We start from the raw sequence: 115,343 nt of genomic DNA, 5'->3' as shown, positions 1-115,343 counted from the left end.
TCGGCCAGCTCCAGCTTGAGGGTGCGGATGTCGGCCAGCACGAGCTGGGCCATTTTGCGGGCGCCCAATTCGCTGAAGTGGGTGTTGTCGTCGCGGCCGGCGGGGTAGTTAGGATGTTCCCCGGGCGCCAGGTGATTGAAGAGCAGCTTGGAGTTTTCGGGGCCAAACTGCTGGAGTAAAGCCAGGCTTTCGGCGTCCAGGTCAATCAGGGCCACTTTCTGCTCCTGAGCCACGGCGCGCACGATGGCGGCGTACACGGCGTGGGTTTCCTCGACTTTGCCGGCCGCGTCGAACTTGCGGCGGGCTACGGGCGTGAGCAGCACCGGCGTGGCTTTCTTGGCCCGGGTTTCGGCAACAAAGCGCACGAGGTTGGCCCGAAAATCGGCCTCGGGCGTGTAGTTGGCTTTGGTGGGCACCTCATCGTTGTGGCCAAACTGGATGAAGACGTAGTCGCCGGGCTTGAGGTCGGCGGCCACGGGCTGCCAGCGGTTTTCGGCCAGAAACGACTTGGTGCTACGCCCGTTCTGGGCCCGGTTGTCGACGGTGACGGTTTCGTCGAAGAAGTATTTGAAGGGCATGCCCCAGCCGGTTTCGGGGAAGGCTTTTTCCTCCTTGTTGGCCATCGTGGAGTCGCCGATGAGGTAGACTTTGATGGCCGCGGGCGGGGCGCCGGTAAAGGCCAGCAGCGCCAGCAGGCAGCAGGCAGCGGCCACAGAAAGCAGACGGTGAACCATGCAGATCGGGGAAAGGGTGGGACAAGGCAAGTTCAGCTACGCTGCCCGGGGTGGCCGCCGGCATGTCAGGCCCGCTTGTTCCCCGCACCGGGTTACGCGTTTTGGCAAGTAAGGCCAATTCCCGGCCACAAAGGCGGAGCTCAGGGAGTTTATTTGTGCAAACGTTGCCGGGAACGTTGCCACATGCTCTGTCATCCTTTATCTGACATACGCCTGCGAAGGACCTTCCTCGCCTACCCCACCACGGCTAGCACCAACGTGCAAAGCTCTTTTCCACCACGCGGCAAAAGGCTTTGCACATTTATCAGGCCTTGTCACTTAGGGGAGGAAGGTCCTTCATTCCGCTTCGCTACATTCAGGATGACAGACGAAACAAAAAAGGCGGCTGCACGAGAGTGCAGCCGCCTTTTCAACCGACGAAAGAAGGGCTTCCCTCCTATTCGGGCTTACCAGTAAATGGTGTAGAGCGCCGTCAGAATCACGGCAATAACCATGGCCCCGATGGTGAAGCTGCGCTGGGGCTTGAACATGCTGGCATCTACTTCCAGGCCCTTGGCTACCACGCCGCGGCTGGTTTCGAGCAGGCTGATGATGACCATCACGATAATGCAGATGACGAAGACGAAGCCCATCCGGTCGAGGAAGGGAATTTCGTAGATGCCGGCCTCACTTTTCACCGCGAAGCCCAGAGGCGCCAGGAACGACAAATCCACCAGGCCGGGCAAAAACTTGAACATGATGGAAAGCAGGAAGCCGCCAATGGTGGCAAACAGGGCCGCGTTGGAGGTCGTTTTCTTCCAGAAGAAGCCCAGGATGAACATGGCGAAAATGCCCGGCGACACGAAGCCGGTGTACTCCTGAATGTACTGGAAGCCGCCCTTCTTGTCGATGCCCAGGTGGGGCGCAATCAGCACGCCCAGAATCATGGCCACCACTACGGCAATTTTGCCTACTACCACGAGCTTCTTTTCGGAGGCCTCCGTGTTCAGGACCTTCTTGTAGATGTCGAGGGTGAAGATGGTGGCAATGGAGTTGGCCTTACCGGCCAGGGAGGCCACTACGGCGGCCGTCAGGGCGGCGAAGGACAAGCCTTTCAAGCCCACGGGCAGAATGTTGAGCAGCACGGGGTAGGCGCGGTCGGGGTTCAGGTTGGCTCCTTCGCCAAACTCGGTGGCACCGAATACGTCCTGCTTATAGAGTACGTAGGCCGCAATGCCGGGCAGCACCACAATGACGGGCATGAGCAGCTTGAGGAAGGCGGCAAACAAAATTCCGGAGCGGGCCGTGGGCAAATCAGCACCGAGGGCGCGCTGGGTAATGTACTGATTGCAGCCCCAGTAGTTCAGGTTCACAATCCACATGCCGCCGAGCAGCACGGTGAGGCCCGGCAGGTCGATAAAGTTGGGGTTGTCCTTCTGGAAAATCATCTGGAAGTGGTCGGCGGCCTGGTCCTGCATCAGCTTGAAGCCGCTGATAACGCCCGATTGGCCGTAGTGGTCGGCCACCATGTCGAGGGCCAAATACGTGGTAGCCAAGCCGCCCAGAATCAGGAAGAACACCTGGATTACGTCGGTGAAGCCGATAACCTTCATGCCGCCCAGGGTGATGATGACGGCAAACACGGCCAAGGCGTACATGCAGAACGTGAGGTTCAGGCCGGCAATGCTGCTGATGGCAATGGCTCCGAGGTAGAGAATCGAGGTCAGGTTGACTACTACGTAGAGCATCAGCCAGAAAATGGCCATAATCATGGCCACCGTACCGTTGTAGCGCTGGTGCAGAAACTGGGGCATCGTGAAGATGTGGTTCTTCAGATACACCGGAATGAAGAACACGGCCACGATAATCAGCGTCAGGGCGGCCATCCACTCGTAGGTGGCAATGGCCAGGCCCATCTTAAAGCCCGAGCCCGACATGCCCACAAACTGCTCGGCCGAAATGTTGGAGGCAATCAGCGAGGAGCCGATGGCCCACCACGTCAGGGAGCCTTCGGCCAGGAAGTAGTCCTTGGAGTCGCCTTCAATCGTGCCGTCGTGGCCGGTTTTGCGGCGGTAAATCCAGATGCCGTATCCTGACACAATCAGGAAGTAGACAAAGAATACAATGTAATCTAGGGTGGCGAGTTGATTCATTGAAACGAAAGAAAGAGTAGGGAATTCGGGGTCAGGCGCGGAGGCAGGTCTCGCCGCAGCCGGGGAAGGTCGGCTAAAGCTAAGTTTCTGCTGGTTGAGTTCCACCCTTGGAACCCTAAATAAAGCGGTTAATCCTGGTTTTAACCTCCCCGTACCGTTACGTAAACTACCGCAACCGTTTGCATAGACCGGGTTTTGGCCGCGCCGCCGCTCACGGATTGGCCGTGGTCAGCAGGCGTTGCGGACCCAGAGCGGCCGTCAGGTCGGGCAGGTCGTAGTGGCGCAGCACGCCGGGCAGCACCAGCGAGTACCAGTCCCGGGCCGTGGGCTGAGCCAGGATTTGCTGGAAGGAAGTCAGCGCGCCGGGCCCGAGCCAGACGCGGCTGAGGCGGGGCGTGAGTACGGCGGCGTGGGCGGCCACCAGCGCGGCGCGGCCCGTGGCGTACACCTCCACCGGGGCCGCCTTTAGCCGCGGCTCCTGCCCGATAAAGCCCAGGACCATAAACACGTCGACCACGCGCTGGCCCAGCAGGGGCTGGCCCAGGTGCAAGGCCAGCAGGGCGTTGCGGTACTCGGCGTTGTAGAACTTCTTGTCGTTGAGGGCTTCGGGGTCGGTGGTTTCGCCCAGGCCGCGCAGGTCGGCCAGCAGCACGGCGTAGTTTTGCCGCAGGTAGCTGTGGAGCAGCGCGGTGCTGTCGGCCAGGCGGCGCTTGCCTTGCTCGGGCAGCCACAGCACCACTTTGCTGACCGGGGCTTCCCCGGCGGGCAAGGCCAGCAAAGCCGGCAGCGGTACCTGACCCTCGCGCCGGATAATAAGCTTGCGCAAAGTAATGTTGTCCTTGGCTGAGGCTTCGCCCTTCCATTCTACCGTCACGGGCGCGTCGAGCTGAGCCGGGAGGCCCAGCTGCCGGCGAATAGCGGCGGGCAAATCCTGGGGCGGACCGTTTTTTTTGCGCTGCCGGGCCAGCTCGGCGGCCACGGCCAGGTTGCGCCGGGGCAGCAGCACTTCGTCTTTAAAAGCCGTAGCCACCTGCCCCGTTTTCGTGCACCACAGCTCCTCGGGCTTGAGCGTCGCCAATGCTCCTTCGGCCACCGGCTGGTTGTCGTTGTAGAGCCAGCGCCGAAACCACTGCACGGCCGCCTCGCGCTTGGGCTGGGAAATGCCGTGGCCGTCGTCGTAGGTAAACAGGCTGACTTTCTCGGGCTGACCCAGGCGCTGGTACGCCTGCTGCAGCTCGGCGTAGGTGTCCTGGATGATGTTATAATCCACGAAGTCGAAGCGGCCGGCCAGGATTTGCAGGGGCTGGGGCGCAAACATCAGGGGCCAGTCGGCTACGTCGAGGCGGGCGGCGCCCAGGCCGGGCACCATCACGCAGCCGTCGGAAGCGCCGGTTAGCTCCAGCACCCGCTCCCCGGTGGCCACGTAGCTGCACAAGGAGGCCACTTTCACCCGCTCGTCGAAGCCGATAAAGTAGGCCGTCTGGGTGGCGCCGCCGGAGTTGCCCAACGCCCCGATTCGCGCCGCGTCCACTTCGGGCCGGGTGAGCAGGTAGTCGAGGCCGCGCACGTTGTCCCAGAGCTCATCGGCCACGCTGCCGGTGCCCAACAAGGCCGACTCGCTGTTGAGCAACGTATGCTCGGTCGTTCCGCCGCGGGTCAGGGGCTGGCCGGCCGCATCCACCAGCTGGTACCGCTCGCCCTGGGAAATTGGGTCAATTACGAATACCACAAAGCCGTGCTGGGCAAACAGAATAGCCGTTTTCTGGTAAGACTCGGTGGCTTTGGACTCGGCCTCGTGCCCGCAGAACAGCAGTACGCCGGGCAGCTTACCCGGGGCGCCGGCGGGCAGGTAAAGGTTGGCCGTGACGCGGTGCCGGGGCGTACTTTCGTAGATGACTTTCTCGATGCGGTACCCGTCGCGCGCCAGAGTGCCCGTAACCGTGGCTTTAAGCGGAGTTTTGGCTGGCATCGGGCCCAGCACCCGGCGGAAGCGCGCCCGGGCACTGTCGCGGTAGGCCCGCACCCCGGCTTCCGACGCCAGCGCCTGGCTCAGCGCCGTGCGGCGCCCGGCGTACTGCTGGTGCATTTGCTGAATTAAAGCTGTGTTGAGCGACACGTTGGCTTTCCAGTCGAGCACGTCATATTGCTTCTGGGCGCGGGCCAGGTGCAGGCTTAGTACACCGAGCAAAGTCAGCAGGAAAGTTTTCATCCGGAAGGGCAGCATGGCGAATGGTAAAGGTAGCGGGGCGCAAAAAAGCCCGGGCAGAGGAATCTACCCAGGCTTTCGAGCGGTGTGTGCGGGGCGGCGGAGACGCCCCGCGCCGGCTAGGCCGAAACCTGGGCGTTCAGGTGGCTGGCCACGGTGGCGTAGGCGCCCTGCGCCAGCATCTGCTGCAGGTAGGCCGTCACCTGGTCGGCAAAGCCCGGCAGCTGGGTCAAATCCTGCTGCCAGAGCGTGTGGTTGCGCAGCACGGTGCTGGTCAGCTCGGCCGGCGTCAGGCGCTGCCAGAGGTCGGCGAAGTAGCCGGCTTTTTCGTCCTGAATCGGGTACGGCTGGCCGTTGAGCTCCCCGTACCAGGTGTGGTCCTGCTCGCGGAGGCCGCGCATAAACAGCAGATAGGCCGCAAAGCCCAGGGCCGCGCAGCGGGGCGTTTGCCGGGTCCGCTCGGCGTAGCAGGCCAGCGTGGCCACGGCCCGCATCTGCAGCTTGGCCGAGTAGTTGAGGGTAATGCCCAGCCAGCGGTGCTCGATGTAAGGGTTGCGGAACCGGTCGAGCACCTGCCGGCCAAACTCGCGCGACACGTCCTCGGCCACCGGATACGGAATACCGGCCCGCAAATCGTCCTGCATCAGGTGGCTGATAAAGCTGCCCAGCACCTCGTCGTCCATGGCTGAGCGCACCGTGTCGAAGCCGCTGAGGAAGGCTAGGCCGCAGCTGAGCGTGTGCGTGCCGTTGAGCAGGCGCAGCTTGAGCTCCCGAAACAGGTTGATGTCGGGCTGAATAATGACGCCCTTGTCGACCTGCCCGAACGACAGCACGTTGCGCACGTTTTCGTCGCCCTCAATAGCCCACAGCCGGTACACTTCCGACATCGTGAGCAGGTCGTCGGAGTAGCCCAGCTCGGCTTCCAGGGCGGCCTGCATGGCCGCGTCGGGCCGGCCGGGCACAATCCGGTCCACGAGGGAGTTGCAGCAGGTATTGGCCGTTTCGAGCCAGTCGATAAACTCGGCTTCCAGCTCGTTGCGGTGGGCCAGCTCCAGCAGAATGGCTTCGAGCTTGCTGCCGTTGTCGGAAATCAGCTCGGTGGGCACAATGACCAAGCCCCGGGCTTTGTCGCCGCCGAAAGTTTGCCAGCGGGTGTAGAGCACGGCCAGCAGCTTGCCGGGAAACGACACCGGCGGCGCCTTGCGCACGTCGTCGGCCACGAGCTGAATGCCCACTTCGGTGGTGTTGGAAATAACGACCTGTAGCGCCGGGCTCTTGGCAAATTCGAGCACCTCGGCCCACTGGCTTTTGGCCGACAACACCCGGCTGATGGCCGAGCACACCACATTTTCCTCCACTTGCTGCCCGTCCTCAATGCCCCGGATGCCCAGCGTGTAGAGGCCGCTCTGGCGGGTAAAGGCGTTGATGTCGCCGCCGTCGGTAGACTTGACTACCACGATGCGGCCGTTGAAGACGCCCTGGCGGTTGGCTTTGTCGATGAGGTAGTCGGGCAGACCGCGCAGCAGTACGCCGGTGCCAAACTGCAGCACTTTTTCGGGCAGGGCCAGCAGGTGGGTTTCGGGCAGAGCCACGGCCGGGTGGGGCCGCTGCAGAATTGTTGGGGAGAGGTAGGTCATAAAATCAGCGGCTGGTCGTCGTCATCGAAGGGGAGAGAAATGCGCGCCAGGCTGGGCCCAAAACCGGCCGGCTAAAACCACAAGCCACGGCCTTCTCGCAAGAAGACCGTGGCCCGGGCAGTAGCTTTCCGCAGTCAGGCCCGCCAGGGTTAATAGCTGACGTTCTGGGTAAGCTTGGTGTTGGTGGTGCGGGCTTCGGCCGGGATGGGCAGCAGCTGCCGGGCCGGCTGGTAGCCCGAGGCAATGTCGGCAATGCGGGCCTCGGTCACGCTGCGGCGCCAGGCCACTTCCGTACTGCCCGTGGGCTTGGTAGCCGGGAAAGGCCGGTAGAGCGAGCGGGCGTACACAAACTGCCCCAGGGGCGGCGTACCAGTGGCGGGCGTGGTGGTGTAGTAGATGTTCCAGGGAATGTTGGCGTACGGACCGGCCCCAGTCTGGTCGGCAATCCAGCCGCGCAGCGTGGTTTTAATATCGGCGAAAGTGCTGCCCAGCTTGTTCCAGCGGATCAGGTCGTACTTGCGCATGCCTTCGCCGCCAAACTCCAGATTGCGCTCTTTCATGATGGCGGCCTGAAACTCGGCGTAGCCCGTGGGTACGGCTGGCGCTGTGCCGGCCTTATAAGCCCGGTCGCGCACTTCTTTCAGGGCCGCGCGGGCCGCGGCCGTGGGGGCGCCGGTAGCTTCGTTTTCAGCCTCGGCAAACATTAGCAGTACGTCCGAGAAGCGGATCAGGGGCCAGTTGTAGCCCAGGGCCTGGGCCGAGCCACTGCGGATGGTAGAGTTGCTGCTCCACTCCCGCCGGAACTTGCCGTCGTAGGCCGAAATCATGTTGGTGGGCACCTTCTGGGGCACCGCCGTAATGGTATAGGGCGCAATGGTCACGTCCCGGCGCGTGTCGGTCGAGTCGAAGGCGTAGAAGTAGGTGGGCTGCAGCACAATGGCGCCGCTGCTCAGGCCGAAGTTGGTCGAGGCGCCGGTGATGCGCGGCCCGTTGTAGTAGCCCAGTTTGCTGTCGGTAGTCGAGCCGTTGACGGTACCGCCCATGGCCACTTCAAACATGATTTCGTGCTTGTTGTCGCGGCGGTACTCGGCGATGCTGCGGAAGGGCTCCTCGAAACTGGCGTTGAGGTCATGCTCCCCGCGCTTGGCCATCAGGTCGGCGCACTCCTTGCGGACGATGTCGTAGAAGGGTTTGTAATCGGAAGCCCGCTCGACGGCCCCGGTCGTGGAGCTGGTGTAGTAGCCGGCGCGGTACAACGCCAGCCGGGCGCGCAGGGCCTTCACGGCGCCTTTGGTGATGCGCTCATCAGCGGCCACTTCCGAGCGCCACGGCACCAGCGTGGAGGCCAGCTCCAGGTCGGCTATCATCTTGTCGAGGATGGCGTTGCGGTCGGTGCGCTCAATGTTGAAGTCCTGGCCCGTGACGGTGGGCTCGTAGGGAGAGGGCACGTCGCCCCAGTTGCGAATCAGCTCGAAGTAGTACTGGGCCCGCAGGGTGAGGGCTTCGCCGTGCAGGCGCTGAATCACCTTTTGGTCGGCGCCGCCGTTGTACTGCGCCATCGTGGGGATGTACTTGATGCAGATGTTGGCCCGCTCGATGCCTTTGTACAGCGCGTTCCAGGCGTTGCGCACGTCGGCGTTGGTCACGTTAGAGTTGTAGCGGGCAATACCGCGGCGGCCTTCACCGGCGTCGTCGCCGGTGGGCACGTTCAGGAAGTCTTCCGAATCGTAGGGGAAGTAGCAGCTGATGCGGTTGCCGTAGGCCGCGTCGCCGGCCATGGGGGCGTAGGCGCCAATCACGGCGCTGTAGGCCCCGCTGACGGTGCTGAACACCGCCTCGGAAGTATCAATCGAGGTAGGCTCTACCTCCAGGAAGTCTTTGCAGCCGGCCAGCAAGCCCGACAGGCAAACAATACCCAGGGCAGCCACTGTGGAGCGAAATATGCGTTTCATCGGATGGGTGGGTCAGGTATTAGAAGGTAAGGTTGAGGCCGGCCAGGAAGGCGCGGCTCCGCGGGTAGGCGGCATAGTCCACGCCGGGCGTCAGCGGGGTCGAGCGGCGGGTGTTCACCTCCGGGTCGTAGCCCGTGTATTTGGTGAAGGTGTAGAGGTTGTTCAGCGTCACGTAGAAGCGGGCCTGGCTGAGCTTGGCGTAGCCGCTCACCGTCTTGGGCAAGGTGTAACCCAGGGTCAGGTTGTTGATGCGCAGGAAGGAGCCGTCTTCGATGGCCCAGGAGTGCGGGAACAGCGTGCGGGTCGGCGTCCAGATGCTGGCGTTCTGGTTCACGCGGCGGGTGCTTTCGAGGTCCGTAATCAGGGCGCCGTTTTCGTCAATCTGCCGGTAGCGGTCCTTCATAACGGCCAGGCCGTTGCTGAGCTGGGTGTTGGCCAGGTAAGAGGTCAGCTCAATCTTGTTGGCATTGTACACGTCGTTGCCGTACACAAAGTTCAGGAAGATGCTGGCGTCAAACTGCTTGTAGGTAAACTGCTGGTTCAGGCCGCCGGTAAACTTGGGGTTGGCATTGCCGATAACCGTCCGGTCGTTGGCATCCACCACGCCGTCACCGTTAATATCCTTGAGCTTGATAGTGCCGGGCGTTACTTGCTGGCCCGCGGCCGAGAAGCCGGTTACGCCCCGGTCCGAAGCCACACCTTGCTTAAGCACCCACTGGCCGTTCACGTAGCCCGTGAAGTCGTCGGCGTCGTAGAAGCCCTTCTTGTTGCCGGTTTCAAAGTCGGTCACGTAGCCGTACATCAAGCCTACGGGCTGACCTACGCCCACGAAGTAGTCGGCGGCAATGGCGGTGCTGGCCCAGCCCGAGTACTGCAGCGGCAGAGCGTCGCCGCCGCCGAGGCTTTCTACCCGGTTACGGTTAAACGAGAGGTTGGCATTGGCCGTCCAGGTGAAGTCCGGCGTTTGCAGGGCCGTGCCGCTGAGCTGCAGTTCCACCCCGCGGTTCGAGGTCGAACCCACGTTGATTAGCTGGGAAGTGTAGCCGGTCGTGGCCGGAATAGCCAGGTTCAGCAGCAGGTCGCGGGTTTTGTTGTAGTACGCATCGGCCGTGAACTGCACCCGGTTGTTGAACAGGCTCAGGTCGAAACCCACGTTGGTCGAGGCCGTAGTTTCCCACTTCAGGTTGGGGTTGGCCAGCGAAACAGCGGCAGCGCCGGGCACAATCACGTCGTTGAGGGCGTAGTTGTTGCCGTTGTTGCCGGTCGAGAACAGCGGGTCGTAGAGGAAGTCGGCAATGCGGTTGTTGCCCGACAAGCCGTAGCTCAAACGCAGCTTCAGGTCGGAAACCGTAGCGGCGTAGGGTTCCATAAATTCTTCCTGCGAAATACGCCAGGCCAAAGACACGGCCGGGAAGTAGCCTACTTTATTCGGGCTCTTGAACTTCGACGAGCCGTCGGCGCGGAAAGTGGCCGTCAGCAGGTAGCGCTCATTATAGGAGTAGTTGAGGCGGCCAAAGGCGGAGAGCAGGCGGGAGTTTTCGCTGATGCCCGACGTGGGGGCCGGCTGGGGCGTGCTCGGGGCGCTGGGGTCGCGCTGGGAAATGTTGTCCAGGGCGCGCTGGGCCGTAATGGTCTGGGGCAGGTAGTAGCTGGCGACGTTCAGGAAGACGTTCTTCCGGGTGTAGACTTCTTCCCCGATCAGGGCGTCAAAGGCGTGCTTGTCTTTCTTGAAGTTGTAGGCCAGCGTGTTTGACTGGTTGATAGTCACGTTCTGTCCCGTGCCAATCTGCACGTAAGGCAGCTTGGCGAAGTTGTTCGTGTTGGGCGAGTACTGACCGTAGAATAGCTCACCGCGGGTATAGGTGTTGTCGAAGCCCAATACCGAGCGCAGGGTCAGGTTTTTCAGGATGCTGTACGCCGCGTTGCCGCTGAAATTGAACACCCGCCGCAGGTCCTTACGGTACTCGTTGTTGACGGTCAGCACCGGGTTGGAGAGCGAACCGGAAGAGTTGAAGAAGTCGTCGTCCGGGTTGTCGTCGATGCTTACGCCGGCGGCCAGCTGGTTGGGCGTGGCCAGGGGCTGATACACCAGCGTGTTGCGCAGGCGGGAGTTGGTGGTCGAGCCGGTGCCCGCGGCCGAGGTGCCGGCGCCGGTTACGGCTTGGTCGGTCAGGCGGGTGCTGAAGCCGATCCGGAACTTGTCGTTGGCTTTGTGGTCGAAGCGGAAGTTGACCAGGTTGCGGGTAAAGCCCGAGTTGAGCTGGATTCCGTCCTCATCGTTGCGGGTCACGCTCAGCGAGTAGGTCGTGCCCTTGGCCCCACCCGATACCGAAATGTTGTGGGTTTGCTGGAAAGCGTCGCGGCCGAAAACCTTGTCCTGCCAGTTGATAAATTCCGAGTTGCGCAGCGCACCCAGCGTGTCGTAGCCCTGGATGGTCGAGTAGTCACGGGTGTCGCGGAAGGTGGAGCTGCCAAACCGGTTGCGGAAGCTGCGGACCTGGTCGGCACCCGAAATGCGCGACTTTTCGTAGGCGTAGTCGATATAGTCGGCGGGCTGGAGCACGTCCAGCGTCTTGGTGATGCGGCGGAAGCCGGCGAAGCCCGTGTAGGCCACCGTGGTTTTGCCTTCGCGGCCACCTTTGGTAGTAATAATAACAACGCCGTTGGCGCCCCGGGCCCCGTAAATAGCAGTAGCGGCGGCGTCCTTGAGCACGTCCACCGACTGAATGTCCTGGGGCGAAATCACCGATAGGGCATTTTCCAGCTGCACACCGTCTACTACGTACAGCGGGGAGTTGTCCTGGGTAATGGAGCCGCCCCCGCGCACCCGGATGCGGATGTCAGAGCCGGGCTGACCTTCCGAAGCCGTTACCTGCACCCCGGCCAAGCGGCCCGACAGGGCTTCGGCGGCGGAGTTAACGGGTACGTCCTTAATCTGCTGGGCACTCACCGACGACACCGAGCCGGTTACGTCGCGGCGGTTCACGGCGGCGTAGCCAATCACGACGACGTCTTCCATCACCTTGGTGTCGGGGCTGAGCTGCACGTTCACCGTGCTTTTGTCGCCCACTGGTACGTCTTTCGAAATGAAGCCGATGTAGCTCAGGCGCAGCACCACGTCCTTGGTAGCCGCGGGCAGGCTGATGGAGAACTTGCCGTCCTGGTCGGTGGAGGCCCCGTTGGTAGTACCCTTCACGACCACCGTCACCCCGGGCAAGGGCTCGTCTTTCTCAGTGGATCGAACGACCCCCTGAATGCTGCGCTGCTGGGCAACTGCATGCAGCGCGACGCTCAGCAGCAGCCAGAGGAACAGTAGGTGCTTTCTCATTGGAAGTAGGTGTGGGAATTTGAAAATGACAATTGGGAAACCCAGGCGGGCCAGCTGGCGGGTGTAGAGAAACTCACCATCAAGGTTGGAAGCCGACACGACAGGGGCAAAATGCTTTTTGTACTCCTACCAGTTCAACCAGCCAGTTTTGGATTGTTGACCGGTTGAATGATTCTATAAGTTTACACTAACCCCCACCAATTGGGAAGAATGCCCGGCTTTTTATTTGTGCAAACGTTCCCGGCAACGTTGCCGCCATCCAGTTTCTATCTAATTAATCCAATTAAATTACATATAAAGTTATATTTATGACAAATTATGTTAGTCTGATGAATTTTGCAGCTCCTGGGCATGAATTGAATTTTTCCAATCTTATGAGTAATCACTCACTCCTGGTCCGGCTGCTGACACCCCGGGCTTTGCAAATGCAAATGCGGTAGAGCTCAGTTCCCAGAATCATAAAATTCCTTCGGCGCACTGATAGAGCCAGGACTCACACAAAAAAGCCCTCCGCTCGCGCGAAAGGCTTTTCAGGGTCAAAATGGCTCCGGGGTCTACTCCACCCGGAACCAATCGACGTCGGCGGCGCCGGCATCGTTGGTTTTGCCGGCCCGGGTGCAGAACAGGCCCACTTTGGCTCCAATCCACTTGCCTTCCCGGGCCTGGAAGCTCCCTCCCACCGGCTGGAACGTCTGCCCGTCGAGGCTGTAGCTGAACTGGCACTTAGCGCCCGGCGTCACGGCCACCCGCAAATACACGGGCTGCCGGGCGGGCACTTCGGCCACGGGCGCGCCGGTGGTTTCGGCCGCGCCCTTATCGGCATTCTGGCAAGTAGTTTGGCTGAGCTGCAGCTTGCCGCCCTGGTTGGTCACGCTTAGGTAGGCGTAGTCCATGCCCATCATAATCAGGCCGGTTTTCTCGCCCTCGAACCGGGGCGTGAACGTGAGCTTGGTCGTGACGGTGAATACTTCGGCGGGTAGTTTTTGCAGCAGCAGGTTGGGCACCTGCCAGAAGTTTTTGAAGCCCTCGGGCAAGGGCACCGAGTACAGACGCAGGTAGCCGGCCCCGGTCGGGAAGGCCCACCCCACCTGGGGGTTGGCGTGCCACTGCCACTGTAACCCCAACTGATTGGCGTCAAACTCATCGGAAGTAGCGGGCGTGGCCAGGGCAGCTTTGCCCTTGCTGGCGGGCTTGCGAAAGGTAAGTACCGGCTCACCTTTGCCGTCGCCGTCCAGATCGGTGCCGATGACGGGCCAGTCGTTTTTCCAGGTCATGGGCTGCAGGTGCACCACCCGGCCGTAGGGGCCCTGGTCCTGGAAGTGCATAAACCAGTCTTCGCCCGAGGGCGTGTCAATCCAGGCGCCCTGGTGCGGGCCGTTGGTCGGGCTTTTGCCCTGGTCCATCACGATTCGGTCTTCGTAGGGCCCAAACACGGTTTTGGAGCGCATCACGACTTGCCAGCCGGTAGGCACGCCGCCCCCGGGCGCCATGATGTAGTAGTAGCCCTTGCGCTTGTAGAACTTGGGGCCTTCGATGGTGGGGTGCTTTTCGTGGCCGTCGAACACCAGCACGTCGTCGCCGAGCAGCTTCAGGCCGTCGGGGCTCATGCGGCTCACGGCCAGCACGCTCTTGAAGCCGGCCCGGCTGCCAGCAAAGCCGTGCACAAGGTAGGCCTTGCCGTCTTCGTCCCACAGCGGGCAGGGGTCAATCCAGCCCTTGGCTTCCTTCACCAGAATGGGCGCCTCCCAGGGCCCGGCCGGGTTGTCGGCCCGCGTCACGTAGATGCCCAGGTCCGGGTCGGGATAGTAGATGTAGAACTTCTTTTTGTGGTAGCGAATCGAGGGGGCCCACACGCCGTTGCCGTGCTGGGGCACCTCGTAGCGGGCCTGGGGCGGCTGCTGGGTAAACACGGCCCCGACTATCGTCCAGTTGACCAAGTCGGTGGAGTGCAGAATCTGCAGGCCGGGCACGGCGTTGAAGCTGGAGGACGTGAGGTAGTAGTCGTTGCCGACGCGCACCACGTCGGGGTCGGAGTAGTCGGCGTAGAGCACCGGGTTTTTGTAGGTCCCGTTGCCCAGGTCGGGCACCCACACTTTGGACAAGGGCGAGGATTGGGCCGCCGTGAAGCGGGGTAGAAAGGACAGAACGGCCAGGGCGGCCAGCAGCAGGGCTCGGGTGGATTTTACCATTCAAAAACGGGTATTCAGCGGAAAGGAAACAGGTTCTATTAAAACGCAAAACGGCCCCGGATTCTCTTCCGGGGCCGTTTTTTAGAGCTGGTTAATTTCGAACAAACTTGGTTGTCAGGCTCTCCGTGCCACTGCTGTAGCGCAGTAGATACGTGCCTTTGGCCAGGCCCTCGAGCTTGAGCGGGGTCTGTTCCACGCCGGGCTTGGGGCTGAAGGTGGCCACCGTACGCCCGTCGAACGAGTACACCGTAATCAGCGCGTCGGTGCCGGCCTTGGGGTGAGTCAGGGTCAGCTGCTGCTGGGCCGGGTTGGGATACACGGCCACGCCGGCGGCCAGGGTGGCGGCCGAGTGCGTGCCGGTGATGATGAGGGCCTCCCCTTTCACCTGCACGTCGCGCAGCAGGCCGTAGCGGCCCGCGCTGCCGCTGCCGCAGCTCCAGTACAGGCGCACGGTCAGGGTCTGGCCGTTTTCCAGGCGCACCCCGCTGGCGCCGGCCAGGGCCAGGCGGAAGTTCTGGTTGGTACCCGTGTTCTGGTTGTTGAGCACGATGGGCGTGGCAAAGCCGCCGTTGGCGGTGCTGTTCAACGCCCCGGCCGGACCGATGCCACCCGATACGTCGGTGGAGTCGGCGGTGGTGAAGCCGGTTTTGGAGAAGACCACGGCCAGCTTGGTGTTGCTGTTGGTGTTGTAGAAAGCCGACCACAGCAGCAGGGAGTCAACCCGCACGGCAACGCCCTGGGCCTTGATGGTAAACTGCTCGTAGAAGCGGCGGTTCAGGTTGCCGCCCGGGCCACCCACGGCCGTGCCCCACGAACCGTCACCATTGGCCGTGGCCCCGAAGGCCTGGCCGTAGCGCGAGGAGTAGGCCGTAATGCCGGCCACGGTGGTGCCGTTGGAAACGTAGAGGTTGCGCAGCGTGGGCGTGCTGGCCGCCACCCAGGGCGACCGAACGGCGGCGCTGTCCTGGGCGCTTACCCGCAACGACCACATCTGCAGACGCTGCGACACGGGCGCGTTGGTATTCACCTTGGTGCCGCTCACCGGCACCGATACCGAGCCCGCGCCGGGGCTGCTGTGCACGATGTTGCCGGCGAAAGTGCCGGTAGCAGTAGCGTTGAGCCGCACGCTGATGGGCGTATTCGGGATGGTGTTGTCGGTGGGCACCAGCACCAGCGGCGTGGTGGCGGTAAACCAGTTGATGCCGTTGTTGGGCGACACTTCGTAGCCCGCCGGGGGCGTTACGGTCAGGTTGCTGGTCAGGTTCACGGCCGACAGCTGGTAGGTGCGCACGGCCGAGGGGCCCGTGGCGTACTGGGCAAACGTGCCCAGACTGCCGGTGGTGGTGATGGTGGGCACGCGCGAAACTTCTACCGTGTCGGTGATTTGCGTGGCCAGACCCGACTTCGAAGCCCGGATGTAGTAGAAGTAGGCGGCGCCGGCGGCGGGCAGCGCGTCGGAGGTCTGGAAGTTGTAGGTCGTGTCGTTCGGCACCACGATGTCGGTACCGATTTTGGCGTAGCTGCCCTTGCGCGTAGTAGCGCGGAACACTTCAAATTTAGCCTGATTCACGGCCCAGGCCAGGTTCCAGGTGAAGGTGGCGGTGGTAGCGCCCTTGGTGCCGCGCAGGTTAGTTACGGCAATATCGGGGGTGAAGCTGGTGCACACGTTGGCCGCAACCGCGCAGGGGTTCCAGGTGCCAAACAGGTTGGCTACCGAGTACTGGGCCGTATCGGCCGGGGTCAGCTGCTTCGACCAGCTCACGCGCTGGCTCACGTTGATGGGGCGGCCGTCGAACTTGCGGCTGTTGTATTCGGCGTAGGTAATCAGGGCGGTGTTGGTGCCCGCGTCCCACACCTGCCAGCCTTCGGGCTTGATGATACCGGTAGCCATGGTGGTTTTCAGCCACACTACCTTGTTTTCGGCCAGCGGGGAGCTGCCCGTCGAGTTCTGCCAGGGGCGGCCCAGCACGTAGGAAGTCGTGCCGCGGTTGGCCGGAATGGTGCAGCTGCGGAACACGTAGCCGAAAGCCTGGCCGGGCTGGGTGTTGGCGGCGGTGATGTAGCTGCCGCTCAGGCCGTCCTGCCGGGTTTTGGCGTACACGATGCAGCGCTCAAACACGGCCCGGGAGCTGCCGAAGATGAAGTCCACGGTGCCGTCGATGTAACAGTCGCGGAAGTACTGGCGCAGGCCGTTGCCGTTGGCCAGCACCGTATCCTGCCCGCCCAGAAAGCGGCAGTTCTTGAACACGGCCCGGTCGGCATTCACGTTGATGGCCAGGGCCTGGGGCGCGTCGCCGGTGGTGTTTTCGAAGGTCAGATTCAGGGCCGAGAAGTCGGGGGCGTTAATCGTTACCGAGGCCGAGTTGGAGGTGCCAAACGTACCGCCGGCCGGGTTGGGCTTGCCCGAGTAGTCGTCGTAGGTCAGCACGGTATTGGCCACGCTCTGCCCGATGAGCTGCAGAAAGGGCTTGTTGCTGGGCACCGTGATTTTCTCTTTGTACTTGCCGTTCTTGATGTAGATGGTGTACACCGAAGTACGGGCCGTGGGGGCGGCATCAATGGCGGCCTGCACCGTTTTGAAGGTACCGGTGCCGTCCCAGGCTACCACGGCGTCGTAGGTCTGGGCCCGGGCGGCGCTGCTTACCAGGAAGGCGGCCAGTAAAAGGCATAACGCCACCCAGGAGCGGAAGGCCGGCGGCAAAGTGCCGGAGTGCGTACGAGTTAATTGCATCGGAACAGGGTTTGGTGGGAACAACTAGAGCTTAATAGTAAGGCTATTGCGTAGCACTTGCAGGCTGGGGCGCTGGCTTTATTTGCGCAAACGTTGTCGGGAACGTTGCCGGAGCTACCGGCTCACTCACCGATTTGCGCACGCGGGCGGCTTACCCGGAGTGAGTGCCCACCTACTGCCCGCCCTTGCGCCTGCCCCGGGCTGGCAACGTTCCCGGCAACGTTTGCACGAATAAAGTCCGAACGGGGTTCACCGGTCGGGCTCCGGATTGAGTAATATCAGCTTCTGATTCCCGCAATCCGTCGTGGGCGCGGCCTGGCCGGTCCCTCCTTCCCTTTTACTCAACAGAAGCTTTATGCTCCGGAAAACTACTCCGCAACGCCCCGCCTCCCGCTGGCGCGGCCTTTCCCTGATGCTCGTGCTGGCCGCCTCGGCTTCCCTGGCCCAGGCTCAGCTGATTTCCTTTCCCGGCGCCGAAGGAGCGGGCAAATTTACCAAGGGCGGCCGGGGCACGGCCACGGTGCCCACCACCGTGTTTGAGGTAACCTCCCTGGCCGACACCAACACGCCCGGGACCCTGCGCTACGCCATCAGCCAGGCCGCGGCTCACCGCACCATCGTGTTCCGGGTGTGCGGCACGATTCACCTCAACTCGGCCCTGAGCTTTAATAAGGCGAATACCACCATTGCCGGCCAGACCGCGCCCGGCGAAGGTATCTGCCTGGCCGACTACCCCGTTACCATCGGGGCCGACAACGTCATCGTGCGGTTTATGCGCTTCCGCATGGGCGACAAAAACCAGAACAAAGGCATGGTGGACGGGGCCGGGGCCGACGACGCGTTTGGCGGCACGGGCCGCAAAAACATCATCATCGACCACTGCACCATGAGCTGGAGCACCGATGAGGCTCTGAGCGTGTACCGCGGCGACAGTACCACGCTGCAGTGGAACCTGATGAGCGAGCCGCTCGATTACTCCTACCACTTCGAAGCCGGCGACACCGACTTTGAGCACCACGCCTACGGCGGCATCTGGGGCGGGCGCAATGCCTCCTTCCACCACAACCTGTTTGCCCACTGCAAGGGCCGCAATCCGCGCTTCGAAGGCAGCCGCAACCTGCCGCCCTACACCGCGGGTCAGGAAAACGGCGACTTCCGCAACAACGTCATCTACAACTGGGGCTCCTACAGCACCAACGGCGGCGAGGGCGGCAACTACAACGTAGTGAACAACTACTATAAGTACGGCCCGAGCACCAACACGAACAACTCATCCGGCGTGCCAATACGGTCCATGATTATGAACCCGAGCAAGCAGACGTCTTCGCCAGTGCTCCCCTACCCCAAGGTGTACATGACGGGCAACTACGTGGATGGCTACCCCACCGTCACGAACCGCAACTGGCTGGGCGTGGTCATGGCCAGCGGGGCGCGCACCGACACGGCCCAGTCCAAAGTCACTACGCCGTTCAACATCCTGCCCATGCCCACGCAGTCGGCCCAGGATGCCTACAACGCGGTGCTGGCCAACGTGGGCGCCGTGCTGCCCGCCCGCGACACGCTCGACCAGCGCATTATCCGCAACGTGCAGGAGCGCAAAGGCCGCCTCATCGACGTGCAAGGCGGCTACGCTCACGGTACGGCCTACAGCATTTCCCAGAGCGCCTGGCCGGTGCTCACCTGCGGCCCCGCCCCGGCCGACACCGACCACGACGGCATGACCGACGTATTTGAGCTGGCCAACGGCCTGAACCCGAATGACCCTACGGACCGCAGCCTGCGCGGCCCCAATGGCTACACCATGCTGGAGAATTACCTCAACGGCATTGCCAGCGTGGTGATGGGCAGTGAAGATGCCAAGGCGGTGAAGGTCGGCCTGGACGTGTATCCCAACCCGGCCGGTGAGCAGCTGACCGTAACCCACCCCGTAGCCGGGACGGGCGCCATTGTGAGCGTGTTCAACGTGGAAGGCCAGCAAGTAGCTCGGTTTGCGGCCACGCCCGGCTCCCAGCAAACGGCCGTAGCGGCCAGCAAGCTGGCCAGCGGCATCTACCTGGTGCGCTACCAGGATGCCAAGACCCAGCTCACCACCAAGTTTGTGAAGCAGTAAAAGGCGCACTTAATTACTGTAAAAGCCCGCCGGATACGTTTCGGCGGGCTTTTTTAGTTTCTGAACCCAGCTCGTTAGTCTTCCATGGCCGCGCCTTCGGCCTGGGTGGCCAGCCAGCGTAGGGTGTCCTCCACGTCGTAGGGGTTGCCCTGGCGCACGGAGCGGATGGCGGCCCGCTTCCAGTTGAGCAAGTCTTCGGGTTTGCGGCGCCGGTTCTGGAGTCGTTCGGGGTGGGCCAGCAGCCACTGCTCGACCAGCGTACGGGCCTGTTTTTCAGCCTGATTTTCCATGACAGTAGAAAGTAAGGTGGATATTAAATATAGCTTATTTACTGTCCGATTTCAAGAGGTGGCCGCACTCCGCCCGGGGTTTCTTTTCTTGGGGCCCCTCACCGGTAATCTGAATTTTTACGCACCGGTTTTTCCGTATTTACCGGCTTAACGCCCCGGAATGGCAGTGCGTATCAGGGAAAGGCATCGACGGAATGTACCCGTCTGTTGCGTTTGCCAGTTCCCGCCTGCCTTATGATCAACCAGCCAAATTCCACTTACTCGTCCACGCTCATTCAGGACTGGAATGCCGTCCGGGCCCAGTTCAACCTCACCTCCGACTACCTCCACCTCGGCGCCTCGCAGTTTATAGCCTCCCACCCGCAGCCCGTGCGCGAGGCCATTGCCCACTACCGCCGCCTGCTCGACGAAAACCCGGTGCTCTGTACCCAGGAGCTGGAAAACGCCGAAATGCAGAAGGTGCGCCAAGCTGCCGCCCGCTACCTGCGCCTCGAGGAGCCCGACAATATTGCCATGACCGACAGCACCACCATGGGGCTGGGCACCATCTATTCGGGCCTGAATCTGCAGCCCGGCCAGGAAGTACTGACCACCGTGCACGACCATTACTCCCAGCATGAGGCCATCCGGCTGGCTACCCGCCGCTCGGGCGGCAGCTACCGCAAAATTGCCCTCTATAAGCGTGTCAACCACGTGACGACCGACGAAATGGTCGACAACCTGCTGCGGGAAGTGCGACCCAATACCCGCGTGGTGGGCATCACCTGGGTACACTCCAGCACCGGCCTGAAAACTCCGGTAACCCAGATTGCCCAGGCCCTGGCCGAGCTGAACCGCCACCGCGACGAGGCGGACCGGGTGCTGCTGCTCGTCGACGGGGTGCACGGCTTCGGCATCGAGCAAGAAACGTTTCCGGACCTGGGCTGCGACTTTTTCATTGCCGGCTGCCACAAGTGGCTCTACGGTCCGCGGGGTACCGGGCTGGTGGCAGCCACCCGCGCGGCCTGGCAAACCGTGTCGCCCGTCATTCCTACCTTCACCGACGCCATGGACATCATCACGGAAGAAGCCGAGCGCCCCGACCACGTGGACGGCAAACAGATGACGCCGGGCGGCTTCCATTCCCTGGAGTACCGGTGGGCGCTGCGGGCGGCATTTGAGTTTATGGAAAGCCTGGGTCGGGAACAGGTCTGCCAGCGCGTGCACGCACTCAACCGGCAGTGCAAAGAAGGCTTGGCCGCCATGCCCCACGTGACGCTGCACACCCCGCTGGCCGATGAGCTGTCGGCGGGCATTACTTCCTTCGAGGTGCGCGGCTACAATACCGACGAAGTTGTGGAGCAGCTCAAGACTCGCAAAATTATTGCAACCAAAGCTCCCTACCAGGATTTCCAGTACGCCCGCTTCACCCCCGGCATTATCAACACCGAGCAGGAAATAGACCGGGCTCTGGCCGCCGTGCACGCCTTGGCCTGAGCTGGTCGTTTATTTGAGGTTCCGAAAAAACCACAACCCGTTTATCCATACGGGAGGCGCTCCACAGCATATGGAATAACTACATACTTTGAATTACAAAGTACTTTTGTATCTTTGCCATATCCTTAGTCCAAGCTCCGGGAATCATCCGGCGGCCTTGGTGTTGAGTTCATTATCTTCTGTATAGCCATCATGCCACAGCATCCGGATTATTTTGTGGCCCCGGGCTCGGTCGTGCGGACCATCTGGGGCAAAGCCGATACGGTCCTGTTCATTTTTGCCGGGGCCGCCGCCGAGTTTGCCCTCAACAAAGCCGTGGACTGGCTCTACTTCACCGGCCGCCTGCCCGCCGACCCACTGGCCCGCCTGTTTTCCACCGTGGAGTATGCCCGCCAGATTGTCTTTGCCGAGCGGGCCGCCGCCGAGCAGGCCATTGACACCATCACCGCCATTCACGCCGCCGTGGAAGCCAAGCGTGGTATGGCCATTCCGGCCTGGGCTTACCGCGACGTGCTCTTCATGCTCGTCGACTACTCCATCCGGGCTTTCGAAGCCTTGGAACGCCCCATGAGCCGCACCGAGCAGGCCGAAGTATTCGAGGTTTTTACCCGCGTGGGTCAGCGCATGGGCATTCCGGGGCTGCCGACTTCGTACGCGCAGTGGCTCCCAGACCGCGCCCAACATCTGACCGACCACCTCGAGTACAGCCGCTTCACCGCCGACCTCTACCAGCAGTACGCCCGCCATCTGGGCCCGATTCGCTACCAATTGCTGCTGCAGGCCCAGCGGGTAGTGGTGCCGCGCCCGGTGCGCCGGCTGCTGCGCCTGGGTCGGCTGGCCTGGTTACGGCCGGTGCTGCTCATCTACCGCTACGCCCAGCATCTGGCCATCAGCAAGTGGGCCCGCACCAGCCTGCTCCCCGATGATTACAAGGAGAAAATCCTGGGCCTGGACGTGGTACCTCCCACGCTTGCCGTAGCGCATTAAACAACGAAAAGGCCGCTCCTCTCGGAACGGCCTTTTCGTTTTAATCCAGGTCTTTTTACAGGCTCAGCAGCTCGTGCAGCACGGTTTGCATGGAAAAAACCCGGTTGCCGGCTTCCTGAATAATCAACGAGTTGGGCGAGTCCAGGATGGCGTCGGACACTTCCACGTTGCGGCGCACGGGCAGGCAGTGCAGGAACTTCGCGTCGTTGGTACCGGCCATATGCTCGGGCGTGAGCATCCAGCTGGGGTCGTTGCTGAGAACCTGGCCGTAATCTTTGTAGCTGCTCCAGTTCTTGGCCTGCACGAAGTCGGCGCCTTCGAGGGCTTTCTTCTGGTCGTATTCGATACGGGCACCCTTGGTGAATTGGGGGTCCAGCTCGTAGCCCTCGGGGTGGGTGATGACGAAGTCAATCCAGTCGATTTCCGAAAACCAGTCGCAGAACGAGTTGGGCACGCACTGGGGCAGAGCGCGCACGTGCGGGGCCCAGGTCAGCACTACTTTCACCCGCTCCTTCTGCTTGGTTTCGGCCACCGTAATCAGGTCGGCAAACGACTGCAACGGGTGCAGCGTGGCGCTTTCCAGGCTGATAACCGGTACCGTGGCGTACTGCATGATCTTGCGGAACACGACTTCCTGGTAGTCCTCGTCGCGGTCCTTGAGCGTGGGAAAGGTGCGCACACCCAGCACGTCGCAGTACTGGCTCATCACGGCAATGGCATCTTTGATGTGCTCCTGGGTGCCGCCGTTCATTACGGCGCCGTCGGCCATTTCCAACGTCCAGGAGTCGGCCCCGGCGTTGAGCACCCAGGCCTGCGCGCCCAGGTTATACGCCGCCTTGACGGAGCTCAAGCGAGTACGTAAGCTGGGATTGAAGAAAATCAGGCCGACGGTTTTGTTGCGGCCCACGTGCTGGTAGCCAAACGGGTCAGCTTTGATTTCCAGGGCCTTATTGAGCAAAACCCGGTAGTCGTCGACGTCGGCGAAAGAGGTGAAATTTTTCATGTGGGGTGGTGTGGTGTAAAAATCTCAGAGAATTGGCTTACGTCTAAGCAATTTCAACCATTACAGCAATACCAATAGGATAGAATAGTATTGCGCAATTCTGATTCACTGAGTTGATTACAATAGGGCAATCATCGTCGCATTCTATGAAGTAGCGCCAATGCTTTTTAAATGACTGCCACGTAGACTGAATCACAAAGTGTTTACTTATACAAAAGAAAATAGTATCCGTTTCACTCCAAGTGGTCGAGCAGTCAGAGACTTCTTCAAAGCCCGTGTTATTACTATCATTGAAAGCTTGAAGCCAATCACCTATGACTTTTGGCTTTGAACTTACAAGCCAATTCTTGTCAGATAATTGAAAATAAGAATTAGCCTCGTCGTCAATATGTGTTTTCCATATTTCAAAAGCATCTTCTTTATCAAGAAGGAATATTCCTTTTGAATCTATACCTCGAAATGCTTCCGCAAAAACCGAATGGCATACAGGAACGATGCTCATATTGACGATTGTGATTCGCGTTTACTTACAAGCTTCTAGGCATAATTGAGAAGCTACAGGCTAAAAATGAAAGAACGTCATGCTTCGACAAGCTCAGCATGACGTTCATTTTAGTCCTCATTCTGCCGATTACATTGCCTTATACTCGTTCCAGCTCTTGATTTTCAGATCCTTCAGCTCCAGCTTGCAGAAGGCCTGGATAAACGCCTTGGCCAGCCGCGCGTTGGTGAGCAGCGGGATGCCGAAATCCACGGCGGTGCGGCGGATTTTGTAGTCGTTGTCCAGCTCACCCTTCGAGAGGTTCTTCGGGATGTTGATGACCAGATCGATTTTCTTCTCCTTGAGGTAGGTCAGCACGTTGGGCTCCACCATTTCATCGGGCCAGAAGAGCTGGCTGCTGGGGATGCTGTTTTCGGCGAAGAACCGGTGCGTGCCCTGGGTGGCGTAAATCTGGTAGCCCTTGCGCACGAGCAGCTCCACGGCCGACAGCAAGGCCACTTTCGACTTAATCGGGCCGCCGGAAATCAGTACCGTTTTCTGGGGAATCTTGTAGCCCACGCTCAGCATCGACTTTAGCAGAGCTTCCTCGGCCGTGTCGCCGAGGCAGCCGACTTCGCCGGTGCTCACCATGTCCACGCGCATTACCGGGTCGGCGCCGGGCAGGCGGGTGAAGGAGAACTGCGGGGCCTTGACGCCCACGAAGGGCAAATCGTAGACCCGCTCACTCTCGTCGCGCTCTACTTTCTTGCCCAGCAGCACCTGCGTGGCTTTCTGAATCAGGTTGCGGCCCGATACTTTCGACACGAAGGGGAAGCTGCGTGAGGCGCGGATGTTGCACTCGATGACGCGGATTTCGCCGCCCTTTTCCAGGAACTGAATGTTGAACGGCCCGCTGATTTCGTAGCGCCGGGCAATCTTCTCGGCAATGATTTTGAGCTTGCGCACGGTGCGCACGTACACCTTCTGGGGTGGGTAGTACATGGTGGCGTCGCCGGAGTGTACGCCGGCAAACTCCACGTGCTCAGAAATGGCGTAGCTCACGATTTCGCCCTTGTCGGCCACCGCGTCGAGCTCAATTTCCTTGGCATCCTGAATAAACTCGGACACCACCACCGGATACTCCGCGCTAACCTCCTTGGCCGTTTGCAGGAAGTTGTCCAGCTCGAAGGTGTTCGATACCACGTTCATGGCCGCGCCCGACAGCACGTACGAGGGCCGAATCAGCACCGGGAAGCCGACTTCCTGCACGAACTGGTGCATGGCTTCCAGCGAGGTCAGCTCCTTCCAGCGGGGCTGGGCAATGCCGAGCTCGTCCATGATGCTGCTGAACTTGTGGCGGTTTTCGGCCTGGTCAATCATGGCCGCCGTAGTACCCAGAATCGGCGCTTGGGCTTCTTCCAGACGCATAGCCAGGTTGTTGGGAATCTGGCCGCCGGTGCTCAGAATCACGCCCTGGGGCTGCTCGAAGTCCAGAATGTCCATCACCCGCTCGAAGCTCAGCTCCTCGAAGTACAGCCGGTCCGAGACGTCGTAGTCGGTCGAAACGGTTTCGGGGTTGTAGTTGATGATGATGGTTTTGTAGCCTTCCGCCGCGGCCGTTTGCACGGCATTCACCCCGCACCAGTCGAACTCCACGGAAGAGCCGATGCGGTACACGCCCGAGCCCAGCACCACGATGGACTTGCTGGTTTCCTGGGCCAGGTCGTTTTCGGTGCCGTGGTAGGTGCTGTAGAGGTAGTTGGTTTTGGCCGGGAATTCGGCGGCCAGCGTGTCAATCTGCTTGATGACCGGCAGCACGCCCAGGGCTTTGCGGCGGGCCCGCACCAGCAGCTCGTCGGCCTTCACGTCGCCTTCGCCGAGCAGCTTGACGGCAATCTGCTGATCCGAGAAACCGGCTTTCTTGGCTTCGCGCAGCAGGGTCGTTTCCAGTCCGTCGAGGCCGGTGGCGCGACCTTCGGCCAGCTGGTTGCCGAGCTGGAAAATGGTCATCAGGCGCTGCAAAAACCAGTGGTCAATCTTGGTCAGATCGTGCACCTGGTCGAGGGTGTAGCCGGCCTCAAAGGCCAGGTTGATGGCGAAGATGCGCTCCTCGTTCGGCTCGCTCAGCAGCTTGTCGATGGTGGCGTTATCGACCTGCTCGGGCTTGTTGGCCACGAAGCCGCGCTTGCCGGTATCCAGCATGCGCAGGCCCTTCTGAATGGCTTCCTCGAAGGATTTGCCGATGGCCATGACCTCGCCCACGCTCTTCATGGCCGAGCCAATCTGCCGGTTTACGCCCTCAAACTTGCCCAAGTCCCAGCGCGGCAGCTTTACCACCACGTAGTCCAGGGCCGGCTCGAAGAAGGCCGAAGTCGTCTGGGTCACGCTGTTTTTCAGCTCCGACAGCGAGTAGCCCAAACTCAGCTTGGCCGCCACAAACGCCAGCGGATAGCCCGTCGCCTTGGAAGCCAGGGCCGAGGAGCGCGACAAACGAGCATTCACCTCAATCACGCGGTAGTCTTCCGACACGGGGTCGAGGGCGTACTGAATGTTGCACTCGCCCACGATGCCCAGGTGGCGGATGGTCTTGATGCCGATGCTGCGCAGCTTGTGGTACTCACGGTTGCTCAAGGTCTGCGACGGGGCCACCACAATGCTTTCTCCGGTGTGAATGCCGATGGGGTCGAAGTTTTCCATGTTGCAGACCGTGATGCAGTTGTCATACTGGTCGCGCACCACTTCGTACTCCACTTCCTTCCACCCTTTCAGCGACTCTTCCACCAGAATCTGGTCGGAAGTCGTGAAGGATTTCTGGGCCAGGGTCCGCAGCTCGTCCATGTTGTTGGCAAAGCCGCTGCCCAAGCCGCCCAGCGCAAACGCCGCCCGCACGATAATCGGGAAACCGATTTTCTCAGCCGCGGCCAGCGCGTCTTCCATGGTCGTCACGGCCACGCTGCGGGCCGACAGCACGCCAATCTGCTCGAGCTTTTCCTTGAAAATGTCCCGGTCCTCGGTGTCGATGATGCTTTGCACGGGCGTGCCGAGCACCTTCACGTTGTACTTCTCAAACACCCCGGCGCGGTACAGAGCCACGGCGCAGTTCAGGGCCGTCTGGCCGCCAAACGCCACCAGAATACCGTCGGGCTTTTCCTTCTTGATGACTTCCTCCACGAAGAAGGGCGTCACGGGCAGGAAGTACACGTCGTCGGCAATGTTGTCCGACGTCTGCACGGTGGCAATGTTGGGGTTGATGAGGATGGTGCGGATGCCTTCCTCTTTGAGGGCCTTGAGGGCCTGGGAGCCGGAATAATCGAACTCACCGGCCTCCCCAATCTTGAGCGCGCCGGAACCGAGGATGAGAACTTTGTTGGGTTTGTTCATTCTAAGAGGTGAAGAATCAGCAAATGTTGAGTTGCAACGAAGCCGGTGAGCTTGCGCCCTACTGGCATACCAGAGGTCTAGCAAGGTTTTCCCGGTGCTCCAGCTGCGCAATCAATCTTTTGCCCAATTGCTGGAAGGGAGTTTCAATGAAGCGAAACAGCAGGTGCGCCACACCGGCACTGACGAGTAACCCGGTAGCGAAACGGATTAAAAGATTGGCCATCGACGAACTAGGGCCGGTCGCAGGAATGAGGCTGAACACACCCAGCTTGTTTAAGAAGGTGAATACGGCAAAATGGGCCAGGTATAAGCTGAAGCTTATCTTGCCGATATAGGTGGTAAGCGGGTTTACGAAAAAGGAGTATTCCCGCTGGTGCAGGGCCAGGGCCAGCAACAGGAAAGCAACGCTAAAAAGCCAGTGGGCCGGCGCAGGCAGGCTATGCCCGAGCAGAAGCCATTGGCTACGATGCGCGTCACCGAAAAAGCTCATCAGCACGATCAGCACCGCCAATAAACCCAGGCTGCAGGCTAGTAGCGTACCTGGCCGTGGTAGTGGCTTGTTTTCCTTGACCACATAATAAAAGACAATACCAAGGCTGAAGACGGGTAACTGGTTGGGGAAATACCCAAACAGCCAGTCGTCGTACACGAGTTTCGACGCTTCATCATGGATGCTTATCACCGGGTGCTGGCGCAGCAGGTAGCTCAGCACCATACTGGCACCCAGACTGATACCACACAGCCACACGGCACTACGCAGGCTCTTTATCCAACGAAAAAGCAGGGGCGCCACGGCGTAAAAGGTCATTTCAACGGTTATCGACCAGCCCCCGGGCACCAGACTATTAATCGTATAGGGATGAGCCCCATTGATGAACAGTACCGTTACCAAAACCGAGCGCAGACTGGCCCAGGAGTAACTGTACGTGAGCACATAAAACAGGATGCCCAGGTAGAAAAGCGGCGCAATGCGGAAGAAGCGGCGAATGAAGAAGTTGAGCGTAGGGTATTTTTCCTTTCGTTGACGGACGCCCATGCTCAAAAACAAGGTGAATGCACTGACGACGAAGAACAGTTGAACACCCCGTGCTCCGGACAAGCAAAATGAGACGAAGTCCGACCTTAAAAACTGCTCCTGAGCGCCGAAATACAGGACGTGTACCCATACTACTGCCAGAATTGCCCAGCCCCGCAACGCGTCTATATAGGCGAGCTTTATGGGTTGAGCGGGCAAGGGAATTTCGGTCATGGAAGGCGCAGAAAGAGAATCAGGTTGGTTAGAACTTTGTGCGGAGCGCAACGAGGCATCTTTTGTTTTGCCTAGATTTTGTCCTGCAGACTAGGTGGCTCGTGCAACTCCAGTTCCCAGTCCTGATATGGCGGTTCAACCGTAAAGGCTGGGTCACAATAAGAGCGGAGGTAATCAGCTGCTCGTTTCTGAGCGTGCTGTGCATTTACTACCTGACCATTCTCATCCAACTCGATTACGTTGGCAAAAATGGCGTATGCCTGCTCTATTGCACTTGGCTCCTCACCATACAGTTCGAGGTACTTAACTCCTTCCAGCATATAGTGCGAACCGCTTGCCATGAAGTAAGTAAAGGTTCTGAGGGCCCCGCTGAAAGAGTTGCCAAGCTTCATCTTATTCTACTTGGCTGCCTTATACTCTGCCACGGCCTTCAAAAAATCGTCGAACAAGTACTCGGTATCCTCGGGGCCGCCGGCGGCTTCGGGGTGAAACTGGGTCGAGAAGAACGGCTTGGTCTTGTGGCGGATACCTTCGCAGGTGCCGTCGTTGAGGTTCTCAAACAGCATTTCCCACTCGGCCGGCAGCGTGTCGGTATCGACGGCGAAGCCGTGGTTCTGGCTGGTGATGTAGCTGCGCTTGGTGCCCGAAAGCAGCACCGGCTGGTTGTGGCTGCGGTGGCCGTACTTGAGCTTAAACGTGTCGCCGCCCGCGGCCAGGCCCATGAGCTGGGAGCCCAGGCAAATACCGAAGATGGGCTTGTCCTGCCCCAGCGCGGTTTGCAGATGCTGGATGGTTGGCTCGCACATCTTCGGGTCGCCGGGGCCGTTGCTCAGGAACAGGCCGTCGTAGTCGAGGGTAGTGAAGTCGTAGTCCCAGGGCACGCGGATCAGCTCCACGTCGCGCTGGAGGAAACAGCGGATGATGTTGGTCTTGGTACCGCAGTCGACGAGCACGATTTTGTGCTGGCCGCTGCCGTAGTGCTGCACCTCGGTGGGGCTCACCTGGGCCACCAGGTTGTCCTGGTTGGGGTCGTGCAGGGCCACGTCGTCCTCGGCCACGATTTTGCCCAGCATGGCGCCTTTCTCCCGCAGGATTTTGGTCAGCATGCGGGTATCCACACCGAAGATGCCGGGGATATTGTACTCCTTGAGCCAGTCGCCGAGGCTTTTGGCGGCGTTCCAGTGGCTGTGCTCCTCGGAGTAGTAGTTCACCACCAGGCCGGCAATGTGAATCTTGTCCGACTCGAAGATCTTCGAAATCGACTCGTACAGCTCCTCGCCGGGCACCCCGTAGTTGCCCACCATCGGGTAGGTCAGCACCAGAATCTGGCCGGCGAAGGACGGGTCGGTGAGGTTTTCGGGGTAGCCGGTCATGGCCGTGCTAAACACCACCTCGCCCGCGGCCGAAGTGAAGGCCCCAAAAGAAGTACCCTCGATTTCGGTGCCGTCTTCGAGAATGAGTTTTACCGATTTAGCGTTTTCCACTCTGTTATGCGAAAAAAGGTTTACTCTATTGTTGATTTTCTGCAGTGTTCAGGCACGCCACTTCCTTACTCGTCAATTGGGATGGGGCAGGTGCGCTATTTATCCCGATCCATGCTGATCGGAATCTTGCCATCGAAGGCAATGCGGCGAGTCGTCGAGCCCTTAGGTCGGGCGTTTTGCGGGGGCGAGGCGTAGCCGCCACCATCTTTTGCAGCCGCCACGATACTTTTTCGGCTGGAACAGGACCGTAAATCAGGGGTCTGTTCCAGCCGAAGCAGGATGGTAGCCAAACGGGGGCGAAAGAGGGTAAATCAATCTGCCCCGCGCAATACCGCTTCCGGATGTCAGGCATCGGGAAGTCTGGCGGGCACGACTGCTGAAGGGAATAGGTGGTGGCTGCTCTTTCACGGAAAGAACCGGCCGGTGGCTGCGCAACAGTGGCCAATGGCAGCGTGCAGCTAATCAGAAGGGGAGCCTGGCTCTTGAACCTCGTCGTGCTACTCATTGGGGCTGCAAGTTAGACCACAAGTCGCTTACTTTCTTACCTCGGCCGGAATAATTGCGTACAGAGCCTCCAAAAACCGGTCGACTTCGGCCTTGGTGATGTTCAGCGGGGGCAGCAGACGGAGCACCGTCGGGTCGGAGGCGTTGCCCACGAAGATGTGGTACTCGCTCAGCAGCTTGTCGCGCACGTCCTTGATGGGGAAATCGTACTTGATACCGACCATCAGCCCCCGGCCGCGAATTTCCTCGGCTCCGGCGTTGGCCTCGAGTTCCTGCCGTAGGTAAGCGCCCAGCTCGGCGGCGTGGCTGAGCAGGTTTTCCTGCTCAATAACTTCCAGTACGGCCAGGGCGGCGGCGCAGGCCAGGTGGTTACCGCCGAAGGTGGTGCCCAGCAAGCCATACGAAGCCTTCAGCCCGGGTGAAATCAGAATACCGCCGATAGGAAAGCCGTTGCCCATGCCTTTGGCGACGGAAATAACGTCGGGCTGAATACCGGCGTGCTGGTGGGCGAAGAACTTGCCGCTGCGGCCGTAGCCGCTCTGCACTTCGTCGGCAATGAGCAGGGCGCCGTACTGCTTGCAGAGCGCGGCCAGGCCTTGCAGGAATTCGTCGGAAGGCATGATGATGCCGCCCACGCCCTGGATGGGCTCGATGATGGCCGCGCACACATCCCCGCCCTGCAGTACCTGTTCCACAGCAGCCAGGTCGTATTCCACGAAGGAAATGGCGTGGTCAGCGTTGAAGGGCGCGACAATCTTGGGGTTATCGGTAGCAGCTACGGCACCCGAGGTGCGGCCGTGAAAAGCGCCTTTAAAGGCAATAACCCGCTTTTTACCGGTGTGGAACGAGGCCAGCTTCAAGGCGTTTTCGTTGGCTTCGGCCCCCGAGTTGCACAGAAACAGCGAGTAGTCTTCGTAGCCCGACACGCGGCCCAGCTTCTCGGCCAGCTGCTGCTGAATCGGAATCTGCACCGAGTTGGAGTAAAAGCCGATGTTCTGCAGCTGCTCAGTGAGGCGCTGCACGTAGTGCGGGTGGCTGTGGCCGATGGAAATAACGGCGTGGCCGCCGTAGAAATCCAGGTACTCCTGGCCCTTGTCGTCCCAGAGTTTCGCTCCCAGCGCCTTAACCGGCGTGATGTTGACGAGCGGATAAACGTTGAAAAGCTCCATTAGAAAAGCACCGATTTGAGGTTGAGCCCTGTCGTTTCCGGCAGGCCAAAAAGCAGATTCATATTCTGGACGGCCTGACCCGAAGCGCCCTTCACCAGGTTGTCGATAACCGAGGTGATGAGCAGCTGCTTGCCAAGCTTCTGCACGTGCAGCAGGCACTTGTTGGTATTGACTACCTGTTTCAAGTGAATTTCCTTGTCCGACACCGTGGTAAACGGGGCATCGGCGTAGAATTTCTGGTACAGTTCCCGGGCCTCGTCCTGGGTCAAGTCCGAGGGCGTGTAGACGCTGGCGAAGATGCCCCGGGCGAAGTTGCCACGGTAGGGCACGAAGTAGATTTCCCCGCCGGGCTGGCTTTGCAGCTGAGCCAGGCTCTCCCCTATTTCGCCGAGGTGCTGGTGGGTGAAAGGCTTGTAGATGGACACGTTGTTGGTGCGCCACGAGAAGTGCACCGTCTCCGACAAGCTTTGCCCCGCGCCCGTGGAGCCGGTAATGGCCGATACGTGCACGTCCTCGGTCAGCTTGCCGGCCTGGGCCAGCGGCAGCAAGGCCAGCTGAATGGCGGTGGCAAAGCAGCCGGGGTTGGCAATGCTCTGGGCCTGCTGAATCCGGCCCTTGTTGAGCTCGGGCAAGCCGTAGACAAACTCCCGGTCGGCAAACTCGGCGTCGGCCTCCAGGCGGAAGTCGTTGCTCAGGTCGATGACGTGGGTCGTGTCGGGCAGGGTGTTTTTCTCCAGCCAGGCCTTGGAATTGCCGTGCCCCAGGCACAGAAACACCACGTCCTCGTCGCCAGCCAGCTCGGCGGCAAATACCAGGTCGGTGTCGCCCACCAAGTCGTCGTGCACTTGGTGCACGGGGTTGCCCGCGTTGGACGAGCTGACGATGCCGCCCAGCTCCACAAACTCGTGGTGGAGCAGGATGCGGATGAGCTCCCCGGCCGTGTAGCCGGCGCCGCCCACGATGCCCGCCTTAATTTTCATCGTTGAAAGAGGAGTGAATGCGCAGCTGGTTGCTGAAAATCTTGATAAAGCCCTTGGCGTCGCGGCCGTCCCAGGCGTCGTTTTCCTCGCCGTAAGTCGCCACTTTGGAGCGCATCATGTCGTACTTCGACTCGATGCCCTGCAGCTCAAACTGGTAGGGTTTCAGCGTCACGAACACCTTGCCCGACACCCGCTCCTGCGAGGAGGTCAGCAGGGCTTCGAAGTCGCGCATCACCGGGTCCAGGTACTGGGCTTCGTGCAGCAGCGTGCCGTACCAGTTGGCCACATAGTCCTTGTGCAGCAGCTGCCAGCGCGAGGAAGTATGCTTTTCCAGCAAGTGGTGAGCTTTCAAGAGAATCAGCGGGGCCGGCGCCTCGAAGCCCACGCGGCCCTTGATACCCAGAATCGTGTCGCCCACGTGGGTGTCGCGGCCAATGGCGTAGGTGCCAGCCAGCTCGTTCAGGGCCTGAATCAAGGCCACCGGGTTCATGGTTTCGCCGTTCAGGGCCACCGGCTCACCTTTCTCGAAGGTAATTTCGATGCTCGTAGGCTCCGTTGCGCTGATCTGCGTGGGATACGCCGACTCGGGCAGCGCCTGGTTGGAAGTCAGCGTTTCGACGCCGCCGACGCTGGTGCCCCAGATACCTTTGTTGATGGAGTATTTGGCTTTTTCCCAGCTCATCTCAAAGCCGTGCTGGTTGAGAAAGTCAATTTCGGCCTGGCGCGAAAGTTTCAGGTCACGGATGGGCGTGATAATTTCCGTGTTGGGGGCAATAACCGAGAAAGCCACGTCGAAACGCACTTGGTCGTTGCCGGCGCCGGTGCTGCCGTGGGCAATGTAGTCGGCCTTATGCTCGCGGGCGTATTCGGCCAAGGCCAGACTCTGGAACATCCGCTCGGCACTGACGCTCAGCGGGTAGGTGTCATTCTTGAGAATGTTGCCAAAGATAAGGTAGCGCAAACAGTCCTGGTAGAATCGCTGGGTTACGTCGATGACCTCGTGCTTGGTCGAACCCAGCTCGTAGGCCCGCTTCTCGATGGCCGCCAGCTCCTCGTCGGAGAAGCCGCCGGAGTTGACGATAACCGTGTGAACTTCCAGACCCAGTTCGCGGGTCAGGTATACCACGCAGTAGGACGTATCCAAGCCGCCGCTGTACGCTAAAACTACCTTCTTTTTCATGTATTAGTGAGTGTATTAGAACGTCAGTTGAACGTTACCAGAACGTCATCCCGAGCTTACCGAGGAATCTTGCGTGCTGAGGTGAGAGTACTACTCCAACGTCAGCAGGCGAGATGTCTCCCGCTGGTCGACATGACCAACGATTTTGCTTTTTCTACCCTTGACTTAGAATCTCAATCGTTTCTTGGCCAATCTTGCCGTACTGGTCTTCGAGCTTGTCGTAGACCATGCCGGTGCAGAGGCACATTTTGCGCTGGTTTTCCTGCAGAATCGGGTAGTTTTTGCAGCCCATGCAGCCTTTCCAGAAATCGTCGCTCTGGGTCAGCTCGGTAAAGGTCACGGGACGGTAGCCCAGCTCGGTGTTGATCTTCATGACCGGCCCGCTGGTGGTAATACCGAAGATTTTGGCGCTGGGGTATTTGGTGCGCGAAAGCTCGAACACGCGGTGCTTGATGGAGCGGCCCAGGCCCTCCTTGCGCAGCTCGGTGTTGACGATCAGACCGGAGTTGACAACAAACTTGTTGTCCTCAAAGGTTTCGATGTAGCAGAAGCCCGCCAGGACGTTGTCGTCGGAGAAGGCAATGATGGCATCACCCCGTTCCATCTTCTTTTTCAGATAGTTAGGGTCGCGCTTAGCAATACCAACACCGCGCGTTCTGGCAGATTCCTCATACCACTGACAAAGGGTTTCCACGTACTGCGCATCGGCAGCATTGGCGACTCGTAACAGCATGGTCAAAGCTCGGTTAGTTGCCTTCTTATACGGCAGCAGACTCGGAAAGACGAAAGAAAATGGGGAAGCGCAACGGGTGGACGAGGCTGCGCGACTCCCGGCGGCGGTGCCGGAAGCAAGGGAAAACCCGGAAGAGAGCGGGCCAGCGGATCAGGCTGTAAGAGCAGAGGATTCCGGCGCAGGGGCCGGCAAAAGTCACTCGAACTAGGGGATTACACTCGGACTAAGGTCAGTTATTCGTAAGTTTTCTCTTCAGTGGGGCTACTACTTTGGAAACCCCGCGCCGGTTTGGGAGATGTGGGCCGGCGAATTATTGCAGCCAGCAGTTATGCTGGCATAATTCGCACGACCATAATGGGTCGTCGCAGAAGCGCAATAGAGGAGAGACGAATCATGACGGGTGCCGCGGGGCGGCGTGGGAGTGTTTCGCGCTTTAAATCGTTTAAACCGCTAAATCGTTGCAAAACTAGATGTTTTTTTTCGGAAACTTTGCCGGGCCGGCGCTAAAAAAATGCGCCAACTTTGCCCCTGCCCCGGCCTGACCGGAATACTGGCCCGAACAAATCCGTCTGTTCCAGCCCCTACGCCCCTATTTCCCTTTTTCTCGCGGTATGAGTGAAGTCCTGAAAATATTTAAGATTGGCGGTGGCATCATCGACGACGCGGCCCAGCTGGGCCAGTTTCTGGCGGCGCTGGCCCGGGTGCCGGGCCCCAAAATGGTGGTCCACGGTGGCGGCAAGGGTGCCAGCCAGATGCTGCAGGACCTGGGCATTGCGCCCCAGATGGTGCAGGGCCGCCGCATCACCGACGCGGCCACGCTCGACATCGTGACCATGTTTTACGCTGGTAAAACGAATAAGCAAGTGGTAGCGGGGCTGCAACAGCACGGCGTCGATGCCCTGGGCTTGTCGGGGGCCGATGGCAACGTGATTCGCGCCAGCAAGCGGCCGGTCAAGGAAATCGACTACGGCTTCGTGGGCGACCTGGACGAGCACAGCGTAAATACCGGGCTGCTGCAAACCCTGCTCGGCACGGGCCTGACGCCGGTTTTCTGCGCCATCACCCACGACGGCCACGGGCAGCTGCTCAATACCAACGCCGATACCATTGCCAGCTCCCTGGCCCGGGCCCTGGCGCCGTTTTACCAGGTGGAGCTACACTTCTGCTTCGAAAAAGACGGGGTGCTGGCCGACGTGACGGACGAAACCTCCGTGATTCCGCAGATAACGCCCGGGCAGTACCAGGAGCTCAAGGCCCGCGGCGTTATTGCAGCCGGCATGGTGCCCAAGCTCGACAACGCCTTTGCGGCTCTGGAAGCTGGCGTGGAGCGGGTGGTAATTGAAAACGCCCTGAAAATCAACGAGCCCGTAAAAACAATTCTATGCCGGAATTAACCGACCAGCTGGCCGAAGACGCTATTCAGCTCCTAACCCGTCTCATCCAAACTCCGTCGTTTTCGCGGGAGGAAGCCGCTACGGCCGCGCTGATTTTTGAGTTTTTGCGGCAGCACGGGGCTCAGCCGCAGCGGGATTTGCACAACGTGTGGGCCGTAAACCGGCATTTCGACCCCGATAAGCCCACCGTGCTGCTCAACTCCCACCACGACACGGTGAAACCCGGCGCGACCTGGACTTACGACCCGTTCGGCGGCGTAGTGGAAGAAGCCGACGACAAGCTCATCGGCCTGGGCTCGAACGACGCGGGCGGCTGCGCGGTGAGCATGCTGGCCACATTTCTGCACTTTCAGGACCAGCCGGGGCTGCCGTTCAACCTGATTTGCGCCATTACGGCCGAGGAAGAAGTTTCGGGCGCCAACGGCATCAGCAGCCTGCTGCCCCAGCTAGGCAAAATTGACTTGGGCATCGTAGGGGAGCCCACGCAGATGGACATGGCCATAGCCGAGAAAGGCCTGGTGGTGCTCGACTGCACCGCCCACGGCCAGACCGGCCACGCGGCCCGCAACGAGGGCGAAAACGCCCTTTATAAAGCCGTAGCTGACATTCAGTGGCTGCAGCAGTACAAGTTTGCGAAGGTATCGGAGCTGCTGGGGCCGGTGAAGATGACGGTAACCCAGATTCAGGCCGGCACCCAGCACAACGTGGTGCCCGACACCTGCCACTTCGTGGTGGACGTGCGCACCAACGAGTTTTACTCGAACGAGGAAGTGGTGCGCACGGTACAGGAACACCTGCAGTCGGAGGTGAAGCCCCGCTCGGTACGGCTCAACTCGTCCCGCATCGACCCGGACCATCCGCTGGTGCGCCGGGGCGTGGCCCTGGGCCGCAAAACCTACGGTTCGGCCACCATGTCGGACCAGGCCCTGATGCCGTTTCCGACGGTGAAAATGGGTCCCGGCGACTCGGCCCGCTCCCACACCCCGGACGAGTACATCTACCGCTACGAAATCCGGGGCGGCATTCGGGCCTACATCGAGCTGCTGGAAGGGCTGCAGCTCTAGGCTCAGGCCTGTTCCAGGGTGGCAATATCAAGTTTGTGCATCTGCATCATGGCCGCCATTTTGCGTTGAGCCCGGGCCGGGTCGTCGCTGCGCAGGAGCTGGCCGATGTTGGCCGGCGTAATTTGCCAGGACACGCCAAACCGGTCTTTGAGCCAGCCACAGTCGCCCGGCTCACCACCATCGGCCGTGAGCTTATCCCACAGCGCATCTATTTCGGCCTGATTCTGACAGCTTACCGACAGCGAAATGCCGGTTGTGAAGGTGAAGTATGGTCCGCCGTTCAGGGCAACGTACTTTTGTCCGGCCAGCTCAAATTCAACCGTCATGACGCTGCCAGCGGGCATGTAGGTGCCTTCCGAGTAACGGGTAATACTTTGGATGGCCGAATCTGGGAACAGGCTGGTATACAGCTGAGCGGCTTCTTCCGCCTGGTTGTTGAAAGTCAGAAAGGTGGTAATCTTTTGCATGGCGCCGTATTCTGGTGGGATGAGACGTAAAAGTACCAGTCGACCTGCGCCGCAAGCAGTATAAAAACGACAAATACCGGGCAATTTGCGACAGGTCTGCGGCCAGACTTGGCGCAGCTTTACCCGGTCGTAACACGTAGTACCGAAAAGTCCCGACAGCCGGGCTTTTCAAGACAATTGACCATGAAGATTTGGGACAAGGGCATTGCCGTTGATAAGAAGATTGAGCAGTTCACCGTGGGTAAAGACCGGGAGCTGGATATGTACTTGGCGCAGTTCGACGTGCGGGCCTCCCAGGCTCAGGCCTCGATGCTGGCCCAGGCCGGGCTGATTTCCGGGGAGGAAAACGAGCAGCTCCAGCAGGGCCTCGGGGAGCTGGCCCAGCAAATTGCCGAGGGCCGCTTTACCATCGAGGAGGAGTTTGAGGACGTGCACTCCAAAATCGAGTATTACCTGACCGAAAAGTTCGGCGACGCGGGCAAGAAAATTCACACCGCCCGCTCCCGCAACGACCAGGTTTTGACGGCCATTCAGCTCTTTTTGAAAGACTACACCGAGCGGGTGGCGGCCAAGACCCTGGAATTGGTAAACGTGCTGCTGCAGAAAGCCGACGCCCACCGGGCTGATTTGCTGCCCGGCTACACTCACTTCCAGGCCGCCATGCCCAGCTCGTTCGGGCTCTGGTTTTCGGCCTACGCCGAGCACCTGCTGCTGGACCTGGCTTTGTTTGAGGCCGCCCACACCGTGGCCGACCAGAACCCCTTGGGCTCGGGTGCCGGCTTCGGCAGCTCCTTCCCCATCGACCGGCAGCTGACGACCCGGCAAATGGGCTTCGGCAACGTGGCCGTGAGCAGCGTGGGCGCCCAGATGCTGCGCGGCAAAACCGAGAAAACCGTGGCCTTTGCCGTGGCCGGCATGGCCGCTACGCTGGCCAAACTGGCCTACGACCTGGTGCTGTATAACGGGCAGGACATGGCCTTTGTGGAGCTACCCAAGGAGTTTACGACCGGCTCCAGCATCATGCCCCACAAGAAAAATCCGGACGTGTTTGAGCTCATCCGGGCCCGGTGCAACTCCCTGCAGGCCCTGCCCAACACGATTACGCTCACCATCAGCAACCTGCCCAGCGGCTACCACCGCGACTTTCAGACTCTTAAGGAGCTCCTGTTCGAGCCGCTCACGCAGTTTCTGGACATCCTGGATATCGTGCTCTTCGCCCTGCCCCAGCTGAAAATCAAGCCCGACCTGCTCAACCAGGCCAAGTACGACGCAACTTTCACGGTGGAAAATATCAACCAGCTCATCCAAAGCGGCACCCCGTTTCGCACGGCGTATAAGCAAGTGGGCCTGGCGGTAGAAGATGGTTCCTACGTGCCCCACAAGGAATTCCAGACCACGCATCTGGGCAGTATTCACAATTTGGGGCTGGAAGAAATCCGGGCGAAGGTAGAGCGGCTGAAGAGTTCGAGCCAGCTGTTTTAGCCTAGTCTTGCTGATAAAAGAACGTCATGCTGAGCTTGCCGAAGCATCTCTACCGCTTCGTTGCGAGGCTCAACGTCTAGGCCTACTGATGTAGCGCACGTTCATAGTTTCGCACTCGTAAAACGCCATTTCCGCGTTGCCGAAAACTAGCATGGTGCCCATGCCGTGTCCTACAGTCATGCGCAAAGCTTCATCTATAGTTAGCGTCTGAGTATCGATGGAGGGGTTTTCGCTAATGACATAGCAGGTTGTACCAATGAGCCCCTGTGTCTGAAGCGCTGCACGAACCACTTCCTCCTCAATACCTCGGACGTACTCAAAAGCTTCTGCTTGCAGAATATTGAAGTGATTCAGGTCAGCAATAAACTTTCCCCGGTTCTTTGTCGAACGCACGAACTGAATATATCGGTCTTGTTTACTCTGGTTGATAAACCGTTGAATTACCTTGATTTCTAATTCAGTGTTCTGCGCCATAGGCAAACTTACCTTTATTAACTTTTACCTCTTCTGCACTCCAACGAAGCGGTAGAGATGCTTCGGCAAGCTCAGCATGACGTTCTTGCAACACAAACGATAAACCAATACCCTCAGCTCAGGATCTGACTCGCCACCAGCCCTGAGTTGATGTTCTTCCTTTTTCAACCCCGCCTCTCTCCCGGCATTTTCCTGAGCGAATACCCAAACCATTCCCATGAAGATCAAAAAAGCAGTGATTACTGCCGCCGCCCGCGGCCAGCGGCTCTACCCGGTGGCCGACACGATTCAGAAGGCCATGCTGCCGGTAGTAGACGTGGACGGGTTGCACAAGCCCACCATCCAGATTATTGCCGAGGAAGCTTTTGGCAGCGGCATCGAGGAGCTGTGCGTGGTGTGCGCCCCCGGCGACGGGCCGCGCTACGTGGCCGCTTTCACCTCTCTGCGCGACAACCTGATTAAAACCTACCAGAACATCGACTGGGCCCGGCAGCAGGCCGAGAAAATCGACCACCTGCTCAGCCGCCTGCAGTTTGCCGAGCAAACCGAAGCCCTGGGCTACGGGCACGCCGTGGCCTGCGCCCGGGAGTTTGTCGGCCACGAGCCGTTTCTGCTGCTGCTCGGCGACTACCTCTACGTCTCGGACGTGGCCGGCAAGCGCTGCGCGGCGCAGGTGCTGGAGCTGGCCACCCAGCAGGAGTGCGCCGTGGCCGCCGTAAATCCCACCATTGAGCACCAAATCAACCGCTACGGCACGCTCACGGGCAAGCACGTAGCGGGCCAGGCCGGGGTGTACCAGATTGATAAAATCATCGAAAAGCCTTCGTTGAGCACCGCCGAGCTGGAATTGCAGACGCCGGGCCTGCGGGCGGGCTACTACCTCTGCTTCTTCGGTATGCACGTGCTGACGCCCAGCATCTTCCCGATTCTGCAGAAGCAGCTGGACGCTGGCTCGGCTAACGTGCTGCTGACGCCCGCTTTGCAGGAGCTGGCCGAAACCGAGAAGTACCTGGCCCTGGAAGTACGCGGCAACCGCTACGACCTGAGTCGCCGCCACGGCCTGCTGCGCGCCCAGCTGGCCCTGGGCCTGGCCGGCGAGGCCCACGACGAGACATTGACGACCATGGTAGAATTGCTGGCTGAAGCCAATACCCGCAAGTAGAGACGCAACATTGCGTCTCGTCGTTGAACGGCCTGCGCCTGAACGACCTGGTTTTACACAACGTCAGCAACGATTGAGACGCGAATACGCGTCTCTACACCCAACGTCATGAATATTTTCGTCGAAACCATTACCGCTACCGAGCCCACGAAGCGGAACCGGGACTTTTACGCCCTGAGCCGGGGCCTCTCGGCGCGGGAGCTGCTGCGCAGCCTGCGGGAGTTGGACGAGTTCCGCAAGGCCACGCCCAACCTCTACGACAAGGTGCGGGCCATCCTGTTTTTGTACGCCGGGTTCCGGTTTTTCCTCCAGGAAACGCCCGACGTGCCGGCCGTGGGCAAGATTCCCTACCACGGCTTTGAGGATTTGCTGAGCCGCCGCTTCGAGCAGGCCATCAGCACGTTTTTGCGGGAGCTGGACCAGCACGGCCCCAACGCCACGCTCTTCAGTGCCCTGGCCGACTCCTACCACCACCTCTCCTTCCAGATTCTGGCCGACCAGGTCCGTAAGAGCGTGCGCTCCAGCCGGGGCAACCAGTGGATGTTCCGCGTGGGCCACCAGGACGAGCACCCCATCCGGATTCACCCGGCCCTGCTGCAGCGCAACGACTCCTCGCTGTTTTACCCCGTGCTGCACGAGCACACCTCCGTGCGCATGGACCTCACCCACAGCGGCTGGTCGGACATCTTCTTCCTGGGCATGGACTACCCCGAAGGCGCGCGGGTCGTGAACCTCTCCATTGACCTGGGCATGTTCGGGCGCGACAAGGACATCCGGCCCCCGCTGCACAGCTACGTGCGCGTGATTCCCGAGCCGGTCTTGCGCCTGACCAGCATCGATTTGAACACGACCAAGGACGTGACGGACCTGGCCGACCTGTTCAACTTCGGCAACGACTACCTGAGCTTGGTCAAAGCCGGGGTTATTGCCTCGGGCCTCATTCCACCGTCTTTCGAAGGCACTAACCAGAGCCTGACCGAAATCCTGGCGCGCATCGTGGCCCCGGGCATGGGCATCGAGCTGGTGACCAAGGTGAACGACATTCCCAAAGGCTCCCGTTTCGCGGTTTCGACCAACCTGCTGGGCTCTATTATCAGCCTGCTGATGCGGGCCACGGGCCAGACCAAGAACCTGACCGGCGGCCTCGACGAGAACGAGCGGCGGCTAGTAGCATCCCGCGCTATTCTGGGCGAGTGGATTGGCGGCTCGGGCGGGGGCTGGCAGGATTCGGGCGGGGTGTGGCCCGGCATCAAGGCCATTCAGGGCACCTTCGCCCAGCCCGGCGACCCGGAATACGACATCAGCCGGGGCACGCTGCTGCCGCGGCACCGGGTGCTGGAGGGCGAGGACGTGCACCCCGAAATCGGGGAGCGGATTATGAAGTCGCTGGTGCTGATGCACGGCGGCATGGCCTCCAACGTGGGCCCGATTCTGGAGATGGTGACCGAGAAGTACCTGCTCCGCGGGGCCCAGGAAACGGCCGCCCGGCAGCTGACCAACGAAATATTCGACAACATCCTGGCTTCCATCCGGGAAGGTGACATTCAGAAGCTGGGCGCCAACACGGCCCGCAACTTCGAGGGGCCCATCAAGACCATCATTCCCTGGGCCTCGACCTACTTCACCGAGCAGATTATTGCCAAGGCCAAGCAGGAATTCGGGGCCGACTACTACGGCTTCCTGATGCTGGGCGGCATGTCGGGCGGGGGCATGGGCATGTTCGTGAACCCCGATAAGTACGAGGACTACAAGGTGCGCGTGCTGGACATGCTGCGCACCACCAAGCAGGAACTCTCGGCCGCCCTGCCGTTTGCCATGGAGCCGGTGGTGTACAACTGGAGCATCAACCGGCGCGGCACCTGGAGCACGTTGCACGAAGGAAATGAAGCCCTGATGCCGGAACAGTACTACGCCATCCACGTGTCGGGCTTGGTCAAGCAGGACCCGGAAACCATTTCCTACCTGCGGCGGGCTGAAATCGACTATTTCACGACTTACTGCGAGCAAAACAACCTGGCCTATCCGCTGCTGCGCACCATTGTGAGCAACCTGTTCAAGGTATCGGACCCCACGAGCCAGGGCAACCGCAGCGTGGAAAACGACAAGGCCGAGCAGATCAAGCGTGAAAACGGCTTCGACTACATCCAGCACGAAGACATCCGGGAGGAATTGCAAAAGGGCCTGATTGGTCTTTCGCGCAACCGCCTGCCGGCCGAAACGGCCATCGACGACGTGCAGGCCGCCGACGTGGTGCAGTTTGCCGACTTACAGGACGTAACCCAGCTTGGTGAAGAGGCCATTCGGGCCGGGAAGGTGGCCGTGTTGAGCCTGGCGGCCGGCGTGGGCAGCCGCTGGACCAAGGGCGCGGGCGTTATCAAGGCCCTGAACCCGTTCGTGGAAATAAACGGGCGGCACCGCAGCTTCCTGGAAATCCATTTGGCCAAAACCCGCCGCGTGGCCCAGCAGTACGGAGCCAAAATCCCGCACATCGTGGCTACCAGCTACCTGACCCACGAGCCCATCCGGCAGACGCTGGCCCAGACGCAGAACTACGGCTACGACGGCGCGGTCTACCTCTCGGAAGGCCGCTCGATTGGGCAGCGTTTCGTGCCCATGGAGCGGGATTTGCGCTTTATGTGGGAGGAAATGCCCCAGGAAACCCTCGACGAGAACAAGCAGAAAGTGCGCGACGCGGTGCGCAACACCATGATCAGCTGGGCCAAAAGCAAGGGCGAGGGCACCGACTACGTCGACAACATTGCCGCCCAGCGCTTCTCCCCGCTCGGCCACTGGTACGAGGTATCGAACCTGCTGCGCAACGGCACGCTGGCCCGCCTGCTGCGCGAAAACCCCACGGTGGAAACCATCATGCTCCACAACATCGACACGCTGGGGGCCGACGTGCACGCCGCCGCCCTGGGCTACCACCGCGCCGCCGGCAACGCCTTGACCTTCGAGGTAATCCCGCGCCGCATCGAGGACCGCGGCGGTGGGCTGGCCCGCGTGAACGGCCAAGTGCGCCTGCTCGAAGGCCTGGCCCAGCCCCGCGAAGAAGACGAGCTGGCGCTGAGCTACTACAACTCGATGACCACCTGGATTGAAGTCGACCCACTGCTCCAGCTTTTCGGCCTCACCCGCGCCGAGCTGCAAACGGCCGACGAAACTCAGCTGGCCCGGGCCGTGCGCGCCGTAGCCCAGCGCATCCCGACCTACGTGACGACCAAGGACGTGAAGTTCCGCTGGGGCCACGGCCAGGAAGACATCTACCCCGTAGCTCAAATCGAGAAGCTGTGGAGCGACATGTCGGCCCTGCCCGACGTGCGGTGCGGCTACCTCGTGGTGCCCCGCAGCCGCGGCCAGCAGATGAAGGACCCCGCCCAGCTCGACGCCTGGGTAACCGACGGCAGTAAGGCCCACGTCGAGTCGCTAGGGGTGTTCGGGTAAGAGGCCTGGTTGAGAATAATTTTATTTAATTTCTTTCTCTACCGGCTTGGTTAACAAAGAAATTAAATAAAATTATTCTTAACCGAGTTCGGCCAGCCTTCTTCCCAGTATCGTTTTTCATTCAACCTTAAAGCCCCGACCGGTGTAGTTACTGGCCGGGGCTTTCCCTTTTACCGCTATGAAACTCTATTTCCGCCTGATCTGGCTGTTGCTGACTGCCCGTTTCCAACCCAAGGTACCGGTCATGGGCCCCTGCCGCACCAGGTTCCGGGTGTGGCCTACCGACCTGGACGTGATGCGCCACCTCAACAACGGGCAGTATCTGACCATGTGCGACGTGGCCCGGATGGACCTGCTGATTCGCTCGGGGCTGCTGGCCAAAATCAAGGACTTTGCCCCGCTGGCCGTGGTGGCGGCCGAAACCATCCAGTTCAGCCGCTCTCTGGAGCCGTTTCAGGCCTTTGAAATCGAAACCCGGGCCCTGGGCTGGGACGAAAAGCTGCTCTACATCCAGCAGCAGTTTATCCGGGAAGGGCAGGTAATGGCCACGGCCGTAATCAGCCTGCGCTTCGTGAAACGCAAGGGCGGCACCGCCGACCCGGCCGAGGTGCTGGCCCACGCCGGCGAGCCGACCGAGTCGCCGGAGCTGCCGGAGTGGGTGCGGGCCTGGAGCCAGAACATGCGGGAGCTGCGGGCGGCTTAGGCGCGAAAACTCTGCCGTAGTAGGCGCGTATGGTTTTAGAGAGGATGCTTGTCGTCTTCCCTTAAAACCCACTGCACCATGGCTACTGACCAAGATACTACCGCGAATACCGACGATAAAAAGCACCAAGCCACCCCCCCCGGCACCTCCAGCCAGTCGTTGGCCGACTCGGAAATGAGCGTGGGCAAAGGCGCCCTCAACACCGAGCCCGGCGACGAGCAGGAAAACAAGGAAGCCGACCGGAACGCCGTGCGCCCCGGCCAGGGCCTGGCACCATCTGAAGCAGCACCCAAAGCCGACTGGGGCGGGCAGTTCGGCAACAGCGTGCAGCCCGTGTACCACGACGCCGACCGTCTCGAAAACCAGCTGGCCAGCCCCGGCCGCGGTGAGTTTGGCCCCCAGGACACGGGCGGTACCCAAGGCGGCTACGGCAACCAGTACCGCGCCAACGACGTGTACGGCGGGCAGCTCGGCTCCCAGCCCGTAAATACCGGCGGCTACCAGGGCGGCCGGCCCGAAAACAACACCGGCACCGACGAGTACAACCCCCAGGGCAGCACCTTCGGCCACGCCACCGCCACGCCCCTGGCCGGCACCACCGTCGACCCGCACTACCGCAACGACAACGCCTCTCCTACTGCTCCTGATTCGGGCTTTAGCGAGGATTACGGCCATTCTTCCCTGGTCGGTGGGGCTGGCAACGCACAAGCCGGCACCAGTCACGAGCGGAACCAGAGCGCCGACTACGACTATATTCCTTCCCAGGGCAGTGCCCGCGACGAGCAGCCCGGCACCAGCTACAACCCGCAGCCCACGGTGCACGGCCGCACCGGCGAGCTGAACGGCGCCAACGAGCCCGGCCCCAACCGGGAAGCCGCCACGCCCACCGGCTCCGACTCCCGCACCGGCTACACCCGCACCGAGGGCGAAACCAGCTATCAGGGCAACAGCGGCGAGGGTATCGGCTCGAAAGGCGGCTCCTACAACGACCCCAACGATTCGTCGAACCCGGCCGCGGCCGACGGCGGCGCGGCGCAGCAGGACTACAGCCGCGACGCCCAAAACAACGCCCCCGTACCTCCCCACGACAACGGCTCGGATTACGGTACTATGCCCCGCCGCAACGCCGGCCGCGACAACGACGCGGACCGGAGCTAGAGCGGGCTAGACACAAGTAAGCGGGGCGGTAAAGGGGTGGTCGACCACCTCTTTACCGCCCCGCTTACTTGTGCAATAGAAGCTCTTTATGCAAACCAGGCCGCCGCATGCGCGACAAAGACAGCCAAAACCAACGGCTTTAGCGTTGGCCCACGCTGCCTTTGGCCTCTTTTCCGTCTTTCGATGCTCCCGAAACACTTTCGGGCGGACCCAGGTAGCTGGGCTGCACGCCGCCGAGGTTCACAACCAGCTTTTCGAGCACCACGCCGGGGTCCACGCGCCAGAACTTGAGCGTGTGAGTGCCGGGCTTGGCTATATTGTGCTTCGATTCTCTGAGGATAATATTCTCGGCTACGGCCTTTTCCCAGGGCCTGTTCCCATTGTCGGCGACTAATCCAGCGTGCAAGTTGACAACCTGCGGCGCTTCGTCGTCGAACGACACGGCGTAGCGCAGGCCCTGACCACCGAGGAAATTCAGCGTGGGGGCCAGATACGCCTGCACCGTTACCGGGCCGCTGCCGGTGAGCTGCACCTGATACTCCAGGTGGGGCGAGTTACCGGCCGGGTCTTGGCTGGGCACCGTGGTTGGGAAGGTGGTGACGCCGGAGAGGGTGCGGCCCAGGTCGGGAATGGTTTGCCACTTCACGGCGCCGCCGTCCACGGCTTTAGTGTAGTGCCCGGCTTCGATGGAAACGTAGCCGTCGGCTTCCACAAAGCCCGGTTCTTTCGGTGCTAGCTGAGGCTTTTTAGCTGCCCCCGGCTGACTTGGGGCCGGAGCCGCGGCAGAAGCCTGGACCACGGTCTGTACGGCAGGCATGGCGTTCTGCTCGGGCTGCTGCCAGTAGGTGTAGCCAATGTGGGTTTGGTCCATCATGTGGTTCCACTTGCCGCCGGCCAGGGCGTGGTAGCGCCGGGTGATTTCCGCATCTTTGGCGTAGAGGGCCTTGGCTTTTTCGGCCAGCGCGTTAGCCGTAGCCTGGCCGTTTTTGGCGGCTTCCCGGTTTTGGGCCACCGTGTAGTAGAGCTCGTTGAGGTTGGCGCAGGCCTGTACCGGGTGCAGCACCAGCTGATAGTAAGCGTCGTGGTACTCAGCGGGCAGCTGCTCGTTGATTTTCTCGGCCTGGGTCAGCAGCTGGTTGTAGTCGGCTACCACCGTGGCCCACTCACCGGTGGCCAGGCTGTAGGTGTCGGCGTTGAGCAATTCGGGCTTGCGGCGGGAATTGTACTTGGCGTATTTGGCCAGGATATCGGCAATGCCGGCGGCGTATTTCGGGCCAAACTGCTTGGCGGCCCAGTCGCGCGAGTAGTCGTCGACTTGGTCGGCACTGATTCGGTCGGGGTTCCAGGCGTAGTCCAAAAAGAAGCTGATGGGAAATTCCATAGGCTTCAAATCCCCCACGTTCACAATCCAGATCTGGTTGGCGCCGTACTCGTGGGCCAGGTGCATTTGCTCCCAGATGCGCGGCAGCGGGTTCGTATTGAGCCACTTGTAGTTGCGCGGCCCGCCCACGTAGTCGAAGTGGTAGTAGATGCCGTAGCCGCCGGCCCGGGGCTTCTCCCCTGCTTTGGGCAGCTTGCGGAGGTTGCCCCAGTTGTCGTCGCAGAGCAGCAGCGTCACGTCGTCGGGCACGCGCATGCCCTTGTCGTAGTAGTCCTGCACTTCCTTGTAAAGGGCCCAGAGCTGGGGCGTTTGCGCGGCGGGCTTGCCGGTTTCCTCGGCAATAATCTTGCGCTGGTCGGCCACGATTTTTTCCAGTAGAGTAATGTTGCTCCCCTCGCTCATGGGCTCGTCGCCGTCGCCGCGCATGGCCAGCGTCACGATGCTTTCATGAGTGCCCATGTTTTTGATACCCTGCCGCCAGAAGTCCTGGAGCGTCTTTTCGTTGGTCTGGTAGTTCCAGGGGCCGGAGCCGAAGCGCTTCCACTCCTGCTGGGACCGAACCATGGGCTCGTGGTGCGAGGTGCCCATCACGATGCCGTACTCGTCGGCCAGCACCGGGCTCTGCTTATCGTCGTCGTTGAAGGCGTTGCCCCACATAGCGGGCCACAGGTAATTGCCCTTGAGCCGCAAAATCAGCTCAAACACGTGCACGTACATTTTCGAGTTGATACCGCCGAACTTCTCCTTGGCCCAACCCGACAGCGCCGGCGCTTCGTCGTTGAGGAAAATACCGCGGTACTTCACCTGCGGCGTACCCTGCGTATGGCGCCCGGCGGCCACGTACAGTGCCTTCTGGGGCTTGGTCGGCACGTCGGCCCACCAGTACCACGGCGACACCCCAATCTGCTGCGACAAGTCGTAGATGCCGTAGATGGTCCCGCGCTTGTCACTGCCGGCAATAACCAGGGCCCGGTCGACGCCCGGCAGCGGCTTTTCCACCACCTGCAGCACGAAGGTTTCCCACCGGCCTGCCACGCTAGATACATCCAGCTTCTTGCTTTTCACCAACCCGTCAATCAGCGGACTTTTGCCGATGGTACCGATGAGCACGACTTCCTTACCCGTGGGCGCTTTGTCAGTAGTCAGCGTCGGGGTGAGCTTGGTGACGCGGTTGATGTCGGCCTGCAGGTCTTTGGCGGCGCGCAGCACGCCGGGCCAGTCGGCTTGGCTGGCGTACAACGCCGCCGTTTTGCCACCGGCTGCCAACGGGAAGCTTCCCGTGCTTTTGGCAACTGAAATGTACGAGGCATTTTGCGCGGCTGCTGAGCCGGTCAGCAGCAGCAAAAGCAAGAGTATTCGGACGGAACGTATCATGATTTCACGCAGTGGTGCGCAGTGGGTGGCGCAGGGTCTCGCAGTGAACGGCCGCCGCGCACCACTGCGGCAACCACTGCGAGACCCTGCGTGAAAAAACCTTAGAACTTCACCACTTCCCAGTAAGCCTTCTTGGGCTTCTGGTTCTGGTCGAAGAGCAGCGGATAGTTTTTGCGGCCGGCTACGGGGTAGGTGTCCAGCCAGGTGTACTTGTCGGAGATATTCCAGAACGTGACGCCAGTCAGCACCTTTTTGTAGTCGCGGAACACTTTGAAGAACATCCGGTACTGCTCGGCCTGCTTCTGCTCCAGCTCAGGCGTGTAGGCATCCGACTCGCCGGGGCGCTTCTCGCGCTTATCTTTTTCCCAGGGGTAAATCGACACGTCGAGCTCAGTAATCTGCACCTTCAGGCCCAACGATGAGTACTGGTCCAGGGCCTGGCGCAGCTCGGCTTCGGTGGGTTCCTGCAACGACCAGTGCCCCTGCAAACCCACCGCGTCAATCGGCACCTTGGCGTCCTTGAGCTTCTTGAGCAGCTTAAATATCCGCTCCCGCTTTTCGGGCCGCTCGGTGTTGTAGTCGTTGTAGAACAGCACCGCTTTGGGGTCGGCTTCGTGGGCGTACTCGAAGGCTTTGGCAATGAAATCCTCCCCGCAGATCTTATACCACTCCGAGTTGCGCAAAAACTCCTGGGGGTTGTCCGAAATGGCTTCGTTTACCACGTCCCAGGCGTAGATTTTACCCTTGTAGCGTTTCACCACCGTGAAAATATGGTCGTGCAGACGCTTGAGCAGCACTTCCTTGCTGACTTGCTTGCCCTGATCGTCCTTGAACAGCCACCTGGGCGTCTGCTCGTGCCAGAGCAGGTTGTGGCCCCGCACCCGCAGCTTGTTGTCCTGGGCAAACTTGACGATTTCGTCGGCATCCTTCCACTCGTAGCGGTTTTCCTCCGGGTGAATCGGGCCCATTTTCATGGCATTTTCCGGCGTGATGCTGTTGAACTGCTGCTTGATCAGTTCCCCTTCCGCCCCGCGCAGCCCCGCCGGCGACACAGCCACCCCCACCGGAAAATAATCCTTGTAGTAATCTTTCAAGCCCTTTTCGGGAGCTTTCTGCTGGCTGCTGAATACGGTCAGGCCCGCTAGCAGCAGGCCGGTAGTGGTGAGTTTGCGGAAGGGAGTGGTGGGTTTCATCGAGTGGATTTTGGTATACTTTTTCCGTCTGTCATCCTGAGCTTGCGAAGGACCTTTTCACGCTAGAACGAGTCGTCCTACTGGCATGAGGTCCTTCGCAAGCTCAGGATGACAGACGGTGGTATGGTTGCGCTTTTATCGTCCGTTCCTACTTCAGCTCCAGCACCACCACCGACTGCGGCGGCAGCTCCACGGCCAGGTTTCCGCCGCGCTTTTTAGCGCCATTGAAAGCTGTCAGCTTTACCTTGTTCGGCTTGTCAAAGGTGTTGTAGTCGTTGACGTTGCCCGAAGTCAGCACGCGGCCCGATACGGTTTTCCAGGTCACGCCGGGCAGGGCGGTTTCCAGCTGCAGGGCCTTTTTCGTGTCGAGGTTGACCAGGGAAATGTGCACCGCCCCGCTGGCGTCTTTCGAGGCCGAGGCATTTAGCGCCGGCAGCTTCTGGCCACCCAGCTCATACTCGGGGCTGGTGAACTGCAAAGGCAGATACTGCGCGTTCTGGTGGACCTGGTAGAGGTCAAACACGTGGTAGGTGGGCGTGAGCAGCATCTTCTCCTTGTCGGTCAGGATCAGGGCCTGCAGCACGTTGACGGCCTGAGCCAGGTTGGCCCCGCGTACCCGGTCACAGTGGTTATTGAAGATGTTGAGCGTGGTGCCGGCCACCAGCGCGTCGCGCAGGGAGTTTTGCTGGCACAAAAAGCCGGGGTTGGTGCCGGGCTCCACGTCGGTCCACACGCCCCACTCGTCCACGAGCAGCGCCACCTTTTTCTGGGGGTCGTACTTGTCCATGATGGCCGCGTGCCGGGTCACGATGGGCTCCATTTTCAGGCAGTTCTTCATCGTGTTGAAGTACTGGGCCTCGTCGAAGCCGGTGGCCGCGCCCTTGCTGCCGGTCCAGCTGCCGGTGGGCAGCGTGTACTGGTGCAGCGTGAGGCCCCACATCATGTCGAGCGGGATTTTCTTCATGCACGTCTCGGTCCAGTTGGCGTCGTCGCCGTTGGCCCCGCTCACGATGCGCTTCAGCTTGGGGCTGCCCGGGTAGTTGTGGGCAAAAGTGGCGTAGCGCCGGTACTCGTCGGCGTAGTGGTCGGCCGTCATGTTGCCGCCGCAGCCCCAGCTTTCGTTGCCGATGCCCCACATGAGCACGCCGTAGGGCTCGGGGTGGCCGTTTTGCTTGCGCTGCTGGGTGAGCGGCGTGTCGGCGTTGGAGTTCAGGTACTCCATCCAGTTGGCCATTTCCTGCACCGTCCCACTGCCCACGTTGGCGGCCAAATACGGCTCGGTGCCGAGCAGCTTGCAGAGCTCCAGAAATTCGTGGGTCCCGAAGGAGTTGTCCTCTACTGCGTCGCCCCACCAGGTGTTGATGGTGCGGGGGCGTTGGGCGGTGGGGCCCACTCCGTCGCGCCAGTGGTAGGCGTCGGCGTAGCAGCCGCCGGGCCAGCGCAGGTTGGCTACTTTAATCTTGCGCAGCGCCTCCACAATATCCATGCGGATGCGGCCCTGCTTGGGCACGTTCAAGCCCGGGTCAACCCAGAAACCGTCGTAGACGCAACGGCCCAGGTGCTCGGCGAAGTGCCCGTAAATGTCTTTGCTGATTTGCAGCTTCGGGTCTCCGGGCTGCACGGTCAGGCGTACCGCTTGGGCAAAAGTAACGTTAGCCGCGGCCAGCACGAAGCCAGCTGCCGCCACCAGGCGCTTTAGGTTATGCATCGAGAGGATTGGGGAATTTTTCGATGGGGAAAGGTCAGAAAGCGCAAAAACAACCCGGGCAGCTGGCCTCCCAACCAGCCGCCCGGGCGTATTCTTACGCGGTAGTAGCCGCCAGCGGCGCCGACTGCAGCGCACTCAGCACCGTGCGCAGCCCTTGCTCGGCGTTGTCGCCGAGGTGGATGCGCAGCGTGCGGCGGTTGTAGTCGTGCAGGGCCTGCAAGTCGCCGGCGGCCTGGGCGTTCTTGAACGTCCCGAAGGAGTACGAACGGCCCGGCAGCGCCAGATCCTGCGGGTGGTCGACGGTGAACTGCACGAACAAGCCCTTGTCGGGGCCGCCCTTGTGGTACTGGCCCGTCGAGTGCAAGAAGCGCGGTCCGTAGCCCGAAGTCGTGGCCAGGTGCAGCTGCTCCTGTACTTGCGTACGCAGCTCCGCCAGGCCCTTGTTCAGCTCGTCGGATTCGGTCAGGTAGGCTTGGATGTTGAGGAAGTCGCCGGCTTTGGCCTGGCCGAAGAAGTTGCGGATTACCTCGGCCGCACTGCCGCCCGAAACGGCCGTGAAGTACGACACGCCGTTTTCCGTCACTTTTGCCGGCTCACCAGCGGGCAGGCTGCCCTGCTCCTGCACCACCTTCATCAGGCTGTCGGTAGCAGTTTTGGCGGCCTGCACGTTGGGCTGGTCGAAGGGGTTGATTTCGAGCACGGCGCTGGCTACGGCCGTAGCCACTTCCCAGCGGAAGAACTCGGCGCCCAGGTCCAGGGCATCGTGCATGCGCACGCTGATTACCGGGTGACCAGCGGCCTGCAAAGCTGCGAGCTTCGCGGTATTCTCGGCGTCAGCGTCATTTTCGTAGCCTACGTACACGAACACGCGGTCCTGACCGTAGACTGCCGGCTCGCGGGCGGGCTCACCGGCCACGGGCAAAATGCCTTTGCCTTCCTTGCCGGTGCTTTCGGCAATAAGCTGCTCCAGCCACAAGCCTAAGTCGCTGAGCGAGTTCGGGACAATCAGGGTGAGCTTGTCGCGCCCTTGCTGAGCCAGTACGCCCAGCGCCACGCCCAGTTCCAGCCCCGGATTCTGCTCCACCGCGCCGTAGGCACCGTTGGCGCGCATCATGCGGATGGCCCGCTCCAGGATTTCCCCGATGGGCAATCCGTATAAGGCGGCGGGCACCAGCCCGAAGTATGACAAGGCCGAGAAACGGCCGCCGACTTCGGCGAAGTTCAGGAAGATACGGCGGTAGCCCTGCTCGGTGGCCGAAGTCACGAACTTGGAGCCGGGGTCGGTAATGGCCACGAAGTTCTCGCCGGCCTTGTCGCCCTTGATTTGCTTGAGTCGGTCGTAGAAGTAGTCGCCGAAGGCCAGGGGCTCGGCCGTCGTGCCCGACTTGCTGGCCACGATGAACAGCGTCTCAGCCAGCGGCACCGACTCTTCAATCTGGCGCACCGTGCCGGGGTCCGTCGTGTCGAGCACCGACATCGGCAGGCCGTTTTCGCCCATCGGGAACGAGGATTTGAACACAATCGGCGCCATCGTGCTGCCGCCCATGCCCATTACAACGATGTGCTTAAAGCCCGCGGCTTTTACCTCGTTGACGAACTGCTCGATTTCGGGCACGGCGCCTACCATCGTTTCGGCCACGCGCAGCCAGCCCATGAAGGAGCGGATGCTCTGCTGCCCGGCCTCGTCCTGCACCCACAGGTCGGCTTTCTTATCCCAGAAGCCGGTAGTGAAGTTTTTGGCGTTGAACTCCTGTACTTTGGCGTCCACGGCCGCTTGGTACTGGCCCAGCTGCAGGGTAGCTTCGGCTACGCTCGAATCGAGGGAAGTCAGGCGCTTCTTTTCAATGGAGTCCATCAGCTTGCCGAAGGGCTCGTTGAATTTCTTGGCCCCGTCGACTTCCAGGAAGTTGGTTTGCTCTTCGAGGTTGATGCCCAACTCGGGCAGGCGGCGCAGCACGTCGGCGGCTTTGTCGAGGCCTTCTTCGAGGCGGTTGGCGGGCTTACCCTTTTCGCGGAAGATGTCGAGGGTTTCCACCGGCACGGTGTTCACCGTTTTGGGGCCGATGAGGTTTTCGACGTACTTCAGGTCGTCGTACTTGGGGTTCTTGTTGCCGGTGCTGGCCCACAGCAGGCGCTGGGTATCAGCACCTTTGGCGGCCAGGGTTTCCCAGCGCGGACCCGCAAAAATCTCCTTGTAAATCTGGTACGCCTGCTTGGCGCTGGCCAAAGCCACTTCGCCCACCAGCGACTGGGCCAACTCGCCCTTCTCCCCACCTTCGGCGGCAATTTTCTCCAGCATCGGGTCAATCAGCACGTCGATGCGCGAGAGGAAGAAGCTGGCCACAGAGTCGATATTTTCGATGGGCAGGCCGGCTTTTACCCGGTCTTCGAGGCCCGAAAGGAAGGCTTCGGCTACCAAGCGGTAGCGCTCCAGGCCGAAAATCAGGGTCACGTTGACGTTGATGCCCTCGGCAATGAGGCGGCGGATGGCGGGCAGGCCTTCCAGCGTGGCCGGCACCTTAATCATCACGTTGGGCCGGTTCACGGTTTTCCAGAACCGGATGCCTTCCTCAATCGTGCCTTCGGTATCGTTGACCAGGGCCGGCGACACTTCCAGGCTCACGTAGCCGTCGGACGAGTTGTCGTGGCTGTCGTAGAGCGGGCGGAACAGGTCGCAGGCGTGCTGCACGTCGGCAATGGCCAGGGCGGTATAGATTTCGTCGGTGGTTTTGCCCTGCAGAGCCAGGCTGCGGATGGCCGCGTCGTAGTCGTCGGAGCCGCCGATTGCCTTCTCGAAAATGGCTGGGTTCGAGGTTACCCCACGCAGGGCTTCGTCGGTGATACGCCGCTGCAACTCCCCGTTGATCAGGATCTTGCGACGGATAAAGTCCAGCCAGATGCTTTGGTCGAATTGACGGATGTCAACTAATGGATTCATAGGGTTTCTGTTTGAAGTCGTTCCAAAGATGAGGAAACTCCTTCTTTAGGCTTTCACCGGGCCCGTTTATTTTGCTATAAATCCCTGATTTCCTACCCGATATTTTCCGGTAAGGCCAGTGCGCACTAGTGGTTTTGAGGCAACTGAGCGTGGGGTCAGAAAGCAAACAGTGAGGCGTGCCAGCCGGCGGATGTAGCCGCCAACGCAATGCGAAAAGCTCTCCCTCGATTCGCACTGCGCGCTGGTACGCCTCTTTCTGCTTCCTCCTCTCCCACACTTCTGTTCGTCGGGTGTTAGGCCCGGACGCGCAGTAAAAACTGATTGACGAGCGAGAGTCCGGCTGGCCGGTGGGCGTTGCAGCACCCGCCCGGCCAACGTTCCTCACTCACCTTTTTGATACTAGATGTACTGGTTGATGATGCTTTCCAGCCACTCCTGCTTACCACTTTTCGGCGTGGGCTCACCCGTTTCGTGGGCGATTTTGCGCAGGTCTTCCAGCGTCAGCTGGCCTTTCTCGAAGGCGGCGCCGGCACCTGAATCAAACGAGGCGTAGCGCTCCTGCCGGAACTTGCGGTAGGCCGACTTTTCCAGGATGGCATCGGCCGTGACGAGGGCGCGGGCGAAGGTGTCCATGCCGGCAATGTGGGCAATGAAGATGTCTTCGAGGTCGGTGGAGTTGCGGCGGGTTTTGGCGTCGAAGTTGATGCCCCCGTGCTTGAAACCACCCGCTTCGAGGATGATGAGCATCGACTCGGTCAGCTCGTTGATGTTGTTGGGAAACTGGTCGGTGTCCCAGCCGTTCTGGTAGTCGCCGCGGTTGGCGTCCATCGAGCCCAGCATGTTGGCATCGGCCGCCACTTGTAATTCGTGCTCGAAAGTATGGCCGGCCAGCGTGGCGTGGTTTACTTCCAGGTTGAGCATGAAGTCATTTTCCAGACCGTGCTGCTTCAAAAAGCCGATTACCGTGGCCGCGTCGAAGTCGTACTGGTGCTTGGTGGGCTCGGCGGGCTTGGGCTCAATGAAGAACTTGCCGGTGAAGCCCTGCTGGCGGGCATAGTCGCGGGCCATGGTCAGGAAGCGGGCCATGTGCTCCTGCTCGCGCTTCATGTTGGTGTTGAGCAGGGTCATGTAGCCTTCCCGGCCACCCCAGAACACGTAGTTTTCGCCGTTCAGAGCAATGGTGGCGTCAATGGCATTTTTGACCTGCGTAGCGGCGTGAGCTACCACCTGGAAGTCGGGGTTGGTGCTGGCGCCGTTCATGTAGCGCGGGTTCGAAAACACGTTGGCCGTGCCCCAGAGCAGCTTTACGCCGCTAGCCTGCTGGTGCTCCTTGGCGTAGTCGACAATGGCGGCCAGGTTCCGTTCGTACTCGGCCAGGGAGTTGCCTTCGTCCACCAAGTCGATGTCGTGGAAGCAGTAGTAGGGCGTGCCGAGCTTGGTGAAGAACTCGAAGGCGGCGTCCATTTTGTCTTTGGCGCGGCCAATGGCTTCGTGGTGGGCATCCCAGGCGAATTGCTTGGTGCCGGGGCCGAATGGGTCACCGCCGGTGCCGGTGAAGGTGTGCCAGTAGGAAACCGCGAAGCGCAGGTGCTCCTTCATGGTTTTGCCGGCGACAATGCGGTTTTCGTCGTACCACTTAAAGGCCAACGGGTTGTCCGACTCGCGTCCTTCGAAGCGGATGGTGTCGATGCCGGTGAAATACTCGGTTTTAGAAAGCGTGTTGGATGACATGCCGAGGGGTGGTTGGTAAGGGTACGATTTGATTGAGAATGGACTGCCAGCGGGTGTAGGCAGCCTGATATTGCTCCTGCAATTCGGCAGTGGGCTCCAGGGTCAGAATCCGCTCCAGGCCATTGAAAGCTTCGTTGGTGCTGGCGTAAATACCGGCCCCGACGCCCGCGCCGCGGGCCGCGCCCTGGGCCGCGTCGGTGTTGAGCAGCTCCAGCTCCACGCCGGCGCTATTGACGAAGGCCTCGCGGAAAATCGGGCTCAAAAACATGTTGGCGTTGCCGGCCCGCACTTTGCGCACCTGCACCCCAGACTGGCGCATGATGTCCACACCGTAGTTGAGGGCGAAGACGATGCCTTCCTGGGCGGCGCGGGCCACGTGCACGCGGCCGTGCTGGTTGAAGTTGAGGCCCCGCAATTCGGCTTCGAGCTGGCGGTTTTCCAGGATTCGCTCGGCCCCGTTGCCGAAGGGCAGGAACGTGAGGCCGTCGGAGCCGACCGGCGCTTGGGCGGCCAGCTGGTTCATGTCCTCGTAGCTGATGTCGCCGAGGACTTTGCGCAGCCAACTATTCAGAATGCCGGTGCCGTTCATGCACATCAGCACGCCGTTTTTGGGCTGCTCCGGCGTGCTGTTGACGTGCACAAAGGAGTTGACCCGGGAGCGGGAATCCGACGTCATGGTTTCGTTGATGCCGTAAACCACGCCGCTGGTGCCGGCCGTGGCAGCTATTTCGCCGGCCTGCAGCACATTCAGCGAAAAGGCGTTGTTGGGCTGGTCGCCGGCCCGGTAGCTGATGGGCGTACCGGCCGTAAGGCCCAGCTCCCGGGCCGCTTCGGGCGTGAGCTGGCCCTGCACCGAGAAGGTGTCGACTACCTCGGGCAGCAGGGCAGAACTGATGCCGTAATAGTCGAGCAGCTCCTGAGCAATGGCCTGCTGCTTGAAATTCCAGAACACGCCTTCCGACAAGCCCGACACCGTGGTCTGGAGCTGGCCGGTGAGCTTGAAGGCAATGTAGTCGCCGGGGAGCTGGATTTTGTGAATCCGCTCGTAGATGGCGGGCTCGTTTTCGCGCACCCACTTCAGCTTGGAAGCCGTGAAGTTGCCGGGCGAGTTGAGAAAGTTGTCGAGGCAATACTGCTGGCCCAGGTCCTGAAACGCCTGGTTGCCGTAGTCCACGGCGCGGCTGTCGCACCAGATAATGGCGGGGCGCAGCACCTCGCCGTCTTTATCGACGAGCACGAGGCCGTGCATTTGGTAGGTGATGCCGATGCCGGCAATCAGGGCCGTATCGAAGTCGTGGTCGGCACGGAGCTGCAGGGTGGCGTTGACAACTTCCTGCCACCACCGCTCGGGGCGCTGCTCGGCCCAGTCGGGCTGCAGGGCGGTTATTTCCATCTCCTTCTTCGGCGAGGTGACCGAGGCCACACACCGGCCCGTTGCGATGTTGAGCAGCGAGGCCTTGATGGACGAGCTGCCGATGTCGTAGCCGAGGAGGTATTTCATGGGGTTGGGTACGGCCAGCACTGCTCCTGGGAAGCTGCTGAACCGGGTGGGAATTTTATGGAGGAAAAGGCAGGCGCAAGCGTCGTTGGCGACTGGCTTGCCGGGGGCAGTACTCAGGGCGGCGTCCGACCTATCTACCGGACTTGTTGTTCGAAGATAGATAGGTCAAGGGTAGGAAAGCCAATCTAAAAACCTCATTTGGAGGCTAATTTCGAATATAAAATACCGAAACCGTTTCCGGAAACGGTTTCGGTAGGTGAATGGGTCAAAATTATTTTTCAGGAAATATCCCGCGCTTATTCTCCGAATAATGAAAGCCAACTGCAGGTCTTTGCCGTGCTTTTTCCTGCTGCCCAGCCCAAGCTCAACCTGCCCGGCTGCGGCTGGCGCCCCGACGAGTTGGGATGGGTCCTGGGCTTCGGCGCCGGCGTTGGTTAGATCCTGCCAAAAGGCCTTTCCTTTGCGTGGCATTCTACCTGCCCGACTTATGTTTGATGTATTCGAGAAATATCTGCGGAGCAAGGCCGCCTTTACGGCGGAGGAACTGGAGCAGATTCAGGCCGTAACGACTATCAAAAAGCTGCGCAAACGCCAGTTTCTGCTGCAAGAGGGCGACGTATGGACCTATAACGCCTTCGTAGCCAAGGGCTGCATGCGCATCTACAGCGTCGACGCGAAGGGAGTTGAGCACGTGCTGGGTTTCGCCGTGGAAAACTGGTGGACTGGCGACCTGCAAAGCCTGGCATCCGGTCAGCCTTCGCGCTTTAACATCGACGCCATCGAAGATTCAGTGGTGCTGCTTATCAAGAAGGAGAATTTTGAGCACCTGCGCCAGATAATTCCGGCCCTGCACGAGTTGGTTAACGCTATTCTGCACCGCAGCTTTTTGGCCCAGCAAAGCCGGATTCACACCGTTATCAGCTCCTCTGCCGAAGAAAAGTACCGGGCCTTTCTGCAGGACTTTCCGGAGTTTGCCCGCCGCATTCCCCAGCACATGGTGGCCTCCTACCTGGGCATGACCACCGAAACCCTGAGCCGCATCCGCCGCAACCTCGTTTAGGCCGAAGCTCAACCACCCGGGCCGCCGGTTGAAGGGTGCATTGCGGGCAGCGCCAGGCGCGCTACAACAGGGCCAGAACAGGTCTTTATTGAAGTTATTTGAATGATAAACAGCAACTTAATACCAAGGTCTTGATATTTATCAAGGTGCTTTTTTGATAAATATCAATGGAGACGGAGGCCACGGCAAGCAACCTTTGTGCTGTCGACGGAGGACTACCACTCGGGTAGCTTTTCCTTGGCAAACCGGGCGAAACTCGCCGGGCACACGTTGTACTCCATTCCATTTCTCATTCAGATGAGCACTTCCTTAAAATTAGCGGACAAAGTAGCCCTCATTACGGGCGGTACCACGGGCATTGGGCTGGGCGCGGCCCGGCGCTTCATCGCCGAAGGCGCCTTTGTGTATATCACCGGCCGGCGGCAGGCCGAGCTCGACGCAGCCGTGCAGCAGTTGGGTTCCAACGCCCGCGGCATCCGCAGCGACGTAACCAGCCAGACTGACCTCGACGCGCTATTTGCCACCATTCAGGCCGAGAAAGGTCACCTCGACGTGTTGTTCACCAATGCCGGCGGCGGCGAATTTGCGCCCCTAGGCGGTATCACCGAAGAGCACTACGCCCTGACTTTCGACCGTAACGTCAAAGCCACCCTGTTTACGGTGCAAAAGGCCCTGCCCCTGCTGCGCGACGGGTCTTCGGTTATTCTGATGGCCTCTACGGCCGCCTCCGGAGGCGATGCGAACTTCAGCGTGTATAGCGCCTCCAAAGCCGCCGTGCGCTCCTTTGCCCGCACCTGGACGGCCGACTTGAAAGACCGCAAAATCCGGGTTAATGCCATCAGCCCCGGCCCTATCGACACACCCGGCCTGAGCAGCCTGGGAGCCGATGAAACCCAGGCCGAGCAAATCAAAGCCTACCTGGCTACCACCGTGCCCCTGGGCCGCCTGGGCTCCCCCGATGAGGTGGCCAAAGCCCTGGTGTTCTTGGCTTCCGACGACAGCAGCTTCGTGACGGGCACCGAGCTATTTGTGGACGGCGGCGCGGCCCAGCTGTAAGCACCACCCGTAGCTGCTCAACAAAAAAGCCGGTTCCAACGAACCGGCTTTTTTGCGCTTAAGCCTAATTCCAGCTCGGAGCTGCTAGTTAATCAATGCTTACCGGATTGCCGGTGAGTTGCAGCGAAGCCTGCGCCACGCTTTTCCGGGCTACGGCCGGCTTCAGGGGCTGCCCGCCGCCTGCGAAGAGCTGAACGGTGCCGGGCAGCTGGGCGCGCTGCCCCTGCGCGTTGAGCACCGAAAGCTGCCGGGGCGTGAGGGTGAACTGCACGGTCTGCTTCTCCCCCACTTGCAGCGGTACGCGGCGGAAGCCTTGCAGGGCGTGCAACGCTACACGGCCCTGCGCACCTGAGTGGCGCACGTAGAGCTGAACTACTTCGTCGCCGGCTTGCTTGCCGGTGTTTTGTACGTCCACACTAACGGTAACGGGCTGGCCGGTGGCGGCCGTAGCGGGCACTTTGAGGTTCGAATATCGGAAGGTGGTGTAGCTCAGGCCGTGGCCGAACGGGAACAAAGGCGTACCCTGGAAGTAGCGGTAAGTGCGGCCCTGCATGTCGTAGCTGTCGAAGGGCGGCAGCTGGCTTTCCGACTCGTAGAACGTGACGGGGAGGCGGCCGGCGGGGTTGTAGTCGCCGAAGAGCACGTCGGCTAGGGCCGTCCCAGTGGCCTGCCCGCCGTACCAGCTGTTGACAATGGCCGGCAGGTTGCGGGCTTCCCAGGGGCAGCCGATGGCGCTGCCGGTTAGCATCACGAACACCACTGGCTTGCCCGTGGCGTGCAGCACTTTCATTAGCTCGGTTTGCACCTTGGGCAGGGCAATGCTGGTCCGGTCGCCGCCGCTGAAGCCTTCCACGTTCACCTTCATTTCCTCGCCTTCGAGCCGGGGCGAAATACCGCCCACAAAAACAACGGCGTCGGCATCCTTCACCTGGGCCCGGATGCTCTGCGCATTCATCGGCACCACGTGGGCACCGGTAAACTTAAGAATGGTGCGGCGGTCAGTTTGGAAGTACTCCAGCTTGAGGTTCAGGGGCTGGCCGGCCGTTACTTTCATGATGTGCTGGGTGGTCGAAACGCCCCGGCTTTTCCAGTTGTCGAGCACCAGCTTATCGTTGACAAACAGCCGGTAGCCGTCGTCGCCGGTGAGCTGGAAGGCCATTTCCTCGGTTTTCTGCGGGGTAAACGTAGTCTGGTAGCGGGCCGAAATATTCTCTGAGAGCAAGCCGGGCACAATTTCCTGTTTCACGTTGGCCAGGTACCGGTCGAGGCCAGCTTCCTGCTGAGTGGCTACCGGCGCGCCTTCCAGATCGGTACCCTTGAAATACTCCGCCTTAAAGCCCGGCTTGCCGTCGTAAGCCAGCCGGGAGTTGACATCGAAGCTTTCGTAAACGATGTTGCTGGCGTAGTCCACGCCCTGGATGTAGGTCACCTGAGTGCCGGGGCCCACCTTGGTCCGGATGCCTTCCAGGGGCGTCACGTTGGTGGTCGGGAAGCCGTTGTAGTTGCCGAGCTGGGCGGTTTCGTTATCGGCGTTGGGACCCAGCACCACGATTTTGCGCAGATTCTTGCGCAGCGGCAGCGTGTTGCGCTCGTTCTTGAGCAGCACCACCGACTCCCGGGCCATGCGCAGGGCGTGGGCCTGGTGCGGAGCACTTTCCACCACGCTCAGCGGAATCTGGGCATATTTCACCCGCTCGACGGGGTCGAACATGCCCAGCTGAAACCGGATTTTGTAGAGCCGCTGCACCGACACGTCGAGCTGCTTTTCGGTTATCAGGCCCTTCTGCACCGATTCGAGCAGGGAATTGTAGGTAAACAGCTTGCCGGTGGCGCACTCCAGGTCGGTGCCGTGGAGCACGGCGTTGGCGGCGGCCGTAGCCGCGTCGGGGTCGGTTTTGTGGTGCTGCCAGAAGTCGTTGAGCCCGTCGCAGTCGGAGGTGACGTAGCCCTGGAACTTCCACTTGTCGTAGAGGATTTCGTTCATCAGCTTGTCACTGCCGCAGCAGGGCTGGCCGGCGTAGGCGTTGTAGGCGCACATCACGCCCGCCACCTTAGCGTCCACAATCAGGTCCCGGAAAGCGGGCAAATAGGTGTCCCAGAGGTCGTAGTCGCCGATCTGGGCGTTGAATTCGTGGCGCGACGGTTCGGGGCCGCTGTGCACGGCAAAGTGCTTGGCGCAGGCCGTAATCTTGAGGTACTTCGGGTCGTCGCCCTGGAAGCCTTTGACCAGGGCCTGCCCCATCTGCCCGGTCAGGTACGGGTCTTCGCCGTAGGTTTCCTGGCCCCGCCCCCAGCGTGGGTCGCGGAAGATGTTGATGTTGGGCGTCCAGAACGTGAGGCCCTGGTAAATGCCCCGCTCGCCGCGGCGGGCGTACTCGTGGTGCACGGCCCGGGCTTCGTCGGAGGTAATGGTGGCCATGCGCAGCATAGCGTCCTGGTCGAAGGTGGCGGCCAAGCCAATGGCCTGCGGAAAGACCGTCGTTTTCATACTGGTCCGGGCTACGCCGTGCAGGGCTTCGTTCCACCAGTTGTAGGCCGGAATGCCGAGCCGGTCGATGGCCGGGGACGCGTTGAGCATCTGCGACACTTTTTCGGGCAACGTCAGCCGGCCTACCAGGTCAGCTACGCGCTGGTCGATGGGCAAATCCGGGTTGCGAAACGGCAGTTCGGCCGGATTGGTGGGCGCGGCGGCAGTTTCGGGCGTAGCGGTTGGGGCCGCAGCCGCGCTGGTCGTGCCGGGCTGGCGCTGACTGGCGGCGCAGCCCATCAGCAAGGCCAGACCCAGGGTTATTACAGAGTTCTTCATGCGCAGTGGTTGCGGTAAGAGGAAGTAGCGGGGCAGCGCGCCCCTACTGCGTTTGAAATGACGAGGCGGGCAGGCCTTCCTTGTTGCTGAGGTTGGCACCTTCCGGGTTGTCGGCCCAGGCGTAGCGCACGGCCACGGGGTTGGGCACCTGGTCATTCCAGACGACTACTTTGTTGCCTTCAATTTTGGCCTGGGCCCAGACAAACTTCTTATCGGGGCCCGCAATGGCGAAGTAGCGCAGGGGCTTGCCGTCTTTGGCTACCAACCCGCTGCCGGTGCTGGTAAAGCTGAGCGTCGCCTTGTTGCCCGCTACCTGCATGCTTTGGTACAACGGACCCGAGGCTACTACCTTCTTGTCACCGTACGCTACTTTCTGAGCCGCCAAAGCCAGGCGCTTGCCCACGTCTTCCTTGTTGAGCGGGTGAATGTCGTTCCACTCGCCCAGGTCCAGGGCCACCGCCATGCCGGTGTGGGGCACGGCCAGGGTGCGGCGCTGCCCGTCGCGCACGGCCGCCCAGTTGCTTTCCGTGGGCTGGTCTTTAACGGCCATGAAGTTGGGCAGCTGGACGTATAGGAAAGGCAAGGTGGGCTGTTGCCAATGGGTACGCCAATCCGTAATCAGGGCCGTGAGCAAGGGCTGGTATTCCTCGGGCTTAGCGGTGTTGGATTCGCCCTGGTACCACAGTACGCCTTTGATGGCATAGGGCAGCAACGGCGCTATCATGCCGTTATACAAGCCGCCGGGCTGGTTTTGAAAGGAAATAGAGCCCGGAGCCGGTGGCGTAGCAGCCCCTAGCTTATACTGCCAGTCGCCGCGCAAATCCAGCGTTTCGCCACCTGCCGTAAGCCGGTACTGCTTGTCGAGCGTGAAGCCGCCGCGCCCGCCGTTGTTGATGACGCGTATTACCAGCACGTTGCGGCCGGGCTTGAGCAGCGCGGCGGGCAGGTCGTATTTGCGCGGCGGGTACTGGTAGCCAGTGGTGCCGGCAAATTGCCCGTTGATATACACCGAGTCACTGTCGACGATGGTGCCCAGCTCCAGCCGGGCGGGCTTGCCCACCATGCTGGCCGGCACGTCCACTTCCTTGCGAAACCAGACCACTCCATTCACCGGCCCCAGGCCTTGGTCGGCCCAATAGCCCGGTATTTTCATGGTTTTCCAATCCGTGGCGTTGTAGGCCGGGGCATACCAGGGCGTCGAGCCTTTGGCATGGCCCTGGTCTTGCTGCCGCAGATTGGTGTACCAGGCCCGGGAGGCAGCCTGGCCTTGGGCAATGGTGCTGGCCACGTAGGTGCTGTCCTTTACTTTCTCGGCAGCCTGCTGGTAATGCGGGAAAGCCTTCAGGGCCTCGGCGCTCAACCAGGCCTCGGCCGGCGACCCGCCCACGGCCGACTTGATAAGACCGATGGGCACATGGTATTTGTCGAAGAGCGTCTTGGCAAAAAAGTACCCAACGCCGCTGAAAGCCAGCACATTTTGCGGTGTCGTCGTTACCCACTTACCACCCGCCACATCGGCTTTCGGCCCGTTGAAGGCGTAGCGCAAATCGACGTTGAATTGCCGAATCATCGGGTTATTGGCCTGGGCCACGACGTCGGGGTATTTGTCGCGCAGCCGGGACATGGGCGTTTCCATGTTCGACTGCCCCGAGCACACCCACACGTCCCCAATGAGCACGTCTTTGATTGTAATCCGGTTGGTGCCCGCCACGGCCATTTCGTAGGGGCCGCCGGCTTTCAGCTGCGCCAGGCTGGTGCGCCACTTGCCGTCGGGGCCGGTGGTGGTGGTGGCCGTTTTGCCAGCCAGCGTCACGGTTACTTTTTCACCGGGCTTGGCCCAGCCCCACACCGCCACGGGCGCGTCGCGCTGCAGAACCATCCCGTCGCTGACGAGCTTGGGTAGGCGCACCTGGGCAACGGCTGGCTGCGCGGCGACCATTGCCAATAGCAGCGAGACCTTTAGCATATTGTTTATCATGAGATTATTAGAGCCATTGCGTTGATTAGACCAGTGTATAGTACCCCGCGTAAGGAAGCGGCGACTTCAGCGCGAAATCACAGCTCACTTCAACTATTCTGACAACAGTTGCACTTACTGCGGGTAACCAGGGCGCTGGGTAGCTTGCCACTGGCGCGGCCATTTTCTGGCGGTGGGAAATAGCCTGCCAAGCGTGGTCAGGCGAACTGTCGATGGCCGCGTGGGAACCACCGTGGTTGGTTTTGTCAGTTGGCGACGCGTGGGAGGCTGCTACTCAGGCAGGCAGCTACTTTTCGCAGGCGCCAGCAGCGTGCCGGCGCGTACCAATGCGGCATGTGCTTGCCTGTGCAGGCAATGCGTCAAGCAAAAAGAGTGGAAGCTCACTAGGAGCCCCCACTCTTTTTTTGCCTTTTTCAGCAGGCTATAGGTAGCCTGGGTTTTGATAAGCCGCTTTTTCCGCCGCTGACACATCCATACGGTCAAGCTGCACCTGCGGAATAGGACGCAGGTAGTGATACGGCTGAATGGTACGCGTAACGCTTTGAGGCGTGTGGTCGCCGTAGTTGGTTCCCCCAATACGGTAGGTAGAAGCCAACTCAGTCCATTTTTGGGTACGGACCAGATCATACCAGCGGTACCCTTCGGCGTAGTACTCACGGGAGCGTTCTGCCAGGATGTAGTTGATGTCGATAGTGGTGGGAGTAGCCGCAACCATAGCAGCGCTATTATCCTGCACCTTGGCCACGTTTCCGTTATTGTCAAAGCGCCACTTACCGGCCCGGGCCCGAATAACATTAATCAATTCCCGGGCACCCTGACCAGCTTTGGTATTTGCTCCTTTTACCGCTGCTTCTGCCGCTACAAAGTACAGCTCCGAGAATTTGGCAATGTTGAACGGACGCGTACTGGCAGCATTCGGTTGTCCTAAGCCGGAACCATTATCGGTACGGTAAGGACCAAGTTTCCAAAGGCCTGGATACACGATTCTGCTGATACCACGCGGAGAAATTACATAATCCGCTCTGCCGGGTAGCACTCCTGCGCCTACGTTGTTTGCGCCTCCTCCGGGAGGGTACGTAATAGTACCAGCCGGTTCGGCATCCAGGAAAGTCAGGATTGGGGCACCGGGGCTAACGGGCAGGTTGTTGGCATTGTACAAGGTTGGGTTAGCCACGCCTCCTTTAGGCCAGTTACCACGGTAAACAGTGGTAAAGGTCCCATCGTAACGAGAATCATTCGTTTTGTCGGCAAAAGTGGTTTCCACTGCACCAATGGTGGGAGCCATCCGGTTCCAGGGACGACCTAACGGCTGCACGGCTTCCCGCTGCACAGAAGATACGGCACCCGTTCCGTCGGCGTTGGTGGCACTTCTGATGTTGGTATAGTTCCAGGTCATCATCCAGCCGGCAAAGTTATCCGGGGCCCCGCCGCTACCAAAGGTCAGGCTGCCGCCATTGTATAGCTCGCTGGATTCAGTGTGGTCCGCAAACAGCAGCATTTCAGCATTGCGGTCATTCGTTGCCAGGTGTACATCGTAGTACGTGCTCTGCAAGCGGAATGGGCCGGGGTTCTCAATACCAGCCATCGCTACATCATACGCCTGCTGATAATAGTACTGGGCGTTGTGACCGGCAGGATCCGTTCGGGTAGTTGCGGGGAAGGTGGGAATATTGTTCGGGTTTTCCAGCCACCAGGCATAGGTCAGGTAGGCCTTTGCCAGGTACAGGCGGGCAACCGTTTTGGTGGCGCCACCTACCACCCGTGGCGTGGCCGGCAAATCAGTAATGGCCTGCAGCAAGTCCGGGAAAATTGCTTTCGTATACACCTCAGGTACCGTATTGCGGACCGAGGTTCTGAAAGCATTGGTGTTGAACTGCAACTCTCCCGCGCCCAGATCCAGCGGCACCCCACCAAAGGTTTGGACCAGCATGAAGTAATCGAAGGCGCGGAAAAATCTTGCTTCGGCCACCAGGGCTGGCGAAATGGTTCCTACGGCGCTGGCATTCTTGATAATACCATTGGCCGTGTTGATGTTCGGAAAGGCAGCCGTCCACAGTCTATCTGCCCGGCTGTTGGTAGCGTTGAGTGCCGCCCGACCGGAGAAGTCCATGGCCAGGAAGTTCTCGTCGGCATCCCGGCCGTAGGTTACCTCATCGGTGCCCGTCAGCGTCGTGTTGTAGAAGTAAGCATCCCCGTAGATGTAGCGCAGGTGAGCGTACATGGAGGTCAGGCCACCATTCACGCCTCTTTCCGTCTGAAAAAATTCGGGCGTGTAAACACTCCTGGGTTCTTCCTCCAAAAGGTCGGTACACCCCGGCGCGGACAAGGAAATTAGGGCCGCCCCGATAAAGAATTTTATGTTGAAGCTTTTCATTTCGCTCTTTTTTAGAAGGTAAAGTTCAGGCCTACCAGGTAGGTGCGGGTTGCAGGCGAGTTAGTACCTATGGTCAACAGACGGTTCGGAACGCCGGTAGTGACGGCCACGTTTTGGTCGGCGTAAGAGTTGGTTTCCGGGTCCATGCCCGACTCTTTCTTGTAGGGGGAGAAGATTACAAATGGGTTTTGGGCCGTTGCGTACACCCGTAGGCGGCTAACTCCGGCGCTTTTCAACCACGCGTTGTTATCAAAGTTATAGCCCAGCGAAATGGTGCGAATCTTCAGGTAGGAGGCATCGAAGTACCCCAGCGTACTGCCATACTTGGGGTTGTCGCCGCTGGCCAGACCACCTGGTTTGGGGTACTTGGCACCCGTGTTTTCCGGCGTCCAGTAATCCACTTTCACGTTGCCCCGACGACCGTTCATCAGATTAAGATAGCCCGATGACCCATACAGGGTACTGTTGAGAAGACCGCCGTTTTGGTAGGCGCCAACGGCACTCAGATCGAATCCTTTGTACGAAACCCGGGTGTTGAAACCGCCTTGAAAGTTTGGGTTCACATCCAGGATCTGACGGTCTTGCGGACCAATGGCCCGGGAAGGGGTACCATCGGCGTTATACCCCCCAGTGTATTTCACCTTGATCATCCCCGCGTTTCCGCCGGGCTCCAGAATGCTTCTGTAAGGATCATCTTGCTGCCACAGGCCTATTTTCTCGTAGTCGTAGATGACGTTGATAGGTTTGCCAACAAACCACCAGTTGTTTTCATCTCTGTCTTGCGCGCCTGCCAGCGACGTAATCTTGTTGCGGTTGGCATACAGGTTAAAACCAGCTTCCCAAGTCCAGCCATTGAGATTCTCTAAGATTACCCCGTTCAAAGACAGTTCCACCCCTTTGTTTTGGGTAGATCCAATGTTGGCCGTGTAGCTATCTACGCCCGAAGTTGAAGGTAAGGGCAAGGGCAGCAGAACATCCTCGGTGTTGGTGAGGTAGTACTCCACGGTGCCCGAAATACGGTTTTTCAGGACCGCGAAATCCAACCCGTAGTTCCAGGTTTTAGAGAATTCCCACCCTAAGTCAGCATTCGGCAGCTGGCTTACGAACAGACCCGTCTGGTAATTGGTGGGGCCAAAATTGTAGGGCCGGGTAGCCAACAGGCCCAGGGTAGCATACGGGTTGATCGACTGGTTTGACGTTATGCCGTAACCGGCCCGCAGTTTCAACAGGTTTATGGCAGAAATATCCTGCATAAACGACTCTTTGGCTACGTTCCAGCCGACCGACACCGCCGGGTAGGTTTTCCATTTATTCCCTGGGGAAAGCCGGGAGGAACCATCCGCACGGACCGTAGCGGATAGCAAATACCGGTCATCATAGGAGTACATCACGCGGCCCATGTAAGACAACAGACCGAATTTCCGGTACGGTTGCTCGTTGGGGTTTACGGTAATTTCGCCGGCGGCAAAACCCAGGTTATAGTATTGAAAGGCGTCCGAAGGAATATCCCGGGCCGCAATCCTCGTTTGGTTGAAAACGTTATCCGAGGCAGAATATAAGGCTATAACATTTACATTATGCTTCTCGGCAAAGGTGCGGTCGTAAGACAGGATATTTTCAATCGTCCAGTCTCTGGTAACTTGGTTGCTAACGGATGCCGTAGAAACGGTAGTGGGGTTCACCGCGTTGATTCCCTGGCCGGTGTAAGAGCCACCCTGGCTTTGCCGATAGTTTGCCCCGAGGTTGACCCGGTACTTCAATCCCTCGACGCCCGGCATTTTAACTTCCGCGAAGATGGTATTGTACGTGGCAATAGACCTGGTTTCACTTAACCACCTATCGCTCAAATCTTCTACGATGCCCCTGGTGTACACCCATTGCTCATCCAACGGCATTCTGATAGTTCTTTTTAAGCTGCCATCAGGATTGTAAGGATTGGCGATTGGCGAGGAGTTCAGAATGCCATATATACCCACATTCGAGCCTTCGGATAGGTTGTAGGTATTATTGGTAGTGAAACCCAACCGGATGTATTTACCAACACCTTGGTCAAGCGTTCCACGTACGGAATAACGGGTGTATTGCTGGGTCGGAATTACCCCTTCTTCCTTATAATACCCCGCATTGAAATTGTAGCGGCCGTTGTCAGTGCCACCGGAAACCCCTAGGTTGTGGTTTGATTGAATACCCGTTTTATACAACAAGTCCTGCCAATCAGTATCTACATCATCGGCTTCATCCAAGGCGTTCTTATACAGGCCGGCCGCTTTGCGCAGGGCAACAAACTCCGGCCCATTCATCATGGGGTATTTGGCGAAAAGAGTTTTTGCGCCAACAAAACTGTCGTAGGTAATTTGCGGTTTTTGCCCTTTTTTACCGGTTTTGGTGGTTATTAAGACAACGCCATTCGCCCCACGCGACCCGTAAATAGCCGTGGCCGACGCATCTTTCAGAATATCTACACTCTGAATATCGTTGGGGTTGATATCGCCAATTGAACCCGGGAAAGGAATACCATCCAATACCACCAATGGATCATTGCTGGCCCCCAGGGAGCGAGTACCGCGGATCCGAATTTGCGTGGTAGCACCCGGCTGGGAGGAGGATTGCGAAAACTCTACCCCTGGCAAACGGCCTTGTAAGGCCTGGGAGATGTTGGCAGAGGGTACTTCGCGCAAGGTCTCTCCACTGACGGAAGCGACTGAGCCAGTTACCGCTTCTGCTCTCTGAGTGCCGTAGCCTACCACTACTACTTCGTTCAGGGCCTTCACGTCGGCGCCCAGCGTTACGTTTACCGTGGGGTCGGTTACGGTTATTTCTTTGCTTACGTAGCCCACGGCGCTGAAGACCAGGGTACTACCCAGGGGCGCCTGCAGGGTAAAGGAACCGTCGGAGTTGGAGGAAACGCCGTTGGTGGTTCCTTTCTGCAGCACCGTCACGCCGGGTAGCGTTTCGCCGTTGTCGGAACTGGTAATCTTGCCCGAAATGGTTTGGGTGGCTTGGGCCCAGGCCTGGGAAGGCATTAGCACCGCCCCAGCCAAGGGTAGCCCGGAGGCCACAAACAGCGGCCAGCTTAGGCAAAAGGCCGTTTTGCGTATTGGTTGATACATGGGTGTGGGAGTTTTAAGGGTTTTTTAGGTTTCGAAGTATCAGAAGCCGATGGAGTTGCCGCCGTCGACGGGGAGGGACACGCCGGTAATGTAGCGGGCCGCGTCGGAGGCCATAAACACGGCCGCATTGCCGATGTCTTCGGGCTGGCCGAACTTGCCCATGGGCGTGCGCCGCATGGCCCGGTCGCGGCGGTCGGGGTCGTTGTTCATGGCCTTGCGGCTCATCTCGGTTTCAATGAAGCCCGGCGCAATGGCGTTGACACGCACATTGTCGCCGGAAAACTCGGAGGCCAGCACTTTCACCATGCCTTCCACCGCCGACTTGGACGCGGCGTAGGCTACTACCCTATCGATGCCATAATAGGCCGCCATGGAGGAAATCATCAGAATCACGCCGCGCTGCCGCTCCACCATGCGGCGGGCGCAGGCCCGGGTCAGGGCAAATACCGAGTTCAGGTTGGTGTGCAGAATGTTGTGAAACTCTTCGTCAGTCACCTGCAAAGCGGGTTTTTTGAGGTTGATGCCGGCGTTGTTGACCACGATGCTGAGTGGACCATAGGAGGCTTCGAGTTGCTCAACCATTTCCTCAATGGAAGCCAGGTCGCAAATATCGTTGACCATGTAGTGGGCAGCTTCGCCCAATGAGTCTACAGCTTCCTTCAGCACCTCTTCCCGGCGGCCGGTAATGATAACCGTAGCCCCGGCGTGCACCATGCAGCTGGCAATAGCCAGACCGATGCCGCTTCCGCCTCCGGTAACTAAAGCCAGCTGCCCCTCCAGGGAAAAGCTGTTTTGGTGCGTAATGGTACTGGTGTGCACGGCGTGACCGTTCACGTGCGGCATGTTTTTCATGACGGGTATGTAATTAGTATTCAATTCGGTTAGCGCAGCTGGTAAATCATGACCAGGCGTTTGATGTCGTCGAGGGTGCGCGCGGGCGGCGCGAAGGGCGCCGGAATGGGCTGCCGGGCGTGGGTCTGGAAGTAGAGCACGCAGGCGTCGCGCCACCAGAGGGCTTCCTTGCGCTGGGTTTGGAGGCGGCCGGTTATGTCGGCGTGCAGTTCGGGGTCAATCTGGGGCTGCACGGCTGCCCACTGCTGCTGCATCCAGGTCACGGAGTCGGCGCCGGTGTAGTAGCGGGTGCAGAGCTCGTTCCACAGGGTGCGCCCGGTGCTGAGTTGCTGATTCCAGCCCACGTGGTGAAACCAGAGCAGGTAGTCGGGCGGGCAGGTTTTGGGATCTTGCCACTGGCGCTGCACTTCAGGCCGGTACAAGCTCAGCGCGTTGCTACCTTTTTCCGTGCGGTCGAAGCCCAGGCCGGCGGCGTCGGCTTTGTGGTAGTACACCGCAGTCCAATCGGGCCGGGCACTGCTTGCCAGCCAGGGCTCGGGGCCGTAATGGATGCTCTGACCCATAATGTGGTGCAAGCCCAGCGGTGTGGTGTAGCGCACGTAGATGTCGCGCGAGCGGACCAGCACATCGGCAATGGTGCGCACGGCCCGGGGCTCGGTGGTTAGAGTCAGGCGCGTCCACTCCTCGGCAATAGCCTGCGCCGAAAGCGTGTGGTCCCAGGCCAGGCGGCCGAAAGCGTACCAGTTGGCCTGGCCCATTGGGTGGCCGGTCCAGTTGCGGTCCGAGCCGATGTTGGCCACGCCGGCAATGCCGCTGATGGCATGCTTATCCACCGAGCCGTCTACCACCTTAGCCACCGTCGAGCCTTGGCCATTGGCGTAGGTGTCGGCGTCCAGGGTTTCCTTGAACATGGGCGCCAGATACACTAAGTGCGTTGCGAAGCCCAGGTATTCCTGGGTAATCTGCACTTCCAGTACCAGCGGGGTGCGGGGCATGGCCCCGAACAGCGGGTGAAACGGCTCCCGACTCTGAAAGTCAATCGGGCCGTTCTTGACCTGGACCAGGGTTTTGGGCTTGAAGCGGCCGTCGAGGGGCTTGAATTCCTGGTAGGCTTCCTTGAACCGGTCGCCGTTGGAGTTGGCTTTATACACAAAGGCCCGCCACATCACCAGGCCGTCGTGCTGCCCGAGGGCGTCGGCCAGCATGTTGGCCCCGTCGGCATGGTCGCGGCCGTAGTCCTGGGGGCCGGGCTCCCCTTCCGAGTTGGCCTTCACCAGAAAGCCGCCGAAGTCGGGAATAGCCTTATAAATCTCGTTGGTGCGGTCGGTCCACCACTGCTTTACCTTGGGGTCGAGCGGGTCGGAAGTGCTCAGCCCGCCAATTACCTTAGGCGCGGCCCAGAGCACCGACATATACACCCGGATGCCGTAGGGCCGCATTACGCCGGCCAAAGCGGCTACTTTTTCGATGTATTCGGGCGTCAAATACCGGGCGCTGGCATTCACGTTGTTGATTACCACGCCATTGATGCCAATCGAGGCATTGGCGCGGGCGTAGTCCTGGTAGCGCGGGTCGAGGCGCTCGGGCAGCTCGTACCACTTCCAGATGCTGGAACCTGCGTAGCCGCGCTCCACGGTGCCGTTGGGGTTGTCCCAGTGGTTGAGCAGGCGGTACTGAATCCGGGGGCTGCTGGTCAGGGCTAAATCTTTGAGCGACTGGCGCGTCTGCATCTGACGCAGCAGGGCAAAAGCGCCATACAGCACCCCCGATTCACTCTGACCGGTAACAACGATGTTGCCACTGCGAGTTGAAATCGAGTAGCCATCCTTGCCCAGCGGCTGTCCGGAAACGTTTGCGGTAGCATCCACGGCAAGAGTAATGGTGCCTTGTCCCTTTTTCGAGGCTGATACCACGGGTACGGATTGGCCTAGCAAACCCTGTAAGCCCTGTTGCAGCTCCCCGGCGGCAGTTTTCAGAATTGGCGTGCTGCCCTTACTCACAATAACGCCCGCCGCCTTTTGATAATCCTTGCGCAGTCCCGCGTCCGGAATCAGGTCGTACTTGAGCCACAGCCGGTAGCCGTCGTCGGCCAGACTGCGCTGAGCGGCCACGACGAAAAACAGCAGGACCAAGAGGGAGCGGAGAAACATGGGTGGGAAAGGCAGGGAGCGGGAGGAAAGAGTTTAGCTATTAGCCAGCGTGAGGTCGGAAGTGAGCCGGGCGGTTAGGTGAGCTTCGGCGGCCAGGGCGTGGCGGATGCCGTGCTCCAGGCCCCGCAGCTCGGCCAGCCCGCGCAGGCGGCCAATGGCGGAGTAGCCGGGGTAGGTTTTCTTTTTCAGGTCGTCGAGCATCTGGTGGCCGTGGTCGGGGCGCATGGGCAGCTGGGCGTTTCCTTCCCCGGTCTGGGCCCGGCGCTGCTCTTCCAGCACCAGCTCCCGCACCACGCTGTACATGTCCACGTCGCCGGTGAGGTGGTCGGCCTCGTGGAAGTTGCGGGGGTTTTCTTCCCGCTTAGTGGCCCGCAGGTGCACAAAGTGAATCCGGGAACCGAAGCGGCGCACCACGCCGGCCAGGTCGTTGTCGGGCCGTACACCCAACGAGCCGGTGCAAAACGTGAGGCCGTTGGCGGGTTCGTCGTAGGCGGCCAGCAGTTGGGCCAGGTCGGCTTCGGTGCTTACCACCCGCGGCAAACCCAGCAGTGGGTACGGCGGGTCGTCGGGGTGAATGCAGAGGTTGATACCGACTTCCTGGGCCACGGGACCCACCTGCTGGATAAAGTAGTACAGGTTCTGGCGCAGGGTCTGGCTGTCGATGCTGGCGTACTCGTCGAGCAAAGCCTGAAAGCCGGCCAGCTCGAAGGCTTCTTCCGAGCCGGGCAAGCCCAGGAGCACGGTATTGGTCAGCTCGGCAATCTGCGCCGGGCTCATCTGGGCAAACTGGGCGCGGGCCGCTGTGGCTACTGCGGGCTCGTAATCGATTTCGGCGCCGGGCCGCTTTAGAATACAGAGGTCGAATACGGCGAAGTCCTGCCACACAAAGCGCAAGGCTAACGACCCATCGGGCAGCTGGTAGCTCAGGTTGGTGCGCGACCAGTCGAGCACGGGCATGAAGTTGTAGCACACCGTGCGGATGCCGCAGATGGCCAGGTTGCGCAGGCTCGTTTTGTAATTCTCAATATACGCCTCGCGCGAGGGGCGGCCTTTCTTAATATCTTCGTGCACTGGCAAGCTTTCCACCACGGCCCAGTGCAGGGGCGAGTAGCTGGCGTTATCGGCTTCGATGAGCTGCTGGCGGCGCCGGATTTCCTCCACGGGCCACACCGCGCCTACTGGCAACTGGTGCAGGGCCGTGACCACGCCGGCACAACCGGCCTGGCGAATGTCGAAGAGCGAAACCGGGTCGTGGGGGCCGAACCAGCGCATGGTGTGAAGCATAACAAAGCAGTGCAAAAAATACAATTTCCTGTATATCCCCCGGTTTGTAGGCCGCTTGAGCGATACAAGCCGAAAAGCAGCGTATAGGCCGATCCGGTTCTTAAAGATAAGGTAGGTGGACCTATCAAAAACAAGTCAAAAACCGCCATAACTCACTGATTTCGAAATAAAAATATCGAAAACGTTTCCGGAAACGTTTTCGATAGGTATCTTTGCCGGAGCATAGCACAAAAAATATTTAGTACATTATCTTCGAATAATGAAACGGTAAGCCACCCGCTCTGCTACCATCCCACCCGGCTTATTGTTAAAAAATACCATTTACCATGATAAAGTGCGTTAAATGCAAGCTGGCCGACGATGTCATGAAGGCCGGCTTCATCCGGGGCCGCCAACGGTTCTTCTGCAAGGCTTGCGACTACCACTTCACGGAAGAAAAATCGGCGCAGGTGCCGGAGCGCAAGCGCCACCAGACCACTATCAGCGACGTAGCCAAGGCCCTGGGCGTGGCTTCCTCCACGGTTTCGAGGGCCCTGAACGGACACAGCGACATTAGCCCCAACACCCGCCAGGCTATTCTGGAAGTGGCCCGCCAGCTCGACTACCAGCCCAACCTACTGGCTCAGAGCCTGAAAAGCAGCGAAACCTACACCATCGGCGTGCTCATTCCCGACATCGAGCGGCCCTTTTTCGCCACGGCCGTCAGCGGCATTCAGCAGGTGGCGGCCGAGTCGGGCTACCGGGTCATGATTTGCCAGTCGAAAGAGTCGTACCAGACGGAGGTGAGCAACGTGCAGGCTCTGATTGCCAGCCGCGTCGACGGGCTGCTGATCTGCCACTCCCGCGAAACCGAGAACTTCGACCACGTCCGCGCCGACGCCTGCCGCGGTATTCCGGTGGTGCACTTTGATAGGGTCTGCAACGAAGTCAACAGCGCCCAGGTGATGCTCGACGACTGGGGCGGAGCCTTTGCCGTGACCGAGCACCTGATTCTGGAAGGCTGTGAGCGGATTGCTATTCTGGCCGGCCCCGACGCGCTGCTCATCAGCAAGCAGCGCATCGGCGGCTACCTCAATGCCCTGCACCATTACGGCATCGAGCCCCGGGAAGAATTGCGCATCAACACCGACTTTCGGACGGAGTCGGCGGTGGCGGCCCTGGATAAGTGGCTGGCGCTGCCCGAACCGCCCGACGCCATTTTTGCCGTCAACTACACCAACGCCCTGGACGTGATTCTGGCTCTGAAGCAGCGCGGCATCCGCATTCCGGAGGACATTGCCGTGGTGGGCTACGGCGACGAGTTCCTAGCTTCCATGATTGAGCCGGCCCTGACCACGGTAGACCTTCACCCCTACCGCATCGGGCAGCAGGCCGCGCGGCTGTTCCTGGACCAGGTGCGACTCAAGGAAAACTTCAAGCCCCGCACCTACGTGCTGTCGGGCGACCTGGTGATTCGGCAGTCGTCGTTGAAAGGCAAAGGCCCGCTGTTCCGGCTCAGCATTTAAGCAACTTCACGGCGGCGCCAATGCTAGTCGCCGAACTCCACGCGCAGGGTGTGCACCGCATCGGGAGCCGAAAAGGTATAATGCACCCGGTAGCCGTAGTAGCGGCCGATTTGCTGCACGATGGACAGCCCCAGCCCCGGCGACTCCGACGAGGCGTTGAGCTTACGGAACCGCTCGAAAAACCGGGCTGGCTCCCCGGCCAGGGCCGGACCGGTGTTGCTGATGGCCAAATACTCGGCCGTGAGGACCCAGTGCAGGCCGCCGCCGCGGTGGTTATGCTTGATGGCGTTCTGGAGCAGGTTGCCTACCAAGGAATCGGCCAGGGCCGGGTGCATGCGCAGCTGCGGACGGCTGCGCAGCTCACTGGTCACGGTCAGCTCCTTGTCGTCGATGAAATCCTGGAGCAGGCGCAGGCGGTTTTGCACCACCTGGTCGAGCTGCACGGGCTGGACGTGGGGAAACTGCCCGTTCTCAATCTTGCTCAGCAGCGTCAGGGCCTGGTGCAAGCGGGCCAGGCGTACGGTGGCGCTGTACAGGTCGCCGACCAGCTCGGCCGTAGCGGGCCGCAGCTCCTGGGCCTGCAGCAGCTGCTCGAGCTTAGCCTGCATGATGGCCAGGGGCGTGCGGGTTTCGTGGGCGGCGTTTTCGGTGAAGTCTTTCAACGACTGGTAGTCGGCCTCCAGGCGCTGGCTCATTTGCAGCAGAGCCTGATTGAGCTCCGAAAACTCGTCGATGGGCGTGTGCGGCGGCAAAGCCAGCACCGGCTGGTGCTGCAAATCGTAGCCGCGCAGGGCCGTGAGCGTGTGCTGAAAGGGGCTCCAGATGCGGCGGGCCAGCCAGCGGTTCAGCCACACCAGGCTCAGCAGCAATAGGCCCAGCACGGTAAGCATGACGGTAAGCACCAGGCCCACCATGTCCTCCGTTTCGAGCAAGGACTTGCGCAGCGTCACCCACTGCGGCGGCCCAGGGCCGGCCACCCGGAAACTGAGCTGCCGGTAGGGCACCAGCACGTTTTCGGTGGGGTCGAGCAGCACCGTGTCGCGCAGGCCGGCGGGCTGGGGCTCGGCGCTCAGGGCCACAATGTCGAGCAGGCCCGCCTTTAGCCGGGTACTGCGCATGACTTCGCGCTGCTGGTTGAGCAACTGTTCATCGACCTCAATGCGCAAAGCCAGACTGATGCCGACGTAGAGCACCACGCTGCCCACGGCAAACACCAGCGTGGCCAGCAGCAGGTAGTAGCGGTTGGTGGTGGCCAGCAGCTTCACTCGGTACTGAGCTTATATCCCATGCCGTAAATGGTGCGGATATAGTTGTCGACACCCTTTTCCTGGAGCTTTTTGCGCAGGTTTTTCAAGTGGGTGTAAATAAAGTCGAAGGAGTCGGCCGTGTCGGCATCGTCGCCCCAGAGGTGCTCGGCAATGCTTTCCTTGGTCAGCACCCGGTTAGGGTTGGCCAGCAGGAACAGCAGCAAGTCGTACTCCATGCGCGTCAGCGGCAGGGCCTCGTCGCGCACGAGCACCAGGGCCTGGTCGGGAAACACGCTCAGGTCGCGAAACAGCAGGTGGCGCTGCCCCTGAAACTGCCGCCGCCGGATGATGGCTTTGAGGCGGGCATTGAGCTCGGCCAGGTGAAAGGGCTTGGCCAGGTAGTCGTCGGCGCCGAGCTCCAGGCCCAGCACTTTGTCGTCGAGCGAGTCGCGGGCCGAAACAATGAGCACCCCGGCCCGGGAGCCGTCGGCCTTGAGGGTGCGCACCAGGTCCAGGCCGTTGCCGTCGGGCAGGGTCAGGTCCAGCAGCACGCAGTCGTAGTCGTAGAGCTTGATTTTCTCGTGGGCCACCCGGTAGCCGTCGGCCGTTTCGCACACGTAGCCGTCGTGGCGCAGGTATTCGACTAAAGAGCTGCGCAACGCCGGCTCGTCTTCAACAATGAGAATCTTCATACGCTAGGCGCCGCGGGGTCCCGGTTCAACAAGGTACTTACCTTGGCCCTAAACTTCGGGGAAGATTCTGAAGCTATTCTGAGCCCGGGCCGGCCGGCTTAGTGCAGCTGCCAGGTAAAGCGCAGCCCCGGAGCCCCGGCCAGGCCGCCGGTGGGTGTGTAGCCGGTTTGCCAGCTGGGCGAAAAACCCATGCCTTTGGGCAGGCTGGGCTTGCGGCCCCAGCGGTTGCGGTGGGTCAGGTAGCCCAAGTGGGCCGACAGAATTCCGAAGCCCGCGCCGGCTATTACGTCGCTCTGCCAGTGCTTGGTATTAATCATGCGCAGGGCCGCCACGCTGGTGGCAATGGTGTAGGCGCCCACGCCGTACCACTGGCTTTTGTCGCGAAACTCGGCGTGCACGATGCTGGCGGCCAGAAAGGCCTGGGCCGTGTGGCCCGAGGGGAAAGACAGGTTATCGGAGCCGTCGGGCCGGGTTTCGCCCACCAGACTCTTCACGGCGAAGGTGCTGGCCAGCATAATAGCCTCGCTCTTGAGCAGCACCAGCACGGTATTGATCCGGTCGTCGCGCGACTCGACCCCGGCCAGGGCCACCAGACCCAGCTCGGCGTAGGGCGCAAAAATCAGAATGTTGTCGAGGTTGGTGCGGTAGGTCGGGAACAGCTTGTGAATGTCGCGGTTGGCCTGCTCGTTGGTGTAGAAGCCCTTGTTGTTGACGTGCAGGGCCCCGTAGGTAATGAGCACCGCGGGCACGATGCTGGCCTTCACCAGCTTGCCCTTATACCAGGGCTGCTTTACCACTGGGGACACCCCGGCCGGATTTTCAAATTTATGCGTGGTATCCGCCGGGGCCGCGACCTGGGCAAACGACGGAACCACGGAAGCAAACCATAAAGCCACGAGGGCGGCACTGCGGGCAATTGAATGGGACATAGGGCAAATATGCGGGAAAGAAGCGGGTAAATAAGACGGCATTACCCCGGCAAAAACCGGGTTTAGGCCACATACGCAGCCAGTCTGAAGGAATTCTGAGCAACCTGGCGCCCATACCCCCAACCGTAGCTGGTGCCGGGGCTAAGGCGTGCTTACGCAGGGCTACGGGGCCACGGTTGCTGCCGGGCTGGGGCTGGCCCCGAACTTACCCGACCGGGCTACGTTGAAAGAACCCACGCCTTCCCGCCTCTTTATTTCTTGCTATGAAAACGGTAATCATTTCCCTGGCAGCCACTCTGCTGGCGCTGGGCCCGGCCGCGGCGCAGTCGGTGGCCCCGGCCTACGAGTGGCAGCAGCCCACGGCCACCTTCACGCTGCCCAAGGAATTGCAGGAAATTTCGGGCATTGCCCTGCTGTCGGGTCAGCGCCTGGGCTGCATCGAAGACCAGACCGGCACCATCTACATCTACAACCTCACGAGCAAAAGCGTGGAATCCACGCTGAAATTCGGTAAGAAAGGCGACTACGAAGACCTGGCCCGCGTGCCGGGCGCCTGGCTCGTGCTGCGCTCCGACGGCACGCTCTTCAAGTACAACGACGACGGTACCAGCCGCTCCTACCCCACCGGGCTGACGGCGGCCAACAACCCCGAGGGCCTGGCCTACGATGCCAGTGCCAAAACCCTGCTGGTGGCCTGCAAAGGCGCAGCCGGCGTGGGTCAGCCCGACCAGAAGCGGGCCATTTACCGCCTCGATGCCAAAACCTACCAGACCGAAACCAAGCCCGCCTTCGTGCTGGACGTAGCCGAGCTCATGGACCTGGACCGGCGCCAGAACCCGGGGTCGGCCATCAACCGATTTGCGCCCTCCGCCGTGGCCGTGCACCCGCTTAATCACCACGTATTCGTGCTGGCTGCCAGCGGCAATGCCCTGGTAGAAATGGATGCGCAAGGCACCCCGCTGACCGTGCAGAAACTACCCCGCAAGCTGTTCCCTCAACCCGAAGGCCTGGCCTTTGCTCCCAACGGCGACCTGTACATTTCCAGCGAAATGGGCGACAATGGCAAAGCCGGCACCATCCAGTTTTTCCGTGCCTCGCCCATTGCGGCCAAGTAAATGAGCGGAAGCGTCGAACAAGTAAAAGGGCCGGCTACTCACGTAGCCGGCCCTTTTACTTTACACCCAGAGCGTCATGTTGACCAATGGGAGACATAACGCGGGCAATGGTATTGTCATGCTAAGCAAAGTTGAAGTATCTCTACCGCTTCGTTGCCAGAGTACTCTAATTAGCACTGCAGTAGAGCTGCTTCGACTGCGCTACGCTGCGCTCGGCTTGACGGTCGTTATGATTTTCTACCGGGCGGAACGACACCGGACTTAGTTGGCCGCCGAGCCGCTCGTCAGCGTGAAGCTGGCCTCCTGGGTGTCGCGGGAGTTGGGGCCTACAAACACCTGGAAAGCGCCGGGTTCGGCCACCCACTGCAGGTCGTTGTTGTAGAACTTGAGGTCGTCGGTGGTCAGGTGGAAGGTGAGCGTGCGGCTCTCGCCCTTTTTGAGCAGCACTTTCTGGAAGCCCTTGAGCTCCCGCACCGGCCGCGACACCGAGCCGGCCACGTCGCGCACGTACAGCTGGGCCACTTCCTCGCCGTCGTAGTTGCCGGTGTTTTTCACGGTTACTTTCACGTCCAGGGCGCCGCCCAGGCTCATGGTGCTGGCACTCAGCTCGGGCTTGGAGTAGCTGAAGGTAGTGTAGCTCAGGCCGTAGCCAAACGGGTAGAGCGGCTCGTTGCTCACGTCGAGGTAGCGCGACTTATACTTGTCGAGCTGCTGCCCGCCGAAGGGCCGGCCGGTGCTTTTGTGGTTGTAGTAGAGCGGTACCTGCCCCACCGACTGCGGGAAGGTAATAGTAAGCTTGCCCGAAGGGTTGTAGGCCCCAAACAGCACGTCGGCAATGGCGTTGCCGCCCTGGGTACCCGCAAACCAGGTTTCGAGAATGGCGTCGGCGTTCTGGTTTTCCCAGTTCAGGGTCAGCGGACGGCCGTTCATGAGCACTACTACCAGGGGCTTACCGGTTTTCTTCAGGGCCTTGAGCAGCTCCAGCTGCTGGCCGGGCAGGCCGATATCGGCGCGGCTGGCGGCTTCCCCCGTCATGCCCTGCGACTCGCCCACCACGGCGACTACCACGTCGGCACCCTGGGCTACCTGCACGGCCTCCTGAATCATGTCGGCCGAGCTGCGCTTGTCCGGAGTCAGCGCCCCCCCGAAGGCATTGAGGCGGTCCACCAGGAGTTGGTCATCGGTGATGTTGGCGCCCTGGGCCGTCACGATTTTCACGCCGCTACCAGCCACGTTGCGGATGCCCTGCTCTACTGACACGGCCTGTTTCCAGTCGCCAGCGGCGCTCCAGTTGCCCAGCAAATCGTGCTGCCGGGTAGCCAGGGGGCCCACGAGGGCAATAGTGCCCGCCTTTTTCAGGGGCAGGGCGTTGTTATCGTTTTTGAGCAGCACGAAGCTTTTGCGGGCAATAGCGCGGGCATCGTCGAGAAACTCCTTTTTCATCAGCGTGGCCTTGGCCCGCTTCTCGCTCACGCCCCGGTAGGGGTCCTGAAACAGGCCGAGCTTGTACTTGCCCTCCAGAATGCGGCGGCACGAGGCATCAATGATTTCCTGCTTCACAGTCCCATCTTTGAGGTTTTGGGCCAAGTTGCGCAGGTACACCTCGCCCACCATGTCCTGGTCGGCGCCGGCGTTGAGGGCCATGGCCGATACTTGGGCCTCGTTGCCCACGCCGTGGTTTATCATCTCCGGAATGGCGGTATAGTCAGTAGCCACGAAGCCCTTGAAGCCCCATTGCTTGCGCAAGAGGTCGGTCAGCAGCCACTTGTTGCCGGTGGCCGGAATACCGTTGATATCGTTGAAGGAGCTCATCACCGAACCCACGCCGGCTTCAATGGCGGCTTTGTAGGGCGGCAGATACTCGTTGTACATGCGCGCCAGGCTCATGTCGGTCGTGTTGTAGTCGCGCCCGGCCTCGGCGGCTCCATAGAGGGCAAAGTGCTTAAGGCAGGCCATGACGGTGTTGTTCTGGCTCAGGTCGGTGCCCTGGTAGCCGCGCACCATGGCCCGCGCAATCTGGGAGCCCAGGTACGGATCTTCGCCGCCGCCTTCAGCTACCCGGCCCCAGCGCGGGTCGCGGGCAATGTCCACCATCGGTGAAAATACCCAGTGCAGCCCGTCGGCCGCCGATTCCTCGGCCGCCACCCGGGCGCTGCGCTCCACGGCGGCCATATCCCAGGAAGCGGAAAGCCCCAGCGGAATCGGGAAAATGGTGCGGTGTCCGTGAATGACGTCGTAGCCAAACATGAGCGGAATGTGCAGGCGCGACTCCTTGAGGGCCATGTTCTGGAGCTTGCGGGCGGCCACGGGCGTGTAGGTATTGAACACGCCCCCAACCAGGCCCTTGCGGATATTCACGTCCACGTCCTTGCTGACCACGGGCCCGGTCACGTCGAAACCCACGGTTATCAGGTTCAGCTGGCCGATTTTTTCCTCCAGCGTCATCTTGCTCATCAGGTCGTCGATAAACCGCTGCATTTTCTGCTCATCGGGGGCCGTGGCCGAAGCAGCGGCGCGGGCGGCTTTCTGGGCGTGCAGCGCGGGGCTCAGCAGCAGCCCCAGCGACAATAGCACGGTGGTACGAAAAGTACGTTTCATGGGAAAAGAAGAAGTAGGGAATTGAAAACACCACCAGCCACAGCTACTCAGCCCGGTTTTTCACGGCTTTTCGTTGTTATCTATCCGTCGAGCCAGCTCGGCCCGGCTCTGGTCGTCAGCTCACGCTTCAGCCACCGGCGGCGAAAGGGCCCGACGGCGGTTGACAAACCGGAAATACAATTCGAAGGGAATGGAATGCGCCCCGCGTGGTGGCTCAGCAAAACCGAACTCGAAGCCTACAACACGCGGATAGCGGCGGGAAAACACGGGGGTGCGGCCTGATTTCGGGCCAATTTCGAGGCTGGCTACCAGGTGGCACGGGCCGGGTTCTGGCCCGCCGAGCGGGCCTCTTCGCCCCAGGCCCGGGGGCTGGAATGGGGTGTTTTCTACTAGTAAGTAACAGCTTTTCAGCAGCCCAGGCAAGCAGGCGGCCCTGGATAATTGGCGAACTACGCCCGGCCGCTTGGCAATCAGGCTGTTCTAGTCCGAACAGCCAAAAATTGGGAAGACGAACCCATGCCGCTTCCGTTTTTCCACCTCACCTCGACACTTTATATAGCCTTTGCTCACTGCCTAAATAGTTGCGCCCCGGCTGAGCCTACCTCACCCGCCTAAGCCATAATTGCCCGGACCCGGGTAGCCAATTTATCCTGTGTTTACCGGGCATACCAAGTCTTTTTTCAGAGCCCGTAGTCAGCCGCTACTGCAGTCATTTGTCAGCCGCAGCCCCACCGCCGCACTCCGGCCAGCGGGAGCTGAGCTACGTTGCTCAACTCCCGCTGACTGGGCGCAGCAGCGTTAAAAAATGGCTTCAGACTCTGTAAAAGCCATGTTACAGAATCAAATGCCGGTCTGAATCACGTGTTACGTAAGCGTATAACCACCAAAGTTGGGGCTGTCTCAGGCCGCGGGTCCGGGCGCTTACGGGGTCCTGGTGGTCGAGGCCCGCACGACCAGCTCCGAGTTGAGCACCAGGCTTTGGGCCGGCGAAATAACCCGGTTTTTACTGATGGCCTGGAAGAGAATTTTGGCCGCTTCCTTTCCAATAGAGTAGGCCGGCTGGGTGATGGTGGTCAGGGCCGGCTGGAGCAGGGAGGCAATTTCGAGGTTGGAAAAACCGATGATCTTGATGTCCTCGGGAATGGCGCGGCCTAGGTTGCGGCAAGCCTCATAGCTGCTCGTCGCCTGGCTTTCGACGGCGGCAAAAATCCCGTCGACGTCGGGCCGCGCGGTGAGCAGTTGCTGAATCTGGTGGATGTCCTGGGCCTTGGTTTCCTGGGCCACCAGCACCAGGCTTTCGTCGTAGGCTATGCGGCGGTCGGCCAGGGCCTGGATGTAGCCTTCCTTGCGGCGCCGACTGATGGACAGGTTTTGCGACACGGTGAGGTGAGCCACGGTGCGGCAGCCGGCGTCGAGCAGGTGCTCGGTGGCCCGGTAGCCGCTTTCGTAGTCGTCGGTAGTGACCTTGGCCGTGGGCATCTCGTCGTAGACCCGGTCGAAGAACACGATGGGAATGCCCCGCTCCCGCAGAAACTCCAGGTGGGCAAAGTCGGCACTTTCGCTAGCCACCGACAGCAGCACCCCATCCACCCGCCCACTGGCCAGCAGGCGGGCCATGGCCAGCTCCCGCTGGTAATCCTCGTGGGTCAGGTAAATCAGCACGTGGTAATTATTGTGGCGGGCCACTTCCTCAATGCCGTTAATGGCCAAGGAAAAAAAGTGGTTGGCCACTTCGGGAATCACCACCCCGATGGTCTTGCTTTTCTGGCGCCGCAGGCTGCTGGCGTAGGGATTGGGCTCGTAGTTGAGCTTGTTGGCCAGGGCCCGCACCCGGTCTTTGGTGCCCTGCGAAATGTCGTACCGGTCGTTCAGCGCCCGCGACACGGTGGCCACCGACAGGTTCAACTCCTGCGCGAGCTTTTTCAGATTGATGGGTTTCATGGCTCAATCTAGGCAGGTTGGTTCTGGGAACGAAACCCGCTCCGGCCCAGCCCCGGGCTTCGCCATTGTTTTACGTAACATTTTCACTTTTAGCCTTCATTATAACCAATCCAGCCTACTGTTCTGACGGCTCCACAGCAATACTTATCTATCTATATATCAGATATATATCCATTCATCTAGTTGGTATAGCCTCACTCACCTAATGGTGAGTGCGCCTGGATAAGTTCCGTAAACGTTTACGTAAATAAACCTGAGGGTAACGCATTTTATGCCCGCGGACTTTGCAGAGATTACCGCTCTGATTCCCCCCAAAGCCGCACACATCATGCAAAAAATCCTACCCATTCTGGTGCCGCTGGCCGTGGCCGTAAGCCTGCCGGCCTTCGCCCAAACCCGCCAAGTAACCGGCCAGGTGCTCAACGCCACCGACCGGACGCCGCTGCCGGGCGTGTCGGTCGTTATCAAGGGCACCACTACCGGCACGGCCACCGACCCCGACGGCCGCTTCAGCCTGCCCCTGCCGGCCGACGGCAACCCCACGCTGGTTTTCTCCTTCGTTGGCTTCGAGCCGTTTGAGGCCCGGGTGGGCGACAACGGCACGGTGCCCACGGTGCAGCTGCGCGAGAAAACCACCGAGCTCAACGACGTAGTGGTGGTAGGCTACGGCACCCAGCGCAAGCGCGACATCACCGGCTCGGTGGCCTCCATTTCGGCTGAGCAGGTGGCCGAAACTCCCATTGCCCGCGCCGACCAGATTCTGCAGGGCCGGGTGAGCGGCGTGCAGGTTACACAAACGAATTCGGAGCCGGGCGGCAACGTTTCCATCCGCATTCGGGGTACCAATTCCATCAACACCGGCAACGAGCCCCTGTTTGTGGTGGACGGCTTCCCCGGCGCCGGCGACCTGAACTCCATCAACCCCAGCGACATCGAGAGCATCGAGGTGCTCAAAGACGCCTCGGCTACCGCTATTTACGGCTCCCGCGGTGCCAACGGGGTAGTGCTGATTACTACCAAGAAAGGCAAGGTGGGCAAGGGCACCATCAATGCCGAAGCGTACACCGGCGTGCAGATCGTGCGCCACAAGTACGAGCTGATGAACGCGCCGGAATTTGCGCGCTACCTCAACGAGGTGAACCCGCCGGTGGCCCCCAGCACCACGCCGGTGTATACCGACGAGCAGATTGCGGCCATGGGCGAGGGTACCGACTGGCAGGACGCCATTCTGCGCCCGGCCCGCCTGAGCAACTACCAGCTGGGCTTTAACGGCGGCACCGAGGAAACGCGCTACAACCTGAGCTTCAACTTCTTCGACCAGGAAGGCATCATCATCAACTCGGGCTTCAAGCGCGGCACGGTGCGCCTCAACCTCGACAAGAAAATCAACTCCAAGCTCAGCTTCAATTTTTCGAGCCAACTGGCCGGCACCTTCGAGAAGCGGGCCTTTGTGAACTCCCAGGGTGGCTCCTTCGGCGGCGCCTTGCTCGACGCGCTGCGCTTTAGCCCCATCAACCCGGTGCGCGACGAAAACGGCAACTTCACCTACTCCAACACGCCCCAGCCCTTCGTGGAAGACGTGGGCAACCCGGTGGCTTTCGCCGAGAAAGTGAAGGACCGCCGCAACACGGCCCGGGGCTTGCTCAACGTGGCGGCCAACTACGAGCTGCTGCCCGGCCTGACGCTGCGCATCAGCGGGGGCCTGGACTACAACAACCAGCAAACCGACGTATTCCGGCCCTCCGACGTGTTTTTGGGGCGCCTCAACGGGGGCTCGGCCAGCCGGGTGCAGAGCAACCGCTACAGCTGGCTGAATGAAAACACGCTGACCTACGACAAGAAGCTCAACCCCAACAACGCCCTGAACGTGGTGGTGGGTATTTCGGAGCAGAAGTTCTACTTCAACCAGTTTGGCGCGAGCGGCACCAACTTCTTCACCAACACGCTGGGCTCCGATAACCTCTCGATAGCCGCCAACGTGGGCACGCCGACTTCGACCCGCAACTCCAACGCGCTGGCCTCCTACTTTGGCCGCGTCAACTACCGGCTGTTCGAGAAGTACCTCTTTACCGTGACGATGCGGGCCGACGGCTCCTCGCGCTTCGGCAAAAACAACAAGTGGGGCTACTTCCCCTCGGCTGCCTTTGCCTACCGCCTCATCGACGAGCCGTTTATGAAGGACCTGACCGCGCTGACCGACCTGAAGCTGCGCCTGGGCTACGGCGTGACCGGCAACCAGGAAATCGACAACTACCAGTCCTTGGCCCAGTACGGGGCCGACGCCTACGCTTCGGGCAGCGCCCGGCTGGTGGGCCTCGAGCCGCTCAACATCGGCAACCCCAACCTGCGCTGGGAATCGACGGCGGCCAGCAACGTGGGCGTAGACCTGGCTTTCCTGGAAAACCGGGTTTCCATTACGGCCGACGCCTACTACAAGAAAACCACCGACCTGCTGCTGCGCGTGGCCACGCCCCGCACCACCGGCTACCCCAACATTTACCTGAACGCGGGCAGCGTCGAAAACAAGGGCTTCGAGCTGGCCGTGAATACCACCAACTTCGACACCAAGACGTTCGGCTGGAAAACCAACCTGAACTTCTCGCTCAACCGCAACAAGGTGCTTGACCTCTACAGCGTTTCGGAGTTGCCGGTGGGTGCCTCCAGCTCCAGCCTGTTTGTGGGCGCGGGCCTGGGCAATACCAGCATCCTGCGCGAGGGTGAGCCCATCGGCTCGTTCTACGGCTACCAGTTCGACGGCCTCTGGCAGAGCGACGACGAAATCAAGGCGGCCGGCCGTACCGGGGTGCGCCCCGGCGACCCGCGCTACGTGGACCAGAACGGCGACAAAGCCATTACGGCCGCCGACCGGGTGATTATCGGCCGGGCCCAGCCCGACTTTATCTACGGCTTGACCAACACCTTCAGCGCGGGCGGCTTCTCGCTCAACATCTTTATCCAGGGCGTGCAGGGCACCGACGTGCTCAACCTGAACCGCTACGAGCTGGAGTCGGGCATCACGACCACCAACAAGCTCAAGACGGTGGTAAACCGCTGGACGCCCGACAACCCCAACACGAACATTCCCCGGGCCGGTAGCACCATCCGTCGCAGCACCGGCATCGTGAGCGACGTGCTGGAAGACGGCAGCTTCGTGCGTCTCAAAACCGTGACCCTGAGCTACACCCTGCCCAAGTTCAGCAAAGTGCTGCGCCAGGCCAGCGTGTACGTCACGGCCCAGAACCTGGTGACCCTGACCGACTACAGCGGCTACGACCCCGAAGTCAACTCCTTCGGCAACGACAACCTGAGTTTGAACACCGATTACAACGCCTTCCCCAGCACCCGCAGCTTCACGGCCGGTATCAAAGTTGGCTTCTAATCCTCACCTCCTGCAGCACTCCCACCTGATATGAAAAAGTCCCTCCTATTTATCGGCTTGCTTTCCCTGGGTTTGAGCCTGGGTTCCTGCGAGAAGTTCCTGGAAGAGGAGCCCTACTCCTTTTTGGCCAGCGAAAATTTCTACAAAACCGAAGGCGACGCCGTGGCCGGCCTTAACGGCGTGTTCAACGCCCTGCTGCCCCAAACCTACTTCGGCCGCACCGGCTGGCAGATCACCGAGCTGCCCGCCGAGCTCATCCGCGTGGGTTCCAGCACCGACGAGCGGGCCCAGCTCTCGCGCTTCACCTTCACCTCGACCAACACCGAAATCAACAGCTGGTGGACCAACACCTACCGCATGATTAACCGGGCCAACGACGTCATCGAGAAGGTGCCCGGCATTGGCATGGACGTGACCCGCCGCAACAACATCGTGGGCAATGCCCGCTTCCTGCGCGCCATGGGCTACTTCGACCTGGTGCGCTGCTTCGGCGACGTGCCCCTGGTGCTGGCCACGGTGAAAGGTCCCAACGACGACCTACGCCCCACCCGCACGCCCCTGGCCCAGGTTTACGAGCAAATCATTGAAGACCTGAAGTTTGCCGAGGCCAACTGCTACCCCGAAGACAAAATTGCGGCCGGCGAGAAAGGCCGGGCGAGCAGCGGAGCCGCCACGGCCCTGCTGGCCAAGGTGTATCTGACGCGCGCCACGACCAAAGCCGCTCAGAGCGGCGACAACCAGAGCGGCCTCGACGCCTGCAACCGGGTAATCAGCTCCAAGCTCTACAGCCTGCTACCCGTGTACGGCGACGTATTCAACCCCGACAAGGAAAACGGCCCCGAGCACATCTTCTCCATCCAGTTTGATTTGCCCCCGAACACGGGCAGCATCATCGTGCGCCAGTTTTTGCCCTCGCAGCTGCAGGGCCTGGGCACTTTCACGGTGGAAGACAGCCTGGTACGCTCCTACGCCACCAACGACGTGCGCCGGGCCTGGAACATCAGCAACCAGGCCGGTTCCACTGTCCTGCCGCGCTACTACTTCAACAAGTTCCGCGACGAGAAGCGCATTGGCAACGACGCCCGCACCAACTACCTGATTACCCGCTACGCCGACATTCTGCTGCTGCAGTCGGAAGCCCTGAACGCGCTGAACGCCGCCGACCCGACCAAGTACCAGGGCATCAACGCCGTGCGGGTGCGGGCCGGTCTGGCCCCGATTCCAGCTTCCAAGGTGACGACCAAAGACGCCTTCGTGGATCTGCTGGTGCGAGAGCGGGGCTGGGAGCTGGTGCAGGAAGGCCACCGCTGGTTTGACCTGGTGCGCCTCAACCGCCTGAAGCAGCGCGAAAAGGCCGTCTTCAACCGCGACATCGACGACCGGTATTTCCTCTTCCCGATTCCGCAGCCCGAGCTGATTCTCAACACCAACCTGACCCAAAACCCGGGCTACAACTAATGCGCACACTCAACAAGCCGTGGCTTGGAATGCTGGTGGGGGCGATACTTCTAGCACTAGCCGGGGCCGCGCAGGCGGCCCCGGTGACGCCCTTCCTGCTGCTCGACCCTAACGCCCTGGTCACATACAAAACTGCCTACCAGCAAGGCAGTCCCGCCGAAGTCCAACAGGTGAAGAGCCTGCTCAGTAAGGCCAACCAGGCCCTGCAGCGCGGCCCCTACACCGTGACCAGCAAGCAACGCGTGCCGCCCAGCGGCGACAAGCACGACTACATTTCGCAGGCGCCCTACTGGTGGCCCGACCCCAGCAAGCCCGACGGTAAGCCCTACCTGCAGAAAGACGGCCTGGTAAACCCCGAAACCAAGGAGCTGAAGGACGACGAAAATCTGGCCGCCCTCTGCCACGACGTGAAGGATTTGGCCCTGGGCTACTACTTCTCCCGGGACGAGAAATACGCTACTCACGCCGCCCAACTACTGCGCACCTGGTTTCTGGACCCGGCCACCCGCATGAATCCCAACCTGAACTTTGGCCAGGGCATTCCGGGCACCAACGACGGACGCAGCTTCGGCATCATCGAAAGCCGCCACCTGGTCTACATCCCCGATGCTCTGGCGTTGCTTAGCGGCAGCAAAAGCGTGACACCGGCCTTGGTAAAGGACCTGAAGAGCTGGTATGCGCAGTACACGCAGTGGCTCACGACGAGCAAAATCGGGCAGGAAGAAGGCCAGAACAAGAACAACCACGGCACGTTTCACGACGTGCAAGTTGTCGACTTCGCCCTGTTCATTGGCAACCAGGAGCTGGCCCGCCGCACCCTGGAAACCCACACCCTGCCCCGGCTGCCGGTGCAGTTTGCCGCCGACGGTTCCCAGCCCCTGGAGCTGGCCCGCACCCGGCCCTGGAACTACGTGAGCATGAACCTGCAGGGCTGGCTGCAGCTGGCCGTACTGGCCCCCCGGGCCGGCGTCGATTTGTGGCACTACACCAGCCCCGAAGGCCGCAGCCTGAGCCAGGCCGTGGCCTGGTTCCGGCCTTATTTGCTCAAGGAAAAGCAGATGGAGCGCCCCGACGCCGTACCCGCGGGCAACAACGCCATTCTGACCATTTACAACCGTGCCAGCCCGGAGTTTCCCCAGCTGCGCGCCGACCAGGTTTTTGCCCAGTACCCGGACTTTGTCCGTACCCCCTGGGCTATTTAAAGCAACTCGGTCTTCGCTGTTTAAACTGTCATCCTGAGCCCTTGCGAAGGACCTTCCTCCCCTATCCCGCTACGGCTCAGTGCCCATGTAGCAAAGCCTTTCTCCGCAGCAGAAACAAAGGACTTCACATTGCATGGGCTTTATCAATCAGGTGAGGAAAGTCCTTCACACCGCGTTACCTCTGCTTGCTACGCAGAATGTTCAGGATGACAGACGTTGAAAACATTTAAAATTCCAGTGGCGTGGCGGTGGCCGCGTCCATTTTTCGAAGCACATGAGTGAGAATTTTTCCCTGCAGGATAAAGTAATCGTCGTCACCGGCGGCACCGGGATTCTGGGCCAATCATTTCTGGACGGCATCGTGGAGGCCGGCGGCACGGTGGGCATCCTGGGCCGCAATGCCGAGGTGGCGCACGAGCGGGCTATGGCCATCAACGCCAACGGGGGCCGGGCCCTGGCCCTGGTAGCCGACGTGCTGGAGGAAGACCAGTTGCGGGCCGCCTGCCAACTGATGATGCAGACGTTTGGCCGCATCGACGGCTTGGTTAACGCGGCCGGCGGCAACGGGGCCGACGGCGTGCTGGCCCCCGAGGAAGACGTGTTTAAGATGAACCTGGCCGGCATGAAGCGGGTAATGGAGCTCAACCTGTGGGGCGCCATTCTGCCCACCCAGGTGTTTGGCGAGGCCATTGCCGAGTCTGAGCGGGGCAGCATCGTCAACATCTCGTCGATGAACTCGAAGCGGGCCATTACCAAGGTGCTGGGCTACAACATGGGCAAAGCGGCCCTGGACTGCTACAACCAGTGGTTTGCGGTGGAAATGGCCAACCGCTACGGCGACAAGCTGCGCATGAATGCCCTGGCGCCCGGCTTCTTTCTGACCGAGCAAAACCGCAGCCTGCTCACCACCCCCGACGGCGGCTTCACGGCCCGCGGCGAGCTGGTTATCCGGCAGACGCCCTTCAAGCGCTTCGGCCACCCCGACGAGCTCAAGGGCGCCCTGGTGTGGCTGCTCAGCGACGCGTCGCGCTTCGTCACCGGCTCCATGATTTGCGTGGACGGCGGTTTTTCCATCTTTGGCGGCGTTTAACCCAACAAGACGATGGAACAAAACAAGCAATACGCCCTGGAGCAAACCATGCGCTGGTTTGGCTCCGCAGACCCGGTCAGCCTGGCCGATATCCGCCAGGCCGGCTGCTCGGGCGTGGTGACGGCCCTGCACCATATTCCGAATGGGCAGGTGTGGCCAGTGGCCGAAATTGAGCAGCGCAAAGCCGTAATTGAACAAGCCGGCCTGCGCTGGAGCGTGGTGGAAAGCGTGCCGGTGCACGAGGCCATCAAAACCCAGGCGGCAGGCTTCGAAGCTTACCTCGAGAATTACAAGGAAAGCCTGCGCAACCTCGGCGCCTGCGGCATCGGCACGGTAACTTACAACTTCATGCCCGTGCTCGACTGGACCCGCACCGACCTGAGCTACGAGGTCGAGGACGGTTCCCGGGCCCTGCGCTTCGAGCGGGCCGCCTTTGTCGCTTTCGACGTGTTGCAGCTGCAGCGCCGCGGGGCCGAGCAGGAGTACTCCGACGATGAACTGGCCAAGGCCCGCCGCCGCTTCGAGGGCATGAGCGAAGCCGAGCGGCAGCTCTTGCAGCGCAACATCATTGCCGGCCTGCCCGGCTCGGAGGAAAGCTTCACGCTGGCTCAGTTCCAAGCGGCCCTGGATGCCTACCAGAACATCGATGCGGCGCGGCTGCGGGCTAATTTGATTCACTTTTTGCAAGCAGTAGTGCCGGTGGCCGAAGCCAGCGGCGTCAACCTGGTTATTCACCCCGACGACCCGCCTTACCCCATTCTGGGTTTGCCGCGGGTAGTGAGCACCGCCGCCGACGTGCAGGCCTTGTTCGAAGCCGTGCCCTCGCCCAGCAACGGGCTGTGCTTCTGCACCGGCTCCTTCGGCGTGCGCCCCGACAACGACCTGCCCGCCATGGTGCGCCAGTTTGCCGACCGAATCAACTTTATCCACCTGCGCAGCACCCGCCGCAATGCCGACGGCGACTTTTTCGAGGACAACCACCTCGAAGGCGACGTGGATATGTACGGCGTGATGCGGGAGCTGGTACTGGTGATGCAGCAGCGCCAGCGCCGCCTGCCCATGCGCCCCGACCACGGCCACCAGATGCTCGACGACCTACACAAGAAAACCAACCCCGGCTACTCCGCCATTGGCCGCCTGCGCGGCCTAGCCGAGCTCCGCGGCCTGGAGTTGGGTATTCGGAGAGGATTACAATCCTAGAAGTCTGCTCGGGCACCCCTCCTTAGATAAGGAGGGATGCCCGAAGGGCGGGGTGGTTGCCCCCGTCAAAATGATTTTAGAGCTAGGTCTTAAAAGTCGTTCTGCCGTTTCAACCACCCCTAGCCCCTCCCCAGCTGAGGAGGGAAACTAGCTTTCTAGCTCTAGCACGCCACCAAGCCTGATACTGAATAACACCAGAGTGAGAAGTAAAAAGTTAATACTCGTTTTTCTGCTGCTGCTTTGCCTGCAACCTGCTTTCGGGCAGCGCCGGCAGCGGCTGATTACGAATTGGGAATTCGTCCGCCAGGATCTGGGGGGCGTGTGGGAAGCAGTGCGGCCCGTGGGTGCCGGTAACCCCGAAAGCGTCCCGTTGTGGGAGAGGGTGACGCTGCCGCACTGCTTTAACGCCCAGGATGCCGTGGACCCCGATGTGAATTACTACCAGGGCCCCGGTTGGTACCGCACCCAGCTCACGGTGCAAAACCCCTACGCGGGCGGCCGGACTCTGCTGCACTTCGAGGGCGCCGGCCAGAAAACGGACGTCTACATTCATACTACCAAAGTAGGCAGCCACGTGGGCGGCTACGACGAGTGGGCGGTGGATGTGACCCAGGCCATAGCCGACTTTCAAAAGACCGAAGCTTACCAGAAGCAGTTCAAAGGCCAGATTCCGCTCAGCATCCGCTGCGACAACACGCGCGACCTGGAAATGATACCGTCCGACTTGTCGGACTTCAACATTTACGGCGGGTTGTACCGCTACGTGAACCTCCAGTACCAGCCGGCCGTGGCCTTGAGCCAGCTCAGTGCCAAAGCCGAGGTCGACAGGGCCGGCAAGGCGGGCACGCTCACGGTGAAAGCCGTTTTGCCGGAAACTGTAGGCAGCGGCTCCGCACCCTACTCCGTACGTTTGCTCGACCCGCGCGGCAAGCCGGTAGCGCAGTTTAAAGGCACCCTCGCTACCAAACCGGGCGAGCTGGATTTGCCCAAATTCGCGGTAAAAAGCCCCCGGCTTTGGTCGCCCGACGCGCCCCAGCTCTACACCGTGCAGGTCACGGTGGGCACGGGCCCGGAGGCCTACCAGCAGAGTGAAAAGGTCGGATTCCGTCACATCGAATTCGTGGAGCACGGGCCGTTTATGCTCAACGGAAAGCGCCTGCTCTTGCGCGGTACCCACCGCCACGAAGACCACGCCGGCGTGGCGGCGGCCATGACCGAGCCCATGATCCGCCAGGAAATGGTGATGATGAAGCGCATGGGCGTCAACTTCATCCGGTTGGGCCACTACCAACAGTCGCGCATCGTGCTCAACCTCTGCGACTCGCTGGGCATCACCGTGTGGGAGGAAATTCCGTGGTGCCGCGGTGGCCTGGGCGGGCCCGTGTACCAGCAGCAGGCCAAGCGCATGCTGCGCAACATGATAACCCAGCACTACAATCACGCCAGCATCATCATTTGGGGCCTGGGCAACGAAAACGACTGGCCCGGCGACTTTCCCGAGTTCGACAAGCAGAAGATTCGGGCCTTCATGACGGAGCTCAACGACCTGTCGCACCAGCTCGACGCCTCCCGCTACACCGCCATCCGCCGCTGCGACTTCTGCAAGGACATCGTCGACGTGTATTCGCCCTCCATCTGGGCCGGCTGGTACCGCGGCATTTACACCGAGTACAAGGAAACCAGCCGCAAGGAGTTTGAGGGCGTCAAGCGCTTTTTGCACGTGGAGTGGGGCGGCGACTCGCACGCCGGCCGCCACAGCGAAAACCCCGACAACGCCCTGGCCAAAATAACGGCCGGCCAAGGCGCCGACGAGCGGTCCGGCGACGCCTCCCTGTTCGGCGGCAGCGCCCGGGTATCCAAGGACGGCGACTGGAGCGAAACTTACCTCTGCAACCTGGTGGACTGGCACCTGAAAGAGCAGGAAACCATGCCCTGGCTAAGCGGGGCGGCGTACTGGCCCTTCAAGGATTTTAGCACGCCCGTGCGCCCCGACAACCCCGTGCCCTACATGAACCAGAAGGGCGTGGTAGAGCGGGATTTCACCCCGAAAGAGGCGTATTACGTGTTTCAGTCGTACTGGACGCCCCAGCCCATGGCCCACATCTACGGCCACGGCTGGCCCGTGCGCTGGGGCGACGAGGGCGAATTGAAAATGGTCAAAGTGTACTCCAACTGCGAGCAGGCCGAGCTATTCGTGAACGGCAAAAGCTACGGCAGCAAGCAGCGCAACAGCCAGGATTTCCCCGCCGCCGGCCTGCACTGGAACGTGCCGTTCGTGGCGGGTCAGAACCAGGTGAAAGTCGTGGCCCGCCAAGGCAAGCAAACGGTGCAGGACGAAATCAGCTTCCGCTACCAGACCCAGAAATGGGGTAAGCCCACCAAGCTCACCCTGGAAAAAGTAGCCGACTCCAACGGCCTGACCACCGTGGAAGCCAAGCTCTACGACGCTCAGGGCGTGCAGTGCCTGGACGCGGCCAACTGGCTGGAATTCTCGTTGGCCGGCGCCGGCCAGCTGCTCGACAACCTGGGCACCAGCAGCGGCTCCCGCAAGGTGCAGGCCTACAACGGCCGGGCCATCATTCGCCTCCAAGCCACGCCCGGCCAAACCAGCGTGGCCGTTCAGTCGCCCGGGCTGCCGGCAGTGGTATTAAACCTGTAATAGCCCGGTGTGGCGACGCGTATTCGCGTCGCCTGCTTGAACGACTCGCGCCCAAAGGATTTGGTTTATAACAATGTCAGCAACGATTGAGACGCGAATACGCGCCTCTACACCCTAATACCAATGCTCAAACAACTGCTCCGCTGCCTGCTTTTGATTTTGCTGCTGGCCTTGCCAGCCGCCGCGCAGCAGCGCATCACGCAGTCAATTAACTCCAACTGGCTGTTTCGCAAGGACGCCGCCGAAAGCACCGCAGCCTCCGTTGCGGCGGCTACGGGCTGGGAGAAAGTCAGCCTGCCCCACACCTGGAATGCCGCCGACGTGCTCGACGATGAGCCGGGCTACTACCGGGGCACGGGCTGGTACCGCAAAACGCTGCAGGTGCCGGCCGAATGGCAGCAGAAGCGGGTGTATCTGTACTTCGAAGGCGCCAACCAGGAGGCCGAGGTGTACGTGAACGGGCAGCTGGCCGGCCGGCACGCGGGCGGCTACACGGCCTTCAGTTTCCCGGTCAGCCAGTTTATCAAGTTCGACGGCCCCAATCCGGCTTCGGCCCAGGTGCTGGTCAAGCTCTCGAACCGCCACAACGTGGACATTCCGCCCCTTTCGGCCGACTTCACCTTCTTCGGCGGCCTTTACCGCGACGTATACCTAGTGGCCGCCAGTCCCGTGCACTTCGACCTCGACAACTACGCTTCCAACGGCACCTTCCTCACCACGCCCACCGTGTCGAAGGATGCGGCGGAAGTGGTGCTGAGCGGGGCGCTGAGCAATGAGTCAGCTACGGCGCGCAAGCTGACGTTGCTGACCCAGGTGCTGGATGCGGCGGGCAAAACCGTGGTCCGCCAGCAAACTTCCCTGACGCTGAAAGCCGGGGAAAACCGCCGCTTCCGCCAGCCGCTGCCGCAGCTCAAGCAGCCCCACTTATGGTCGCCCACGGACCCGTATTTGTACCGCGTGGTGTCGACTATTTCCGAAGGTAAAGCTCAACTCGACGAGTTAGTGAATCCGCTGGGGCTGCGCTGGTTTCGGTTTGATGCCGCCCAGGGGTTTTTCCTGAATGGGCAGCCGCTCAAGCTCATCGGCACTAACCGTCACCAGGACGTATCAGGCCGGGGCAATGCCCTGCCGGACGCCCTGCACGAAAAAGACGTGCAGCTGCTCAAGCAGCTCGGCGGCAACTTCCTGCGCATCTCCCACTACCCCCAGGACCCGGCCGTGCTCCAAGCCTGCGACCGGCTGGGCATTCTGACCTCGGTGGAAATTCCGGTGGTGAATGCCATTACCGACTCGGAGGGCTTTTTCCAGAACTGCCGCACCATGCAAACCGAGATGATCCGGCAGGGCTTCAACCACCCGTCGGTCATCATCTGGGCCTACATGAACGAGGTGCTGCTGCGGTTGCCCGAAGGCATCAAGCGCGACAACGAGCCGGGCCGGGCCTACCTCAAAAAGGTCAACCAGCTGGCCCAGCAGCTCGACGATTTGACCCGGCGCGAAGACCCCAGCCGCTACACGATGTGCGTCAACCACGGGGCCTTTGAGCTCTACCAGGAAGCGGGCCTGACCAAAATTCCCCAGCTCGTGGGCTGGAACCTCTACCAGGGCTGGTACTCGGGCGAGCTGCCGGGCTTTGCCGACTACCTCGACCGCCACCACCGCGAATTGCCCGACAAGCCCCTGCTCGTCACCGAGTACGGTGCCGACTCCGACGAGCGGCTCCACTCCTTTCAGCCCCGGCGCTTCGACAAAACCACCGAATACGCCAACGCCTACCACCAGTTTTACCTCAAAGCCATTCTCGACCGGCCCTTCGTGGCCGGCAGCACCGTGTGGAATTTGGCCGAGTTCAGCTCCGAAACGCGGCAGGAAGCCAATCCGCATATGAATACCAAGAGTCTGCTCACCGCCGACCGCCAGCCCAAGGACGCCTACTATTTCTACCAGGCCCACCTGCTCCAAACGCCCTTCCTGCGCATCGGTAGCCGCGGCTGGAACCTGCGCAGCGGCCCGGCCGCCGGCCCCGATTCGCTGTTTTGCCGGCAGCCGGTGGAAATCTACACCAACCAGCCCGCCGTGCGCCTGCTCGTCAACGGCCGGGACCTGGGCACGAAACCTGCTGAATTTGGTGTGGTTCGGTTCAATGTGCCGTTTGGTAATGGCTGGAATCGAATTCGGGCCCAGGCCCCCGGGCAAGCGGTGGAAGACCAGGCCGACGTTGAATTTCAGCTGCTGCCCACCCAGCTCACGTCCACCCAGCTGCCCTTCACCGAGCTCAACGTCAGCCTCGGCGACCAGCGCACCTTTTCCGATGCCCAGCTGCACCAGGTCTGGGTGCCCGAGCAGGCGTACGCGCCCGGCGGCTGGGGCTACGTGGGCGGCACGGTGTACAAGCTGCCCGGCGAGCGGCTGCCCTACGGCTCCGACCGTGACATCCTGGGCACCAGCTACGATGCCCTCTACGAAACCCAGCGCGTGGGCCTGCGCCAGTTCCGCCTCGACGTGCCCGACGGCGAATACGAAGTAACCCTGCACTTTGCCGAGCTCGAAGCCGCCCCCGCCGCCGAGCAGCTGGTGTATAACCTGGCCGGAACTGGCGCTGCTTCTGGTGCCGCCCCGAAAGCCGGCCGCTCCTTCTCGGTGCTGGTCAACGGCGTAGCGGCCCTGCCCAACCTGGGCGCCGCCGCCACGCTCCCACCCTTGCAGGCCGTCAGCTTTAAAATCCCCGTTTCGGCCCGCAACGGCCGGGGCATTATTCTCGACTTCCAACCCCAAACCGGCGAAACCATCCTCAACGGCCTGCAGGTAAAGCGGCTGTATTAATTAAGCAACTATAGAACGTCATGTCGAGCAACGCGAGACATCTCGCGGGCTGATGTTGCCCAAGTAACTCCCTCCACCTGTCATCCTGAGCCCAGCGAAGAACCTTCCTCGCCTACCCCACGAAAGCCCCTGTCAACGCCCCCACGCGCTTCCCTACGCCGCCACCGAAGGCCTTCTAACGTTGAGTTAAGCTCATCACTCAGGGAAGGCAGGTCCTTCGCTTTGCTCAGGATGACAGACGGCTTTTTTACCCTATTCTATACCTCCGCTCGTCCCGCATCCCGCACCTTTCCAGCTTCTCTCAATGCTTTTTTCTTTCCCCAAAACGCTTCTTCTCACTGCCGCCCTGCTCGCTGCCGGCACCTCTGCGCGGGCCCAGAAAAAAGCCTTGACGCCGGCTGCCATTGAGCAGCGCATCACCGAGCTGCTGGGCCAGATGACCATTCAGGAAAAAGCCGGGCAACTCACCCAGTACTCGGGCCGGGAATTGACGGGGCCGGCCAGCACCCGCAAGACGGATTTGCTCAACCAGATCCGCGGCGGGCAGGTGGGCTCCATGCTGAACGTGAAGGGCGTGACGGATACCCGCGCCATTCAGGCCGAGGCGCTGAAGTCGCGCCTGCACATTCCGCTGCTCTTTGGCCTCGACGTGATTCACGGTTACCAGACGGTGTTTCCCGTGCCTCTGGCCGAAGCCGCTTCCTGGGATATGGCCGCCATCCGCCAATCGGCGCACGTGGCGGCCCGGGAAGCGGCGGCTTCGGGCATCCACTGGACGTTTGCGCCGATGGTGGACGTGGGCCGGGACCCGCGCTGGGGCCGGGTGATGGAAGGGGCCGGCGAAGACTCGTATCTGGGCTCCCAGATTGCCCGGGCCCGGGTGCTGGGCTTTCAGGGCGACAAGCTCGGGGGCACCGACGCCGTCATGGCCTGCGCCAAGCACTTCGTGGCCTACGGGGCCGCCATTGCCGGCCGCGACTACAACGCCGTCGACCTGAGCCCCCAGCAATTGTGGGAAGTGTATTTGCCCCCGTTCAAAGCCGCCGTGGATGCCGGGGCCGCCACGTTCATGAACTCGTTTAACACGCTCAACGGGGTGCCTGCCACGGGCAGTAAGTATTTGCAGCGCGACATCCTCAAGGGCCAGTGGCAGTATCCGGGCTTCGTGGTGTCCGACTGGGGCTCAATTCGGGAGATGGTGAGCTGGGGCTACGCCCAAAACGTCAGCGAGGCCGCCCAAAAGGCCATTACCGCCGGCAACGACATGGACATGGAAAACGACGCCTACTTCGACGCCCTACCCCAGCTCGTGCAGCAGGGCAAGGTCGACGTGGCGCTGGTCGATGATGCCGTGCGCCGCATTCTGCGCAAGAAGTTCGAGCTCGGCCTCTTCGACGACCCCTACAAATTCTCCGACGCCAAGCGCGAAAAGAAGGTGTTCAGCGACCCGCAGCACCGCGTGGCCGCCCGTGACGTGGCCCGTAAAAGCATGGTGCTGCTCAAAAACGAGCGCAACACGCTGCCGCTCAGTTCCCCGCGCAAAATTGCCCTGATTGGCCCCCTGGCCAAGGCCAAGCGCGACCTGGCCGGGGGCTGGACGGTCATTGCCGACACCACCCGGATTGTCTCCGCCTTGGAAGGTATCCGGCAGCGGGCCGGCAAAAACGCCTCGGTGCTCTACGCTAAAGGCTGCGAGGCTACCGGCGACTCCCGGGCCGGCTTCGCGCAAGCCGTGGAAACGGCCCGGCAGGCCGACGTAATTGTGCTGTGCGTGGGCGAAACCTGGGACATGAGCGGCGAAGCTAAGTCCCGGGCCGACATCAGCCTGCCCGGCGTGCAGCAGGAGCTGTTCCAAGCCCTCAAAGCCACCGGCAAGCCCATTGTGGCCGTGGTCTTTGCCGGCCGGCCCCTGATTTTCAATGCCGTGGCCGACCAGGCCGACGCCATTCTCTACGCCTGGTTTCCGGGCTCAGAGGGCGGCCACGCCCTGGCCGACGTGCTCTTCGGCGACTACAACCCCGCCGGCAAGCTGCCCAGCACGTTTCCCCGCCTCATGGGCCAGATTCCCCTTTCCTACCAGCAATACAGCACCGGCCGCCCCGTCGTCGATCCGCAGAACATCCGCTACCGCTCGGCTTACATCGACGCGCCCAACACCCCGCGCTACGCCTTCGGCCACGGCCTGAGCTACACCACCTTCCGCTACAGCGACCTGAAAGTCAGTCAGCCGCGGATGACGGCGGCCGAAACCGTGCAGGTCAGCTTTACCCTCACCAACACCGGCAGCCGCGCCGGCGAGGAAGTGGTGCAGCTCTACCTGCGCGACAAGGTGGCTTCCGTCGTGCGGCCTCTCAAGGAGCTGAAGGACTTCCAAAAAGTCAGCCTCCAGCCCGGCGAAAGCCGCACCCTCACCTTCACCATCACCCGCGACAAACTCGCCTTCTACAACAACGACCTCCAATGGATAGCCGAGCCCGGCGAGTTCCGCCTCCTGCTCGGCGCCGCCTCCGACGATATCCGCCTGGAAGCCGACTTGGTATTGATTGATTGATTGATTGATAGTGATTGTTAGCCGCTTCCGACCCAGAACGTCATGTCGAGCCCAGCGAGACATCTTGCGCGCTGCTGTTGCCACCGCAAACGGCCACTGGCCTTGGTTTTTTACCTGTTTGCCCGAAGCAAAACACCCCTTGCCCACCTGATAACACAGTTTGCCTCCCCCGAACCAGAGCTTACCGAGGGTTTCTCACGATTCGCCGAGGGCATTCAACCATTGGCTGAGGCTTTCCTACCATTCGCCAGGGCTTTCCCAGCACTTGCGGGAGCCTTCCCACGATTCGAGGCGGCTTCCCCAGCATTAGAGCACCTCAACCCACTATTCATCAACACTTTACAATAAGCCATTTACTTCAAAATACGACTTATTCACCCCGTAACCCTCCTTCAGCGACCTTTCTCATGTCCCGAAAAACGGTTTTTATCATTCTACTCCTGCTCCTGAACGCCGTAGCCGGGCAGCCGGGAGCAGCCGCGGGCAAACCCGATAAGAAGCTGCGCCGCCAGGCCGTCGAAACCCTGCGGAAGCAAGTTCTCACCCAGGCCGCCTGGGCCCTGCAGCAGCCACCCGTCACGGTTACGGCCAGCACCTCGCCCCGCAGCGCCGGCACCGCCCACGACTTCTTCTCCGAGGGCGACTACTGGTGGCCCGACCCGCAGAATCCTGCCGGGCCCTACGTCCAGCGCGACGGACTCACCAACCCCGCCAACTTCGCGGCCCACCGCCAGGCCATGATTCGCTTCAGCCGCATCGTCGGGGCCCTGGCCTCGGCCTACCAGCTCACCCACGACGAGCAGTACGCCCGCGCCGCGTTGCTCCACCTGCGGGCCTGGTTCCTGGACCCGGCCACGCGGATGAACCCCTCGCTGCACTTTGCCCAGGCCATCCAGGGCCGCTTCACCGGCCGCGGCATCGGCGTCATCGACACGATTCAATTGATGGAAGTAGCCCAGGGCGTGCTGGTCATGCAGGGTGCCAAAGCCTTTGGCCAAGAAGACGTGGCCGGCATCAAAAGCTGGTTTGCCCAGTACCTGACCTGGCTTACCACCCACCAATACGGCCAGGACGAAATGAAGGCTCCCAACAACCACGGCACCTGCTGGGTGATGCAAGTGGCCGCCTTTGCCCGCCTCACCGGCAACCAGGAGCTGCTCTCGTTCTGCCGGGAACGGTACAAAACGGTGCTCCTGCCCACCCAAATGGCTCCCGACGGCAGCTTCCCGCTCGAAACCAAGCGCACCAAGCCCTACGGCTACTCCCTCTTCAACCTGGACGCCATGACCATGATCTGCCAGATTCTGAGCACTCCGGCCGACAACCTCTACGCCTACCAGCTGCCCGACGGCCGCGGCATCCGGCGCGGCATCGAGTACCTCTACCCCTTCGTGGCCGACAAAACCAAGTGGCCTTTCCCCCAGGACGTCATGTACTGGAACAACTGGCCCGTGGCCCAGCCTTTCCTGGTCCTGGGCGCCGTGCAGTTCAAGCAAGCCGAGTGGCTCCAGACCTGGCAGCGCCTCGACCACCAGCCCGAAGTCGAGGAAGTCATCCGCAACCTGCCCGTCCGCAACCCTATCATCTGGCTCAATTAGCACGGTGCCCAACAGAACGTCAGGTCGAGCCCAGCGAGACATCTCGCCTGCACTGCTAACTACCATTCTCTGTCAGCCTGAGCCTTGCCAAGGATCTTCCTCCCTGCCCCACTATAGCTTCTGCCAACGCCCCCAGCCCTTTACTATCGCGCAGCAAAGGCCTTTTTCACATTTAATCCGGTTTGTCACTAAGGTGAGCAAGGTCCTTCGACTGCGCCTCAGGCTGACAGACGTTTTTTGATTTCCACTTCCCCTCGAACCCCTCCCGCCCATGCACTTCCGCGCCCTCACCCTCGGCCTGACCTTACTCTCGACCACCAGCTTCGCCCAGGACGCGCTGACCAAAAAGACCGTGCGGCTGGCCGAAACTCAGGCTACCACCATGCTCCAGGAATTGCCCAAGTCCATAGCCCAGAAACCGGCCGCCGCGGGCAAGCCCCCGCTGGTGTCGCCGCGCAGCCTTACGCCCACCGGGGAGCTTATTGTGGTGCCCTCCCGCGACTGGACCAGCGGCTTTTTCCCCGGCTACCTGTGGTTTTTGTACGAGCTCAGCGGGCAGCCGAAGTGGATGACCGAAGCCAAGATTTTCACGGCCAACATTGAGCCCGAGAAAACTAACGGCACCACCCACGACATGGGCTTCAAGGTGTACTGCAGCTTCGGTACCGGCTACCGCCTGACCAAGGACGCGGCCTACAAAGACGTAGTCCTGCAGGCGGCCCGCACGCTCAGCACCCGGTTTTACCCCAAGGTCGGCACGCTGCTGTCCTGGGACCACAGCCGCGAGAAGTGGGCCTTCCCGGTCATCATCGACAACATGATGAACCTGGAACTGCTCTTCGCCGCCACCAAGCTTAGCGGCGACTCCACGTTCTACAAAATTGCCGTGAGCCACGCCAACACGACCATGCGCAACCACTTCCGGCCCGACTTCAGCTCCTACCACGTGGTGGACTACGACTCGGCGACGGGCAAGGTGGTAAAGCGCACGACGCACCAGGGCGCGGCCAACGAGTCGGCCTGGGCGCGGGGGCAGGGCTGGGCGCTGTACGGCTACACCATGTGCTACCGCGAAACCAAGAACAAGGCTTACCTAACGCAGGCTGAAAACGTGGCCCGCTTCATTCTCAACCACCCGAACCTACCCAAGGACCTGATTCCCTACTGGGACTTCAACGCGCCGAACTTGCCCAACGAGCCCCGCGACGCCTCGGCCGGCGCCCTCATTGCTTCGGCGTTGTACGAGCTGAGCACCTTCAGCCCGAACGGCAAGCTCTACCGCGCCAAGGCTGATAAAATGGTGAAGAGCCTGGCCAAATCGTACGTGGCCCAGCCCGGCGGCAGCCGCGGCTTCCTGCTGCTGCACAGTACCGGCGCCAAGCCCTCGAACAGCGAAGTAGACGTGCCCCTGAGCTACGCCGACTACTACTTTATGGAAGCCCTGGTGCGGCGCCAGAGCCTGCTCAGCGGCAAGGGCATTCCGGGTCTGTAAAACGGGCCCGGCCGCCGTTTTTTTGGGGTTTTGGGAAGTTTTCTACGTAATCGTTTACGCAAATAAACCTCTCATCACAAGGATGTTTACCGGCTAAAACCTCCCATTTTCCAGCACCTAATCAGCTGTAGGTTTTTGCCTTTCTGTTCTCCATCCTTAACCCCACCAAAACCCATGAAGTACCTCTCGTTCCGCGGGGGCCTGGCCCAGCTCGGCCTGGCCCTGGCCCTCACCATTGTGGCCGGCTGCCAGGAAAAGGAAGCCGCCACCCCCGACACGGCCGAAGCTACGGCCGACTCCACCATCACCACCTTCCGCCACCCCGGCGTGGTCAACAGCAAGGCCAGCCTGGACTTGGTAGCAGCCCAGGCCAACGCCGGTGATGCTACCCGCACGGCCGGCTACAACAAGGTGGTCGACTACATGAACCAGTACGCGGTGCCCACCTCCTTTCCCAGCGTGGTGTACGTGGTGGGCAGCGGCGGCAGTCCCACCGAAGACCAGATCCGCCGGGACGCTATTCTGGCCTACGCCTGCGCTCTGCGCTGGGTCAAAACCGGTAACGCAACGTATGCCAACCAGGCTAAGCAGATTCTGAACGGCTACGCCTACAACTTCCAGCGCTACAGCACTTCGCCCAAGCCCGACGGCAGCCCCACCGAGTTCCGCCAAACCTACCTGGAAGCCGCCTGGGTGGCCCCCACGTTTGTAGCCGCCGGCGAAATTATCCGCTACTACCAGGTGAATGGCACCGGCGCGGGCTGGTCGGCCACGGACGTAAGCAAGTTCTCGGACTTTCTGAACAACCTCAAGAACAACTACGTCAACAACGTGCCGGGCGCCATCAACGATATCAACAACTGGCAGGCTTCCTACGCCTACGCCAAAATGGCCCTCGGCGTGTGGTTCAACAGCACGGCCGTCTACGACTCGGGCTACGACTACCTGTTCCAGATTCTGCCTCAGCTCTTCTACTCCGACGGGGCCGTGAAGGAGCAGCGCGACCGGGACTGTATTCACCCCCAGTACACGCTCACGGCCCTGACCTACGCCGCCGAAACGGCCCGCATTCAGGGCAACACCGCTATTTACGAGGCCAACGGCCAGCAGATCAAGAACGGCTGGAACAAGTACGAGGACGCCGCCGCCGGCAACTACACCCGCAACTGCAGCGGCACCCAGATTTTCCCCGGCATCGAAACGGCCTACAACTACTACGGCACCAGCAAGCTGGCCTCCCTGCGCGACCGGCAGGACCCCTACGGCGTGTCGGGCGACAAAACCTTTCTGGGCTTCACCTCCTTCACCCACCGCAGCATCGGGCGGTAGACTTTGGTTTGTTGGTACCGAAAAGGCTGCTCCGCTGGGGCAGCCTTTTTTGTGCGGGCCCGGGCAGCCGGCCGCCTCCAGAACGAAGTCTGGCTACGGCTCCTCTCTTCCGCCGCCAACTGCGTAGTACCCTACCACTACTTGTTCGTCGCGACCGAACGGGCCTCTCCGCGGGGTCATCGGCCGCCTTATCTGCTTTGCATGCCTGCTTCTCCAACTCGCTACGCCCGGGTGCTGGCCTGGTTCGACCGTCACGTCATCGAGCGACTGTACTCCGACCGGGTGCGCCGCCTTATTCTGCAAAGTTTCCCGTTTTGGTTTGCGTCCATCGTGGTGGGTATCGTGGCCGTTGGCTACGAAAAGCTGTTTGTTTGGGCTGAGCAAACCAGCTTTACGTGGCTTCGGGCGCAGCCCTTGCTGGTTTTTATAGTCACCCCACTAGCGTTCCTGGCGTCGTGGGCGCTGGTGCAGCGCTGGGCGCCGGCGGCTCGTGGCAGTGGCATTCCGCAGGTCATGGCCGGCATCGAGCTGTCAACGCCGGGGCACCACCACCGCACCGGCTACTTGCTGAGCCTCAAGGTGGCCGTGGTGAAAGTACTCAGCAGCGTGGCGCTCCTGTTGGGCGGCGGTATTATCGGGCGCGAAGGGCCAACCATCCAGATTTCGGCGGCCATCTTTCGGGCTATCAACCGTTTGCAACCTACCGGCTGGCCCCAACTCTCCCGGCAGATTGCCTTGGTCACGGGCGGGGCGGCCGGGCTGGCGGCGGCGTTCAACACCCCGCTCGGCGGCATCGTATTCGTGGTGGAAGAGCTGACTCAGATGCACATGGCGCGTTTTCGGATGGCCGTGTTTTCGGCCGTCATCGTGGCCGGCCTCACGGCGCAGGCTATTCTGGGGCCCTACCTCTATTTGGGCTACCCCACCGTGACGCCGCACGCGGGCTGGTTTCTGGCTACGGTGGCGCTGGTAGCCGTTATCTGCGGCCTGGCCGGCGCTTTTTTCGCCAAATCCTTGCTCTGGCTCAATGCCTACCGCCGCCGTTTTGCCACGCTGCCCCAGCAAGCCGGCTGGGTGCTGGGCTGCGGTTTGCTGCTGGCCGGCCTGATTTACCTGACCGGCACTGAGGGTATGGGCACCGGCAAGCCCATTATCAACCGCCTGCTGTTTCAGAATGACGGGCAAACGCCCTGGTACCTGTTTCCGGTGCGTTTTGCGGGTATGGCCCTGAGCTACAGCGGCGGTGGGGCCGGTGGGGTCTTTGCTACCTCACTCAGCGCCGGGGCTGTGCTCGGCGACGGGCTCTGCCGGCTGGGCCAGGTCCCCTTGGCCGACCGCAACCTGTTGATTCTGGTGAGCATGGTGGGCTTTCTGACGGGCGTAGTCCGCTCCCCGTTTACGGCCGCTATTCTGGTGCTGGAAATGACCGACCGGCACGGTGCCATCTTCCAATTGTTGCTCAGCGGCATGATGGCCCAGGCCGTGGCCACCCTGGTAGACTCTCACTCCTTATACGAGCACCTTAAAACCAGCTTTCTGCGCGAAACCCTCAGCCAGGAATTGCCGCCCGCCACCCCGATTGCCCCGAAGTAAGCCCAACCCCTGCCTCCCAGAGCGACCAACCGCAGCCAGGCGCTTTAGCCGCCCCAGTGCCGGCCGGGTAGTCAAGCCAGGTGGTTGGCCCCCAAGTTTCTGTGTGAAGGGCTGCGTTGTTACCTGCCTTTTTCCGGAGCTTGTAGCGTCCCTAGTTTGGTTAGCGCCGGTGGTTTGCTAGCTTACGGTATGGTGAAGCTTCCTTTTCCGGCCATAGTACTATTGGCGCTCGGCGCAACGGCCTGCTCACAACGTGAAACCCTGCGGAGTGAGCCGCCAAAGCAGCCAGCTGTAGTTGCTGCCACTGCTACCCCAGCCCCGCCGCCCGTCGTGCCACCGGCTTCACCGGCCCCTGAGCCCGCCCGCACCCAACCTTTGCCCGGCCCCGGCGAGATAAGCCGCGTCAACCGCTACGGGCGCGCGGCCCGGCCCGCCACCACCGCTACGGCCGCCATTACGGTCCAAGACTTCGAAACGGTGGATTCCTGGCAGCTGGAGCGGCAAGTTCCAACCCAGGTTTTCGTCATTCGTACCGACCGTGACACTGTGCTGCGCGGCACCGGGGGCACGCTCATTGGGGTGCCCGCCCAGGCATTTCGCCGCCCGGATGGCCGCCCGCTGGTGGCTGGCCCCGTGGAGGTGTCGTTGCGGGAATTTTACTCCCTGGCCGAGATTGTGCTCAACCAGTTATCAACCCGCTCGGGGGAGCAGCTGCTCGAAACGGCGGGCATGCTGCACTTGGCCGCCCGTGCCCAGGGCCAGGATTGCGCCCTACGCGACAGTGCCCGCCTGCTGCTGCGCTTTCCCACGCGTCAGGAAAAGCCCGGTATGCAGCTCTTCCGCGGCGTCGGCTCGCCCGAGCAGGGCCTGAACTGGCAAGCGCCCACTCCCCCAATGATTTTCAACCGGATACATATCAGTCCGCCCCACTTCAAGCGCGGCCAAAGTATTGCCCGCCGGGAAATAACGAGCAGAATTCAGGTTGGCAGGGAGTTGCAGCAGCGCCTGAGCCGGATGCGCGTAACCCGCCCCGAGCGGCAGGAGCTGCGGCGCCTTTCCGGCAATACCGGCCTGCGGGTGCGGGCCGTAGCGCACGCGCAATTCACTATTTCCCCCGGCGGGCAAGTACTGGGGCCGAGCATCACGGGCATCTCGGTGGCGGAGCTGGCGCCTTTGGTTGAAAAGGCTCTAAAAGCTATGCCGCGCTGGGAGCCGGCCCGTTACCAGAATATTGCGGTGCCCAGCATCTACCAGCTGACGGTTTTGTTTACCCCCACCGGTCAGGCAGCGGTTCGGTACGAGGGCCTCAACGAGGACAAGACCCTGGCCCAGCTCTCCGCCAAAAGTTTTGCCCAGAGCTTCGAGCAGCAGGCCACCGCCTCCACCGTAACCCAGTTCTCGACCGGCGCCGTCAGCAGCTACCTATTTTCAGCTGCCGCTCTAGGCTGGATCAACTGTGACCGTTTTTTGAACTCGAGCCAGCCGCTGGTCACCTTCGCGGTGAATACTGGCGCCGACAACACCGAAGTAAGCCTGGTGTTTGCCAAGCAGCGGAGCGTGCTGCGGGGCCAGACCAAGGGCCAGCAAACCCTCTTCTACAACGTACCGGCCCAGGAACCCGTGACGGTGGTGGCCTTAAAGCGAGTAGGCGGCACCACGCTGCTGGCTACCCAGGCTACCACGCTGAGCACGCGCCCGGCGCAAAGCCTGGTTTTTCGCCCTGTTTCCCTGGCCGTGCTTAAGGAGGAAATTGGCCGGCTGGAAAAGGCGGAATAAGCCGCGGCCGGTTTTGTATCCCGGAAACAAAAACCCCATTTCTGAGTCAAAAACGAGGTTGCTACTGCCACACTTTAGGAAAAAAGACTTTCTTGTAGAGCTGGGTACCAGGCGTGACGTGCACATCGCCTCCGTTCAGCCAGCCTACTAGATCGAAGTGCGGCAAAGAGCGTTCAAACAGCTTAAAGCCATCCGTGATGTAGTCGGGCACCACAACAGCCGACTTAATTCCAGGCTGCGGCTCACGCAACAACGTAAGCCGGGGAAACGTGAGTTGGTCAAACTGCTGCACCAGCTCGGGCGTAGCAAAGTCCTTACTGCCGTCAAACTTAAAGAATATGTTTTCCCAGTTGATCCGCTTTACCCGCCGGGTCCATTTCTCTTTGGCTTCCTCATCCGAATGGTAGTGCAGAAATTGAATTTCAACTTCTCCGCCCAGGGTGGCAATAGGAAAGTAGTGCTTCCATCCTCTACGCAAAGTGTTTATGGATTCGTAGCGTGACTCGGCCTGAAATTCAAGGGGCTGCCCCAGGTAATGCTGGGGGGCAGATGCTAATTTCAGGTAGCACGGGGCGGCCAGCATCAAATTAATGAAAGGAGTATTGAAAGGCAGGTTAAAGTGCTTGTATACTTGGGCACCCCAGCAGTCGTTGGAGATAAGCGTAAAGGTTTTGTTTTTCAGTCGGTGGCGGTCAATAGCCCGTCCGAGTTGCTGACGGCGCTTATCAATGAAATAGCTCATAGAATGGGCTTAGGCTGATTTAATATTCCGGGCAAAATCTTGTCTTTGCGCCTTGTGTACACGCTCCCCAATGCAGGCGCGTAATAGGGTATACGAGAATATAGACTTTGGATTGTGTTGCTGAGGGGACGAACGGTATTTACTAGGCATCCTTTTCCGTTGGTCACAGTGGGGTGGCCGGCAATTAACCAGGCCGCGCTGCAAGTGTTGCAGTAGGCACAACTTAGCTCCACCCTCTCCTACGACTTCCGAGCCGTAGCCATTGGCAGAAGTAGGGGCAATAAACAAAAAAGCCCTTCCCGTTGCCGGAAAGGGCTTTTCAGTGGAGCTGCAGGGAGTCGAACCCTGGTCCAGACAAGGAAACCGTCGAGCTTTCTACGTGCGTATCTACGCTTAGATTTTCGTGGTAGCCCGGGCGCGCATCAGGCCCTTAGACTCCCCTTAGATGCGATTGTTTTTCGCTAGAAAGTCACACGCCCTTTCTAACTATCTTCTACTTACGACGCCCCGAACTCACCCGTGTAAAAGAAAACGGGTGCGGGACGATGACATTACCTAGTACCTAGACTAAGCAGCCATGGCGTAGCTATACTCGCCAGTTATTGTTCGAATGATTTGGTCGCAGAAGATCCATTCAACTCCTGGCACGCTTACTCGCGACTTGCGCAAGCTGTCAATTCCGGTCAGCCCCAAATGGTAAAGAACGATGCCCGCCACACTGGGCGGGGTGCGAATGTACGCACATCGGGAAGAAAACGCTGAAATCGAGCAAAAATGTTCCCTCACCGGCACTGTTTCCGGCTACTGACCAGTAGTGCAAAATCTTCGCACTCAATATTTAAGTTATTGCTAATCAATTAGTTGCGGCTATATCACGCGCAACTTTGGCTGAGCCCCAGTAATTCTTTTTGCCGGGGCCGGCCTTTCCCAGTCCCATAGTTCAGCACATGCGGCCGGGAGTAGCACGGGCGTCACGCGGATTGACTTCCTATCTTCCGGGCCAAATCCGGCGCTGCGCCTCAGTTTCCTGCATGAAAACACTACCCCTGCCCCGCCTACCGGTGCTTTGCCTGGCCGGCCTGCTGGCCTGCTCCTCACCCACGGCCGAGGAGCCCCGTACTGCCGCGGCGGAGCTGCCCGCCAAACCAGCCGCACCCAAAAGCTTCGTGGGGACCCTGCGGTTTTTGGAGCGTCATTCCCTGGATGGCCTACGCTCCACCGACTACGTGACCATGTACTTCCGGGGCCCCCAACTGCGGCGGGAAGTGCGACCCAACGGCTTTGCGGACTCCACCTACCGCTACGGTATCCTAGTCGACGTGCGCACCGACAGCGTGACGTACTACCTGCAGCACAGCACGCGCAACACCCACTGCCGCATTGCCAGCGCCGACTACCTACGCCGGGTGGCCGACCAGCAGCCCATCCTGCCGAGCCTGAACTGGCAGCCGTACCGCACGATTTTCAGCCTTTTCCCGGCTGATGGGGAGTTGCCGCACCAACAGGTAAATGTTGGCGCTGTGGCTGAAACGCTAAAAGACTGCCGGGCCATAGTCTTTCTATTTCCGGACCGCATGCGCTGTGAAACCATGTATTCGGAGCAGATAAAAGTAGAGCCGAAACTGCTACCCTACATCGAACACCATGCTCCGGCGGCCCTGCCCACCCTGGCCCTCATGGTGCACTACACCCAGCCCGACGCGCCGGGTGGCACCGGAGAAAAAGGCCTGGTGGACCGGATAAAACAGCGGATCCACGAGCCCCGCGAACAGCTCGACTTCGACGGTTTGGACTGGGCTACGCCCACCGACCAGGATTTTCGCCCGCCGGCCGGCAGCCGCTACGCCGGCTCCGACAGCGACCTGAACGAGCAGATACGCAGTTCGTCATCGTCTTCCCACCATTCCCTGTTCGACTAACCCGGCCGGCTTCGGCCGTATACCGAGTTAGCCGAACAGCGCTAGCCTACAGCCGAACGAGTTCCACGCGGCGGTTTTTGGCTTTACCTTCCTCGGTGGCATTGTCGGCCAGGGGTTTGGTTTGGCCGAAGCCGGCGGGTTTGAGGCGGTCGGCGGTAATCTGCTGGCTGGTGAGGGCGGCTACTACGGCCTGGGCACGCTGCTCGGAAAGCTGCTGGTTGTGGGCCGGCGTGCCGGCGTTGTCGGTGTGGCCTTCCACGGTCAGGCGCAGAGTGGGGTTCTGTTGCAACAGCTTCGCCACCTCCCCCACCACCGGCCCCGACTCGGATTTGATGCTAGCCTTGTCGGTGTCGAAGTTGATGTAGAGCGCCACGTGGCCGTTGGCGTCGAGTTCCTTTTTGAGCTGCTCGGCGGGCAGCACGCTGGCCTGCATGGGCAGGGCTTTCTTCTCGACCACCGTCAGCCAGTAGTTTTCCGGGTCGGAAGCGTAGGCTTTGTAGGCTTCCACCCAGATTTCCTTATCGGGGGTGCGCACCATGTAGACGCCCATTTTTTCGTAGGGCAGCATGTTGTACCGGGCGCGGTGGCGGCCGTCTTCGTAGTTGATTTTCAGGCCCTTCATTTTCTCCCCGCTGCCCTCAAACACCGTCACGCCGCCCATGTCGTGGATGAGCTGCTCGTAGGTTTTCTGGACCTGGAAGAAGGAGGCCGTTTTGCCCATGGCAATGACCGTGCGCAGGCGGCCAGCCACGGGAATGAGCTTGGTGCCGTCGAAAAACTCGTACTGGTCGAAATTCACCTCCTTGTTCATTTCCCGGGCCGAGTTGCCGGGGGCAGTTTTCTCGTCCATTTTCACGTAGCCATCCAGCAGGCTGAAGTAAGGAAAAGCGCCGAGCTTGGGGTTGGCCACCGGCACCTGGCTGGGGTCAAAACCGGCTGGCGTGGCTGGCGTGGCTGGCGTGGCTGGCGTGGCCGGTTCGGCGGGAGCCGCGGCAGCCGGCGCTGGCGCAGCAGGGGCTACGGGGGCCGCGGCCGGCTGGGCGGGCGTCGTGGGAGCTTCGGTAGCGGGGGCTTCGGGCGAGCAGGCGGCCAACACCGCCACTGGCAAACCGAGCAGAAGCGCCCGGCGCAGATGGTGAAGAAAGAAAGGCATAAGGCGAGGCTATTAGTCAGAAAGGGCCGTAGAAATGAGAGGAAAGCTAGTTGCGGGCAGCCGTGGCCGGGGCGTTCTGGCTGAGCACCAAAGCCATGATGTCGGCCAGCTGCTGGTAGCGCTGGTCTTTGGTAGAGCCCATGCCGTGGCCGGCGTCGAAGTCGAGGCGGAGCAGCACGGGGCGGCCACTGGCGGTAGCGGCCTGGAGCTTGGCGGCCGTTTTCAAGGACTGCCACACGTCCACCCGCCGGTCGTTTACGCCGTGTATGAGCAGCACGGCGGGGTACTTCGTGCCGGGCTGAATATGGCCGTAGGTGCTCATTTCGGCCAGCGCCCGGAAGCCCGCCTCAGTTTTGACGCTCCCAAACTCGGGGATGTTGCCTTGGCCATTGGCGGTAGTTTCGAAGCGCACCGCGTCGAGGCAGCCCACGTTGAACACGGCGGCCCCAAACAAGTCGGGGCGCTCCGTGACGGCGCGGCCAATGAGGATGCCGCCGGCGCTGGTGCCCTGCCCGGTGAGCCGGGCCGGCGTAGTATAGCCTTCCTTAATCAGGTATTCGGCGCAGGCAATAAAGTCTTTCCAGGTGTTGGGCTTGGTGGCCTGATAGCCGGCTTTGTACCATTCCTGCCCGTATTCGCCGCCGCCGCGCACGTGGGCCACGGCCAGCACTGCGCCCCGCTCCAGCAGCGTCAGGTAAGTGGCATCATAAATGGGCGCCTGGCTACTGCCGTAAGCCCCGTAGCCTTGCAGCAGCACGGGGGCCGTGCCGTCGCGCTTCAGTCCTTTTTTGTACACGATGGACAGCGGCACCAGCGTTCCGTCGTGGCTTTTTACTTTCACTTCGGCTACTTCCAGGTCGGCGGGGTTATCGTAGGGGCTCTGGGGCTCGAGCTGGGTAGCGGTAAAGCGGCGGGCGGCGGGGTCGTAGGCAAAATAGTCGCCCCAGCGCGTCCACGACGTAAGGCCCGCCCAGATACCGGCCTGCCGCGGGTCGTGGATTACTTCGAACACCCCGGCCCCGGGGAAGGGCAGCGGCAGCAGCTCCACGGCCGCCCCGCTCTGGCCGTGGGGCAGGCGCGCAAACTGGTTGGGCCCACCGTCGAGCAGCTGCAGGTACAGGGCATCCTTGGCGGCAAAAATCTCCTGCACCACGCTGCTCATCTGGGGCACTACCACGGTGGCCATGGCCAGGTTAGGCTTGCTCAGGCTGGTGCGCAGCACCTGAAAGCGGGGGGCGTTTTTGTGCGACAACAAGTACAGGTTGTCGCCCTGCACGGCGTAGGCCGTCACCTCATCGGCCGCGCCGCACACTTTTTGCCAGGCCGTGGTGCGGGGCTTGGTCAAACCGGCCAACGGGGCCACGTACAGCTCCAGCTCCCGCCGGGTACCTCGCTCAATCAGGGCTACGGCCGTGGGCACGGCGGCCCCGGCGGGCACTTCCACAAAAGCCTCCTCATTAATGGTTTTGAGCGCCACACTCGGCGGGGCGTAGTCGTAGCCCAGCACGGGCACGTCAGCGGTGGGCGCGGTGCCCAGCTGGTGCCGGTAGCTGGTGACTTTCGTAAACTCGTCGCCGGGCTTTACACCGGGCGTCATTTCGCGGGTGCGGCTGTAGAAAAAGGCGCGGCTGTCGGGCTGCCACTCCGGGCTAGAGAAACGGGCCCGGGGCAAATCGGCGTCGAGCTGGCGGCCGGTGGCCGTGTCGATGAGCTTGACCACCGCATTTTCGGAGCCGCCCCCCGCCACGCCAATAGCCACCGTGCGGCCATCGGGCGAGGCGGTGAAGTAGGCAATAGACCAGTGCTGACCGGGCGTAGCGGGCAGCTTTTCGGGGTCAAACACCAGCTTCTCCGCTCCCTGCATCCCAGGGCGGGTGTAGAGCTTGTAGAGGTTTTCGGCGGCGCCACGCTTGAGGTAGAACAGCTGCTGGCCGCGGCGCTGGTAGCGGCCGGTGCGGGCCGCCGCCGCATTGCCCAGCTCCTGGATGCGGGCGTACAGCGCGGCGCGGTCGGGTAGCTGGTCGAGCTGCTGGCGGGCGTAGTCAGCCTGGCCGTGCATCCAGGCCTGGGTTTCGGCCGATTTTACGTCTTCCAGCCAGCGGTATGGGTCCGTCACCGTTTGCCCGAAGTAGGTATCCGTCATGGGCCGCACTGGGGCCACGGGCGCCGCCGGCTGGGCCAGCGCAGCCAGTGGCACACTCAGGCTAGGCAACAGAAAAAGCAGATTTCTCATGGCAAAAACAGCGAAAAGAGGTAGGCAATACCGGGCCTGGGCGCCGGCCGCTTAGCGCGGCAGGGCGTTGTTTTTCCAGTCCACAGCCGTGAGCTGATTGGTGGGAATCGTGGGCGTGCCGCTAGGGAAGGTGAAGTTGCCGGCCGAGAGCAGCAGCAGCTTCAGAAACTGCCCTTCCGCGCCCCCGTTGCTGCCTAGGCCCTGCTGAATCTGGGCCTGGTTGTAGCTCAGCCCAAAGGACAGCTTGGTGGCGCTGACCTCAAAGAGGGCAAACGTATTGGTCGTCCCGGCCGAGGTAAGGGCCAGTTGGGACTCGTTGTTGACAAAGGCCCAGGTACCGGTGGTGCTGGTGTTGTTGGCCGCCGTGATGGTCACTTTTCCGTCGCGCGTGAACTGGTAGGTATTCACGTCGGCCGCGGCCGTGGGCCGGGTGCCTTCACTGGTATTGAGGCGCAGCGTCTGGGACTGGTCTTTCCAGGTTTTGGCCGTCAGCAGGTCGGTTTTGGTGGGCTCGGCCTCCTTATCTTTTTTGCAGGCAAAGGCCGTGAGCAGCAAACTCAGGAGCAGAATATGGCGGAGCGTTTTCATGGGCAAAAGCATCGAGAGTGAAGAATAAACAGGGTACAATAAGCCGCCTACGCCTAGCGGAAGCGGGTGAAGCTGAACGAGCCGTTGGTCACGCTCTGGGTGCCGGTGCTGCCCGAGTTGGGCACGGGCCCGCCGGTGAAGCTGAAGGTGCCGGCCACTTTCTGGGCGGCCCGGTCGTACTGGGTCACCACGATGGAGCCGTTGCTGGCGCTGGGGCCGTAGAGGGTAATAAACTGCGTGGCGCTGTTGAGCGTGATGCCGCCCACGGGGTAATTATTGAGCACCGAGCCTTTCTTGAGGTCGTAGGTGGTGGCGCCCAGCTTGTATATTTTCTTGAGCCGCAACGACACTGCGTTTTTCATGTCGGCCGAGCTGCCCGTAATCAGCAGGGAAGTATCACTGTCGACGATGGCGCTGGAATAGGCCTTGCTGGTGTAGGTGGTGCCGTTGTGGGTCCAGGTCAGGGTACCGTCGCCGTCGCCGTTGGGGTCGGCCGCGTCGGCATCGTCTTTAGAGCAGGAACAAGCCGCCGCGGCCAGCACGCCCAGCAGCAGCACCGATTGGAAGAAGCGGTTGGTGAAAGAAAGCATAGTCATCAGAGAGGAAGAGTGAGGTGAGAAATTGGAGCCGTGCCGCCGCTGGTAACCACTTGATTGTAAAGCAGCAGCAACGGGGACAAAGGAAGGGCAAGGCGCGGGCAGGGGCTTTCGGGCAGGTCGCAAAAGCATGCGCGGGCGTCGCGCCGGGTGCG

Annotated in this window: 74 protein-coding genes and 1 other RNA gene (1 of these 75 only partly in view); 29 read left to right on the top strand and 46 right to left on the bottom strand. The window is 60.8% G+C overall.

The genetic code is table 11. The annotated features are described in order from the left end of the window. The 8 genes from CLV45_RS00825 to CLV45_RS00790 form a co-directional block, all read right to left on the bottom strand. A protein-coding gene (locus tag CLV45_RS00825; protein ID WP_100334503.1) for a rhamnogalacturonan acetylesterase crosses the window boundary here: on the bottom strand, nucleotides 1-734 show its 5' portion. It extends 52 nt beyond the left edge of the window; 734 of the gene's 786 nt are visible here — the first part of the coding sequence; its start codon is at nucleotides 732-734; its stop codon lies off the left edge, out of view. Nucleotides 735-1,180: 446 nt separating this feature from the next. Next, on the bottom strand, nucleotides 1,181-2,866 hold the full coding sequence (locus CLV45_RS00820; protein ID WP_100334502.1) for a sodium/sugar symporter: 1,686 nt from the start codon (nucleotides 2,864-2,866) through the stop codon (nucleotides 1,181-1,183). Nucleotides 2,867-3,077: 211 nt separating this feature from the next. Next, nucleotides 3,078-5,075, bottom strand: a complete 1,998-nt coding sequence (locus CLV45_RS00815) for an alpha/beta hydrolase family protein (protein ID WP_157807206.1) — start codon at nucleotides 5,073-5,075, stop codon at nucleotides 3,078-3,080. Between the two features lie 116 nt (nucleotides 5,076-5,191). Further along, on the bottom strand, nucleotides 5,192-6,709 hold the full coding sequence (locus CLV45_RS00810) for a tagaturonate reductase (RefSeq protein ID WP_100334500.1): 1,518 nt from the start codon (nucleotides 6,707-6,709) through the stop codon (nucleotides 5,192-5,194). A 149-nt stretch (nucleotides 6,710-6,858) separates the two neighbouring features. After that, nucleotides 6,859-8,661, bottom strand: coding sequence for a RagB/SusD family nutrient uptake outer membrane protein (locus CLV45_RS00805; protein ID WP_100334499.1), 1,803 nt, complete (start codon nucleotides 8,659-8,661; stop codon nucleotides 6,859-6,861). Nucleotides 8,662-8,680: 19 nt separating this feature from the next. Then, complete coding sequence (locus CLV45_RS00800; protein WP_100334498.1) at nucleotides 8,681-11,989, bottom strand: SusC/RagA family TonB-linked outer membrane protein; 3,309 nt, start codon at nucleotides 11,987-11,989, stop codon at nucleotides 8,681-8,683. Nucleotides 11,990-12,543: 554 nt separating this feature from the next. Then, nucleotides 12,544-14,178 (bottom strand): glycoside hydrolase family 43 protein, encoded by a 1,635-nt coding sequence (locus tag CLV45_RS00795; RefSeq protein ID WP_100334497.1) that lies wholly within the window; start codon nucleotides 14,176-14,178, stop codon nucleotides 12,544-12,546. A gap of 91 nt (nucleotides 14,179-14,269) precedes the next feature. Next, nucleotides 14,270-16,909: a pectinesterase family protein gene (locus tag CLV45_RS00790; protein ID WP_100334496.1), complete on the bottom strand. Its 2,640-nt coding sequence runs from the start codon at nucleotides 16,907-16,909 to the stop codon at nucleotides 14,270-14,272. Between the two features lie 355 nt (nucleotides 16,910-17,264). Here CLV45_RS00790 and CLV45_RS00785 point away from each other — a divergent pair, with 355 nt between their 5' ends. After that, nucleotides 17,265-19,019, top strand: coding sequence for a T9SS type A sorting domain-containing protein (locus tag CLV45_RS00785; protein ID WP_100334495.1), 1,755 nt, complete (start codon nucleotides 17,265-17,267; stop codon nucleotides 19,017-19,019). 74 nt (nucleotides 19,020-19,093) lie between these two features. Here CLV45_RS00785 and CLV45_RS00780 read toward each other — a convergent pair whose 3' ends face one another. After that, entirely contained in the window at nucleotides 19,094-19,309 is a 216-nt protein-coding gene (locus tag CLV45_RS00780; protein WP_100334494.1) for a hypothetical protein, read from the bottom strand. A gap of 234 nt (nucleotides 19,310-19,543) precedes the next feature. Between CLV45_RS00780 and CLV45_RS00775 the strand changes: the two genes are divergently transcribed. Together CLV45_RS00775 and CLV45_RS00770 are read left to right on the top strand one after the other, a co-directional pair. Beyond that, a complete protein-coding gene (locus CLV45_RS00775; protein ID WP_100334493.1) occupies nucleotides 19,544-20,785 on the top strand; it encodes an aminotransferase class V-fold PLP-dependent enzyme in 1,242 nt (413 codons plus the stop codon). A gap of 192 nt (nucleotides 20,786-20,977) precedes the next feature. Beyond that, the gene (locus CLV45_RS00770) at nucleotides 20,978-21,772 is read left to right on the top strand and encodes an oxygenase MpaB family protein (protein WP_100334492.1); all 795 of its coding nucleotides are present in this window, start codon (nucleotides 20,978-20,980) and stop codon (nucleotides 21,770-21,772) included. Between the two features lie 55 nt (nucleotides 21,773-21,827). Here the strand turns inward: CLV45_RS00770 and CLV45_RS00765 are convergent, their stop codons facing one another. The 11 genes from CLV45_RS00765 to CLV45_RS00720 all read right to left on the bottom strand — a co-directional run bounded on the left by CLV45_RS00765 (nucleotide 21,828) and on the right by CLV45_RS00720 (nucleotide 33,936). Then, nucleotides 21,828-22,775, bottom strand: a complete 948-nt coding sequence (locus CLV45_RS00765; RefSeq protein ID WP_100334491.1) for a Rossmann-fold NAD(P)-binding domain-containing protein — start codon at nucleotides 22,773-22,775, stop codon at nucleotides 21,828-21,830. 43 nt (nucleotides 22,776-22,818) lie between these two features. After that, nucleotides 22,819-23,277, bottom strand: a complete 459-nt coding sequence (locus CLV45_RS00760) for a DUF2947 family protein (RefSeq protein ID WP_100334490.1) — start codon at nucleotides 23,275-23,277, stop codon at nucleotides 22,819-22,821. A 129-nt stretch (nucleotides 23,278-23,406) separates the two neighbouring features. Then, entirely contained in the window at nucleotides 23,407-26,637 is a 3,231-nt protein-coding gene (carB, locus tag CLV45_RS00755) for a carbamoyl-phosphate synthase (glutamine-hydrolyzing) large subunit (protein ID WP_100334489.1), read from the bottom strand. 58 nt (nucleotides 26,638-26,695) lie between these two features. After that, a complete protein-coding gene (locus CLV45_RS00750; RefSeq protein WP_100334488.1) occupies nucleotides 26,696-27,886 on the bottom strand; it encodes an acyltransferase family protein in 1,191 nt (396 codons plus the stop codon). A 71-nt stretch (nucleotides 27,887-27,957) separates the two neighbouring features. Then, nucleotides 27,958-28,278 (bottom strand): DUF7677 family protein, encoded by a 321-nt coding sequence (locus CLV45_RS00745; protein WP_100334487.1) that lies wholly within the window; start codon nucleotides 28,276-28,278, stop codon nucleotides 27,958-27,960. A 6-nt stretch (nucleotides 28,279-28,284) separates the two neighbouring features. Continuing rightward, entirely contained in the window at nucleotides 28,285-29,370 is a 1,086-nt protein-coding gene (carA, locus tag CLV45_RS00740) for a glutamine-hydrolyzing carbamoyl-phosphate synthase small subunit (RefSeq protein WP_100334486.1), read from the bottom strand. A gap of 95 nt (nucleotides 29,371-29,465) precedes the next feature. Continuing rightward, nucleotides 29,466-29,660, bottom strand: coding sequence for a hypothetical protein (locus tag CLV45_RS24755; protein WP_157807205.1), 195 nt, complete (start codon nucleotides 29,658-29,660; stop codon nucleotides 29,466-29,468). A 243-nt stretch (nucleotides 29,661-29,903) separates the two neighbouring features. Next, entirely contained in the window at nucleotides 29,904-31,043 is a 1,140-nt protein-coding gene (locus CLV45_RS00735) for an aspartate aminotransferase family protein (RefSeq protein WP_100334485.1), read from the bottom strand. Continuing rightward, nucleotides 31,043-32,023 (bottom strand): N-acetyl-gamma-glutamyl-phosphate reductase, encoded by a 981-nt coding sequence (gene argC, locus CLV45_RS00730; protein WP_100334484.1) that lies wholly within the window; start codon nucleotides 32,021-32,023, stop codon nucleotides 31,043-31,045. The genes CLV45_RS00735 and argC overlap by 1 nt, the downstream gene beginning before the upstream one ends. Next, entirely contained in the window at nucleotides 32,013-33,203 is a 1,191-nt protein-coding gene (argG, locus tag CLV45_RS00725; RefSeq protein ID WP_100334483.1) for an argininosuccinate synthase, read from the bottom strand. The genes argC and argG overlap by 11 nt, the downstream gene beginning before the upstream one ends. Before the next feature lie 154 nt (nucleotides 33,204-33,357). After that, nucleotides 33,358-33,936, bottom strand: a complete 579-nt coding sequence (locus CLV45_RS00720; protein ID WP_100336913.1) for a GNAT family N-acetyltransferase — start codon at nucleotides 33,934-33,936, stop codon at nucleotides 33,358-33,360. A gap of 611 nt (nucleotides 33,937-34,547) precedes the next feature. On the opposite strand from CLV45_RS00720, the gene argB reads away from it, so the two are divergent. Continuing rightward, nucleotides 34,548-35,330 carry an acetylglutamate kinase gene (gene argB / locus CLV45_RS00715; protein ID WP_100334482.1) on the top strand — a complete coding sequence of 261 codons (783 nt, stop codon included), beginning with the start codon at nucleotides 34,548-34,550 and terminating at the stop codon, nucleotides 35,328-35,330. Continuing rightward, the gene (locus CLV45_RS00710; RefSeq protein WP_100334481.1) at nucleotides 35,318-36,394 is read left to right on the top strand and encodes a M20 family metallo-hydrolase; all 1,077 of its coding nucleotides are present in this window, start codon (nucleotides 35,318-35,320) and stop codon (nucleotides 36,392-36,394) included. The genes argB and CLV45_RS00710 overlap by 13 nt, the downstream gene beginning before the upstream one ends. A gap of 2 nt (nucleotides 36,395-36,396) precedes the next feature. Here the strand turns inward: CLV45_RS00710 and CLV45_RS00705 are convergent, their stop codons facing one another. Beyond that, nucleotides 36,397-36,861, bottom strand: coding sequence for a VOC family protein (locus CLV45_RS00705; RefSeq protein WP_100334480.1), 465 nt, complete (start codon nucleotides 36,859-36,861; stop codon nucleotides 36,397-36,399). A gap of 183 nt (nucleotides 36,862-37,044) precedes the next feature. Between CLV45_RS00705 and argH the strand changes: the two genes are divergently transcribed. Further along, nucleotides 37,045-38,343, top strand: coding sequence for an argininosuccinate lyase (gene argH, locus CLV45_RS00700; RefSeq protein WP_100334479.1), 1,299 nt, complete (start codon nucleotides 37,045-37,047; stop codon nucleotides 38,341-38,343). A 69-nt stretch (nucleotides 38,344-38,412) separates the two neighbouring features. Here argH and CLV45_RS00695 read toward each other — a convergent pair whose 3' ends face one another. Further along, entirely contained in the window at nucleotides 38,413-38,817 is a 405-nt protein-coding gene (locus tag CLV45_RS00695) for a hypothetical protein (RefSeq protein ID WP_100334478.1), read from the bottom strand. Between the two features lie 217 nt (nucleotides 38,818-39,034). On the opposite strand from CLV45_RS00695, the gene CLV45_RS00685 reads away from it, so the two are divergent. The 4 genes from CLV45_RS00685 (at nucleotide 39,035) to CLV45_RS00670 (ending at nucleotide 45,284) form a co-directional block, all read left to right on the top strand. After that, nucleotides 39,035-39,979: a UTP--glucose-1-phosphate uridylyltransferase gene (locus tag CLV45_RS00685; protein WP_100334476.1), complete on the top strand. Its 945-nt coding sequence runs from the start codon at nucleotides 39,035-39,037 to the stop codon at nucleotides 39,977-39,979. A gap of 108 nt (nucleotides 39,980-40,087) precedes the next feature. Then, a complete protein-coding gene (locus CLV45_RS00680; RefSeq protein ID WP_100334475.1) occupies nucleotides 40,088-43,423 on the top strand; it encodes a UTP--glucose-1-phosphate uridylyltransferase in 3,336 nt (1,111 codons plus the stop codon). A gap of 178 nt (nucleotides 43,424-43,601) precedes the next feature. Next, nucleotides 43,602-44,126, top strand: a complete 525-nt coding sequence (locus tag CLV45_RS00675; protein WP_100334474.1) for a thioesterase family protein — start codon at nucleotides 43,602-43,604, stop codon at nucleotides 44,124-44,126. 78 nt (nucleotides 44,127-44,204) lie between these two features. After that, a complete protein-coding gene (locus tag CLV45_RS00670) occupies nucleotides 44,205-45,284 on the top strand; it encodes a hypothetical protein (RefSeq protein WP_100334473.1) in 1,080 nt (359 codons plus the stop codon). Between the two features lie 139 nt (nucleotides 45,285-45,423). On the opposite strand, the gene CLV45_RS00665 is transcribed toward CLV45_RS00670, so the two are convergent. The 6 genes from CLV45_RS00665 to CLV45_RS00640 all read right to left on the bottom strand — a co-directional run bounded on the left by CLV45_RS00665 (nucleotide 45,424) and on the right by CLV45_RS00640 (nucleotide 57,110). Further along, nucleotides 45,424-48,039 (bottom strand): glycosyl hydrolase 115 family protein, encoded by a 2,616-nt coding sequence (locus CLV45_RS00665; protein WP_100334472.1) that lies wholly within the window; start codon nucleotides 48,037-48,039, stop codon nucleotides 45,424-45,426. A 101-nt stretch (nucleotides 48,040-48,140) separates the two neighbouring features. Then, nucleotides 48,141-49,232: an endo-1,4-beta-xylanase gene (locus CLV45_RS00660; protein ID WP_100334471.1), complete on the bottom strand. Its 1,092-nt coding sequence runs from the start codon at nucleotides 49,230-49,232 to the stop codon at nucleotides 48,141-48,143. A 148-nt stretch (nucleotides 49,233-49,380) separates the two neighbouring features. Then, nucleotides 49,381-50,940 carry an alpha-N-arabinofuranosidase gene (locus CLV45_RS00655; protein WP_100334470.1) on the bottom strand — a complete coding sequence of 520 codons (1,560 nt, stop codon included), beginning with the start codon at nucleotides 50,938-50,940 and terminating at the stop codon, nucleotides 49,381-49,383. 94 nt (nucleotides 50,941-51,034) lie between these two features. Continuing rightward, entirely contained in the window at nucleotides 51,035-53,878 is a 2,844-nt protein-coding gene (locus tag CLV45_RS00650) for a bifunctional transaldolase/phosoglucose isomerase (RefSeq protein ID WP_100334469.1), read from the bottom strand. 399 nt (nucleotides 53,879-54,277) lie between these two features. Next, complete coding sequence (gene xylA, locus CLV45_RS00645) at nucleotides 54,278-55,609, bottom strand: xylose isomerase (RefSeq protein WP_100334468.1); 1,332 nt, start codon at nucleotides 55,607-55,609, stop codon at nucleotides 54,278-54,280. Further along, complete coding sequence (locus CLV45_RS00640) at nucleotides 55,587-57,110, bottom strand: xylulokinase (RefSeq protein ID WP_100336912.1); 1,524 nt, start codon at nucleotides 57,108-57,110, stop codon at nucleotides 55,587-55,589. The genes xylA and CLV45_RS00640 overlap by 23 nt, the downstream gene beginning before the upstream one ends. Before the next feature lie 198 nt (nucleotides 57,111-57,308). On the opposite strand from CLV45_RS00640, the gene CLV45_RS24750 reads away from it, so the two are divergent. From CLV45_RS24750 to CLV45_RS00625, 3 genes are all read left to right on the top strand, one after another. Further along, nucleotides 57,309-57,548 (top strand): hypothetical protein, encoded by a 240-nt coding sequence (locus tag CLV45_RS24750; protein WP_157807204.1) that lies wholly within the window; start codon nucleotides 57,309-57,311, stop codon nucleotides 57,546-57,548. A gap of 49 nt (nucleotides 57,549-57,597) precedes the next feature. Further along, nucleotides 57,598-58,170: a Crp/Fnr family transcriptional regulator gene (locus tag CLV45_RS00630; protein WP_100334466.1), complete on the top strand. Its 573-nt coding sequence runs from the start codon at nucleotides 57,598-57,600 to the stop codon at nucleotides 58,168-58,170. A gap of 297 nt (nucleotides 58,171-58,467) precedes the next feature. Next, on the top strand, nucleotides 58,468-59,226 hold the full coding sequence (locus tag CLV45_RS00625; protein ID WP_100336911.1) for an SDR family oxidoreductase: 759 nt from the start codon (nucleotides 58,468-58,470) through the stop codon (nucleotides 59,224-59,226). Nucleotides 59,227-59,314: 88 nt separating this feature from the next. On the opposite strand, the gene CLV45_RS00620 is transcribed toward CLV45_RS00625, so the two are convergent. From CLV45_RS00620 to uxuA (CLV45_RS00590), 7 genes are all read right to left on the bottom strand, one after another. Beyond that, nucleotides 59,315-62,032 (bottom strand): glycoside hydrolase family 3 C-terminal domain-containing protein, encoded by a 2,718-nt coding sequence (locus CLV45_RS00620; RefSeq protein ID WP_170061792.1) that lies wholly within the window; start codon nucleotides 62,030-62,032, stop codon nucleotides 59,315-59,317. A gap of 43 nt (nucleotides 62,033-62,075) precedes the next feature. Further along, nucleotides 62,076-63,998: a sialate O-acetylesterase gene (locus tag CLV45_RS00615; RefSeq protein WP_100336910.1), complete on the bottom strand. Its 1,923-nt coding sequence runs from the start codon at nucleotides 63,996-63,998 to the stop codon at nucleotides 62,076-62,078. Between the two features lie 433 nt (nucleotides 63,999-64,431). Then, a complete protein-coding gene (locus CLV45_RS00610; RefSeq protein ID WP_100334464.1) occupies nucleotides 64,432-66,384 on the bottom strand; it encodes a RagB/SusD family nutrient uptake outer membrane protein in 1,953 nt (650 codons plus the stop codon). Nucleotides 66,385-66,395: 11 nt separating this feature from the next. Then, nucleotides 66,396-69,494: a SusC/RagA family TonB-linked outer membrane protein gene (locus tag CLV45_RS00605; RefSeq protein ID WP_100334463.1), complete on the bottom strand. Its 3,099-nt coding sequence runs from the start codon at nucleotides 69,492-69,494 to the stop codon at nucleotides 66,396-66,398. Nucleotides 69,495-69,533: 39 nt separating this feature from the next. Continuing rightward, on the bottom strand, nucleotides 69,534-70,337 hold the full coding sequence (locus CLV45_RS00600) for an SDR family NAD(P)-dependent oxidoreductase (RefSeq protein WP_100336909.1): 804 nt from the start codon (nucleotides 70,335-70,337) through the stop codon (nucleotides 69,534-69,536). A 38-nt stretch (nucleotides 70,338-70,375) separates the two neighbouring features. Further along, complete coding sequence (locus CLV45_RS00595; RefSeq protein ID WP_100334462.1) at nucleotides 70,376-72,496, bottom strand: alpha-glucuronidase family glycosyl hydrolase; 2,121 nt, start codon at nucleotides 72,494-72,496, stop codon at nucleotides 70,376-70,378. 33 nt (nucleotides 72,497-72,529) lie between these two features. After that, nucleotides 72,530-73,780 (bottom strand): mannonate dehydratase, encoded by a 1,251-nt coding sequence (gene uxuA / locus CLV45_RS00590; RefSeq protein WP_245882499.1) that lies wholly within the window; start codon nucleotides 73,778-73,780, stop codon nucleotides 72,530-72,532. A gap of 326 nt (nucleotides 73,781-74,106) precedes the next feature. Here uxuA (CLV45_RS00590) and CLV45_RS00585 point away from each other — a divergent pair, with 326 nt between their 5' ends. Continuing rightward, nucleotides 74,107-75,285 (top strand): LacI family DNA-binding transcriptional regulator, encoded by a 1,179-nt coding sequence (locus tag CLV45_RS00585; protein ID WP_100334461.1) that lies wholly within the window; start codon nucleotides 74,107-74,109, stop codon nucleotides 75,283-75,285. 23 nt (nucleotides 75,286-75,308) lie between these two features. Here CLV45_RS00585 and CLV45_RS00580 read toward each other — a convergent pair whose 3' ends face one another. The 3 genes from CLV45_RS00580 to CLV45_RS00570 form a co-directional block, all read right to left on the bottom strand. After that, nucleotides 75,309-76,550: a sensor histidine kinase gene (locus CLV45_RS00580; protein WP_100334460.1), complete on the bottom strand. Its 1,242-nt coding sequence runs from the start codon at nucleotides 76,548-76,550 to the stop codon at nucleotides 75,309-75,311. Continuing rightward, complete coding sequence (locus CLV45_RS00575; RefSeq protein ID WP_100334459.1) at nucleotides 76,547-77,224, bottom strand: response regulator transcription factor; 678 nt, start codon at nucleotides 77,222-77,224, stop codon at nucleotides 76,547-76,549. The genes CLV45_RS00580 and CLV45_RS00575 overlap by 4 nt, the downstream gene beginning before the upstream one ends. A gap of 98 nt (nucleotides 77,225-77,322) precedes the next feature. Then, nucleotides 77,323-78,153 carry a phosphatase PAP2 family protein gene (locus tag CLV45_RS00570; RefSeq protein ID WP_157807203.1) on the bottom strand — a complete coding sequence of 277 codons (831 nt, stop codon included), beginning with the start codon at nucleotides 78,151-78,153 and terminating at the stop codon, nucleotides 77,323-77,325. Nucleotides 78,154-78,416: 263 nt separating this feature from the next. Here CLV45_RS00570 and CLV45_RS00565 point away from each other — a divergent pair, with 263 nt between their 5' ends. Beyond that, entirely contained in the window at nucleotides 78,417-79,268 is an 852-nt protein-coding gene (locus CLV45_RS00565; RefSeq protein WP_100334457.1) for an SdiA-regulated domain-containing protein, read from the top strand. 261 nt (nucleotides 79,269-79,529) lie between these two features. Here the strand turns inward: CLV45_RS00565 and bglX are convergent, their stop codons facing one another. Continuing rightward, on the bottom strand, nucleotides 79,530-81,866 hold the full coding sequence (gene bglX, locus CLV45_RS00560; RefSeq protein ID WP_100334456.1) for a beta-glucosidase BglX: 2,337 nt from the start codon (nucleotides 81,864-81,866) through the stop codon (nucleotides 79,530-79,532). A 921-nt stretch (nucleotides 81,867-82,787) separates the two neighbouring features. After that, the gene (locus CLV45_RS00555) at nucleotides 82,788-83,807 is read right to left on the bottom strand and encodes a LacI family DNA-binding transcriptional regulator (RefSeq protein ID WP_100334455.1); all 1,020 of its coding nucleotides are present in this window, start codon (nucleotides 83,805-83,807) and stop codon (nucleotides 82,788-82,790) included. A gap of 328 nt (nucleotides 83,808-84,135) precedes the next feature. Between CLV45_RS00555 and CLV45_RS00550 the strand changes: the two genes are divergently transcribed. The 13 genes from CLV45_RS00550 (at nucleotide 84,136) to CLV45_RS00490 (ending at nucleotide 107,957) form a co-directional block, all read left to right on the top strand. Beyond that, nucleotides 84,136-87,186, top strand: a complete 3,051-nt coding sequence (locus CLV45_RS00550; protein WP_157807202.1) for a SusC/RagA family TonB-linked outer membrane protein — start codon at nucleotides 84,136-84,138, stop codon at nucleotides 87,184-87,186. Nucleotides 87,187-87,216: 30 nt separating this feature from the next. After that, nucleotides 87,217-88,644, top strand: coding sequence for a RagB/SusD family nutrient uptake outer membrane protein (locus CLV45_RS00545; RefSeq protein ID WP_100334453.1), 1,428 nt, complete (start codon nucleotides 87,217-87,219; stop codon nucleotides 88,642-88,644). After that, on the top strand, nucleotides 88,644-89,846 hold the full coding sequence (locus tag CLV45_RS00540) for an alginate lyase family protein (RefSeq protein WP_100334452.1): 1,203 nt from the start codon (nucleotides 88,644-88,646) through the stop codon (nucleotides 89,844-89,846). The genes CLV45_RS00545 and CLV45_RS00540 overlap by 1 nt, the downstream gene beginning before the upstream one ends. Nucleotides 89,847-90,120: 274 nt before the next feature. After that, entirely contained in the window at nucleotides 90,121-90,936 is an 816-nt protein-coding gene (locus CLV45_RS00535; RefSeq protein ID WP_100334451.1) for an SDR family oxidoreductase, read from the top strand. A gap of 12 nt (nucleotides 90,937-90,948) precedes the next feature. Then, nucleotides 90,949-92,136 carry a mannonate dehydratase gene (gene uxuA, locus CLV45_RS00530; protein WP_211289883.1) on the top strand — a complete coding sequence of 396 codons (1,188 nt, stop codon included), beginning with the start codon at nucleotides 90,949-90,951 and terminating at the stop codon, nucleotides 92,134-92,136. Between the two features lie 199 nt (nucleotides 92,137-92,335). Next, nucleotides 92,336-94,795, top strand: a complete 2,460-nt coding sequence (locus CLV45_RS00525; RefSeq protein WP_100334450.1) for a glycoside hydrolase family 2 TIM barrel-domain containing protein — start codon at nucleotides 92,336-92,338, stop codon at nucleotides 94,793-94,795. 123 nt (nucleotides 94,796-94,918) lie between these two features. Next, a complete protein-coding gene (locus tag CLV45_RS00520; RefSeq protein WP_100334449.1) occupies nucleotides 94,919-97,618 on the top strand; it encodes a glycoside hydrolase family 2 TIM barrel-domain containing protein in 2,700 nt (899 codons plus the stop codon). 304 nt (nucleotides 97,619-97,922) lie between these two features. Then, nucleotides 97,923-100,169, top strand: a complete 2,247-nt coding sequence (locus tag CLV45_RS00515) for a glycoside hydrolase family 3 N-terminal domain-containing protein (RefSeq protein ID WP_100334448.1) — start codon at nucleotides 97,923-97,925, stop codon at nucleotides 100,167-100,169. 407 nt (nucleotides 100,170-100,576) lie between these two features. Beyond that, the gene (locus tag CLV45_RS00510; protein ID WP_100334447.1) at nucleotides 100,577-101,767 is read left to right on the top strand and encodes an alginate lyase family protein; all 1,191 of its coding nucleotides are present in this window, start codon (nucleotides 100,577-100,579) and stop codon (nucleotides 101,765-101,767) included. A gap of 271 nt (nucleotides 101,768-102,038) precedes the next feature. Continuing rightward, on the top strand, nucleotides 102,039-103,259 hold the full coding sequence (locus CLV45_RS00505) for a glycoside hydrolase family 88 protein (RefSeq protein ID WP_100334446.1): 1,221 nt from the start codon (nucleotides 102,039-102,041) through the stop codon (nucleotides 103,257-103,259). Nucleotides 103,260-103,433: 174 nt separating this feature from the next. Then, nucleotides 103,434-104,588: an alginate lyase family protein gene (locus CLV45_RS00500; protein WP_100334445.1), complete on the top strand. Its 1,155-nt coding sequence runs from the start codon at nucleotides 103,434-103,436 to the stop codon at nucleotides 104,586-104,588. Nucleotides 104,589-104,789: 201 nt separating this feature from the next. After that, the gene (locus CLV45_RS00495) at nucleotides 104,790-106,181 is read left to right on the top strand and encodes a chloride channel protein (RefSeq protein ID WP_100334444.1); all 1,392 of its coding nucleotides are present in this window, start codon (nucleotides 104,790-104,792) and stop codon (nucleotides 106,179-106,181) included. A gap of 330 nt (nucleotides 106,182-106,511) precedes the next feature. Next, nucleotides 106,512-107,957: an energy transducer TonB gene (locus CLV45_RS00490; protein WP_170061786.1), complete on the top strand. Its 1,446-nt coding sequence runs from the start codon at nucleotides 106,512-106,514 to the stop codon at nucleotides 107,955-107,957. 61 nt (nucleotides 107,958-108,018) lie between these two features. Here CLV45_RS00490 and CLV45_RS00485 read toward each other — a convergent pair whose 3' ends face one another. Beyond that, nucleotides 108,019-108,699, bottom strand: a complete 681-nt coding sequence (locus CLV45_RS00485; RefSeq protein ID WP_100334442.1) for a DUF1919 domain-containing protein — start codon at nucleotides 108,697-108,699, stop codon at nucleotides 108,019-108,021. 320 nt (nucleotides 108,700-109,019) lie between these two features. Further along, nucleotides 109,020-109,390, bottom strand: a transfer-messenger RNA (tmRNA) gene (ssrA, locus tag CLV45_RS00480). A gap of 340 nt (nucleotides 109,391-109,730) precedes the next feature. On the opposite strand from ssrA, the gene CLV45_RS00475 reads away from it, so the two are divergent. Continuing rightward, nucleotides 109,731-110,618, top strand: coding sequence for a hypothetical protein (locus tag CLV45_RS00475; protein WP_100334441.1), 888 nt, complete (start codon nucleotides 109,731-109,733; stop codon nucleotides 110,616-110,618). 46 nt (nucleotides 110,619-110,664) lie between these two features. On the opposite strand, the gene CLV45_RS00470 is transcribed toward CLV45_RS00475, so the two are convergent. The 4 genes from CLV45_RS00470 to CLV45_RS00450 are packed head-to-tail and all read right to left on the bottom strand — an operon-like array spanning nucleotide 110,665 to nucleotide 115,182. Further along, complete coding sequence (locus CLV45_RS00470; RefSeq protein ID WP_157807201.1) at nucleotides 110,665-111,771, bottom strand: OmpA family protein; 1,107 nt, start codon at nucleotides 111,769-111,771, stop codon at nucleotides 110,665-110,667. Nucleotides 111,772-111,817: 46 nt separating this feature from the next. Then, nucleotides 111,818-114,004 carry a prolyl oligopeptidase family serine peptidase gene (locus CLV45_RS00460; protein WP_100334439.1) on the bottom strand — a complete coding sequence of 729 codons (2,187 nt, stop codon included), beginning with the start codon at nucleotides 114,002-114,004 and terminating at the stop codon, nucleotides 111,818-111,820. A 51-nt stretch (nucleotides 114,005-114,055) separates the two neighbouring features. Then, on the bottom strand, nucleotides 114,056-114,592 hold the full coding sequence (locus tag CLV45_RS00455; protein ID WP_100334438.1) for a hypothetical protein: 537 nt from the start codon (nucleotides 114,590-114,592) through the stop codon (nucleotides 114,056-114,058). Nucleotides 114,593-114,645: 53 nt separating this feature from the next. Further along, nucleotides 114,646-115,182 carry a DUF6252 family protein gene (locus CLV45_RS00450; RefSeq protein ID WP_157807200.1) on the bottom strand — a complete coding sequence of 179 codons (537 nt, stop codon included), beginning with the start codon at nucleotides 115,180-115,182 and terminating at the stop codon, nucleotides 114,646-114,648. Between the last annotated feature and the right edge of the window lie 161 nt (nucleotides 115,183-115,343).

The organism is Hymenobacter chitinivorans DSM 11115, assembly GCF_002797555.1.
Classification (GTDB): Bacteria; Bacteroidota; Bacteroidia; order Cytophagales; family Hymenobacteraceae; genus Hymenobacter; species Hymenobacter chitinivorans.
This window is presented reverse-complemented; position numbering and strand designations above follow the sequence as displayed.

Excerpts from the sequence above, each read along its gene's own strand:
- CLV45_RS00615 (WP_100336910.1), bottom strand. The coding sequence starts at position 63,998 with ATGCTAAAGGTCTCGCTGCTATTGGCAATGGTCGCCGCGCAGCCAGCC.
- CLV45_RS00600 (WP_100336909.1), bottom strand. The coding sequence starts at position 70,337 with ATGCCGCACGTGAACGGTCACGCCGTGCACACCAGTACCATTACGCAC.
- CLV45_RS00790 (WP_100334496.1), bottom strand. The coding sequence starts at position 16,909 with ATGCAATTAACTCGTACGCACTCCGGCACTTTGCCGCCGGCCTTCCGC.
- CLV45_RS00605 (WP_100334463.1), bottom strand. The coding sequence starts at position 69,494 with ATGTATCAACCAATACGCAAAACGGCCTTTTGCCTAAGCTGGCCGCTG.
- CLV45_RS00680 (WP_100334475.1), top strand. The coding sequence starts at position 40,088 with ATGAATATTTTCGTCGAAACCATTACCGCTACCGAGCCCACGAAGCGG.
- CLV45_RS00575 (WP_100334459.1), bottom strand. The coding sequence starts at position 77,224 with ATGAAGATTCTCATTGTTGAAGACGAGCCGGCGTTGCGCAGCTCTTTA.
- CLV45_RS00820 (WP_100334502.1), bottom strand. The coding sequence starts at position 2,866 with ATGAATCAACTCGCCACCCTAGATTACATTGTATTCTTTGTCTACTTC.
- CLV45_RS00505 (WP_100334446.1), top strand. The coding sequence starts at position 102,039 with ATGCACTTCCGCGCCCTCACCCTCGGCCTGACCTTACTCTCGACCACC.
- CLV45_RS00585 (WP_100334461.1), top strand. The coding sequence starts at position 74,107 with ATGATAAAGTGCGTTAAATGCAAGCTGGCCGACGATGTCATGAAGGCC.
- uxuA (WP_245882499.1), bottom strand. The coding sequence starts at position 73,780 with ATGCTTCACACCATGCGCTGGTTCGGCCCCCACGACCCGGTTTCGCTC.
- CLV45_RS00470 (WP_157807201.1), bottom strand. The coding sequence starts at position 111,771 with ATGCCTTTCTTTCTTCACCATCTGCGCCGGGCGCTTCTGCTCGGTTTG.
- CLV45_RS00630 (WP_100334466.1), top strand. The coding sequence starts at position 57,598 with ATGTTTGATGTATTCGAGAAATATCTGCGGAGCAAGGCCGCCTTTACG.
- xylA (WP_100334468.1), bottom strand. The coding sequence starts at position 55,609 with ATGTCATCCAACACGCTTTCTAAAACCGAGTATTTCACCGGCATCGAC.
- CLV45_RS00670 (WP_100334473.1), top strand. The coding sequence starts at position 44,205 with ATGGCTACTGACCAAGATACTACCGCGAATACCGACGATAAAAAGCAC.
- CLV45_RS00455 (WP_100334438.1), bottom strand. The coding sequence starts at position 114,592 with ATGAAAACGCTCCGCCATATTCTGCTCCTGAGTTTGCTGCTCACGGCC.
- CLV45_RS00705 (WP_100334480.1), bottom strand. The coding sequence starts at position 36,861 with ATGCAAAAGATTACCACCTTTCTGACTTTCAACAACCAGGCGGAAGAA.
- carB (WP_100334489.1), bottom strand. The coding sequence starts at position 26,637 with ATGAACAAACCCAACAAAGTTCTCATCCTCGGTTCCGGCGCGCTCAAG.
- CLV45_RS00495 (WP_100334444.1), top strand. The coding sequence starts at position 104,790 with ATGCCTGCTTCTCCAACTCGCTACGCCCGGGTGCTGGCCTGGTTCGAC.
- CLV45_RS00650 (WP_100334469.1), bottom strand. The coding sequence starts at position 53,878 with ATGAATCCATTAGTTGACATCCGTCAATTCGACCAAAGCATCTGGCTG.
- CLV45_RS00750 (WP_100334488.1), bottom strand. The coding sequence starts at position 27,886 with ATGACCGAAATTCCCTTGCCCGCTCAACCCATAAAGCTCGCCTATATA.
- CLV45_RS00785 (WP_100334495.1), top strand. The coding sequence starts at position 17,265 with ATGCTCCGGAAAACTACTCCGCAACGCCCCGCCTCCCGCTGGCGCGGC.
- CLV45_RS00640 (WP_100336912.1), bottom strand. The coding sequence starts at position 57,110 with ATGAAATACCTCCTCGGCTACGACATCGGCAGCTCGTCCATCAAGGCC.
- CLV45_RS00520 (WP_100334449.1), top strand. The coding sequence starts at position 94,919 with ATGCTCAAACAACTGCTCCGCTGCCTGCTTTTGATTTTGCTGCTGGCC.
- CLV45_RS00570 (WP_157807203.1), bottom strand. The coding sequence starts at position 78,153 with ATGTCCCATTCAATTGCCCGCAGTGCCGCCCTCGTGGCTTTATGGTTT.
- CLV45_RS00800 (WP_100334498.1), bottom strand. The coding sequence starts at position 11,989 with ATGAGAAAGCACCTACTGTTCCTCTGGCTGCTGCTGAGCGTCGCGCTG.
- CLV45_RS00545 (WP_100334453.1), top strand. The coding sequence starts at position 87,217 with ATGAAAAAGTCCCTCCTATTTATCGGCTTGCTTTCCCTGGGTTTGAGC.
- argB (WP_100334482.1), top strand. The coding sequence starts at position 34,548 with ATGAGTGAAGTCCTGAAAATATTTAAGATTGGCGGTGGCATCATCGAC.
- CLV45_RS00595 (WP_100334462.1), bottom strand. The coding sequence starts at position 72,496 with ATGTTTCTCCGCTCCCTCTTGGTCCTGCTGTTTTTCGTCGTGGCCGCT.
- argH (WP_100334479.1), top strand. The coding sequence starts at position 37,045 with ATGAAGATTTGGGACAAGGGCATTGCCGTTGATAAGAAGATTGAGCAG.
- uxuA (WP_211289883.1), top strand. The coding sequence starts at position 90,949 with ATGGAACAAAACAAGCAATACGCCCTGGAGCAAACCATGCGCTGGTTT.
- CLV45_RS00675 (WP_100334474.1), top strand. The coding sequence starts at position 43,602 with ATGAAACTCTATTTCCGCCTGATCTGGCTGTTGCTGACTGCCCGTTTC.
- CLV45_RS00765 (WP_100334491.1), bottom strand. The coding sequence starts at position 22,775 with ATGAAAAATTTCACCTCTTTCGCCGACGTCGACGACTACCGGGTTTTG.
- CLV45_RS00745 (WP_100334487.1), bottom strand. The coding sequence starts at position 28,278 with ATGAAGCTTGGCAACTCTTTCAGCGGGGCCCTCAGAACCTTTACTTAC.
- CLV45_RS00795 (WP_100334497.1), bottom strand. The coding sequence starts at position 14,178 with ATGGTAAAATCCACCCGAGCCCTGCTGCTGGCCGCCCTGGCCGTTCTG.
- CLV45_RS00685 (WP_100334476.1), top strand. The coding sequence starts at position 39,035 with ATGAAGATCAAAAAAGCAGTGATTACTGCCGCCGCCCGCGGCCAGCGG.
- CLV45_RS00460 (WP_100334439.1), bottom strand. The coding sequence starts at position 114,004 with ATGAGAAATCTGCTTTTTCTGTTGCCTAGCCTGAGTGTGCCACTGGCT.
- argG (WP_100334483.1), bottom strand. The coding sequence starts at position 33,203 with ATGAAAAAGAAGGTAGTTTTAGCGTACAGCGGCGGCTTGGATACGTCC.
- CLV45_RS00655 (WP_100334470.1), bottom strand. The coding sequence starts at position 50,940 with ATGCATAACCTAAAGCGCCTGGTGGCGGCAGCTGGCTTCGTGCTGGCC.
- CLV45_RS00780 (WP_100334494.1), bottom strand. The coding sequence starts at position 19,309 with ATGGAAAATCAGGCTGAAAAACAGGCCCGTACGCTGGTCGAGCAGTGG.
- CLV45_RS00810 (WP_100334500.1), bottom strand. The coding sequence starts at position 6,709 with ATGACCTACCTCTCCCCAACAATTCTGCAGCGGCCCCACCCGGCCGTG.
- CLV45_RS00565 (WP_100334457.1), top strand. The coding sequence starts at position 78,417 with ATGAAAACGGTAATCATTTCCCTGGCAGCCACTCTGCTGGCGCTGGGC.
- CLV45_RS00660 (WP_100334471.1), bottom strand. The coding sequence starts at position 49,232 with ATGAAACCCACCACTCCCTTCCGCAAACTCACCACTACCGGCCTGCTG.
- CLV45_RS00695 (WP_100334478.1), bottom strand. The coding sequence starts at position 38,817 with ATGGCGCAGAACACTGAATTAGAAATCAAGGTAATTCAACGGTTTATC.
- CLV45_RS00550 (WP_157807202.1), top strand. The coding sequence starts at position 84,136 with ATGCAAAAAATCCTACCCATTCTGGTGCCGCTGGCCGTGGCCGTAAGC.
- CLV45_RS00515 (WP_100334448.1), top strand. The coding sequence starts at position 97,923 with ATGCTTTTTTCTTTCCCCAAAACGCTTCTTCTCACTGCCGCCCTGCTC.
- CLV45_RS00485 (WP_100334442.1), bottom strand. The coding sequence starts at position 108,699 with ATGAGCTATTTCATTGATAAGCGCCGTCAGCAACTCGGACGGGCTATT.
- CLV45_RS00665 (WP_100334472.1), bottom strand. The coding sequence starts at position 48,039 with ATGATACGTTCCGTCCGAATACTCTTGCTTTTGCTGCTGCTGACCGGC.
- CLV45_RS00770 (WP_100334492.1), top strand. The coding sequence starts at position 20,978 with ATGCCACAGCATCCGGATTATTTTGTGGCCCCGGGCTCGGTCGTGCGG.
- CLV45_RS00760 (WP_100334490.1), bottom strand. The coding sequence starts at position 23,277 with ATGAGCATCGTTCCTGTATGCCATTCGGTTTTTGCGGAAGCATTTCGA.
- CLV45_RS00720 (WP_100336913.1), bottom strand. The coding sequence starts at position 33,936 with ATGCTGTTACGAGTCGCCAATGCTGCCGATGCGCAGTACGTGGAAACC.
- CLV45_RS00815 (WP_157807206.1), bottom strand. The coding sequence starts at position 5,075 with ATGAAAACTTTCCTGCTGACTTTGCTCGGTGTACTAAGCCTGCACCTG.
- argC (WP_100334484.1), bottom strand. The coding sequence starts at position 32,023 with ATGAAAATTAAGGCGGGCATCGTGGGCGGCGCCGGCTACACGGCCGGG.
- CLV45_RS00610 (WP_100334464.1), bottom strand. The coding sequence starts at position 66,384 with ATGAAAAGCTTCAACATAAAATTCTTTATCGGGGCGGCCCTAATTTCC.
- bglX (WP_100334456.1), bottom strand. The coding sequence starts at position 81,866 with ATGAAACGTACTTTTCGTACCACCGTGCTATTGTCGCTGGGGCTGCTG.
- CLV45_RS00540 (WP_100334452.1), top strand. The coding sequence starts at position 88,644 with ATGCGCACACTCAACAAGCCGTGGCTTGGAATGCTGGTGGGGGCGATA.
- CLV45_RS00555 (WP_100334455.1), bottom strand. The coding sequence starts at position 83,807 with ATGAAACCCATCAATCTGAAAAAGCTCGCGCAGGAGTTGAACCTGTCG.
- CLV45_RS00735 (WP_100334485.1), bottom strand. The coding sequence starts at position 31,043 with ATGGAGCTTTTCAACGTTTATCCGCTCGTCAACATCACGCCGGTTAAG.
- CLV45_RS00450 (WP_157807200.1), bottom strand. The coding sequence starts at position 115,182 with ATGCTTTCTTTCACCAACCGCTTCTTCCAATCGGTGCTGCTGCTGGGC.
- CLV45_RS00775 (WP_100334493.1), top strand. The coding sequence starts at position 19,544 with ATGATCAACCAGCCAAATTCCACTTACTCGTCCACGCTCATTCAGGAC.
- CLV45_RS00500 (WP_100334445.1), top strand. The coding sequence starts at position 103,434 with ATGAAGTACCTCTCGTTCCGCGGGGGCCTGGCCCAGCTCGGCCTGGCC.
- CLV45_RS00475 (WP_100334441.1), top strand. The coding sequence starts at position 109,731 with ATGAAAACACTACCCCTGCCCCGCCTACCGGTGCTTTGCCTGGCCGGC.
- CLV45_RS00625 (WP_100336911.1), top strand. The coding sequence starts at position 58,468 with ATGAGCACTTCCTTAAAATTAGCGGACAAAGTAGCCCTCATTACGGGC.
- CLV45_RS00805 (WP_100334499.1), bottom strand. The coding sequence starts at position 8,661 with ATGAAACGCATATTTCGCTCCACAGTGGCTGCCCTGGGTATTGTTTGC.
- CLV45_RS00710 (WP_100334481.1), top strand. The coding sequence starts at position 35,318 with ATGCCGGAATTAACCGACCAGCTGGCCGAAGACGCTATTCAGCTCCTA.
- CLV45_RS00535 (WP_100334451.1), top strand. The coding sequence starts at position 90,121 with ATGAGTGAGAATTTTTCCCTGCAGGATAAAGTAATCGTCGTCACCGGC.
- CLV45_RS00510 (WP_100334447.1), top strand. The coding sequence starts at position 100,577 with ATGTCCCGAAAAACGGTTTTTATCATTCTACTCCTGCTCCTGAACGCC.
- CLV45_RS00620 (WP_170061792.1), bottom strand. The coding sequence starts at position 62,032 with ATGAAGAACTCTGTAATAACCCTGGGTCTGGCCTTGCTGATGGGCTGC.